At 41.5% G+C, this 115,343-nt stretch carries 104 protein-coding genes (1 of these 104 running past the window's edge); 64 read left to right on the top strand and 40 right to left on the bottom strand.

What is annotated here, in order from left to right; translation table 11 throughout:
* Positions 1-1,498, bottom strand: partial view of a ribulokinase gene (locus B9Y69_RS08935; protein WP_085472611.1) — the 5' portion only. 149 nt of this gene lie to the left of the window's left edge; only the first 1,498 of its 1,647 coding nucleotides appear in the window; it begins with the start codon at positions 1,496-1,498; its stop codon lies off the left edge, out of view.
* A 308-nt stretch (positions 1,499-1,806) separates the two neighbouring features.
* Between B9Y69_RS08935 and B9Y69_RS08930 the strand changes: the two genes are divergently transcribed.
* The 4 genes from B9Y69_RS08930 (at position 1,807) to B9Y69_RS08915 (ending at position 6,088) form a co-directional block, all read left to right on the top strand.
* Positions 1,807-2,511, top strand: a complete 705-nt coding sequence (locus B9Y69_RS08930) for an NUDIX hydrolase (RefSeq protein WP_085472610.1) — start codon at positions 1,807-1,809, stop codon at positions 2,509-2,511.
* Between the two features lie 6 nt (positions 2,512-2,517).
* Positions 2,518-3,444, top strand: a complete 927-nt coding sequence (locus tag B9Y69_RS08925; RefSeq protein WP_085472609.1) for a helix-turn-helix domain-containing protein — start codon at positions 2,518-2,520, stop codon at positions 3,442-3,444.
* Between the two features lie 81 nt (positions 3,445-3,525).
* On the top strand, positions 3,526-4,728 hold the full coding sequence (locus B9Y69_RS08920) for an MFS transporter (protein WP_085472608.1): 1,203 nt from the start codon (positions 3,526-3,528) through the stop codon (positions 4,726-4,728).
* Between the two features lie 106 nt (positions 4,729-4,834).
* Positions 4,835-6,088 carry a hypothetical protein gene (locus B9Y69_RS08915; protein ID WP_085472607.1) on the top strand — a complete coding sequence of 418 codons (1,254 nt, stop codon included), beginning with the start codon at positions 4,835-4,837 and terminating at the stop codon, positions 6,086-6,088.
* Here the strand turns inward: B9Y69_RS08915 and B9Y69_RS08910 are convergent.
* Complete coding sequence (locus B9Y69_RS08910; RefSeq protein WP_085472606.1) at positions 6,054-6,308, bottom strand: helix-turn-helix transcriptional regulator; 255 nt, start codon at positions 6,306-6,308, stop codon at positions 6,054-6,056. The two genes, B9Y69_RS08915 and B9Y69_RS08910, sit on opposite strands and share 35 nt — an antisense overlap.
* Before the next feature lie 82 nt (positions 6,309-6,390).
* On the opposite strand from B9Y69_RS08910, the gene dinB reads away from it, so the two are divergent.
* The 4 genes from dinB (at position 6,391) to B9Y69_RS08890 (ending at position 12,148) form a co-directional block, all read left to right on the top strand.
* Positions 6,391-7,548, top strand: coding sequence for a DNA polymerase IV (gene dinB, locus B9Y69_RS08905; RefSeq protein WP_085472605.1), 1,158 nt, complete (start codon positions 6,391-6,393; stop codon positions 7,546-7,548).
* Positions 7,549-7,553: 5 nt separating this feature from the next.
* Positions 7,554-10,613, top strand: coding sequence for a DNA polymerase III subunit alpha (locus B9Y69_RS08900; protein ID WP_085472604.1), 3,060 nt, complete (start codon positions 7,554-7,556; stop codon positions 10,611-10,613).
* Positions 10,614-10,742: 129 nt separating this feature from the next.
* On the top strand, positions 10,743-11,639 hold the full coding sequence (locus B9Y69_RS08895; RefSeq protein ID WP_085472603.1) for a 3-hydroxyacyl-CoA dehydrogenase: 897 nt from the start codon (positions 10,743-10,745) through the stop codon (positions 11,637-11,639).
* A gap of 8 nt (positions 11,640-11,647) precedes the next feature.
* Complete coding sequence (locus B9Y69_RS08890) at positions 11,648-12,148, top strand: GNAT family N-acetyltransferase (protein WP_085472602.1); 501 nt, start codon at positions 11,648-11,650, stop codon at positions 12,146-12,148.
* On the opposite strand, the gene B9Y69_RS08885 is transcribed toward B9Y69_RS08890, so the two are convergent.
* From B9Y69_RS08885 to B9Y69_RS08860, 6 genes are all read right to left on the bottom strand, one after another.
* Positions 12,141-13,124 carry a lipoate--protein ligase gene (locus B9Y69_RS08885; protein WP_085472601.1) on the bottom strand — a complete coding sequence of 328 codons (984 nt, stop codon included), beginning with the start codon at positions 13,122-13,124 and terminating at the stop codon, positions 12,141-12,143. The genes B9Y69_RS08890 and B9Y69_RS08885 overlap by 8 nt on opposite strands.
* 13 nt (positions 13,125-13,137) lie before the next feature.
* Positions 13,138-13,836 (bottom strand): hypothetical protein, encoded by a 699-nt coding sequence (locus B9Y69_RS08880; protein ID WP_085472600.1) that lies wholly within the window; start codon positions 13,834-13,836, stop codon positions 13,138-13,140.
* 75 nt (positions 13,837-13,911) lie between these two features.
* On the bottom strand, positions 13,912-14,259 hold the full coding sequence (locus B9Y69_RS08875) for a cupin domain-containing protein (RefSeq protein WP_085472599.1): 348 nt from the start codon (positions 14,257-14,259) through the stop codon (positions 13,912-13,914).
* Positions 14,260-14,380: 121 nt separating this feature from the next.
* Complete coding sequence (locus tag B9Y69_RS08870; RefSeq protein ID WP_085472598.1) at positions 14,381-15,448, bottom strand: SDR family oxidoreductase; 1,068 nt, start codon at positions 15,446-15,448, stop codon at positions 14,381-14,383.
* Positions 15,449-15,522: 74 nt separating this feature from the next.
* Positions 15,523-16,101: a Crp/Fnr family transcriptional regulator gene (locus B9Y69_RS08865; RefSeq protein WP_085472597.1), complete on the bottom strand. Its 579-nt coding sequence runs from the start codon at positions 16,099-16,101 to the stop codon at positions 15,523-15,525.
* Positions 16,102-16,159: 58 nt separating this feature from the next.
* On the bottom strand, positions 16,160-16,675 hold the full coding sequence (locus B9Y69_RS08860; protein ID WP_085472596.1) for a DinB family protein: 516 nt from the start codon (positions 16,673-16,675) through the stop codon (positions 16,160-16,162).
* 204 nt (positions 16,676-16,879) lie between these two features.
* On the opposite strand from B9Y69_RS08860, the gene B9Y69_RS08855 reads away from it, so the two are divergent.
* From B9Y69_RS08855 to B9Y69_RS08845, 3 genes are all read left to right on the top strand, one after another.
* A complete protein-coding gene (locus B9Y69_RS08855) occupies positions 16,880-19,213 on the top strand; it encodes a TonB-dependent receptor (protein ID WP_085472595.1) in 2,334 nt (777 codons plus the stop codon).
* Positions 19,214-20,383 (top strand): PepSY-associated TM helix domain-containing protein, encoded by a 1,170-nt coding sequence (locus tag B9Y69_RS08850; RefSeq protein WP_200811769.1) that lies wholly within the window; start codon positions 19,214-19,216, stop codon positions 20,381-20,383.
* 118 nt (positions 20,384-20,501) lie between these two features.
* A complete protein-coding gene (locus tag B9Y69_RS08845) occupies positions 20,502-21,224 on the top strand; it encodes a 3-keto-disaccharide hydrolase (RefSeq protein WP_085472594.1) in 723 nt (240 codons plus the stop codon).
* A 67-nt stretch (positions 21,225-21,291) separates the two neighbouring features.
* On the opposite strand, the gene B9Y69_RS08840 is transcribed toward B9Y69_RS08845, so the two are convergent.
* Together B9Y69_RS08840 and B9Y69_RS08835 are read right to left on the bottom strand one after the other, a co-directional pair.
* Positions 21,292-21,852, bottom strand: a complete 561-nt coding sequence (locus B9Y69_RS08840; protein WP_085472593.1) for an NADPH-dependent FMN reductase — start codon at positions 21,850-21,852, stop codon at positions 21,292-21,294.
* 82 nt (positions 21,853-21,934) lie between these two features.
* A complete protein-coding gene (locus B9Y69_RS08835) occupies positions 21,935-22,429 on the bottom strand; it encodes a DUF2480 family protein (protein ID WP_085473022.1) in 495 nt (164 codons plus the stop codon).
* 352 nt (positions 22,430-22,781) lie between these two features.
* Here B9Y69_RS08835 and B9Y69_RS08830 point away from each other — a divergent pair, with 352 nt between their 5' ends.
* Both B9Y69_RS08830 and B9Y69_RS08825 read left to right on the top strand, forming a co-directional pair.
* Positions 22,782-23,426 carry a helix-turn-helix transcriptional regulator gene (locus tag B9Y69_RS08830; protein ID WP_085472592.1) on the top strand — a complete coding sequence of 215 codons (645 nt, stop codon included), beginning with the start codon at positions 22,782-22,784 and terminating at the stop codon, positions 23,424-23,426.
* A 44-nt stretch (positions 23,427-23,470) separates the two neighbouring features.
* Positions 23,471-24,106, top strand: coding sequence for an NAD(P)H-dependent oxidoreductase (locus tag B9Y69_RS08825; RefSeq protein WP_085472591.1), 636 nt, complete (start codon positions 23,471-23,473; stop codon positions 24,104-24,106).
* An 11-nt stretch (positions 24,107-24,117) separates the two neighbouring features.
* Here the strand turns inward: B9Y69_RS08825 and B9Y69_RS08820 are convergent, their stop codons facing one another.
* From B9Y69_RS08820 to B9Y69_RS08805, 4 genes are all read right to left on the bottom strand, one after another.
* Positions 24,118-25,080, bottom strand: a complete 963-nt coding sequence (locus B9Y69_RS08820) for a helix-turn-helix transcriptional regulator (protein ID WP_085472590.1) — start codon at positions 25,078-25,080, stop codon at positions 24,118-24,120.
* Between the two features lie 85 nt (positions 25,081-25,165).
* Positions 25,166-25,975 (bottom strand): heme ABC transporter ATP-binding protein, encoded by an 810-nt coding sequence (locus B9Y69_RS08815; RefSeq protein WP_085472589.1) that lies wholly within the window; start codon positions 25,973-25,975, stop codon positions 25,166-25,168.
* A gap of 10 nt (positions 25,976-25,985) precedes the next feature.
* Positions 25,986-27,017 (bottom strand): FecCD family ABC transporter permease, encoded by a 1,032-nt coding sequence (locus B9Y69_RS08810; protein ID WP_085472588.1) that lies wholly within the window; start codon positions 27,015-27,017, stop codon positions 25,986-25,988.
* 45 nt (positions 27,018-27,062) lie between these two features.
* On the bottom strand, positions 27,063-27,914 hold the full coding sequence (locus tag B9Y69_RS08805) for a heme/hemin ABC transporter substrate-binding protein (RefSeq protein WP_085472587.1): 852 nt from the start codon (positions 27,912-27,914) through the stop codon (positions 27,063-27,065).
* A gap of 288 nt (positions 27,915-28,202) precedes the next feature.
* Here B9Y69_RS08805 and B9Y69_RS08800 point away from each other — a divergent pair, with 288 nt between their 5' ends.
* The 14 genes from B9Y69_RS08800 to B9Y69_RS08735 all read left to right on the top strand — a co-directional run bounded on the left by B9Y69_RS08800 (position 28,203) and on the right by B9Y69_RS08735 (position 46,211).
* The gene (locus tag B9Y69_RS08800; RefSeq protein WP_317042140.1) at positions 28,203-30,557 is read left to right on the top strand and encodes a TonB-dependent receptor; all 2,355 of its coding nucleotides are present in this window, start codon (positions 28,203-28,205) and stop codon (positions 30,555-30,557) included.
* Between the two features lie 10 nt (positions 30,558-30,567).
* On the top strand, positions 30,568-31,317 hold the full coding sequence (locus B9Y69_RS08795) for an HmuY family protein (protein WP_085472585.1): 750 nt from the start codon (positions 30,568-30,570) through the stop codon (positions 31,315-31,317).
* A 33-nt stretch (positions 31,318-31,350) separates the two neighbouring features.
* Positions 31,351-32,037, top strand: coding sequence for a hypothetical protein (locus B9Y69_RS08790; RefSeq protein ID WP_085472584.1), 687 nt, complete (start codon positions 31,351-31,353; stop codon positions 32,035-32,037).
* 452 nt (positions 32,038-32,489) lie between these two features.
* A complete protein-coding gene (locus B9Y69_RS08785; protein ID WP_234991178.1) occupies positions 32,490-33,293 on the top strand; it encodes an HmuY family protein in 804 nt (267 codons plus the stop codon).
* A 27-nt stretch (positions 33,294-33,320) separates the two neighbouring features.
* Complete coding sequence (locus B9Y69_RS08780; protein ID WP_144036536.1) at positions 33,321-34,304, top strand: hypothetical protein; 984 nt, start codon at positions 33,321-33,323, stop codon at positions 34,302-34,304.
* A gap of 64 nt (positions 34,305-34,368) precedes the next feature.
* Entirely contained in the window at positions 34,369-34,959 is a 591-nt protein-coding gene (locus B9Y69_RS08775; protein ID WP_085472581.1) for a hypothetical protein, read from the top strand.
* A 76-nt stretch (positions 34,960-35,035) separates the two neighbouring features.
* Positions 35,036-35,977 carry a DUF5018 domain-containing protein gene (locus B9Y69_RS08770; RefSeq protein ID WP_085472580.1) on the top strand — a complete coding sequence of 314 codons (942 nt, stop codon included), beginning with the start codon at positions 35,036-35,038 and terminating at the stop codon, positions 35,975-35,977.
* A gap of 6 nt (positions 35,978-35,983) precedes the next feature.
* Complete coding sequence (locus B9Y69_RS08765) at positions 35,984-37,096, top strand: cytochrome-c peroxidase (protein WP_085472579.1); 1,113 nt, start codon at positions 35,984-35,986, stop codon at positions 37,094-37,096.
* A gap of 193 nt (positions 37,097-37,289) precedes the next feature.
* Positions 37,290-37,577, top strand: coding sequence for a hypothetical protein (locus B9Y69_RS08760; RefSeq protein ID WP_085472578.1), 288 nt, complete (start codon positions 37,290-37,292; stop codon positions 37,575-37,577).
* A 122-nt stretch (positions 37,578-37,699) separates the two neighbouring features.
* Entirely contained in the window at positions 37,700-38,266 is a 567-nt protein-coding gene (locus tag B9Y69_RS08755) for a biliverdin-producing heme oxygenase (RefSeq protein ID WP_085472577.1), read from the top strand.
* Between the two features lie 224 nt (positions 38,267-38,490).
* Positions 38,491-39,738, top strand: coding sequence for a GNAT family N-acetyltransferase (locus B9Y69_RS19330; protein ID WP_085472576.1), 1,248 nt, complete (start codon positions 38,491-38,493; stop codon positions 39,736-39,738).
* Positions 39,739-40,092: 354 nt separating this feature from the next.
* Complete coding sequence (locus tag B9Y69_RS08745; RefSeq protein ID WP_085472575.1) at positions 40,093-43,191, top strand: SusC/RagA family TonB-linked outer membrane protein; 3,099 nt, start codon at positions 40,093-40,095, stop codon at positions 43,189-43,191.
* Positions 43,192-43,256: 65 nt separating this feature from the next.
* Positions 43,257-44,753, top strand: a complete 1,497-nt coding sequence (locus tag B9Y69_RS08740) for a RagB/SusD family nutrient uptake outer membrane protein (protein WP_085472574.1) — start codon at positions 43,257-43,259, stop codon at positions 44,751-44,753.
* 150 nt (positions 44,754-44,903) lie between these two features.
* The gene (locus B9Y69_RS08735; protein WP_085472573.1) at positions 44,904-46,211 is read left to right on the top strand and encodes a sensor histidine kinase; all 1,308 of its coding nucleotides are present in this window, start codon (positions 44,904-44,906) and stop codon (positions 46,209-46,211) included.
* 37 nt (positions 46,212-46,248) lie between these two features.
* On the opposite strand, the gene B9Y69_RS08730 is transcribed toward B9Y69_RS08735, so the two are convergent.
* Positions 46,249-47,073: a mechanosensitive ion channel family protein gene (locus B9Y69_RS08730; protein WP_085472572.1), complete on the bottom strand. Its 825-nt coding sequence runs from the start codon at positions 47,071-47,073 to the stop codon at positions 46,249-46,251.
* Between the two features lie 79 nt (positions 47,074-47,152).
* On the opposite strand from B9Y69_RS08730, the gene B9Y69_RS08725 reads away from it, so the two are divergent.
* Positions 47,153-48,325, top strand: a complete 1,173-nt coding sequence (locus tag B9Y69_RS08725) for a cysteine desulfurase family protein (protein WP_234991176.1) — start codon at positions 47,153-47,155, stop codon at positions 48,323-48,325.
* Between the two features lie 9 nt (positions 48,326-48,334).
* On the opposite strand, the gene trxA is transcribed toward B9Y69_RS08725, so the two are convergent.
* From trxA to B9Y69_RS08710, 3 genes are read right to left on the bottom strand one after another with little or no spacing between them, the layout of a single operon-like run.
* Positions 48,335-48,631, bottom strand: coding sequence for a thioredoxin (gene trxA, locus B9Y69_RS08720; RefSeq protein ID WP_085472571.1), 297 nt, complete (start codon positions 48,629-48,631; stop codon positions 48,335-48,337).
* 31 nt (positions 48,632-48,662) lie between these two features.
* Positions 48,663-49,514, bottom strand: a complete 852-nt coding sequence (locus tag B9Y69_RS08715; RefSeq protein WP_085472570.1) for a glycoside hydrolase family 25 protein — start codon at positions 49,512-49,514, stop codon at positions 48,663-48,665.
* A gap of 31 nt (positions 49,515-49,545) precedes the next feature.
* Entirely contained in the window at positions 49,546-50,895 is a 1,350-nt protein-coding gene (locus B9Y69_RS08710) for an NfeD family protein (protein ID WP_085472569.1), read from the bottom strand.
* A gap of 33 nt (positions 50,896-50,928) precedes the next feature.
* On the opposite strand from B9Y69_RS08710, the gene B9Y69_RS08705 reads away from it, so the two are divergent.
* The 11 genes from B9Y69_RS08705 (at position 50,929) to B9Y69_RS08655 (ending at position 62,658) form a co-directional block, all read left to right on the top strand.
* Positions 50,929-51,681 carry a hypothetical protein gene (locus tag B9Y69_RS08705; protein ID WP_144036535.1) on the top strand — a complete coding sequence of 251 codons (753 nt, stop codon included), beginning with the start codon at positions 50,929-50,931 and terminating at the stop codon, positions 51,679-51,681.
* Between the two features lie 10 nt (positions 51,682-51,691).
* Complete coding sequence (locus B9Y69_RS08700; protein ID WP_234991174.1) at positions 51,692-52,639, top strand: DPBB and LysM peptidoglycan-binding domain-containing protein; 948 nt, start codon at positions 51,692-51,694, stop codon at positions 52,637-52,639.
* Between the two features lie 16 nt (positions 52,640-52,655).
* Complete coding sequence (locus B9Y69_RS08695) at positions 52,656-53,300, top strand: uridine kinase family protein (protein ID WP_394346507.1); 645 nt, start codon at positions 52,656-52,658, stop codon at positions 53,298-53,300.
* 365 nt (positions 53,301-53,665) lie between these two features.
* Positions 53,666-54,226 carry a DUF4442 domain-containing protein gene (locus B9Y69_RS08690; RefSeq protein ID WP_234991172.1) on the top strand — a complete coding sequence of 187 codons (561 nt, stop codon included), beginning with the start codon at positions 53,666-53,668 and terminating at the stop codon, positions 54,224-54,226.
* Entirely contained in the window at positions 54,223-54,666 is a 444-nt protein-coding gene (locus B9Y69_RS08685) for a hypothetical protein (protein WP_085472566.1), read from the top strand. Before B9Y69_RS08690 ends, B9Y69_RS08685 begins: the two co-directional genes overlap by 4 nt.
* On the top strand, positions 54,666-55,310 hold the full coding sequence (locus B9Y69_RS08680) for an SCO family protein (RefSeq protein WP_085472565.1): 645 nt from the start codon (positions 54,666-54,668) through the stop codon (positions 55,308-55,310). The genes B9Y69_RS08685 and B9Y69_RS08680 overlap by 1 nt, the downstream gene beginning before the upstream one ends.
* Positions 55,311-55,322: 12 nt before the next feature.
* Positions 55,323-55,754 carry a c-type cytochrome gene (locus B9Y69_RS08675; protein WP_085472564.1) on the top strand — a complete coding sequence of 144 codons (432 nt, stop codon included), beginning with the start codon at positions 55,323-55,325 and terminating at the stop codon, positions 55,752-55,754.
* Positions 55,755-56,269: 515 nt separating this feature from the next.
* Complete coding sequence (locus tag B9Y69_RS08670; protein WP_085472563.1) at positions 56,270-56,851, top strand: TetR/AcrR family transcriptional regulator; 582 nt, start codon at positions 56,270-56,272, stop codon at positions 56,849-56,851.
* Position 56,852: 1 nt separating this feature from the next.
* The gene (locus B9Y69_RS08665; protein WP_134431569.1) at positions 56,853-58,187 is read left to right on the top strand and encodes a TolC family protein; all 1,335 of its coding nucleotides are present in this window, start codon (positions 56,853-56,855) and stop codon (positions 58,185-58,187) included.
* Between the two features lie 38 nt (positions 58,188-58,225).
* Positions 58,226-59,371 carry an efflux RND transporter periplasmic adaptor subunit gene (locus B9Y69_RS08660; protein ID WP_085472561.1) on the top strand — a complete coding sequence of 382 codons (1,146 nt, stop codon included), beginning with the start codon at positions 58,226-58,228 and terminating at the stop codon, positions 59,369-59,371.
* A gap of 116 nt (positions 59,372-59,487) precedes the next feature.
* Positions 59,488-62,658 carry an efflux RND transporter permease subunit gene (locus B9Y69_RS08655; protein WP_085472560.1) on the top strand — a complete coding sequence of 1,057 codons (3,171 nt, stop codon included), beginning with the start codon at positions 59,488-59,490 and terminating at the stop codon, positions 62,656-62,658.
* A 38-nt stretch (positions 62,659-62,696) separates the two neighbouring features.
* On the opposite strand, the gene B9Y69_RS08650 is transcribed toward B9Y69_RS08655, so the two are convergent.
* On the bottom strand, positions 62,697-63,404 hold the full coding sequence (locus B9Y69_RS08650) for a class I SAM-dependent methyltransferase (protein ID WP_085472559.1): 708 nt from the start codon (positions 63,402-63,404) through the stop codon (positions 62,697-62,699).
* Between the two features lie 81 nt (positions 63,405-63,485).
* Between B9Y69_RS08650 and B9Y69_RS08645 the strand changes: the two genes are divergently transcribed.
* Positions 63,486-64,370, top strand: a complete 885-nt coding sequence (locus B9Y69_RS08645; protein ID WP_085472558.1) for a LysR family transcriptional regulator — start codon at positions 63,486-63,488, stop codon at positions 64,368-64,370.
* The gene (locus tag B9Y69_RS08640; protein WP_085472557.1) at positions 64,357-65,190 is read left to right on the top strand and encodes an MBL fold metallo-hydrolase; all 834 of its coding nucleotides are present in this window, start codon (positions 64,357-64,359) and stop codon (positions 65,188-65,190) included. Before B9Y69_RS08645 ends, B9Y69_RS08640 begins: the two co-directional genes overlap by 14 nt.
* A gap of 105 nt (positions 65,191-65,295) precedes the next feature.
* Here B9Y69_RS08640 and B9Y69_RS08635 read toward each other — a convergent pair whose 3' ends face one another.
* From B9Y69_RS08635 to B9Y69_RS08605, 7 genes are all read right to left on the bottom strand, one after another.
* Positions 65,296-65,718: an SH3 domain-containing protein gene (locus tag B9Y69_RS08635; protein WP_085472556.1), complete on the bottom strand. Its 423-nt coding sequence runs from the start codon at positions 65,716-65,718 to the stop codon at positions 65,296-65,298.
* 19 nt (positions 65,719-65,737) lie between these two features.
* Complete coding sequence (locus B9Y69_RS08630; RefSeq protein WP_085473018.1) at positions 65,738-66,229, bottom strand: BON domain-containing protein; 492 nt, start codon at positions 66,227-66,229, stop codon at positions 65,738-65,740.
* Positions 66,230-66,320: 91 nt separating this feature from the next.
* Positions 66,321-66,737, bottom strand: a complete 417-nt coding sequence (locus tag B9Y69_RS08625; protein ID WP_234991170.1) for a 3-oxoacyl-ACP synthase — start codon at positions 66,735-66,737, stop codon at positions 66,321-66,323.
* Positions 66,738-66,917: 180 nt separating this feature from the next.
* The gene (locus B9Y69_RS08620) at positions 66,918-67,430 is read right to left on the bottom strand and encodes a hypothetical protein (RefSeq protein WP_085472554.1); all 513 of its coding nucleotides are present in this window, start codon (positions 67,428-67,430) and stop codon (positions 66,918-66,920) included.
* 61 nt (positions 67,431-67,491) lie between these two features.
* Entirely contained in the window at positions 67,492-68,373 is an 882-nt protein-coding gene (locus tag B9Y69_RS08615) for a bifunctional 5,10-methylenetetrahydrofolate dehydrogenase/5,10-methenyltetrahydrofolate cyclohydrolase (protein ID WP_085472553.1), read from the bottom strand.
* Between the two features lie 48 nt (positions 68,374-68,421).
* Positions 68,422-70,212: a translation elongation factor 4 gene (gene lepA, locus B9Y69_RS08610; protein WP_085472552.1), complete on the bottom strand. Its 1,791-nt coding sequence runs from the start codon at positions 70,210-70,212 to the stop codon at positions 68,422-68,424.
* Between the two features lie 135 nt (positions 70,213-70,347).
* Positions 70,348-71,667, bottom strand: coding sequence for an ammonium transporter (locus B9Y69_RS08605; protein WP_085472551.1), 1,320 nt, complete (start codon positions 71,665-71,667; stop codon positions 70,348-70,350).
* Positions 71,668-71,938: 271 nt separating this feature from the next.
* Between B9Y69_RS08605 and B9Y69_RS08600 the strand changes: the two genes are divergently transcribed.
* Positions 71,939-72,913: a 2-hydroxyacid dehydrogenase gene (locus B9Y69_RS08600; protein ID WP_085473017.1), complete on the top strand. Its 975-nt coding sequence runs from the start codon at positions 71,939-71,941 to the stop codon at positions 72,911-72,913.
* A gap of 51 nt (positions 72,914-72,964) precedes the next feature.
* On the opposite strand, the gene B9Y69_RS08595 is transcribed toward B9Y69_RS08600, so the two are convergent.
* The 5 genes from B9Y69_RS08595 to dnaB form a co-directional block, all read right to left on the bottom strand.
* Complete coding sequence (locus tag B9Y69_RS08595) at positions 72,965-73,597, bottom strand: YceI family protein (RefSeq protein ID WP_085472550.1); 633 nt, start codon at positions 73,595-73,597, stop codon at positions 72,965-72,967.
* A gap of 112 nt (positions 73,598-73,709) precedes the next feature.
* On the bottom strand, positions 73,710-75,032 hold the full coding sequence (murA, locus tag B9Y69_RS08590) for a UDP-N-acetylglucosamine 1-carboxyvinyltransferase (RefSeq protein WP_085472549.1): 1,323 nt from the start codon (positions 75,030-75,032) through the stop codon (positions 73,710-73,712).
* A 124-nt stretch (positions 75,033-75,156) separates the two neighbouring features.
* Entirely contained in the window at positions 75,157-75,891 is a 735-nt protein-coding gene (locus tag B9Y69_RS08585) for a DUF4290 domain-containing protein (RefSeq protein ID WP_085472548.1), read from the bottom strand.
* A gap of 48 nt (positions 75,892-75,939) precedes the next feature.
* Entirely contained in the window at positions 75,940-78,213 is a 2,274-nt protein-coding gene (locus B9Y69_RS08580; protein WP_085472547.1) for an ATP-dependent helicase, read from the bottom strand.
* A 345-nt stretch (positions 78,214-78,558) separates the two neighbouring features.
* Complete coding sequence (gene dnaB, locus B9Y69_RS08575) at positions 78,559-80,157, bottom strand: replicative DNA helicase (protein WP_085472546.1); 1,599 nt, start codon at positions 80,155-80,157, stop codon at positions 78,559-78,561.
* 510 nt (positions 80,158-80,667) lie between these two features.
* On the opposite strand from dnaB, the gene ubiE reads away from it, so the two are divergent.
* The 4 genes from ubiE to B9Y69_RS08555 all read left to right on the top strand — a co-directional run bounded on the left by ubiE (position 80,668) and on the right by B9Y69_RS08555 (position 83,582).
* Positions 80,668-81,408 (top strand): bifunctional demethylmenaquinone methyltransferase/2-methoxy-6-polyprenyl-1,4-benzoquinol methylase UbiE, encoded by a 741-nt coding sequence (gene ubiE / locus B9Y69_RS08570; RefSeq protein ID WP_085472545.1) that lies wholly within the window; start codon positions 80,668-80,670, stop codon positions 81,406-81,408.
* Entirely contained in the window at positions 81,405-82,262 is an 858-nt protein-coding gene (locus tag B9Y69_RS08565) for a hypothetical protein (RefSeq protein WP_085472544.1), read from the top strand. The genes ubiE and B9Y69_RS08565 overlap by 4 nt, the downstream gene beginning before the upstream one ends.
* 1 nt (position 82,263) lies before the next feature.
* Complete coding sequence (locus B9Y69_RS08560) at positions 82,264-83,031, top strand: SDR family NAD(P)-dependent oxidoreductase (protein WP_085472543.1); 768 nt, start codon at positions 82,264-82,266, stop codon at positions 83,029-83,031.
* Between the two features lie 101 nt (positions 83,032-83,132).
* Positions 83,133-83,582: a GatB/YqeY domain-containing protein gene (locus B9Y69_RS08555; protein ID WP_085472542.1), complete on the top strand. Its 450-nt coding sequence runs from the start codon at positions 83,133-83,135 to the stop codon at positions 83,580-83,582.
* A gap of 22 nt (positions 83,583-83,604) precedes the next feature.
* Here B9Y69_RS08555 and B9Y69_RS08550 read toward each other — a convergent pair whose 3' ends face one another.
* A complete protein-coding gene (locus tag B9Y69_RS08550; protein ID WP_085472541.1) occupies positions 83,605-84,561 on the bottom strand; it encodes a glycine N(alpha)-acyltransferase GlsB in 957 nt (318 codons plus the stop codon).
* A 3-nt stretch (positions 84,562-84,564) separates the two neighbouring features.
* Positions 84,565-85,395 (bottom strand): lyso-glycine lipid O-acyltransferase GlsA, encoded by an 831-nt coding sequence (locus B9Y69_RS08545; RefSeq protein WP_085472540.1) that lies wholly within the window; start codon positions 85,393-85,395, stop codon positions 84,565-84,567.
* Positions 85,396-85,718: 323 nt separating this feature from the next.
* On the opposite strand from B9Y69_RS08545, the gene B9Y69_RS08540 reads away from it, so the two are divergent.
* From B9Y69_RS08540 to B9Y69_RS08510, 7 genes are all read left to right on the top strand, one after another.
* Complete coding sequence (locus B9Y69_RS08540) at positions 85,719-86,381, top strand: CBS domain-containing protein (RefSeq protein ID WP_085472539.1); 663 nt, start codon at positions 85,719-85,721, stop codon at positions 86,379-86,381.
* A gap of 54 nt (positions 86,382-86,435) precedes the next feature.
* On the top strand, positions 86,436-87,329 hold the full coding sequence (locus tag B9Y69_RS08535) for an NAD kinase (RefSeq protein ID WP_085472538.1): 894 nt from the start codon (positions 86,436-86,438) through the stop codon (positions 87,327-87,329).
* Positions 87,330-87,448: 119 nt separating this feature from the next.
* The gene (gene porG / locus B9Y69_RS08530; RefSeq protein WP_144036534.1) at positions 87,449-88,309 is read left to right on the top strand and encodes a type IX secretion system protein PorG; all 861 of its coding nucleotides are present in this window, start codon (positions 87,449-87,451) and stop codon (positions 88,307-88,309) included.
* Positions 88,310-88,334: 25 nt separating this feature from the next.
* Complete coding sequence (locus tag B9Y69_RS08525; protein WP_085472536.1) at positions 88,335-89,072, top strand: isoprenyl transferase; 738 nt, start codon at positions 88,335-88,337, stop codon at positions 89,070-89,072.
* A gap of 120 nt (positions 89,073-89,192) precedes the next feature.
* Positions 89,193-91,769 carry an outer membrane protein assembly factor BamA gene (gene bamA, locus B9Y69_RS08520; RefSeq protein WP_085472535.1) on the top strand — a complete coding sequence of 859 codons (2,577 nt, stop codon included), beginning with the start codon at positions 89,193-89,195 and terminating at the stop codon, positions 91,767-91,769.
* 256 nt (positions 91,770-92,025) lie between these two features.
* Positions 92,026-92,559 (top strand): OmpH/Skp family outer membrane protein, encoded by a 534-nt coding sequence (locus B9Y69_RS08515; RefSeq protein ID WP_085472534.1) that lies wholly within the window; start codon positions 92,026-92,028, stop codon positions 92,557-92,559.
* 103 nt (positions 92,560-92,662) lie between these two features.
* Positions 92,663-93,196 (top strand): OmpH/Skp family outer membrane protein, encoded by a 534-nt coding sequence (locus B9Y69_RS08510; protein WP_085472533.1) that lies wholly within the window; start codon positions 92,663-92,665, stop codon positions 93,194-93,196.
* 52 nt (positions 93,197-93,248) lie between these two features.
* Here the strand turns inward: B9Y69_RS08510 and B9Y69_RS08505 are convergent, their stop codons facing one another.
* Positions 93,249-94,679 carry a phytoene desaturase family protein gene (locus B9Y69_RS08505; protein WP_085472532.1) on the bottom strand — a complete coding sequence of 477 codons (1,431 nt, stop codon included), beginning with the start codon at positions 94,677-94,679 and terminating at the stop codon, positions 93,249-93,251.
* A 164-nt stretch (positions 94,680-94,843) separates the two neighbouring features.
* Between B9Y69_RS08505 and B9Y69_RS08500 the strand changes: the two genes are divergently transcribed.
* On the top strand, positions 94,844-95,566 hold the full coding sequence (locus tag B9Y69_RS08500) for a 3-ketoacyl-ACP reductase (protein ID WP_085472531.1): 723 nt from the start codon (positions 94,844-94,846) through the stop codon (positions 95,564-95,566).
* 44 nt (positions 95,567-95,610) lie between these two features.
* Here B9Y69_RS08500 and B9Y69_RS08495 read toward each other — a convergent pair whose 3' ends face one another.
* Positions 95,611-96,030, bottom strand: coding sequence for a GNAT family N-acetyltransferase (locus B9Y69_RS08495; RefSeq protein ID WP_085472530.1), 420 nt, complete (start codon positions 96,028-96,030; stop codon positions 95,611-95,613).
* Between the two features lie 173 nt (positions 96,031-96,203).
* Between B9Y69_RS08495 and B9Y69_RS08490 the strand changes: the two genes are divergently transcribed.
* The 6 genes from B9Y69_RS08490 (at position 96,204) to B9Y69_RS08465 (ending at position 104,765) form a co-directional block, all read left to right on the top strand.
* Positions 96,204-97,538, top strand: a complete 1,335-nt coding sequence (locus B9Y69_RS08490) for a WG repeat-containing protein (protein ID WP_159451825.1) — start codon at positions 96,204-96,206, stop codon at positions 97,536-97,538.
* A 106-nt stretch (positions 97,539-97,644) separates the two neighbouring features.
* A complete protein-coding gene (locus B9Y69_RS08485; protein WP_085472528.1) occupies positions 97,645-99,924 on the top strand; it encodes an ATP-binding protein in 2,280 nt (759 codons plus the stop codon).
* On the top strand, positions 99,921-100,550 hold the full coding sequence (locus B9Y69_RS08480; RefSeq protein WP_085472527.1) for a response regulator: 630 nt from the start codon (positions 99,921-99,923) through the stop codon (positions 100,548-100,550). The genes B9Y69_RS08485 and B9Y69_RS08480 overlap by 4 nt, the downstream gene beginning before the upstream one ends.
* Before the next feature lie 204 nt (positions 100,551-100,754).
* Positions 100,755-101,438 (top strand): hypothetical protein, encoded by a 684-nt coding sequence (locus B9Y69_RS08475; protein ID WP_085472526.1) that lies wholly within the window; start codon positions 100,755-100,757, stop codon positions 101,436-101,438.
* Positions 101,439-101,448: 10 nt separating this feature from the next.
* Complete coding sequence (locus tag B9Y69_RS08470; RefSeq protein ID WP_085472525.1) at positions 101,449-103,506, top strand: hypothetical protein; 2,058 nt, start codon at positions 101,449-101,451, stop codon at positions 103,504-103,506.
* The gene (locus B9Y69_RS08465; RefSeq protein WP_085472524.1) at positions 103,500-104,765 is read left to right on the top strand and encodes a hypothetical protein; all 1,266 of its coding nucleotides are present in this window, start codon (positions 103,500-103,502) and stop codon (positions 104,763-104,765) included. The genes B9Y69_RS08470 and B9Y69_RS08465 overlap by 7 nt, the downstream gene beginning before the upstream one ends.
* Positions 104,766-104,838: 73 nt before the next feature.
* Here the strand turns inward: B9Y69_RS08465 and hpf are convergent, their stop codons facing one another.
* The gene (gene hpf, locus B9Y69_RS08460; RefSeq protein WP_085472523.1) at positions 104,839-105,183 is read right to left on the bottom strand and encodes a ribosome hibernation-promoting factor, HPF/YfiA family; all 345 of its coding nucleotides are present in this window, start codon (positions 105,181-105,183) and stop codon (positions 104,839-104,841) included.
* A gap of 13 nt (positions 105,184-105,196) precedes the next feature.
* The gene (locus tag B9Y69_RS08455; RefSeq protein ID WP_085472522.1) at positions 105,197-106,078 is read right to left on the bottom strand and encodes a tyrosine-type recombinase/integrase; all 882 of its coding nucleotides are present in this window, start codon (positions 106,076-106,078) and stop codon (positions 105,197-105,199) included.
* A 217-nt stretch (positions 106,079-106,295) separates the two neighbouring features.
* Between B9Y69_RS08455 and B9Y69_RS08450 the strand changes: the two genes are divergently transcribed.
* From B9Y69_RS08450 to B9Y69_RS08435, 4 genes are all read left to right on the top strand, one after another.
* A complete protein-coding gene (locus B9Y69_RS08450; RefSeq protein WP_085472521.1) occupies positions 106,296-107,159 on the top strand; it encodes a TraB/GumN family protein in 864 nt (287 codons plus the stop codon).
* Between the two features lie 10 nt (positions 107,160-107,169).
* Positions 107,170-107,679, top strand: coding sequence for an RNA polymerase sigma factor (locus B9Y69_RS08445; protein WP_085472520.1), 510 nt, complete (start codon positions 107,170-107,172; stop codon positions 107,677-107,679).
* Positions 107,669-108,280, top strand: a complete 612-nt coding sequence (locus B9Y69_RS08440; protein WP_085472519.1) for a hypothetical protein — start codon at positions 107,669-107,671, stop codon at positions 108,278-108,280. The genes B9Y69_RS08445 and B9Y69_RS08440 overlap by 11 nt, the downstream gene beginning before the upstream one ends.
* Positions 108,281-108,393: 113 nt before the next feature.
* Positions 108,394-110,400, top strand: coding sequence for an FUSC family protein (locus B9Y69_RS08435; RefSeq protein ID WP_085472518.1), 2,007 nt, complete (start codon positions 108,394-108,396; stop codon positions 110,398-110,400).
* 10 nt (positions 110,401-110,410) lie between these two features.
* Here B9Y69_RS08435 and B9Y69_RS08430 read toward each other — a convergent pair whose 3' ends face one another.
* From B9Y69_RS08430 to B9Y69_RS08420, 3 genes are all read right to left on the bottom strand, one after another.
* Positions 110,411-112,369 (bottom strand): OmpA family protein, encoded by a 1,959-nt coding sequence (locus B9Y69_RS08430; RefSeq protein WP_085472517.1) that lies wholly within the window; start codon positions 112,367-112,369, stop codon positions 110,411-110,413.
* Between the two features lie 13 nt (positions 112,370-112,382).
* The gene (locus tag B9Y69_RS08425) at positions 112,383-113,396 is read right to left on the bottom strand and encodes a PorP/SprF family type IX secretion system membrane protein (RefSeq protein ID WP_085472516.1); all 1,014 of its coding nucleotides are present in this window, start codon (positions 113,394-113,396) and stop codon (positions 112,383-112,385) included.
* A gap of 33 nt (positions 113,397-113,429) precedes the next feature.
* Positions 113,430-115,343 (bottom strand): T9SS type B sorting domain-containing protein (locus B9Y69_RS08420; protein ID WP_144036533.1); only part of this gene is annotated, 1,914 nt, incomplete at its 5' end.

The following is a 115,343-nucleotide window of genomic DNA, read 5'->3' as shown; positions in this document are numbered from 1 at the left end:
GATGCACACCGGCAACCACTGCGGCAAACATCGCTGCTCCCAACGCACAGGTTTGTTCCGAACTGTGAATCTTAATAGGCATTTGCAGAACATCAGCCATCATTTGCATAATAAACGTTGACTTCCTTGCCACGCCACCAAGGCCTATAATCCCTTTAACCGGAATTCCCTGATCCACAAAACATTCCACAATTTTCTTCGCACCAAAACAGGTAGATTCGACGACTGCACGATAAAGCAACACCGCATCAGTAGATATATTAACATCAAAAAAAGCACCTTTAAGATTTTGGTTCGCATACGGTGTGCGACGTCCATTAAGCCAATCGATAGAAAAAGGATGCGTAATATCAGGCTTCACTTGAGCGGCTTGCGCACTTAATTTGATTAGTAATTTATCTTCGGCATCCTGTAACAGCTGTGCATCGTCAGCAAATAAATTCTTGAGCGGCCAGGTCAAAATATTTTTGAACCAAGCATAGGCATCACCAAACGCCGATTGTCCCGCCTCTAATCCAATCATCCCAGGAATAACCGAACCATCAACCTGTCCACAAATTCCCTTAACCGTAATATCCAATGGTTTGGGTGCAACAAGGATATCACAAGTCGACGTCCCCATCACCTTACTGAGGTAATACGGCTCAATCTGTCCGCCTACCGCGCCCATATGACAATCAAATGCGCCTACCCCAACCACGACATTCGTTGATAAACCAAGGTTCGTCGCCCATTCTTGCGAAAGGTTCCCCACAGCTGTATTGGAAGCGTAAGTATCTTTACCCAAGCGCTCTACTTGCCCGGTCAGCAAAGAATCTAAACTTTCAAAAAAATCAGAAGGCGGATACCCATTGAAAGCTTCCGACCACAGTCCTTTATGACCTGCTGCACAAACACTTCTTTTAATCGCATCCGCGTCGTTTCCGCCCGTCAACACAAACGGAATCCAATCGCAATGCTCCACCCACGTATAAGTAGCTTCACGCACCGCTGCGTCAACCCGATATGTGCGTAATATCTTGGACCAAAACCATTCCGATGAATAGACGCCACCTACATATTTTAAATAATCGGTATCAAAAGTAGCAGCGTGGTCATTAATTTCCTTTGCCTCTCGCGTAGCGGTATGATCTTTCCATAGAATAAACATTGCATTGGGATTTTCCGCAAAATCTGCTGTTAACGATAATGGTGTTCCAGCTTTATTCACCGCTACCGGAGTAGAACCAGTGGTATCCACTGAGATTGCAACAACCTGCGCCGCAATTTCAGGAGCAACCGCGGCTAAACAAGACTTAATGGTTTCTTGCAGTCCATCAAGATAATCGAGCGGATGTTGCCTAAACTGGTTAACGGAAGGATTATTATACAAACCCTTTTTCCAACGCGGATAATGAAATACAGAAGAAGCCAACTCTCGGCCGTCTTTTGTACTAACCAGCACCGACCGAACGGAATCTGTGCCATAATCTACCCCCACTACATAGTATTCATTCATTATATACAGGTTTATTTTTTTGATTTACAATTGATCCACTAACTTCAACAAGCTATATCTATGACACTTACGCAGATTAAACAGGTTGAAAAATTAATTAGTGTCAAATTAACATTTAATTTTTCACAATCAAAAATTTTTTTTGTTTTTTTGTATAAAATAATTGTGTTGATTAGCGGATGGCTTAATTCATAAAGCGTGATTTTCCGTAACAGCACAAGGTATATAGGAAAGTTTTAAAGTTAAGTTTGTATTTTGCAACTTTGCAGAGCACTAACCAATCATAAATTTTTGGACGTAATAATACTATGGATTTCTATAAAAGCGAGCCTAAAACCTTACTAGCAGTAGACTGCATTATCTTTGGGTTTGATGGAGAATCTCTCCAGATTTTACTTATTAAAAGGGGGCTGGAACCGGAGCGCAATAAATGGAGTTTAATGGGAGGTTTTGTGCAAGCGGATGAAAGTCCGGAGGAAGCGGCATCTCATGTCCTATTCAAATTGACCGGTCTGGAGAATGTCTACATGGAACAATGTGGGGTTTTTGGAAACCCTAACCGGGAAAAATATGGACGTGTCGTGAGTCTTACTTATTTTGCATTGATCGATACCAAACAGTACACCCATATTATTACGGATGAATATGAGGCGAAGTGGTTTCCGGTAAATAAACATCCGACGCTTATCTTTGATCACCTGGATATGATTACAGTGGCGAAACGTGCCTTGCGTACCAAAGCTGCATTATATCCTATTCTATTCGAACTACTTCCAGAAAAATTCACCATTCCACAGATATCGGCACTTTATGAGGCTGTTTACGATACGGAATTAGATAAACGGAATTTCAATCGAAAACTTTTGTCTTCTGACCTACTCATTAAACTGAACGAAAAGGACAAAGAACACTCAAAGAAAGGTGCTTTTTACTACAAATTGAACATGGACTTGTATAAAGAAAAAATTATGTCGTTCTTGCGTTACCTGCCTAGTTGGTCTATTGAGGGATAATTAAGGATGAGCACAACGTTACAGACTATTAATGATTATTATCGGGAGCGTCCATCGGCGTTTTACCCGATCGACACCAATCCTATTCGTTGTGGTGAAGCGCATTTCAACATCAATATGCGTAAATATTGTAGTTTTAAGATTCCTTTTAATCGCTGTGACTTCTACAAAATATCCTTGATCCAAGGAACCGGCATGTTCCACTATGGTAACCATGCTATTTACATTGATAAACCGGCTTTGTTTATCCCTTCACCATCCGTCCCTTATTATTGGGAGTGTGATAGTTTGGACCAGCACGGTTTTTTTTGCTTATTCAATGTAGAGTTCCTCACCGAGTATGTCCATTTCAATCAGCTGCATAAAACATCTGTTTTTAAAGAATGGAGTAAACCATTGATTTTTTTAGAACCTGAGGAGCTCTCTCTCGTTCGCAGTTATTTCAGCCAGATGTATGAAATGGCCAAATCGAACTATCCGCATAAATATGAAGCCATCGGTAGTTTTGTAAATCTCTTGCTTCACCATGTGTTGATGCACCGTGTGGACGACATCAAACCCGAAGAAACCAAAGGAAGCACCCGTATATACCGGCTTTTCGATGAATTATTAAACCGCCAGTTCCCTTTAGACTCTCCGGCCTATCCCCTACAGCTAAAAACTCCCGCGGACTATGCAGAGCAACTACATGTTCACGTTAACCACCTCAACGCTTCAGTCAAGGCCGTAACAAATAAAACAACATCAACATTAATCCGGAGTCGCATGCTCCTGGAAGCGAAAAGTCTCTTGCTCTACACCGCTTGGGATGTTTCTGCTATTGGTTATACGCTCGGGTTTGACCAACCGTCGCATTTTCATCATTTTTTCAAGAAACTGACAGGCTTGACGCCGCTACAATTTCGGCAACAGCCCAAACAGGATATTCTTTGATTTTTACAATAATCTGTTTGACTTACGAACTCTTATTTCCACAACTTGGCCTAGCTTTGTTTGTTGAAAAATTACTCGTATATGTTAAGAGATGCATCGCCTTCACGGATCAAATGGGCTACGCGGTTAGCGTTCTTTTCTATTCCATTATCTGGTTTTCTGACAGATATCTATCTCCCCTCTTTCCCATCGATGGCCAAAGCGCTCGATGTTTCCGAGCATGAAATACAGGCGACCCTGACCGTTTATTTTTTAAGTTACGGTATCGCGCAGTTATTTGTCGGGAACCTGCTGGATGCCTTCGGACGGTACAAACCGCGATTAATTGCTTTAGCAATTGTTTTCCTTACGAGTTTGGGTATAACACAACTACACGATATCCAATGGATTACAGCTTTCCGGATTGTACAGGGAATAGCAATCTCGCTCGTCGTTATCTCAACTCGAGCTTTCTTTGTGGATATGTACGATCAGGAACAACGTAAACATTATCTTAGTTATTTTACCATTGTCTGGTCTTGTGGCCCTATTCTAGCTCCCTTTTTGGGGGGGTATCTCGAGCACTACTTTAACTGGCAAGCCAATTTCTACTTCATTGCGGGGTATGCACTATTAGTTTTGGTGCTTGATTTGTTGATTAGCGGAGAGACGCTTGCTCAGTTCAAAAAAATCAAACTCCGCGAAGTGGTCGCCAACTACAGGCTGATGCTATCGCACGAGTCTTTTATCCTTGGAATTGTAATTCTCGGCCTCAGTTATTCTGTCGTCATGGTTTTCAATATTGCGGGTCCTTTTGTTCTCGAAAATGCATTAAACTCCAGCGCCGTTGTTATCGGATACTGCACACTAATCTTAGGTTTTTCCTGGATGGTTGGCGGTATTGTTAGCAAAAAGATGAGCTCCTTGGATATGAGCAAGCGCATCCTCTACGCCTCCGCTATACAAGTTGTGCTGTGCATAACAATAGCCATACTGAGTATGTTTTCTCAAAACCTCTATCTCTTCATCGCTTTCGCCTTTCTGATACATATCTGTAGTGGTTTTTTATACACCATATTTTTCACGCAGAGCATGCTTACATTTCCCGAACATGCAGGTGTTGCTGGAGGTTTAATCGGGGGGCTCGTCTATGTATTCACTTCATTAAGCAGCTATTTGATTTCTACAATCGGAAAAATTCAAACACCAGCAGATTTAGGAATTCGATACGTGTTAATTGCAGCCTTATTACTGTTACTTATGTGTTATGTTTCGCGGATATACCGAAAGCATACGGCAACCTAAATATTGGAAAGCGATTTCTGTTTCATGCGCCATGATACTTTTTTCTCCTTTATAGGAGAATTTTAATAAAATACTTATTAAATTGGGGTTAAATTATAACTGAATTATGGATACTCCTGTCTTGGCAAATTCGTCTGTCTGGTCACCGTTAAAAAAGCTTGGATTTCGCTTTTCTTTTATTTTTATTCTCTCGTTTATTCTACTGAAGAACAACGGTACTTTTCCCTTGTTCAATATCATAAGTAAACCTTTTATAGCGTTGAGTCAGCAATTTACGCCTTGGTTTGCCAAACATATTTTACATTATCAATATGACTACGCTATTTTTACCAACGGCAGTGGCGACACTTCCTACGATTGGGTAGTACTATTGGTTCTTTTTCTTCTCGCGCTACTTGGCAGCGCTATTTGGTCTTTACTTGATCGTAAACGGAAAAATTATGATATCGGGTATTATTGGCTCACGCTATTTATACGCTACTATATCGCTTTAATGCTGATCAACTATGGCGCCATTAAATTGACACATAGCCAAATGCCCGCTCCCGGGTTGAGCAGACTGATGCAACCGCTAAACGAATTCTCTCCTATGGGATTAGCCTGGACATTTATGGGGTTTTCTAAAGGTTACAATATCTTCGTGGGTCTCGTGGAAATTTCGGCAGCTTTCTTACTTTTTAGAAGAACACTCGTCCTAGGTGCATTAGTCACCATCGCGACAAGCATCAATATCATGAGTATCAATTATTTTTTTGATGTTCCTGTAAAACAACTATCTACAGCCTTGCTTTTCCTATCGATATTTTTGCTATTGCCTTACCTCCGCCCACTAAACAATTTCTTTTTTAAAGGCGAGCCCGCTCAGCTCCAGCTATTAGCACGCCCCGTGTTTCAAAAAAAATGGCTCAAGAAAGGAGCTCCTTGGCTTAAAATCGGTTTTATTGCTTTCGTTGTAATTACGCAGGTTATGGGTTTATTCTCCCGACAAAAGCTGATGGACCATTACTTCAAAAAGTCACCCCTCTACGGCATCTATCGTATTGAAGACAAAAATTCAGAACTGTATACCCTTCCTTCGGATTGGTCATATCTTATTTTTGAAGGTGAAAATCAAGTGACTATCCGTGACAGATACTATAAAGCTCACTACGAGGAGACGCGACCGGATACAACGGCAAAAACTATTTCCTTGAATAACTTCACGTTCGATTATCAAGTTGCGGATAATGGCGATATCGTCTTAAAGAAAACACTCGAAAAAGGTGTAGAAGAGATTAAGCTAATAAAACAAAACACCGCCGATTTTGAACTGAACAAACGAAGTTTTAGTTGGATACAGGAATATCCGTACAACCGATAACAGGTCTTGCTCGTTGTAAATCGACCAATATCAGATCGTCAATACGGAGTTTATAATACATCGCAATTTTCACCAGTAATTCTACAGGAGGCTCTGCCATGCCATATTCGTATTTGGAATAACGCGTTCGGGTAATTCCTAAATCATTTGCCAGCTCCTGTTGAGATCGTCCAACTTGCGCACGCAGGTACTTTATATTTTCAGCCAAGTGGTACAACATTGTTCTAATTTTGAACAACAATTATACTAATATTTTTAGTATTACATGTAATTTTGTTTAGATTTTTACAAACAGAGGATGTATGGAGCGCACGATAGTACACATGGATCTGGATACCTTTTTTGTATCCTGTGAACGATTAAGAAACAGCGAGTTGGATAAAATTCCAGTCATTATCGGTGGAGGCGATCGGGGCGTTGTCGCCTCCTGCTCCTACGAAGCTCGGTATTATGGCGTCCGGTCGGCCATGCCCATCAAAATGGCCCTACGCCTATGTCCACAAGCCAAAGTCATCAAAGGAGATATGGAGCTTTACTCCCGCTTATCTCATACCGTTACAGAAATTATTCAAGAGAAAGCGCCAGTAGTAGAGAAAGCCAGTGTCGATGAACATTATCTTGACATATCGGGTATGGATCGTTTTTTTGGTTCCTATCAATGGACACAGGAGTTGATGCAGAATGTTACGAAACACACCGGACTTCCCGTAAGTTTTGCTTTATCGGTCAACAAAACAGTTGCTAAAATTGGCACAGGAGAAGTCAAACCCAGCGGCAAAAGAGAAATTCGACAACATGAGATCAAACCTTTTTTAGCCCCACTATCCATAAAAAAAATACCGATGGTAGGCGATAAAACCTTCCAACTGTTATCACGCATCGGTATACGTACCATACATACCTTATCCGAAATGCCTGCCGAAGTACTTCAGCAGATGATCGGTAAAAACGGCATTGATCTTTGGAAAAAAGCAAACGGTATTGATCATACACCAGTCGAACCTTATACGGAGCGAAAATCAATCTCTACAGAACATACATTTGATCGTGATACAATCGATATAGCGATGCTTCGCACGCTAATTACAGGGATGGTAGAGAAACTAGCGTTTCAATTGCGTACGGAACAATGGCTTACCTCAACTGTCGTCGTTAAATTACGTTATGCAAACTTTGATACGGAGACCAAACAAGCACAAATCCCCTATACATCGGCCGATCATACCTTAAACCGCTGCGTGCATGAGTTGTTTGATAAACTGTATAATCGACGGATGCGAATTCGGTTGATCGGGATACGTTTTACGGGACTGGTGCGGGGAAGCTTGCAAATCAATCTGTTTGAAGACACGGAAGAGATGCTCGCACTATATCAGGCGATGGATCATATCAAACATCGATTTGGCCACAATAAGGTTTATCGTGCATCAAGTGTATATGTACCGCCTAAAAAAAAGTAATAGCTATGTACCTCAATTGTCATTCTTACCACAGCTTGCGCTACGGCACAATGTCTATCAAGACGCTTGTAAAACAGGCTAAAGCCTGTGGCGTTACAGCCCTGGCATTGACCGATATTAATACCGTTACGGGGATATACGATTTTATTCGTGCCTGCGAGAAAAAACAGATCAAGCCTTTGGTGGGCATGGAGTTTCGCGAGGGCAATAAATTGTTATACATTGCCCTGGCAAAAACGTCTACCGGTATTGGGGAAATGTGCAACCTATTAACGGCGCATAATATAGCGGGAACACCGATCCCCGTTCAAGCACCACCTTTTACAGAAGTGATTACGATCTACCCGTTGGATAATGCCCCCGACAGCTTACCCCCGGATGCGTATATCGGCGTGCGTCCCGACGAGCTTACGCAGCTTATCCAACTTCGATGGCGACACCGAATCAATAATATGGTCATCCTCCAACCTGTTGTCTTCGAAAGCAAAGAAACGTACAATCTGCACCGCATCCTGCGTGCCGTGGATCTCAACATTATTCTTTCCAAGCTCACTTCGCAAGACACTTGTCGGGAAACAGATTCCATGGTCCCACCCCACACGCTTCTTTCTTATTACCGCCATTATCCGCAATTGATTACCAATACCAAACAGGTTGTGGATAGCTGTAATTTTACGTTTGATTTTCATGCGCCAAAGAATAAAAAGCATTTCACCCATAGCCGGGACGAAGATTTAAAACTCCTGACGACCTTAGCTTACAGAGGACTGGCAAAACGGTATCCTCCAGAACATCGAGAAGCCATGGATCGGGTGGAGCGAGAATTAAAAGTCGTTCACCAGCTCAGTTTTAGTGCGTACTTCCTGATCACCTGGGATATTGTACAGTACAGCAACAGCATGGGTTTTATGCATATCGGGCGCGGCAGCGGCGCCAACAGCATTATTGCTTATTGTTTGGGCATTACCGATATCTGTCCGTTGGAGTTGGATCTTTATTTCGAGCGTTTCCTGAACTTAAACCGCAAGACGCCTCCCGACTTTGATATCGACTGGAGCTGGCAAGACCGGGATACCATCTTACATTATATATTCAATAAATATGGACGAGATCACGTTGCTTTTTGTGGCACCAACGTTACTTTTAAATACCGATCGATTTTCCGTGAACTGGGTAAAGTATTCGGTTTGCCCAAAGCCGAGCTCGATAGCCTGGCCACCATGCCCATCGAGCAGCACGACAGCAATTCGATTGTTGCGACAATACATCGTTATGGTAAAATGTTGGAAAAATTCCCGAATCAACGCAGCATGCACGCCTGCGGTATATTAATCTCCGAAGAACCCATTACACATTATTCTGTCCTGGAGATGCCTCCCAAGGGTTTTCCTATCGTACAATTTGACATGCATATTGCCGAAGAAATCGAGTTGCATAAATTTGATATTCTTTCGCAACGGGGAATCGGTCATATTAATGATGCTGTTCAATTAATTCAGCAGAACAGAGGCATCACAGTAGACATCCGCAATACGTCCCTCTCCAAGGACGAAACATTATGCAATGATTACCTCCGCAAAGGCCACACCATCGGCTGCTTTTATATTGAAAGCCCGGCGATGCGGGGATTGTTACGCCGGCTCCAATGCGATAACTATAAAATATTAGTCGCAGCCTCCTCTATTATTCGGCCGGGTGTTGCGCAGAGCGGCATGATGAAAGAATATATTTTTCGGCACAATAATCCGACAGGATTCACCTATTTCCATGATGTCTTCAGGGAGCAATTACACGAGACATATGGTATTATGGTTTACCAAGAGGATGTGATTAAGATTGCGCTCCACTTCGGTGGTTTAGCGGCAGCGGATGGTGATATTCTACGGCGTGCGATGAGTGGCAAGGGACGATCTCTTTCCGCGCTGCAACAGGTGAAAGACAACTTCTTCGCCTCTTGTCGAAAACTAGGTCACGATGAGAACCTTAGCGCCGAGGTGTACCGTCAAATTGAATCTTTTGCCGGTTATTCTTTTTGTAAAGCACACTCGGCCTCCTATGCGGTAGAGAGCTACCAAAGCTTATTTCTCAAAGTATATTATCCTTTGGAGTTTATGGTGGCTGTGATCAACAATCTGGGAGGATTTTACCGGACCGAAGTCTATGTTCACGAAACAAAAAAATCAGGCGCTGAAGTCTTTCCTCCATGTGCCAATAAAAGTATATACGAAACCACCCTCTATGGCAAAACCGTATACCTCGGTTTTATGCACATCCAAAGTCTTCCCAAAAAGACGGCGCTCCTTATTGAGCATGAACGTAAGCAACATGGAGCATACCGTTCCTTAGAAGATTTTATCCGCCGTATCCCCATCGGTATAGAGGCCGTACAAATTTTAATCTACATCGGAGCGTTCCGTTTCACGGGAAAAAACAAAAACGAACTACTCGTTACCGCTCGCATGTTGCTGGTCAACTTCAAACCTGAAAACCGTGCGCTGATGCTTCTGCAAGAACCCGCTAAAGAATACAAACTCCCCGAGCTCGAACGCCTCCCTCATGAAGATGCTTTCGATGAAATAGAGCTGCTCGGCTTTCCAGTATCTTGTTCTCCCTTCGACTTGCTGCAAACAAAATATCGCGGTGAGGTTCTGGTGCAAGACCTACTCAAACATCATAAAAAACAAGTAAAGATGTTGGCCTACCTTATTGCACGTAAACATGTCCCGACCAAACTGGGAACCATGTATTTCGGCACTTGGATAGATGTTCATGGCGACTATTTTGATACCGCACATTTCCCAGATAGCCTCCAGGCTTACCCTTTTCAAGGTGGCGGTTGTTATCTCCTCCTCGGAACGGTCGAAGTAGATTGTCATTTTCCGACCATTACCATCCATAAGATGGCCAAGATGCCTTTTATCCCGGACCCACGCTATAACCATGAAAAGAATCATCAATACCGGGTACACCAGCAGATCAAAGAGGATGTCAGCATGACCCATCGTGCCCCTTATCCACAAGCACATGAAATTGGCCTTCCTCGGCAAGCCATGCCCCAAACATAGAAGCGCTGAAGGCCTGTCAAACCACGACTGAAAAGACCACGTGCCTACAATGAAAACTTGTTTCTACTCCAAACACTACCAATAAACATTTGTTATTACTTCTATATAAAAACACTTAAACGTTCAATAATGGAAATTAAAAATGTAACAGTGGCCGGCAGTGGCGTACTTGGTTATCAAATCGCATTTCAAACGGCCTTTCATGGATTCAATGTCACGGTATATGACATTAATGATAAAGTACTAGAAAAAGCGAAAGCCAAATTCGACAACTTGGCTCAAGCCTACAAAAAGGATCTACAAGCGACAGATACGGCGCTGGCCGCCGCAAAAAGCAATCTGCAATACACATCCGATCTTGCTGTCGCCCTAAAAGAGGCAGATTTACTTATCGAAGCTGTTCCAGAAAATCCACAGATAAAAATTGATTTCTATAAAAAAGCACGTGCCGTTGCTCCAGAAAAGACACGCTTTGCGACCAACTCTTCTACCCTCTTGCCTAGTCAATTTGCGGCCGAAACAGGACGTCCGGAAAAATTCCTTGCCCTGCATTTCGCTAATGAAATATGGAAACATAATACGGCAGAAATTATGGGACACCCTGGCACAGACAAACAGGTATTCGATCAAGTAGTTGAATTTGCCAAAAACATTGGTATGATTGCTTTGCCTCTTCACAAAGAACAACCCGGATATATTGTCAACTCGTTACTTGTTCCTTTACTCGGTGCGGCAACGGATTTATTGGTCAACAATGTCGCTGATGTGCAAACAATAGATAAAACATGGATGGTTGCCACCGGTGCTCCTGTAGGCCCCTTTGCAATTCTCGACGTTGTTGGTATTACTACCGCCTACAACATCAATAAGATGGAAGCGGATGCCACTGGTGACCCATTAAAAGTCAAAACAGTAGCCTTTTTAAAGGAAAACTTCATCGATAAAAATAAATTAGGAGTCGCCACAGGCGAAGGTTTCTACAAATATCCGAATCCCGCATTTACCGATCCAGATTTTTTAACGTAAATTGCTGCATGATATTAGAAACAGAACGTTTGATTCTCCGCCCCTTCCTTCCCGAAGATGCGGAGAATATGTACGCTTTAAATGAAGACCCCGAAGTGTTACAATACACCGGAGATGTACAATTTGTAGATGTGGAAGCTACCCGAGTGTTTCTCACGAACTACGATCAATACGAGAAATATGCGGTCGGCCGTCTCTTGGTCATTCGCAAAGAAGACCAGGAAATACTCGGTTGGTGTGGACTCAAATATCATCCTGAAGAGGATGAATATGATATTGGTTACCGATTTTTTAAAAAACATTGGGGCAAAGGTTATGCGACAGAAAGTGCGATAGCCTCCATGGACTACGGTCAAAACACCTTAGGTATCAAGCGTATTGTCGGCCGGGCACGAATAGAGAATTCAGCCTCTATAGGCGTATTTAGCAAGCTAAACATGCATTATGTTGAAGATTTTGAAGAAGATGGACAACACTGGGTGCTCTATGCCCTAGAGAAATCTAGCTAAACAACACCAAGATTTCTTCCACGGTGACCTTTCCAAAGAAGGCTGTCAGATCTACCGCATTCAAGACGGATTCAATTTGATCCAAGCTATGTTTTTGCCCAATAAGCTTTTTCTCCAGCTCTTCAATAGGTTTGGAAGCGAAGAAATCACCAAAGATCTTAACCTGCTGAATATATCCTTTATCGACATCCATGTGTAATTCAATAAATCCAGCAGGTACTTTTATCGCTTTCTTAAAGTTATAATTGGGTGAAAAACCGAAATTCCAATCCCAAGTATTATACTTCTCTTTCACTAATGTTTCGATCGCATGTATATCGTCGACCGTTAATTCATATTGAATAGCCCCGGGATTTTCTTTGATCATCTCAGCGATCAGTAGCTCTTTTAGTTTTTCGGTACTCGTATCTGCCGGCAGGTAATGAATCAGATTGGTTACCCGCGCCCGATTAGACTTTACAGCTTTGTCAATAAATTTAAGCGGGTTTACCTGCAAAGCCTCGCCTAAAACCTCCATCTCCGAATTTAGCAGAATAGTTCCATGTTGAATCATTTTACCATTCTTCATCAACTTCGCATTACCACTGAATTTCTTACCATCGACCAATAAATCGTTCCTTCCTTCCAACTTTGCGGGTACACCTAATCCAGTAAGCAAATTGACAACCGGCTGGGTAAAGGTCGAAAAATCCATAAAATCATTGGTTCCCAATAATGTGTGAAAAGAGAAATTCAAATTTCCCAAATCGTGATATACAGTCCCCCCTCCAGACATACGACGCACAACCTTTATCGCATTGTTAGTAACGTAATCCAGATTGATCTCTGCCAATGTATTTTGAAATTTACCGACAATGATAGACGGCGCATTCACGTAGAGCAAGAAGATGTCTTCCTCAGGATATTTGTATAACAAATACTCTTCAGAAGCAATATTAAAATATGCGTTGTTCGAAGGAGAGTCTATAATAAACATAACTTATACCAGGTTAGAAGAAAAATTGATCCACAAAAAACTGTAAGATTGCCTCGTCAGTACGAAAACGACGTATCATTCGATCCCAGGTCTTCGGTGCTAGTTGCACCTTATTCCCGAAACTATCCTCATAGGTCCATTTGTCAAAGATATCTTTTTTCAAAGAAGCATTGTCTCGACCCTCTTGAAATTCTAGATATCCATGAATATTGCGTTTAAGTGAGCTTTTTACTCCATTACGCTGCTCTTCAATATTATTATGCCCAAAAATATCCTTGCCCTCCTCTAACTTATAACCTCTATTATCTTCAATTATAAGCTTATCGAAAATATCAATCTTATACGACGCTTTATAGTTTTCATCGCGTCTATTCTCCCGCACTAGATTAAGAAATAGCTTACGCTGCTGTTCTTTGTTTCCGATAATACCACGATATTCTTTATCTAAGTATTTTTTTTCAAAAGTAATCTGGTTTCTACGGCTGTCCTTATAGATTAGGTCATCAAAGATATTCTTCTCCAAGGTCGCGGTGTACTTGCCATCACGAGACTTATAATTCAAGTTGCCAAAAATATCAACATCGATTTCACTGCGTTGTCCAAATACAGATAAACCAGAGAATAGAAATACAAAAAGGAAAAAAGCAATTCGTCCGAATATGCGATACGATGTACTCTTGAGGTCATTCAAAAAATTAAAAGCTGCGATCATAAAAATGGGTTTATCTGTTGGATTAAAAAGAGACACGTTGGTTTAACGACAAATAATGTTTTTGAGCGCTTAACCCTACTTTCGTCTACGGACGACCTCTTCCACCCTACCTACAGCATCAGCCTTATTTAGGGATAATCGTACAATACTGTCCTTCTTGGCAAGTAGATCATGTGGGACATGGCCTTCTAACGTTATTAACATTCCGCGATTCAGGGCAATCCGCTTTCCATCAACACCAAAATCGATTTCTCCATCCACCACTTCCACCACAATCGGAAAAGGTGCACTATGTTGCTTCATTTCCTGTCCGGCACGAAAAACGATTCGAATCTCTTTTGTAGCGGTAGTGTCTAACATAACTTTTATCGCAGGGCGATCCTCGCCATAAACGATATCCTCCAATAAAGACGCTGTTTGCATAACCCACTTTTTGATTTAGGGTCAAGGTAGGAAAAGCTGATGGTTTATGCAAAGAAACCTATTCCTTCTAAGGGAGATTGACGTCTAGACAATCGCATAGACGTCAATCGCATCCAGCCTTCTAGGGAATAATCTGTCCTGTGCGTAAAGACTTAAAAAGATCGAAAAAAGAATCCCGTGTATCCTGGTACGCGGTAAAGCCTAATTTTCTACTTTTTGTCATATCCGTTACCACCTCCAGAGGTCTCCCCAAGTCCAGATCAGTATGCCATGGCGAAATCAAACGTTCTAAATGACTTTCTTTCAAACCATGCGTCTTCACGATCTTCGTCCAATCTTCTGCTATTCCTGTCATTGCACTTTCTAATGGTCGAATAGTTTCCACAAAACCTTCAGCGGCAATTCCAAACCAGTCCGCAATATCAAACCATAAACGATTCCATCGAAAAACATCGCCATTGGCCACATTAAAGGCTTGATTCTGTGCAGCAGGGGTCGTCGCTGCCCAGACCAATTGCTTAGCCAAGATTCGTGCATCGGTCACATCGGATAAACCAGACCACTGCTCCCGCGACCCCGGCCATACCATAGGCAATCCCCTTTCTTTACACCAGGTAGCATATACCGCTAGCGTCGTCCCCATATTCATCAAGTTGCCCACTGCTTCACCAATAATGGTATGTGGACGATGCACACTCCACGTGAACCCATCGCGTGCAGCAGCCTCAAAAACAACATCTTCTTGTGCATAATAAAAGTTAGGAAATGTAAGTCTTCCCTGATCTTCTCGCACGGGCGTTTCCGGCAGGTTCCCCGTTTTAGCATACGATTCAAAAGGGCCTAAGTAATGCTTTAATCCGGTCACCAAAGCTACATGTGCCACACTTCTTTTTAGAGAAAGTACATCCAACATATTCCGCACCAAGGTGCTGTTCACCCGTATATTTTCAGTCTCATTTTCCTGACGCATCCAGGTGGTAAAAAAAACATGGGTAGGATTAATACCAGACAACGCTTCTTCTAAGCTGTCGGTATCTAAGAGATCTCCCCTTAGCTGATGGACTCCCTTTAAGGGTTTACTTGGATTTCTTGACAAGCCATACGTCTCCCAACCTTGGGCAACTAGCTCTTTGGCCAAATTACTGCCGGCAATTCCTGTGGAGCCGACGACTAATGCGCTATTTTTCATCTATTTCTTTTGGTATCAAAAGTAAAACCTGCCAAGCAGGTATACATTGACCCAAAACAAGAAATAACGTTGACTTAGATCAACTGTTTTTTCTTTATCCGGCTGATCGTTTCAGTCGTCAGACCCAGGTAAGAAGCAATTAAATGCTGTGGAATCCGTTGAATAATAAACGGGTACTGTCGCAACAACTCTTGATACTTTTCTTCTGCCGTGTAGGTGTGCGAACTAATCAGTCGTCGGTCTTTTGTGACTAAACTATTTTGATACAATATTCTAAAATAACGCTCCATCAGAGGCATCTGATCAAGCATAGTATCATAATGAGCACGGGATAACAATAGAACATGCGTTTCCTCAATCGCGTCGATATTTAGCAACGCGGTCTCTCCGCAGATGAAACTCCGAAAATCAGAAATCCACCACCCCTCTAGCCCAAACAAACTGACATGTTCATTGCCTTTATCATCCAGTGTATATGACTTCAGCGCACCCCGCACCACAAAAGCAATATCCTTGCACAACTCCCCTTCCTGGAGAAGATATTGCCGCTTACGAAGTTTCTTTACTCGAAAAAAACTTCGTAAAAGCGTTTTATCCGACTCCGTTATCGTTACTTTTTCTTCTATATTTTGAAATAAAGATTCAAAAAGCATTTCTCTTTCGTTTGATTTATCACGAATCTACAAAACTTTCATGATTTCAGCATGTATGCTACCCCACATGACGAAAGCGATCCTTATAAATATTCCAGAAATTATAATCCGTCATTGGCGCATCCTCCATACCAAGATGCCGGCCCATTGTTACAATCTGGCCGCGGTGGTACGCGCCGTGCAGTACAATTTGCTGAATGTATTCATAACGAGATAAATTACAAGAAAACCATGCACTATCGACAGCGATCTTTTCTGATAATAGAGACTCGTCGCTCTCCGAAACCAGATCGACCAATTTTTGTGAACTCACGATCAGCTCTTCAAATAGCTCCAGTCTTCCAGGCATATCTGGTAAATGTTCAATATCTAACGCAAACTGCTGACCCACAATCGAGCGCCAGTATTCTTGTGAACAACAGATATGATGTACCGTCTTTAAGATACTGCTATAACTGGATTTCACCTCAGTATGCAGAAGGATTTCCGATTTGGTATTTAACCACTCCACATATTTTTGGTTTACCCAAAGATTATGTTCCAAACTGCTCAGTGTAAGTTTCTTTAAGTTCATAAGGATAGTATTTAAGTTATGCTGTATTACTAACACAAAAATAAAGCGTGCGATGACAGCCTTATGTCAACAGTATTAACTAAAAATAATAGCCAAAAAATTTAATGATCTTATTTTCTTTGACCGGAGCAAAAAAAGATTTCTGAAAATCTAAAATCTTTCTATTTTTGCATCAGTTTAAAATCAGTCTAAATAAGATTAAAGATGTCAAAACACTCGTGCATCAATAAAGCAGTCGCTACCGGCTTGCTTCTGCTGGCGGCAAACAGCAGCTTTGCGCAACGCTTAGAACTCCTCATTCTAAATGAAAAAGCATCGCCTGTTTCTAATGCTAATATCAGCATAAACAATAAAAAGATAGGATATAGTAATGTTAACGGACTTTTTCAGTACGATGTAACGCAATTTTCCTCTCCCCTACAAGTACAGGTTTCTTACACGGGATATGCCAGCTTACAAAAAACAATAGCCACGGATACACTACGGTCTCCGATCCAGCTCAGCTTCCAGCGTATCACAAATTTGGACGAGGTTATTGTTACAGCAGGCCGTAAGCCGGAACATATTTCTACGGTGCCTTCATCAATTTCTATTTTAAACAGCCAAGAAATAGCCGCCCAAAGTCAGATCAACACCAATCTTTCCAGTATCCTAGGTAATACCATTCCGGGCTTAGGAACATCCACAAACAAAGCGACCAATTCAGGACAGACATTACGTGGACGTGCTGTTTTGGTTTTGATCGATGGCATCCCACAATCTACCCCATTAATGAATGGAGCACGTGACCTACGGACAATCGACCCTAGTGTCATTGAGCGAGTGGAGGTAATCAAAGGTGCCACCTCCATCTATGGAAATGGTTCGGCTGGTGGTATTATTAATTACATTACCCGAAATAATGCACATGGTGCGCCCGCTTTTGGCGGTACAACCAGTTTACGAACCACTATAAATCCGTTTCACAGCAGTGAAACCATGGGCTACCGAGCCGCTCAGTCATTCTATGGCCGGAAAAATAAATTCGATTATAGCGTAAGTGGTTCCGTAGATTATGCGGGTCTACAGCGGGATTCGGATGGTATACCACTCGGACAAACAGATGGACTATCAAATAGTTATCAATACAATGCTTTTGTTAAAGTAGGCTATACGATTGATGAAACATCTTCCTTGATGGCTGTCTACAATTTCTACAACAGTACACAGCATGCAAAATACATCAGCAAAACAGGTGTCTATGGGGAAACGCCAACTATCGGTGTAAAAGGTGAAGACCCAGGACGTCCTGCGGGCACACCATATAACCATAATGCGATGCTAACCTACACGAAGACAGGAATTTTCGGACAGACATCGCTTCAAGCTTCTGCCTACTACAATACCTTCCGCTCTATGAACCGTTATGTTGAATCGGGAACGGCATGGTATGGTCCGGGACAAACACAGATAAACTCTGAAAAAAAGGGCTTACGGCTAAACCTTAACACCCCATTCCGTTTAGGTAACGTACAATCCGAGGTAACCTACGGTCTAGATCTATTAAATGACGTTACAGACCAGAACCTCGTAGACGGCCGTATCTATATCCCGGATATGAATATGATCAATGTGGCTCCCTATGCACAATTGCGCATGGATTTTTTCGAAAACCTGATCTTCAAAGGGGGTGTTCGCTATGAAAATGCAACCGTTAAAATCAAAGATTTTAATACCATTGCCTCCGGACCAAACGGAGAGGGTAGTATTCCAGTCACAGGCGGAAAGATACCATACAAAGGGGCTACCTTCAATGCTGGATTACGCTACAATAAATATGACCTCTTCAACCCTTTTGTAAGTTTTTCACAAGGTTTCGCCATCAATGAGTTAGGGCGTATCGTTCGTCGTGCGACGGATAACGACCTCGACAGCATAAAGACCGATCCGATTATTACCAACAACTACGAAATTGGTTTCTCCAGTAACTACAGTATCTTTAATCTATCAGCTTCCTACTTTTACAGTACCTCAAAAATGGGGGTGGAACTTGTTGACGTTGGCGGATACTTGATTCCACAACGCCTTCCAGAACGCGTGTATGGCTACGAAGTGGCTCTAAATGCGCGAATCTCTCCAGAGTGGACTATTGGTGGTACCTATGCCTATGTAGAAGGAAAATCGAAACAGGATGATGGAACAAAAACCTACCTGAATGGTTCTCGTATTGCTCCACCCAAGGCTACAGGTTACTTGTATTTCACTCCTAACCATGCATGGAACTTCCAACTTTTCTGGGTGCATACCGGAAATCGCGATCGCTTCGAACCGAATGCTAAAGGGGTATATAAAACCAGCGAAGGCCCAGTTCGTGACGTCAACCTATTCAACCTGAATGTAGGTTACAAAGTAAACAAAAGCTGGTCGCTGGGACTCGGGGTCGAGAATTTACTCAATGCTGATTACTACCCTGTCTTAAGCCAATACAGAGCATTTAATGCCGATTATGTGAAAGGACCTGGGACAACAGCTTCTTTCAATATAAATTACAAATTCTAAATGATCAAAAAGGGTATACTCTGGCTTCACAAATGGCTTGGCATCCTAACCGGAATTGTTATCGTTGTGGTTAGTGTGACAGGTTGTCTCTATACATTTCAAGATGAACTGAAGCTATGGATATACCCTCATAAATATTATATCGCCGAACAACAAGGGACACCACTCCCTATCAGTGAACTAACAGCTATTGCTGAAAGTCAGTTACCCCAAGGCGAAAAAGTATCGCGCATCGATGTATACCCGGCCAAAAATCGTACATGGATTTTCCGTGCACTGGATACCGATGAAGACGCCTTTGGACACTGGAACTATTACCGGTATTATAAGCGTGTTTTTCTAAACCCTTATACCGGAGAATTACGCAGTATTGAAAACTCCAAAACAGAATTCTTTCAGGTGGTCTTACAACTGCACATGAATTTACTCCTTGGAAAAAAGGTGGGGCATGCTGTCGTAGGCTATTCTACCGCCATCTTTGTACTTATTTTGATTTCTGGATTGGTGTTATGGTGGCCTAAGAAATGGAAATCAAAAAAGCTGAAAAGAAGTTTCTGGATTGACCGAAAAGTGAAATGGAAGAGGTTAAATTATGACCTACACAATGTTGTTGGATTTTATAGCTTACTCCTCGCGCTTGTCCTTGCAATCACAGGTTTGGTATTTACTTTTCCTTCTTTCAAGAAAGGGTATACCACTTTTTTCAATACGGTACTTCCTTATTCTAAACCAACAAAACCCCAAGCTCTGCCCACAAGTCCAGTCAATTTAAGTCGAGCTACACCGCTTGACAACGCGCTCCATTATACGTTAACCCAACACCCGGACGCCGGGATTATGTCTATTCGTTTACGCAAAAAGACGGCGCCTGAAATTGATATTCAGGTGCGCATGAGCGAACAACGAAGTGGAGATTTTAAGTGGTATTATTTCGACCAAAAAACCGTAGAGATAAATCAGGTCAAATCGTCCACGACACTACAAGGCGGCGATAAGCTTCAGGCACTCAACTTTGATCTACACACCGGTAATATTGGCGGTATGGGCACCAAGATCCTAGCCTTTATCGTTAGCTTATGCTGTGCAAGTCTTCCTATTACAGGGTACATCATCTGGTGGAATAAAAGCAGAAAAAAACATCGAAAAGGAGTAAGTCGTAAAATACAATAACCTTGTTACGTACCTGAGATATACTTTTTATTGCGAATCTTTTTGTTTTTCACTAAGTTTGATTATGCGTTGTACCCAACGTACAAGCTAAACAATCACTAAACCAAAACAGTAAGAAATGAAGGTAAGATTCCTAGCTCCTGTAGCGATTTTCGCGGCAGCATGTCTGACCGTGTCCTGCAAAAATACGTCGACTGTTCCGAACACCTTAAGTGAAAAAGAAAGTGCCGAAGGATGGAAATTACTCTTTGATGGACAGTCCATGGATCAATGGCATGTTTACAACAAAGGGACTATCCCATCGACCTGGCAAGTAAAAAATGGAGAACTGCACTGTGACCCGGAGAGCACAAACTTACGTGCCGACCTTGTCACAAATGAAGAATTTGAAAACTATGATTTGAAATTCGAATGGAAATTAGCTGAAGGTGGCAATAGCGGTGTCTTTATCAATGTAGATGAACAAGACTCCATCCCTACGACCTGGTATTCGGGACCTGAATACCAATTGCTACAAGACGCACATCCGGATTTCGATGTTCCACTCAAACGACCAGGATGCTTATATAATTTCACGCCACAAAAGAATTTTGTAAAAACGAAACCTAAAGGCGAATGGAATGAATCCCGTATTGTTCAAAAAGATGGGAATATTACCTTTTATTTAAACGGTACGGTGACGGCTGAAATGGACCTCAAGTCCAAACAATGGCAAAGGCTCGTAAAGACAAGTTCATTTAAGGATGCACCAGCTTTCGGTAAGAAAACCAAAGGTAAGATTGCCTTACAGGATTGGGCACATGGGGCTTCCTTTAGAAACCTCAAGATAAAAACGTTGTAATATATAAAAGTCCGGTATTGCTTACGCAAACCGGACTTTCGAAAACAAAACAATTTGAATCAATTTTTTACATCGCACTATCAAGCGCCAGTTTTGGTCCTTTTATCAGCAGATTGAGCAAAAGGTCAAAACGTTGATTATATTTCGCACTTACCGCACCATCTTCTGCAAAAAGCTCATTCCGTTGAATCGGCACACTAAACGGTAACGTCCATGCGCGAAGCGATTTCGCTACGGCATCCATCGCATTGATCCCTTGCATTGCTTGTACACCATCCGCCCAACAAACTAAGCCCACCATCTTACCGGTCAGGTATGGATTAGGTAATTTTGCACTGCACTCCATCCAGTCCAAGCAATTCTTCATTACCCCAGTCATACTACCATGGTATAACGGTGATAGCCAAATATGAATATCTGCTTCACGGAAGAGAATATTCATGCGTTCCACCGCATTAGGAACTTTGTTCAACGTTGTATCAAACAATGGAATTCCAGAATCCACAATCCGAAAGGTCTTCGCTGTAATTCCTTGTCCTGCAAACTTCTCTAAGAGGTAAGCACTCAATCGTTCAGATGTTGCGTTTTCTCTTCTGTCCAACGCGCCGTTAAATATCAAAGCTTTCATCGTTTCTTCTTAATTTATATGTTTAGGTGCCCTTTGCAGGACAAATAAATACTATCGTGTATGTAAATTTAGCGTTAATCTATCAATTTTTCGCTATAACTTTCGGCATTCCTGCTTCACCATAAAGTAAAGTTTTCACCACAGGCTTCAATTTTTCTGCTGCTGCCATATAGAGAGATGGATCTAGATTCGGTCTAGCGCGAACAACAACCTTTTCTCCAGTGAGGTAAGAAAAGTCAGTAGCCAACACCGCATCTCGCCATAAAAGACGATCCAACGCTGCTGCAGAACAAAAATCTATATGTGTAGCGATACCCATTAGATTATTTACCAACAGCATATATGCCCAGGTAGGAATAATCGTATCGACAGAACAACCCACCGCAACAGAACGACCTTTCAAGGACAGCCAATCATAGGTCTCCAACGCTGCTTTAAACTCCTTTTCTTTCACAATCATTTCCATAAAAAGAAAAGGCTTGATATCTAGAAAAAAACTCTTTTCCTTCGGCTCATAATCCAACAGGTCCACCGTTATAATTCCAGAAGCTTCGACCTTATTAATAAATGTATCCATACCAACTTTTACTTTTATTTCCAGTTTTAAACCCATTCCCCACGCGCGGCACCGCAAACCCATCGCAACGTGACAACAAAATATAGCAAACCCTTATAATCGTATAACGATACGGGATATATATAAGTCGTAATGGAGGTATTTGAATGTTTCCAATATTTTCACAAATCAAAGGTAGGAAAGGTTTTAAATAAAACAAGCAAATACTTGTTTTATTTGAAAGTAAAACATAGAGCTGACAATTGTAAAAAGACGGCACAGGTTGCATGGCTTACAAATCGTATAATAATAACTACCTTTGCAGAGAAAACAAGTCGGCTTAGTAGCGAGGAAACTCAGAAATAAAACAAGTATGACATTGCAAAAGGAGAAAAAAGATAACACCGATAGGATACTGATGATCATCAAGATGAAGAGGCATACACCCCTTGCTGTCATTGCCCATGATCTCGGTATTACGAAAGAAGGTGCCCGTCAACATCTGATTAAACTAACAGACGCCGGTCTCGTAGCTATCCAACACAAGCGCGAAGGGGTTGGCCGTCCTACCGCATATTATACGCTCACCGATGCAGGACTTGCTCGATTTCCAGATACCCATGCACAAGTTACCGTCGGGTTACTACAGTCCGTCAAACGATTGTTAGGCGATAATGCGTTAGATCTCTTGATCAGTGACCGTGAAAAGCAACACTATACACGATATGCTGCCGCATTAGAAAACAAACAGCATATCGAAGAAAGACTGCAAGTACTCGCTTCACTCCGGAGTGAAGAAGGCTATATGGCAGAATGGTCCCAAGATGGTCAGACCTATTACTTTACAGAAAATCATTGCCCTATCTGCGCCGCAGCAATAGAATGTCAAGGCTTCTGTCGTGCCGAACTCTCCAACTTTCAACAGCTTTTAGGCCCCGATTATGAGGTCTCCAGAATACAACATATACTACAGGATGGCACGCGATGCGTTTATCAGCTAAAGAAAAACAACAAATAAGACGTGTCGTTGTTTACCCCATAGAACAAAATGATTTTTATAATATGACATTGATAAGTGATCTCAAATGGCGACATGCCGTAAAGGCCTATGACCCGAGCAAAAAAGTAAGTACAGAGGATATTGAAAAAATTATTGAAGCGACGCGATTAGCCCCTACTTCATCGGGTCTACAGCCATTTAAACTGGTCGTTGTAAGCAATCAAGCTCTAAAAGAACAGATGGTTCCAGGCTCTCTAAATCCAGATTGTATGCGGGATTGTTCACATATACTCGTTTTTGCCGCCTGGGATCAATACACCGATGAGCGCATTGACGAAGTTTATGATCGAACAACCGACCAACGTGGCTTACCAAGAGGTCGATTTAGTCGCTACACCGATATGTTAAAAGAATCCTTTGGCCGGCAGACAACCGCCCAACATTTCGCCCATATCTCGAAACAAACGTATATCGCCTTAGGTTTTGCATTAGCACAAGCTGCAGAACTACGTATTAGCAGTACACCGGCAGAAGGTTATGACAATGAACTAATCGATGACGTTTTGAATCTTAAGGAACAAGGGTTACGATCGGTAGCATTACTGTATCTAGGCTATGCGAATGAAGAAAAAGATTGGCTCGCACAAATGAAAAAAGTACGTGCTCCAAAGGAAGATTTTGTCGTGGAATACAAATAGGGAATCGCGCTTTACATTTTTAGCTCCCCCGGAGAAATACCGTAGTATTTTTTAAAGGCACTACTAAAATTATTCTGATGTCCGAACCCGGTCAATAGCGCTACTTCATAAACAGATAAGCGTTCCTCCAACAGGTAGGAGCGCGCTTTTTCCATGCGAAGTCGTGTCAGATAATCGTGTATAGTAACCGAAAAATACTCCTTAAAGTCTTTACGTAGTTTACTCTCGCTCATCAGGACTTCTGTTGCTAATTCCTTTTGTGTGGGTGGATTGGCAATACGCTGTTCCAAAATCTGACGCGCCAACTCCAACCGCTCAATATCGTCGTCATTGAACAACGAAATACTATTATTTATTTTCTCGTTGTATTGCTCAAACTGATACATCAACAGCTCAACAATCCGTGATTCCGTATGTAATCGTCGGATTTCACCCGTTTTTTTGGATTCAATCAGCTCGGCAATCGTGTGTTGCATCTCATACGTAGCCATTAGATCTTCAGCCGAAAATGAAACATATTCGCCTTTTTCGATCTCGTCCACAAAGTGTTTATGCAACAACGAGTCGCGCTTAATAAGATTTAAATAATATTCTTTAGAGATGACCGCTATAAAATAACTATAAGCAATACCATCTTTTACCTCATGTTCGGTCTTTACCGAAGGAATATAACGGATATTATGTCGGCTCATCCCATAAGGGAGCTTGCTGTCTGCCGTCTTAAAAAAAATAAACTGGCTGGTGATGGCCTCTCCTTCAATTTCTGTATGGATATGTACCGGTCTGTCGAATGCCATTTCGGTATGCAAAATGAAAAGACCACTGGTTGATAGCTGGAAATTACGCATATGAACCGGCCCCTTCGAAATCTCTAAGCGACTTTCGATTAAAGGCTTGTCGGGCATATATAGATCAGGAATCTCTTCTATGAAAAGCCATTCATCCAATTCTTCGATTCTACTCTTTATCACCATAACATTAGCCCTACTAAGATTTCAGTTCTCTAAGGTACAAAATTTACACGTAATTTATAATCTTTCTAAATAACAATCGGTAATATTATGCTTTCACATCAAAGACATCGGCCTCCAGCTTTAGTTCTTCAAGCTGTACAACAGGTTTTAATATTTTAGGATTTAGTTCGACTGAAGCCTCTACCGAAAACACGGTATACAGATTCGTTTTATTAAGGACTTCAACCGGAGTCCCATCAAAGAGCTTACGTCCGTTTTTCAACATCAAAATACGATCCGCATAAATCGCTGCAAAGTTCACATCGTGCACCACTAAAACGACCATAAACCCTCGCCGGGAAAGTGCCTTAGCAATGGCCAATACCTTCTGTTGATAATGCATATCGAGTGCTGATATTGGCTCATCCAACAGGAGTAGGCTATCAGGATTATCCCATACCTGAGCCAATACACGGGCTAATTGCACCCGTTGTTGCTCTCCTCCCGAAAGGCTCATATATACGCGGTCGGCCAATGCAGTAATTCCGCAGATTGCCATCACCTCTTCCACAATCTTGAGGTCTCGCGCGGTAGGGCTCGACTTATAATGAGGATACCTCCCCATCAACACCAGTTCCGCAACCTTAAAGGCAAGGCTTATATGTTGTTGCTGACTTAAGAGCGCACGCGATTTGGCTAATACCCGAACATCGTAATCTGGCAAAGCTATCCCATTTAAATTCACCACCCCACTATTCGGTTTTCGATCACCGCAAAGAATCTGCATCAAGGTAGACTTGCCCGCTCCATTTGCACCCAAAATAGCAAGCACCTCCCCTTTTCTCACCTGAAAGGAAACTTCCTTTAGCAACTTGCGCCCATTAATTTCGAAGCTTACTTTTTCTACACGTAGCATAGCTTTAATTTTATTTTTCCTTGATCAGAATATACAAAAAGACAGGCGTTCCCAATAGCGCGGTTATAACCCCGATAGGAAGCTCTATAGGTGCAACTAAAGTACGAGCCAACACATCGGCTAAAGTCAGGACCAAAGCGCCAAGCAACATCGAGGCGGGCAATACAAAACGATGATCTACCCCACCAAAAAGACGAACCGTATGGGGGACCAATAACCCTACAAAACCAATAATTCCCGATACGGCAACAGAGGCCCCGACGGCTATGGTAGAAAGCACAACCACCCAGCGTTTTACCCTATCGGTGCGCATCCCAAGAAGGTCTGCTTGTAATTCTCCGAGGGCAAATGCATTCAATGACTTTCCATAAAACGATAAACAGCACAAAGCGACCAAGATAAATGGAGCCACCACCATTATATTTTCCCAAGAAGCCCCCCCCAGACTACCGAGCATCCAAAAGGTAATCGTACGCAACTGTTGTTCGGTTGCCATGTAGGTCATCAGCCCAGTCAAAGCTCCGGCAAATCCATTAATTGCAATCCCTGCAAGCAACATAGTCGTCACATTCGGTCGTCCATCTTTAACCGAGATACTATACACCACAAATGCGGTAATGCCGGCTCCCACAAAGGCACCAAACACCAACAAATAATACCCTAACCATGCCGAAAGACCTGCAAACAAGAGGGTTTCAAAAGCAATCACCAAAACGGCAAATAATGAGGCGCCAGCCGAAATACCGATTAAGCTCGGTTCCGCTAACGGATTTCTAAAAATCCCTTGAATTGCTGCCCCTGACATGCCTAATGCAGCGCCCACCAAAATACCCAATAAAATACGCGGTAAACGCACCACAAATAATACATCTGCCTGCAAGGCATCAACGGTTACTTCACGATAAAGTCCAATTTTCTGGAGCAGCAATTGCGCTACATCTCCTACTGGAATGTAAAAAGCGCCTAATCCCAGGGCTAGTATCGTCACGACGATCAATGCCACAATCAAGCCACTAATAATTAATTTCTGTTTCTTATCCACGCTGTTATTCTCAAACCCCTAAAAACCTTACTTGTACGCGCTCCACTAATGTGCCATCGATATGGTCAATCCTTTATGAAGCTCGGTAATAGCCTCTGGCAACCGGGTACTAAAGTTGACCAACAGCGAGGCATTCATGACCAGTATGCGCTTCTGCTTCCCTGCTTCCGTCAAACGGACTCCTGGCATCTTTAAGATTTCATCCTTCCCCCCCAGACTACTTGCTCCAAAGTCAAACATTAAAATAACATCGGGATTCGCTTGTACCAGAGCTTCCGTTGTATAAGGTTTAAAGTCAGCAAATTCCTGAATAGCATTCTTAGCCCCAGCCAGCTCAATCATCGCATCCAGACTACTTCCTTTTCCAGCGACACTCATTGTCCCCGTTCCACGTGCGTAGATAAAGAGCACTTTAGGCGATTTCTTACCTTGGTTTTCCTTCGCTATATTTTCGATTACTCGGTCATATGCTAGCTTCGTACGTTCTACAACACTTTTGCCAACCGCAGGGGCCGATAAAGCATCTGCGATTTCTTGCATAAAACGAAAGGCTCCTTTTGCTGTAAACTCCTGTTGTATTTGCACCACATTGATCCCCGCTTTGCGCAGTTGTTGCACAACAGTTTTTGACATATCCCCCGTCGCAACTAAAACGATTGTCGGTTTAAAAGCCATAATACCCTCTGCTGATAACGACCTATTCCGACTTACCTTAGGTAAAGCTGCCGCAGCCTTCGGTGAGATACTCGTTACATCGGTAGCCACCACAAACTCGCCTAACCCCAACCCAAACACTGTTTCCGTGATCGCTGTATTGAGGGTCACAATGCGTTGTTCTTTTCCAAAAACAAACTGTCCGATACATAGAAAAAAAACAAATATTACTCTTCTTAACATAATCAATTCTTCACTTTTACAATACAAAACAAATCAATAATCAGTCTAAATACAAATAAAATAAATATGTATTTGATGCTATCCCAAACCACAAAACAATACATAACACATTCAAAAACAACAAAATAATACAGATTAAAATAAGAAAACGATCAAAAACAAATCAATTTGAATAGAAGATTTGACACTTTTCATAGAGGAAAATCCATTTTGAATCCCTTCTTTTGTCTTGTTATTTAGATTGATTAAAAATAGTTAATGCCAGCTAGAAGAAATAAAACCGTTAAAATAACGTCTGCTTTTTTAGGGATTTTATGTCCTTTTTTTGTTTTCAGCCAACACAAATTTCAACTCTCAGGCCAAATACTAGATGGACAATCCGGTCATGGATTAAATCAAGCAACCGTGATTTTATACCCGGATAAACAGATCTTCCGAAGCGAAACAAACGGCACATTCCTTTTTAAAAATCTATATGAAGGTAAGTACAAATTAGAGGTCCGCCGTGCGGGATATACGACACAAAATATGGATTTAGAGCTTGCAGAACGTGATACCTCCATCGTTATCAGGCTCCTCGCAGAACCTAAAAATATTGAAGCGGTGGCCGTGAATGGAAAAATTACCGCAGTCGACAATCTTATCAATGCAGAAAATGCGGCGATGCCTGTCAAGGTCATTACGCGTCGGGAGATTGAACTCATGGGAAGCCGACGTCTGGATGAGGTAATGAAAGAACAAACAGGTGTTGCTGTCATCAATGATATTGCTGGCGGTTCCAGAGCCGTGGGCGTACAAATTCAAGGGTTTAGTAGCAATTATGTCATGGTGCTGGTTGATGGCCAACCCATGTTGGGACGAAACAATGGAAATTTCGATCTTTCCAGGATATCGGTTACTAATATAGAGCGCATTGAAATCATAAAGGGTGCCTCGTCCTGCTTATATGGAAGTGATGCATTAGGTGGTGCAATCAATATTATCACCCGCCATGGAGCCATTACGCCGCAAGCACACGCTTCCCTCCTTTATGGTAGCTTAAACATCGTCGATGCGACGGTGGAAGCCGAAACCCCTTTTGCAAATAAACGTGGCGCTGCTGTATTCTCTGGAAATTATTACCGTACCGATGGTTTTAACACCAACAAAGATTACATGACAACGGGCACGACGGTGCATCCGTATGATAATTATAGCTTTCAAGGGCGCATACGATACCGCACCAGTAAAGAAGGCACACTTGGTTTTACAGCACGCTATGCGGAGCGTAGTTCTACGATGCAGAACGGTTGGGGCGAAGGCCTCACTTTAGAGGACAAACAACGCGATCAAGACCTGAACCTCTCCCTCAACTACGATCACCAATTTCGTTCAGGTATCCGTAGCATGTCACGCTACTATTTCACGCGTTATCAAACGCAGATGCAAGCCGAATGGATTCGTCAAAGTGCGTTGATTGGAGCAGAGCGTTTTGGTCAGCAAGTCCATCGTTTTGAGCAACAATTTGCCTATGCGCCTCAGTCCTCGCTTCGCTTAACAGGCGGACTTGGAGGGAGCATCGAAATGATGGATAACAAAGATTTGGGAGACGATCGTCAGCTGCGCACAGCATTCACATACTTACAAACCGAATGGCATCCAATTGAAAAACTACAAACCACATTAGGGTTGCGCTACGATTACACCGATGTGTATGATGGCCGTTTTAGCCCAAGCTTTGGCATCCAATATCAGATCAATACCAACCTAGTGGCTAAGGCGGGAATTGGTGCCGGATTTAAGGCCCCTGACTACAAAATGCGCTACCAATTATTCTATAATCCGGCGGCCAACTACATGTTGGTTGGTACGGATCGTGTGCGCCAGACCATGGAGGCAATGGAACAAAATGGAGAGCTGAGTACCAAAAACAGTTACATGCTTAACTTGGTTGCAGGGAACTTAGGCGCAGAAAAGAGCCTCTCTAATAATATCGGACTGGTATGGTCTTCCAGTAATAAACGTTTACGTACAGAGATCTCAGCATTTTACCATCGCATCAATAACCAGATAAACCCTATATCAGTTGGCGTCGGTACAGTTGTAGGACAGATTTACACCTACCGAAACTTACCTAAAGCCGTCAATAAAGGTTTTGAAGTTTCCGCCGCCTATCGGTTGACAACGGATGTAGAACTTTCTGCGGGTTACCAGTTCTTAATCGCCAAAGATTTGGCCGTCATAGACAGTATTCAAGCTGGGAAGTTCCCTTATAATCAAATGATAAACAATCCGATTACAGGCGAATCAAGACCCGTCACTACAAAAGATTACTGGGGTATTGAAGACCGATCACGTCATATGGTCAACCTGAAAGCGTTGTACGAATACCGTCCCTGGAATATGAATTTCAACCTGCGGGCAAACATTCGCGGAAAATATCCTTTCCAGGAAATTAATGGCAATCAGTTTATCGATGAATATGACGCTTTTGTGCCGGACCATGTTTTGTTAAATCTCACGGTGGAGAAAAGCCTATTGAAAAAGAGATTGACCCTCCGACTAATAGCAGATAACATCTTAGACTTTACACATCAATATATGCCGGGACAACCGGGACGTGTTATTCTTGGCGGATTAAGTTATAGATGGATTAAAGAATAAAATAAACGACATGAAAACAAAAAAGATTATATGCAATGAATTTCGCAGTTGGTTGAGTTTAGCCAAACTGTGTTCCTTCTTATCATTGGTGACGTGCATTACTCTCTTTTCATCCTGCGGCAAGGATAAAGATGTGCGACCAGAACTTGAAGATGGGAAAAGCACAATTATTCGAGACTTAGCAGGCGACGTGGAAGCTTCCATGGGTAGCGGAATAGATGGAAAAGAGAATAGAGCATTCCATACTTTTCTATTTCGCTTTCGCGACCAACGACAGATCTGGATAAGAACGAAGGCCGATTCCCTGCAGTGGTTGCAAAGCAAAGATTGGGATTTGGCATTCACTGGCCCCTACAATTCAGAGGTTTTTGTAAACAATGCCCATATGGAGTTTAATCCCGGTTTTGGCGGCGAGGCGAAGCAGACTTCGGTCGTTTTGCTTCGACAAGCGTATCAAGCTGTAACAACAGCGCCTAGTGATGCAGATTTCGATAGCAGCACGATAAATAAAATCGGTTGGGCTTCTTCGGAATCTTCTACCGGATGGTTTCAATATAGCTTGAATACCCATATCATGCAAGCCCTTACAAACCGTACATATGCTATTCGTTTGCCCGATGGAAAGTATGCCAAGTTGCAACTCATCAATGCATATAAAGGAAATCCACCGGCAGTAACCAATCTGAACTGGCCATCTCCATACTATACTTTTAGATACTATGTGCAACAAGATGGTAGCAAAAACCTCAACACAAATTAAGAACATATTATTCAGCTTTTTATAAATTATACAATGAACAAACTTTTTAAAATGACCGTGCTTGCATGCGTAATTACTGTTGGTTTTACCGCTTGTGACAAGGATGACAAACCTGCCCAAGAAGAAAAAGAATACCAAGCTAAAGTGATGGTGAAAGAGGGCGAAACGGTCGACTTAACCAAAGTGTCCAAAACCAAGAACAGCGAAGGAACAATAAACCGAAAAGGACAAATCTATTCCGTTAGAAATTTTAGACAATTTACCCTTGGGGAAGATGGAAAACCAACCACGACAGTCGCAAAAAATTTCTATATTGATTTCAAAGAGAATGATGGTGTTACGGAAGCGGAGGCGGTTATAACCCTTCCGGCAGAGCTTACTGCCATCTTAAAATCGAACACGGAAAAAGGGTATACCCTCCGTTATATCGACAAGGCATTTGACGCAGTAACCGCTAATGATACCTTTTTAGAAGCTCCCAATAACACCTTAGGTCTCGAATCACAATACACCCCTAATGTTATCGGTTGGTTAATTTATACCGGAAGACCAAATCACCAAGTGAATACCAAGACCGGTCGCACAATCGTCGTGCTCAAGGATAACAAACCGTTCTTTAAGTTTCGTGTAAACTCGGTATACTCCAACGAAACCATGGAGAAAGAAGTACAGCCCGGAAACTACTTCTACTATTCCATAGATTATCAAGAATTTAAATAAGAAACAAGACGTTCCTCAAAGGTTCCGTCCGTCATTGCGCACATACAAAACGGAGGTACGGCGATCTTCTACAACTATTCGTTACAGTTAGTTGCATAGGACTGCCTCGTCGTACCTCCGCGCAATGATGTTCATTTGTGGACATGTCTACGTGTTTTACTTTGGCCCCTCTAATTTTGTCCTTTGAACTTAGCTGAGTAGGCATACTTAGCGTGACAAAGTACGATCAGCCCCATTGATCTCATCCTGACCTTTGTCATCCTGAGCCCATCAAAGGGTAATCGAAAAAAGCCATCATATCCGTGCCTATATGAGGTTATTTTTCAAATAAATAAACCTTTTAATTAAAATCGTTTTCCATAAACGAAATACCGTTTTTCATACAGCAACGTTCTCTCAAACCTTTTATATTTGCTATTATTTAGAATTAATTTAAATAAAAATAACAAACCATGAAACTTAGAAAGTTATTCACCCCACGATCTCCCAAGCGGTATTACACCATCGTAATGTGCCTCTTGGTTTTAACCGGTAGCTCGTGTAGTAAAAATAATGATACCACGCCAGACGATGAAACACCTACAGATGAACACATGTTTAACCGTTTGATTACTGTCAGCAACTTCGGTGAATCTCTACCTGAAGGTGCCGCTCCCGATAGCGAGCAAGAGCCGATTTTTTTCAGTCTAGAACAAAACCAAGCGGTCAATCAATCGTTGAAACGTACGAACCGCTGGGATCTCTCTTTTTCGAGCGTATATCGTTCTTATGTGGGCGGTAATAATGGGAGTGACAAGTTTAATTTTGGATTTGGTGGGCCTGGACAGGGAGCGGTTCTCTTGGTGAAGAAAAAGTTCGAAGACGTTATTGACATTCCAAAGAGCGAAAAATTCAATACGTTAAGTGATGCCTTTGGTCCGGACGAAAATGGAGACATTGGTCAAACAATCGGCTGGTACTTATATGATTTCAGCGGATTACTTGTCCGTGACGGCGAATTCGACAATCAACATATTGCCTATGCGCTTCACGAAGAACTACCGATTACCACGACAAACGGCGTTAAGAAAACCATCGAACCGCGCACGATTATTTTACGCACCGCGAAGGGCAACTATGCTAAAATAAGAATCCGTAGCCTCTACAAAAACGAACTCAAAAAGGAAAACTGGAAAAGAAAAACGGAAAAACCATTCTTCACTTTTGACTACGTATTGGCAAAAGCAGGAAGTACCAAATTTGAAATTAAAAACTAACCACATATTATCCTTCAACATATCAAGATGAATCGACTTATAAAATACTGCTGCTTGCTGCTCGCTACGTTGTCTGCCTTTACCGCTTGTACAAAAACGGAAGACTTGCCTGATTTACCGCAAGATAGAATTCTCGAATACCATGTCAGTAATGTTCCTGCTGGTGAAAGTCTTTATGGCGCAGTAGATCAAACAACAAAAACAATTACAGTTTATGTTCCTTTTTATTACGGATTAGAACTGATCGATCCAGAGATTAAGCTGTCGTCCGGTGCTCGTTTATCGGAAGAAATAGCCCCCATTACTATCGATACGCAAAACCAGACGTATACCGTTATAGCGGCCAACGGCACACGTAACACCTATACCTTAAAGATCGTACAGCAAAATACACCACAACTCGTTCTTACCTGGGCCAATTCCGGATACCCAACGACGAAACCGATCGCTTATCCGGTACGCATTCTTCCCAATATACGCGGTAACTTCTACAGTAATAATCCCGCTTTGGTAAAGGTGAGTTTACAATCTAGAAATACAAAAAAGGAAGTCGTACTCAATAGCATGAATACCAGTGTGCGATTAACGCCGGTGTCCGGCCAGATCAATAATTATCAATTAAGTAACCTACCTATTCCGGCGAGCATAGATACAGGACGTCATGATGTTAAAATCAATTACCTGGGACATGACGTAACATTAGCCGATCCAATAAATATTCAATATCAGGCGCCTCAGATTAACTATAACCCTTCGCAAATCGTGAAGCAAGGAGCGGAAATAAGTTATGACGCCTACCCACAGCTTGTTATCCTAAACCCGACTTCGGTGAAGGTAACCGCAAACGGTCAAGTCTATGACTTCAAAATTGTGAAACATAGCTTTGAAGCCATTACACTCCAAGTTCCGGATAATTTCCCTACGGGACAGGGGTATTATACCGCCATCACCACATTTCAAGGTTGGCCCTCACGAACAAATACACTGAATTTAAGTATCAGTCCAAAATAGCACCATGTTTATCCCACAACAAGAGGGATGTCATATATTTTTAGTTCACTTTAAAAAAATCAAGATGAAAAGAAATCAATTTTTCCAAAAAGCACTAGCTATTACAGCTGTAGCAGTATTTACACTCTCTTTTAACACAAAATCTGAAGCAAACGGCCTACGTCCGGATCAACCTGTTACTGTAGCCGCTATTCCATGTGGTTACGAATATGCCGTTGTTGGTAACCCAGGAAGCCCTTCTAGTCCAGCAAGTTTTGGTGATGTATATGTAACCTTAGGAACATCTTCCGCATCGCAAAGCAGCACGGCTTCATCGGCAGCGCAACTTGTGTTTACAAGTCGTGTTAACTCTTTCGTTATCAACAACACTAATTTTGAATTAAAAAAATTAGAAGGCGTTGATATCTGTGATGTAACAGCGTCGGATTGGAATGATGCAGCTGCAACAACAATAACCTCACCTGCGGGTAACAACGTTTGGTATACCTACGTAAGCCAAGTAGCAACACCAATCCCAGGCGTGGTTTTATTGGTTCGTAACAACTTTTCTGGCGATACTTGGGCCTTTACATTGGAGTCTGCAACAGCAGCAACTATTTCTACTTCACCGTTGACAATCCAAGGAACAAATACGATCAACGTACGTAAACTGTAATCTGAATACCATCTATTGATATACCTTCCAAAAGAAACATGGTGAGACCTTTTGGAAGGTTCTTAAAAAAAATAAAATGAACTTAAACGCTATATTCCAATTATTGAAATCGACAGCACTTTACTTATCGTTGATCGCGACACTGGTGTCCTGTAAAAAAGAACAGCCTGATCTTCCGTATAATGACATAGAGACCTTTACGATTGAAGATGCAAATGGAAAGCCTTTACAAGGTGTCATCAAGGGAGAAGATATCATTATATACTGGACGCCACTCATGGAGGATCCGGAATCCATCACGCCTACGATACGGGTATCAGAGAATGCCTCTATTAGTCCAGCCTCAGGTACTGCCGTTGCATATAGTGAAGAGACAAAATATACAGTCACGGCTCAGGATGGCAGCAAGAAAACGTATACCCTACGGCCTCAGACGGGACAACCCGTTCCGTACATTACCTCGAATGCGACTGCTTTTAATTTCAACACCGTCTTAGCTATAGGTGGCGATTTTTTTATTCCGAACACGGATAAAACAAAAGTTTACCTGGTACAAAACAATAAAGAGACGGCACTGACGGATATTCGGTCATTAACCAACTCATCCATCCAAGTCTTTGTTCCGCTAACACTGGACATCGACACAGGTAAATACCACGTGAAGGTTGTTACAGGTAAACGCGTCGTCACCAATGGCCCTTATACCCTACTTAAACCTCGCTTTTCTGATATGATCGAATATGCGACTGTCGCAAAAACAGTAACCCCCGGTGGTGTACTGACCCTGGACCTAAAAAGTGAAAAAGGTGCTGGTTATTATAAAAATGATCAATACGAAGTTCGTGTAGAATATCCCGGGCAGCCGCTAAAAATTTGGCCAGGAATTATTCAAATAGAAGGCACCAAACTACAGGTTAAGGTTCCGTCAAATGCAGAAAAGGGAATGGTATATATCAGTATTTATGACACGAAAACAACAATGTCCGTATACGGCGCCATACCAATTACCATCGAATAAAGACGAATGAGAAAAACAACCTTGTTGTATGGTTTCATAGCGGCTTTATGCTGGAACGCCTGTGGTAAATCAACCCATGAACCTTCCCCCAAGGAGCCGCCAGTCGTGGACAGCCGTAGTCTTAGGGAACAGTATAGCAGCAGCTGGGATCAGTGGCCTAAGGCAGAATGGTACGACGGTGTCACCGCTAAGGAATTAGCCGCATTACCTGACAATCCTTCGGTGGCAGATCCTGCGCTCATTACATTGGGCAAAGCTTTGTTCTTTGATAATCGTTTAGGGAACGGTGGTAACAGCTGTGCATCGTGCCATAATCCGGAGACCTATTGGCACGATCAAAAGAAAGTTGCTACAGGTATTGGCACCCACCATCGCAATACACCAACGATGGAAAACGTATGGTATCTAGCCGGCAACCTATTTCACGACGGCCGTGCCACCACATATATGGACCAAATAGCAGAAGCCATTGAGTCTCCGATTGAAATGGGTGGGAATTTGGAAACACTCCCTTGGGCATTACAGCAAATTAAGGGATATACGCCATTATTTACACAAGCGTATGGGGATGCCCATATCACAAAGGAGCGTATCTTGGAAGCGATAGCCACCTTTTCAAAAACCATTTCCAGCGAGGCGACTCCCTTTGATGCTTTTATACAGGGACAATATAGCGCCTTAAATGACCAGCAATTGTCCGGATTGCACCTTTTCCGTACCAAAGGAAAATGTATCAATTGTCACAACGGTCCATTTTTTACCGATTTGCAATACCACAATTTGGGGTATGCAGTAGACTGGGATGGCAAATTAGATCATGGTCGTTATGAAGCAACCAAACAAGAGACAGATCGTGGAAAATTTCGAACACCAGGTCTACGAAATATAGCGAACACTGCACCATACTGGCATAATGGTGAAATAGCAACCTTACATGAGGTTATTGATTTACTAAATCGCGGTATGCCACATACAGGAAGACAGAAAGTCAATGGAAAACTATCCGAACTCGTTCGCCCGCTTCAGCTGACCGCAGCAGAACAGCAAGCGATTATAGCCTTCTTACAGGCACTGAGTAGTGACGTTCCCCAGATGGAGAAACCTGTTCTTCCAGAATAGCTTGTAAAAAAGCCTCTCCGAGATGAATCGAAGAGGCCACTTCTCTCTTTTCGTTAAGTAACCAGAAGAGAGATGTCATTATTTTAGTTCAAGGGCAAAGTTAAACATATGTTAAGCAGCTTCCCACATTAAAAGTGTTAAATCGTAAAAAAGTAAAGTCAGCGGGATATTCAGATGATAAACTAACGTGCATATGATGAGCATAGACCAGGGTAATAACAGTAGACTGCAGCAATGGATAGCCTTGCTACAAGCAAAAGGACATGTTGCCAGCAAAAGGCGCATACTAATCATGCAGGCTTTGTACCAGAAGAAAAAAATAGAAGACATGGAATTTTTTTGGTTGGAACTACGTCAGGAACATCATATATCCTGGGCCACATTCTACAGCTTTGTACGCCTCGCCCTAAAAGAACAATGGCTACGTAAGACTTTTGATCAGGAAAACACGGTTACCTATTTGTTGCATATTGATGGATAAGAAGGTATGTAAAAAGCTGACAAAAATCACTTTTCATATATTTTTGAGCAAATAGCAGCATACAAGACAAGCAATAAATACGAATCTTTGTATAGAATCGTTTTAAATAAAAACAAAGAAATATGTTACATCAAAATATTAAAGACAATACAACTGCTGCTCACCAGAAGCTGGAAGGAACGGTAGTAAGACAATTAAAAGCTATCCGCTCCAATACTGATTACGCAGATGTCCTAAAAAACTTCTACGTTTACTTCAATACGGTAGAACAAGCGATCGCTCCTTTCATTACCCCAGAAGTATTGCCTGATTATAGCGAACGTCGTAACTCCAGTCACATCAAACAAGATATCATTGAGCTAGGTGGTTCGGTAGAGAATCTTCCTACAGTAGCTGTACCGACCATAACCAATGCATTGGAAGCACTATCGGCTTTGTATGTTTTGGAAGGTTCCATTATGGGCGGACCATATATCGTGCAAATGTTGAATAAATACGGTATTACCGCAGGTACAAATTTCTTCTCTGGTTACGGTGAAGATACAGGCAAAATGTGGGACGCCTTTACCGCAACGTTGAACAAATATGGCGAAGACGAGAGCACGCATGAAAAAGCAGTCGCGATTGCAAACGAAACTTTTTCTAAATTTGGTGATGTCTTCACAGCTGAAGTAGCTGAAAAAGCATAATCATATACATGAAAGAAAATTCTAAAACATGGTTAAAACGCGCCGGTCTCGGCGCGTTTCTTTTCTTCCTTGCCAAAGGTCTGGTTTGGTTGGCTATATTTTTCTTTGCCGCCAAGTCCTGCAGTTAAGTTCCGCACACGCGTTTTTTTCTGCTTCGCTATATTCGATACTTTTTCTATTTTTATAAACAATGATGACCATATTGGTTATTTAATGATAGAAAAATGTATATCCTAAAACGAACTACGGCTACAGATTCTGATTTTGAAATGCTGATACAACAGCTCGATGCAGATTTAGCTGTCCGCAATGGTGAAGAACAGGCTTTCTTCTCTCAATTCAATCACCTAAACAACATCAAGCATGTCATCGTTGCATACCAGGACAATAAACCGATTGGTTGTGGTGCAATAAAAACCTACGATGCGGATACGATGGAGGTCAAGCGGATGTTCATTATACCAGAAATGCGTAGACAAGGTATTGGTCTGCAGCTTTTGATGGAACTCGAAAAGTGGACTTCCGAACTCGGTTATGCGTACACTCAATTAGAAACAGGAACGATGCAACCTGAAGCAATTCGCCTCTACGAAAAAAATGGATATACGCGTATCCCGAACTACGACCAATATGTTGGTATCGAAAATAGTGTGTGCTTTAAAAAGAAAATGATGAAAACAAACCCAGATTATTTACAAGTAAATAAAGAATCGTGGAACAAGCGCACCGCTGTCCATATCGATTCGGATTTCTATAATCAAGCAGCTTTTTTACAGGGAGAAACATCCCTGAACAATGTAGAGCTAGAGTTATTAGGCGATATTAAAGGCAAGAAAATTCTACACCTACAATGTCACTTTGGTCAAGACACTATTTCTTTGGCTCGTTTAGGTGCACAGGTAACCGGTGTTGACCTATCTGATAAAGCTGTAGAGGTAGCAACAGAATTGGCCACCAAAACAGGGGCTGATGCCACCTTCATTGCCTCCGACGTCTATGAACTTCCGAACGTACTGAACGCACAATTTGATATCGTTTTTACCAGTTACGGCACCATTGGATGGTTACCCGACCTGGATAAATGGGCTAAGGTAATTTCAACATTCCTAAAACCACAAGGCAGGCTCGTTTTTGTCGAATTTCATCCTGTTGTATGGATGTTTGATGACGATTTTCAAAAGGTAGGATACAACTACTTTAAAGACGAACCCATTATAGAGACAACAGAGGGAACCTATGCCGATCGTGAAGCAGACCTCCAGGTAACCTCCGTCACGTGGAATCATAGTTTATCGGAAGTCATGACGAGCTTATTACAAAACGGGCTGTCAATCGCTTCCTTTTCGGAGTACGATTATTCACCTTACAATTGTTTTAATCACACCATTCAGATTGAAGAGAAAAAATTTCGCATCAAACATCTAGGCAACAACATCCCAATGTTATATGCGTTAGAGGCTGTTAAGCGTTAATTTTAAGGCAGTTCACCTTTCTAGGGTCTCCATACTTTTGGACACTGGTCAATTAACACCAGTGTCCTTAATCTTCCATCTCTCCTCTTCTCACGTCGATTTTCCACCTGCGCTTAGTCCCAATTTGCACGATCAAGAACCATTGATAAAATAGGAATAAAAAATATTTCAAAAAAAAGACTACTAATTCAATAGAATATACATACTTTTGTTCCCATTCGAGAACGAACGATATATCTTACCCTCTTGAAATTGGTACATCTGCCATACATGCTGAAAAAATCCGGAAGATTTCAACATAAAGAGCAGCAAGTACAAGCGTCACAGGTTATTCATTAAAATGCTACAACATTTATGCGTAAAATTATTACCTCTTTATTTCCCGTGCTGCTCCTATTGATAACTACCAATAGCGCATTGGCACAACAACGCGTTATCCAAGGTACGGTTATCGATGCCAGCAGTCAAAAGCCCCTTGCCGGTGTAAATGTCCAAATCACAGGACAGCGCCAAAGCGCGGTCACTTCCACTGATGGTACCTACCGTGTTACCACAGATCTTAGCAACGGAACGCTAGAATTCTCCTACATAGGTTATGAAACAGCACGTATTCCCTTATCCTCAACCAATTTCGACATTGGTTTAAACATTGCCAGCAAGGACTTGGGCGAAGTCGTGGTGGTGGCTTACGGAACATCACGTAAGGACAACATCACAGGTTCCATCAGCACCATCAACAACAAACAAATAGAAAACCGACAAGTATCCAGTATTTCTAAAGCACTTGAAGGACAAGTTCCCGGTTTGCAATCCGTTTCGGCTTCAGGACAACCCGGTACAGATGCAACCATCCGTATTCGCGGAATTGGTTCAATCAATGCTTCGGCAGCCCCCTTGTATGTCGTGGATGGTAGCCCTTATGCGGGTGACATCAACGCTTTAAATCCAAACGATATTCAGTCTATCAGTGTGCTGAAAGATGCTGCTGCGAGCGTACTTTATGGTTCCCGTGGTGCCAATGGTGTGATTATAATCACCACCAAAAATGGTCGATCGGGCGAGAAAACGGCCATCAACCTGAACTTTACCCAAGGCGCAACCAACCGTGCTGTTCGCGATTACGATCAGGTATCGACAGACGATTATTTTAAACTCTATTGGCAGGCATTACGCAATAAAAACGTCGCAAATGGGCTTACCCCCGAAAATGCAGCCCGTAATGCAAGTGCTACTATCGTCACGGATCTGGGAATCAACCCTTATGGAGCAGCCTTTCCACAACCGATTGGAACAGATGGCCAACTTGTCGCTGGAGCCACACCACTGTGGAACGACAACTGGTCGGATGTGCTCCAACGCACGGGAAGTCGTACGCAGGGCGACTTGAGTTTTAGTGGTGGAACCGATAAAAACACCTATTTTATCTCAGGTGGTTACCTTAATGACCAAGGAATTGCCATAGAGTCTTCATTTAAGCGCTACAATGTACGTGCAAATATTGATGCTAAAGTGCGGTCCTGGTTAAACACTGGAATCAGTATTGCCGGAAGCAGCACCCAACAAAAGTACCCGCAATCGGAAGATAGTAATACCGCGAACATCATTAATTTCACCCGTTTAGTACCTTCTTTCTATCCTTACTATAAAAGAAAACCAGACGGCAGCTATGAATTGGACGAAAACAACGAAAAGATCTATGATTTTGGCGCCTACCGTCCGAGTGCCGCTATTCCACGTAATAACCTAGCAGCGTCTCTTCCGCTAGACAAGAACGATATAAATCGCGAAAATCTAGCATTACGCACCTACCTTGAAGGTGTAATAACAGAAAATCTTAAGTTTAGATCGACGTATAGCGTAGATTACATCAATAGTAATACGCACTATTATACCAACCCGAGCGTCGGTGGTGGTGCATCATACTTAGGATCAGTAAGCAAATCCAATGTTCGCACCGTTGCCCAAACATGGAATAACATTCTAACATACGACAAACAAATAGGTGATCATCATATCAATATCTTAGGCGGACAAGAATACTATGATTTTAATAGCGCCAATATCAGTGGCAGTCGCGAACGCTTCGTGCTGCCTGGATTGTATGAACCCGTAGCCGCATCACAATTAAATTCCTTTACAGGATCTAGTTCCAATTATCGTCTATTGAGTTTCTTAGGCCGTGCGGAGTATGGCTATGCAAACCGCTATTTACTTTCGGCTTCTTTACGTACCGATGGATCATCTCGTTTTGCTCCAGAAACAAGATGGGGAACTTTTTGGTCTGTTGGTGGTTCGTGGAAACTGGCAGAAGAACCTTTTATCAAAAACAGTAATATATTCAATCAATTGACCCTTCGCGCCAGTTATGGTGGTCAAGGAAACGATAACCTAGGTACTTATTTCGCTTACCAAGGTCTCTATACCATCGCTAATAGCTTGGGCCAAGGTGGGACATTAACAAGCAGACTTCCAACCCCTGAACTCAAATGGGAAACGAATCTAAATTTCAATGCAGGATTAGATGTTGCGATATTAAAAAATAGACTTGCCTTCTCTGTTGAATTTTTCAATAGACAAAGTAAAGATCTACTGTTCACTATGCCCATGGCATTGTCTACAGGCTATTCCGGTTACGATGCCAACATAGGGTCCATGAAAAATACCGGAATCGATGTCGATATCCGTACCATTCCTATTCGCAAAGGAGATTTTAGATGGAATCTTGACCTCAACTTCTCCCATTACCGCAATAAAATCACGGAACTTCCTACCAAAGAAAATATTACAAGCGGGAACAAACTACTGCGTGTTGGGGGATCAATCTATGACTTCAATATACCAGAATGGGCGGGTGTAAATCCTGAAAATGGAAACCCACAATGGTACCTTGCCGATGCGAATGGAAATAAAACGGATCAAAAAACATCCGAATATGGGAAAGCTGGATTATTTATACAAGGCAGTTCCATTCCTGATCTTGTCGGTGGTATCAACAACACCATTACCTACAAAGGTTTTGATTTCTCGGCCTTATTAAGCTTTAGTATTGGTGGAAAAGTGCTGGATAACGATTATATCCAATTAATGCATAATGGCAGCAATATCGGCCGCGCCTGGAGCAAAGAGATATTAAACCATTGGACCCCAGAAAATACGATCACAGATGTACCTCGCTTAACAACGGACAATCTCAACTGGACTTCTGCATCTTCGCGCTTTCTATATAGTGCGACCTACGCGCGATTGAAAAACATAAATATTGGTTACACGCTGCCCGAGCAAACAAGTAATCGGATTGGCATCCGGAAATTACGTGTATTTGCCTTAGCAGAAAACGTACTCACTTTTTATGGACATCAGGGTATGGATCCTGAACAAACAATCAATGGGGCTACGTACTTCCGTTATCCTGCGATCCGAACCGTATCTGGTGGTATTCAATTGGCGTTTTAAGAAGATAGAAAACACGCGAAATGGCTAGTCCCTGCACTAACGTTTCATTATTAAGGAGAAAGATTATGTACAACAAAATAAGAAATATTTCACTTATCCTGACCACGATCTTATTACTTGGATCATGTAAGGATGTTCTAGATACGGAGCCTACGACCGCTATTCCAGAATCAGAGATCTACAAAAACACAGCCAATATCCAGACGGTAATCAATGGCACGTGGCGCTATCTAAACGATACGTATTTCACGTTTGCCAACCCGGGATACTCCGCCTTTATGCGGACCAGTGATGCAATGGGAAATGATGTGGCTGTTACCACCAAATATGGCTACCGCGACCCGTATGCATTTACGGAACTCTACAATCCGGCCGCCTATAGAGTACGTTCGTTTTGGACACTACTCTACAAGGTGATTGACAATGCAAACAATGTGATCGCCAAAGTTGATGCTGCTGAAGGGACACAAGAGAGCAAGGATATTCTAAAGGGGCAAGCAAAGACACTGCGTGCTTTTGCCTACTTGAATTTAGGTTCATTTTATCAGTTTAGCTATCTGAAGGATAAAAAAGCTTTGGTTGCTCCTATCTATACCGAGCCAAGTACAACATCCACCAAAGGAAACCCTCGCGCAACACTGGAAGAGTTGTACAACCTTGTCATCAGCGACTTAAGTGACGCATCGACATTGCTCGCCAGTTACAACCGCCCAGCGGCTGAAAAGTACAAAATCAATAAACCTGTCGCTCAGGGATTATTGGCACGCGCTTACCTCCAGACAGGCGCGTGGGATCTGGCAGCAAAAGCTGCTGAAGCAGCTTCCGCAGGCTTTCCTCTCATGACAACGGCCGCTTACCAGGAAGGTTTTAACGATTTACAAAATACAGAGTGGATCTGGGGACACCTCCAAACGAATGAACAAAGTACGGCAAGTTACACTTTTCATTACCTTGATGTGTCTTCCGAAGGCTCCTATTACTACAGCTTTATGGCGGACCCATTTTTTAAAGAACTCTTTGATCAAAATGATATACGATACAAGCTGTTCGAATGGGATGGGGAAACGGGTAGAGAAGGCTTTTTACGTTATAAAAAATTTAAGTTCAAACCCAACTTAATTGGTGATATTGTATATATGCGTTCTGCCGAAATGCTTCTTATTCAAGCGGAATCATTTGCACGAGAGGGAAAAACTGATGAAGCTATCAGTGCACTAAACAAGCTGCGGAGCGCACGTAACGCTACCCTATACACAACGACGCAGAACAAAGATTTATTGAGTGAGATCCTTATCGAACGACGTAAAGAGCTCTGGGGAGAAGGTTTTGCCCTTTCCGATATCATTCGAAATCAGAAATCCGTGGAGCGCAAGGCTTATATCGATAACCAAGGCTCGCCAATCAAAGTAACGGTAACTACGCCAACAGGAGCAACAAAAATTGTTAACGGTCAAGGACACCGGGTCATCAAGTTTCCAGATGGCACCAACTTTACAGCAAATAGTAGATACTATCTCTTTGCCATACCACAAGAAGAAGGACAACAGAACCCGAACCTGTAACCTGAACTTTTATAGACAGAACGGCCTAAGCATGAGAATATACTTCATACTGCTTAGGTCGTTTTTGTTAGCTCTCCTTTCTCTGTTTTTAAGTCTGACACTTTCAGAAAAATAGCGTAATTTTAATGCCAGATAAATTTCTTCCAATTCTTGTTAAACAAACATAAACTACAGCGTATTATTCGCAAGCTTCGGGCATATTGGAATACCGTAGAAAGTACAGGTATACATACGGATATGTCGTATATGGAAATGCGAAAAACTAAGATGCTCAACCAGGTGGCCCTTGTTTGTATTCCCCTTACGTTGTTTTTTTCTTGTGCCAATTGGATGGAAGGGCGCTATCTGCTTTCGGTAATCAACTATGCAAATTTTATTACCTCTGCGTCCATTTTTCTTTTCCACGCCTATCGTAAATATACCACAGCGCGCTTTGTGTTGCTATGTTTCAACTCCTTATTTTTTTGGTTAGGCGCCTACTTTTTTCACAATGGTGCAGAATATTTTCTCTTAAGTTCCTTGATTATAGCCATGTTAATATTCGAGGATCGATGGATTCAGATTACTTCTAGCGCCATCATCATATTGGCAATGATGATTATTATTTTTATGCCACAACCAATACCATTGGAAGCTAGGATTCCAGCAGATAGACTCGCTTTTAATTTTATCGGCTCTCTCGTTTTTATTGTTTTTGCAATTGCTGTCTTCAAGGATATACAATTTAGTTACCAGCAAGAAATAGAAACACAACGGAAGAAGTTGGAAGAAATGAACCGTAACATGGAGCGGTTATTTTCCATTATTGCGCACGATATCAGAAGCCCGATCTCAAGCACGCAGACCATGCTTACTTTATTTCAAAACCAGCTTATCTCTGCTGAAAAAGTTAACGAAACCATATCCTCCATTAATAATCGGTTAACCCAGCTGGATGAGACACTCGACAACCTCCTTAAATGGAGTATTCGAAATATGGATGGTCTACAAACAAAACCAACCGCATTACAACTGGAGGAAGCACTAAACAAAGTGTATCAATTTCTTGAGCCACAAGCATTTGAAAAGAAAATAAATCTAATAAAGAACATTGACCCTTCGGCAATCATCTATGTCGATTATGATCAATTTTTGGTTATTTTACGTAATATATTAAGCAATGCGATCAAATTCAGCTTCCTTGACGGGAATGTATCTAGTATAGGTATAGTCAAAGGAGGCTATGTAAAGCTGACCATTCGAGATCAAGGGGTGGGTATTCCGGCACAGAAAATTGCACAATTATTCAATTCCATCCAAACGCCATCCTTTGGAACAGAAGGAGAACGCGGAAGTGGGCTTGGGTTATTACTATGTCATGAGCTCTTGCGTAAAAATGGAGGTGAAATGCATATTGAAAGTGCACCAGAAATGGGCACGACAGTCGTAATGTCCTTTCCTCTATCCCATCGCGTATAAAGATCTGCCGATCCCCACAGCAGGTCAACACTTTTTGTCAATCCACTGGAATTACGCGAATACTCTTTTTGGGTAAAGGTATATTTTGGTTTTCAAAAACCACTTTCACTTTCTCGGCAATTTCGCCCCGAAAGCGTAAAAAACCCTGATGAGAAACCCACGCCCGAATAACGACTTGCATCCCGGAATCATTTAAGTCTCCCACATGAAACGTCGGTGCTGGGGTAGTTTGCACATTCGGATCCGCCGTTAAAATAGCCAATACCTGCTCTCGAGCCTGCTGAATATTCGTGTCATATGAAACATGGACCGCAAACTGCATCCGACGATAACCGGTACTCATATTTCGGATCACCGAATTAGCAAGCGAACCGTTAGGACTATAAATCTTTACCCCATCATCATCTACCAATGTGGTGTATAAAAGGTCAATATTTTCAACTGTACCTGTCGAACCGTTCGCGCTTTCTATTTCATCCCCGACATCGAAGGGACGAAACAATAAAATCAATACACCGCCAGCAAAATTCGATAAACTTCCTTGTAGAGCCAAGCCCACCGCTAAGCCAAATGCGGAAAGAACAGCAATAAACGAAGTGGTCTGGATGCCCATTGTATTGGCTACCGTAAGCAGTAAGAGAACATACAGCACAAACTTTATAAGACTTTCTGCAAAGCTTCGTATGGATAAATCTACATTCCTCCGCTCAAAACGTCGTCGAATTAAACGGATAAAAAAACGAATAACATAAATCCCAACAAGGAGTAATACAAACCCAACAGCAATACTCGGTAATTTCTGTACGACGACATCAATCATCTTACTCACGTTACTTTCTATCTTATTTAAACTATCTTCCATTTCAAGAAATTTATTTTATAAATATAACAAATAATTAATTTCAAAAGCACGGATGCAAGATTTTAAATATCTTTAAGGCATGGAGCTGATTTACCTAGATAATAACGCTACGACCAAGATCGACGATCAGGTTTTCGAGGCTATGCTACCTTTTCTCCGGGAAAGCTATGGGAATGCATCCAGCATCCAACATCAGTTAGGCCGGGCGTCACAAACTGCAGTAGAACATGCACGGAGCCAAGTCGCGACGTGTCTCGGGGCAACAGAAAAAGAAATTATCTTTACAAGCGGAGCAACGGAAAGTATAAATATGGTCTTACGGGGCATTACTTCTGCTTACAAAGGAAAAGGGAATCATATTATCACCTGCAAAACAGAGCATAAAGCGGTTCTAACGACCTGCAGACTTTTAGAAAAAAAAGGTATAAAAATCACATACCTCCCTGTTAATGACCAAGGAGAAATAGATTTAGATAACTTAAAATCAGCGATACAGTCGGATACTATTTTGGTTTGTTTAATGGCCGCGAATAATGAAACGGGCGTCTTACATCCGATTTCGGATATAGCAAAAATCTGTCAGGAAAGAGATACCTTATTTTTCTGCGACGCAACACAGTTGATTGGTAAAAGTGAAATCAATCTTACAAAGATTCCTATTGATATCCTCGCTTTAAGCGGACATAAAATACATGGTCCCAAAGGTGTTGGAGCACTTTATATCAGAAGAAAACGAAAACCGATCCAAGTGCCGGCCCTGATTTCTGGTGGTGGACAAGAAAATGACCTGCGCGGTGGCACGCTACATGTTTCAGGCATCGTAGGGCTTGGTAAAGCAATGGAGATTGCATCGTTCCCGCCGTACATCAGTCATTATCGGGATTACCTCGAACAACAACTGCTAGATCACATTCCGGCCATCATCATCCATGGCTCAGCGGCCCCGCGTTTAGGAAATACAAGCAGTATTACTTTTCGACATATCAAAGCAAGTGAAATCATGATTGCCATGCCTCAGCTGGCCTTATCTGCAGGTTCAGCATGTTCGGCAGGGTTGCGCGATCCATCACATGTACTTAAAGCGATGCACCTCCATGATGAAGATGCCTTTAGTACAATACGCATTAGCCTGAGTCGATATACAACGAAGCAAGAAATCGAAAAGACAGCACAACTGCTCATACAAGTTGTAGCCCAACTACGCGCAAACTCTCCGATATGGCAGCTGTACGAGCAAGGACTCATAACCTAACAAGCTGCACTACTTATGCGCTTCAACCACTGAAATCAGCTGTTGCAAATCGAGTACACCACTCTGACGCCATACCTGCTGTCCTTCTTTAAAGAGAATCATCGTTGGTACCCCCTGTACTTGATAACTCGACGCTAACGCATTGTTTTTATCGACATCAATCTTAACCACCGAAATAGCATCGCCATAATGATCCTTCAGATTTTTCAATATCGGAGCTAACACCTGACAGGGGCCACACCAAGTAGCCGAAAAATCCACCAATACCAGTGGATGTTTTTTTATAATATCACTAAAAGTTGCCATAAGGATTATCTTTGCGTTCTTTTTATCGCTTTTAATACGGAATCGTCAACCGCTCCAAATCTTCAATATCTCCGTTGAACATATTTAAATCAACATTCCCTTTGATACCATCTACAGCTCCCCGTTCAGAAAACTGCCAGAAGTCCCAATGCTTTTTGGGCCGATCGATCCAAAAATTATAATTAGCGATCCACAGCACGTAGTCCGAAAACTCCTTTTCTAAGAAATCTGTGAAATAACTGTCCCCCGAGTACAAGATAGGTTGTACACCATAATGTTGTTCCACTTCATCTAGCCACCGCTTCAGTCCCACCTTTAAGGAATCCATCGATTGCCGACGTGGTCGCTCCTCAATATCTAAAACAGGTGGAAGATCCCCTGGTTTTAGCTTTACTAACCTAATAAAATTTTTTGCTTGTTTTAATGAGTTTTCATTCGGTCTGAAATAATGATATGCACCGCGTAACTTCGTTCTGCTTGCGACTTCACTCCAATTTTCACGAAAGCGCTTATCTTTTGCCGATTCCCCCATTGATGCACGAACAAACACAAAGTCGACCGGTACAGCTCCATGTATCTTCAGCACTGCATCCCAATCAATATTTCCTTGATACTGCGAAATATCAATGCCATAGACTTTATCGTCATGCCGCTGCATTAAAGAAAGATTACGCTTATCATGCTCCGTAGCGGTGTGGCTATCGACTTTTTCCTCACCGTAAAACCAATTTTTGATTGCAAATCCCCAATCGGTACGCAGCATGATCAAACCTAATACCCCCGCCACAGCAATCGGTATCCCGATGCTAAAAATCAAATACCGCTTTCGTTCAGCCGCCTGAATAACAGGCTTCCCTTTTGTCACTTTTTTGGTCCTTGCCATTAAAGTGTGAAATTAGCAGATTTAATCGAAATTATATTGCTTTATCTTCCAATTTACGCACAAAGAGATTATAGTTTTCATGCTTCTCTACCGAAACAAGCTCACCTACATCGACGAAACCATCTAATGCAACGACATCGTACCAGCGTCCCTCAATTTCAACCTTTCCTGCAGGACGCAACACCGTACGAGCAACCCCTTGTTTACCAATCAAATCCACCATTTGCTGCGACGAGGTATACCCCACCTCGGCTTTTTGTTCATCTTCCAAAACCAATCTCTTGAACAGCGACGATTTCATCAAATTACGACCAAAGGCAACCATAAGTACCACAGCCCCTAGCATGGCACCAATCACAATTAAAAAAGAATTCATTAATAAACCGGGTCTAGTAAGTTTAAAATCTAAAAAATCATTATCGACCATCGAAAAGGCCAGTCCACACAAAACAAAAATAATTCCCAAAACACCGGCAACCCCAAACCCTGGAATCACAAAAATTTCCAAGGCCAATAATACCACACCGATTACAAAAATAGCGATCTCCCAATGATCAGCGAGCCCTTGAAGGTAAAGCGGAGCAAAGAATAAAGCACCGCAAAGCAGCGCAATAAATAAAGCAAAGCCAATCCCAGGTGTCTGTAACTCAAAATAAATTCCACCAATAATCCCTAATATCAAAAAACCACTGACCATGGGATTAATCAAAAAAGCGATTATACGATCAATCGTCGTAATTTTATGTTGTGATACTTCGCTTGGTTTAATTTCTGCTTTTGTATATAGATCTGTAATCGACGTTACTTCTGCATCGGCAACTCCTGCTTTTACGGCTTCACTCGTTGTCAAAGTCAGCAGTTTACCGTCAGGCTTTAGGGCCGGCACAGAGACCTCAGGATCAACAAAAGCCTCCGCAATATGAACATCGCGTCCCTTCGCTTCGGCCGTTGCACGCATCAATCCACGCATATACGATTGATATTTCTCCGGCATAATTTCTCCCTGTTGATTCACCACGCTGGCAGCACCTAGGCTTCCTCCCTTTTGCATATAAATTTTATCAGCAGCCAATGAAATTAAAGTCCCTGCTGAAGCAGCGTTATTATTCACGTATACTATCGTCTTCATATCAGCAGACAACAACCGAGTCCGAATGGAGTCCGCAAAATTTACTGCACCACCAAATGTATTCAGTTCCACCAGAAAAATTTTAGCCTTCGTTTCTTCGGCTTTTTTGTACGCTAAGTTAATCGTACGCCAAGCATTGGGCCCAATATCATCTTTCACATCTACTTTATACACGCGCTGCGCCATGCTCACCTGCATACAGGCTACCCATAGAAAAAGAAAAGCAAGAAAGGTTTTCGTAGATTTGTTCATACACTAAGTTAAGGACCGATTCATTTCGCTGTAATGACTAAATATACAACTTCTCTAGCATTTGTAGAAAGATTTCCGTTCGAAATATGGAAAATCGTGGTTGATCCCGATAGCCAACAATTTGCTGTAGAACTTCGCCATCCAGATAGTACCACACCAATCCTATACCGCTTAGACTTTACGGGAAGGATCAAACTGAATCACAAAGAGATAACCCCTAAAGAATGGACGTTAGATCATATCTATGGCGAACAGCTTATCTTGAAAAAAGTAGGTGAACAACAACCCGTAAAAGAAGGTATCTTGATCTTAGACCGTCTTGGAAATGAACGATTTTGCACCTATGAACATGTTTTGGTGGCCGTGGAAGATAATTACCTGATTATGCGGCACCGCAACTTTCAAACAGGTTTTGAAACCTACCTCAATCTAGATACGCTAGAAAAAGAACCAGCGAAAACCCCTCAGAAAAATAACGTCGGTCATGCTCCGCTCGTTTTACCTGTACCCTATTACGGCAATCGCCCATCTTACCTCGATCATGTTACAAAAGAAGAATTCATTTGGTTAAGTCGTCATGAAGACCACTATCTATGGAGCTACCACAGCAAAGGGAACGATGGTTATTCTTTAAACCTTTGCCTTGCAGACACATCCAAGATACTGTACGAACAATGTCTACTGAAAGATATGCCCAAGATGATTCCTCAACCTTATTTCCAAATTGGGAATCAACTTTTTTTATTGTCATATAATAAACAAGAAATTGTTTCGTATTTACTATAATTGTAATTGTATGAGAAAAAGAAATGTATGCTCAACATTGGTTAAGTTGAGTTTTATAGGACTCTTCTGTAGTCCTTTTATTACCTTGGCAAAAACAGCTCCTTTAGCTGATAAATATATGGTGGTAGCACCAGATTCAATTGGTACAGAAATTATTAATGACCAAATCTATATTATCCATAAAGTAGAATCCAAAGACACCTATTATGCCCTTGGGCGACGCTACAAAGCTCAGGTGAATGCGATAATGTCGGCAAATAACAAGAAAAATTTAAGACCTGGAGATACCGTAAAAATCCCTACGGGACGAAAAGGGGAAGCGCTAGCGGTTACCAAACCTGTCGTTAACACAACGAACACCCAAAAACAAAATAACACGAGCGTACAGACTCCAGATAATAATGAAATCCTTACAAGCTATAAAGTAGGTAAAAGTGAGACGCTATATGCGATTTCAAGACGTTTCAATACAACCGTTGATGAAATTAAAAAGCTGAATAACCTCACCAGTAATGCTGTTCGTGAAGGCCAGATGCTTAAAATTCCAAATGCAGATTTTCAACCACCGATAATTGAGGAACCTGTTGTTGCTGTAGAACCTGAGGAAATAGACACCCCCATCATAGAACAGCCTGGACGTGACTTAGGGTTTGAACCAAGCCGCTATGGTATTCGCGAGAAAAAAGAAAAAGGCATTGGCGTATGGATGGACAATTTAGAGACCAATGAGAAGAGTAATCTTGCCCTCCATAAAACTGCTCCAATTGGGACAATATTAAAAATAACCAACCCCATGACCAAAAGTGTTACGTACGCAAAGGTTGTTGGAAAATTTAATGACAACGCTGATAATCAAGATGCTATCGTTATTTTATCAAAATCTGCTGCATCTTATATTGGTGCTTTAGACAGAAGATTTTTGATAGAAATCGCCTATGGTGTACCTTTGCAAGAATAATCATAATTTTGCATTGATGAACAAACCATACGTTATTGGGATAGCAGGGAGTAGTGGCTCGGGAAAAACGTTCTTTCTCAAGAGTTTTTTAAATCACTTTCAGGAGGATCAAGTCACCTTAATTTCACAGGACGATTACTATATTCCAGCCAACACGAAAACCAGAGAGGAAAATAGGTTGTATAACTTTGATATCCCGACATCCATCAACCGAGCGGATTTCTACAAGGATATAAAGTCTCTCTTCAACGGCGAAACAATCTACAGGGAAGAGTATACGTTTAATAATCCAAATCTTAAGCCAAAGATATTGGAAATAAAACCAGCTCCTATCCTGATCGTGGAAGGCTTATTTATCTTTCATTACACGGAAATTAATGAAATTCTCGACTATCGTATCTTCTTAGCGGCAGATGAATCAGTGGCGTTAGAAAGAAGATTGCGTAGGGACCTTGTCGAACGTGGCTATGATCGAGATGATGTAATGTATAAATGGATCAACCATGTTGTTCCATCATATAATGAGTTTTTACTCCCTTTTAAAGAGCAATGTGATCTCGTTATTATTAATAATACCGATGACCCACAGATTATCGATGACGCAGCAAATAAAATATCACTCGAATTGAAAGCACAAAATTCGGACGTTAATATTATTTAAAAACAATCTAAATAACTATCTTTGTATCCGATGAAGGATGTGATAGTTAACACTTTAACAAGTGAACAAGATACAAATCCCTTCTTGACCGAACTCAGGAAGGGATTTTTTGCCAATACGGATACCGATTGCTGTATTTTTAAGAAGTGCTGTAAAAAGTATAAAAGAGGAAAACGTTGCAAAAAATGTCCTAATAGATAGATTCGATCCTCTCGTAGCGCACTCCCTCCTACGTTTTTCCAATTAGCAACTATGCTGTCGGTTCCCTAAATAAATTCAACAAGCTTTCAACTGCGTTCCACGTGCGGCAAAGGCGATCCTGCGGCCTTCCATATGAAATATTACAGGAATAATACACTGAGACCTTGGGTAAAGACAACCAAGAGTCGTATTTTTGTGGGATGGAACTTTCGGTATCGGCTAAAACCCTCAAGTGGTTACTGCGTTTTTATCCACCATTTCTTTTTCAACGCGTATGGATTGAAAAGATTCAACCTGATTATAAGCAGGCAGATATCCGTGTTTTCAAAAGCCTGCTCAATATCAATGGTAATAGAAGCATCTTTGGCGGTACTATTTTTTCATCCATTGATCCAATTCACACCCTCCTGTTAAACCAGATTTTTAAACAGCAAGGAATACACAAAACAGTGGCTTGGTTAAAGTCCGCAAAAATCGATTACATCAAGCCCGCAAAAAAAAGCTTGAGCTTCTCGATTAAACTACATGATGAAGATATCTCGAGCGCCCTAGCCGACGTTAAAAACAACGGAAAGGTGGTAAAGACCTTCGTTATTGATATCTTCGATAAAGACGGCTTACTATGCGCGCAGTCGCAGAACGAAATTTATATCCGAGATTTAGGTTTTGATTTCTCTACACTCAATACCCAAACTCACCAACCCTACATAAAATCAGACATATGAAAAAGTTAATGTTAAGCGCTATTGCACTCACAACAGTAGTTGCCATCAGTTCCTGCCAACAAAAGGCAAAAGATGTAGAAAACAACCCGCAAGAGCTTTCCGCTAAAGCAATCGAGGTACACGATGAAATTATGCCACAGATTTCTACTTTTGATAAGCATACTGTCGTTATCGATTCACTGTTAACAAATCTTGCGGTCCTAAAAACAGACAACCCGACATTGGATACCGTTGCAACGCGCACCGAACTATCTACCTTAAAAGATAACCTCGAACAGGCAACGGACAAGATGATGGTGTGGATGCACGAGTACACTACAGATAGTACAGATACGGAATATCAAAAAGCAGAAATAAAACGTATTTCAGACTTAAAAACGGAGTTTGAAAAAGTTACATCGGATGCCAATAGAATATTAGCGCCTTTCACAAAAAAATAATGAAAATAGCGATAAAACAAAGTTTACTGAGCCTCTTCTTTTTTGCTGCAATCGTTGGATGTGCTCCCAAAGCAGATAAAAAACTGCCTTACATTGGAGAACCAGATATCGAAGAAAAGATCGTGGATGGAAAAACTATCACCGATACGATTTATCATCGTATTCCAAGTTTCTCATTCCTTAACCAAGACAGTGTCCTTCTTACAGAGAAGGCATTTGACAACAAGGTTTACATCGCAAATTTCTTTTTTACCCACTGCCCAAGTATCTGCCCGACCATGCAGCGTAACCTGTTAAAGGTATACGAAAAATACAAAGGTGATGATCGCGTTTCTTTTCTTTCGCACAGTATCGACTTCAAATTTGATTCACCAAGTGTTTTAAAGGCGTACGCACAAAAACTAGGTGTCACAAATGAACAGTGGCAATTCGTCACAGGAAGTAAAAAGGACATTTATGGTCTTGCGGATCAATACTTAGTCTACACCAGAGAAGATGCATCGGTTCCCGGTGGATACGATCACCAAGGATACTTAGTGCTTGTTGATAAAGATAAACACATTCGTGGGGCTTACGATGGCACCAATGAGGAGCAGGTCGCCCAATTGTTTACAGACTTAGAAATCCTATTACAAGAGAAATAAAAGAAAATACGTATGCGTAAATTATTTCTTTCATCTCTTCTAATAAGCACGCTTATCGGCGTGCTTATTACTATTCAGGCATGTCAGCCTAATGTAAGTATAGAAACGGCCCAATATGCCGTAAATGGCCAAAAACTCTATACCACGCACTGCCAAAATTGTCATGGCGCGAAAGGCGAAGGACTCGGACAACTATACCCTCCATTAACGGACTCTATCTTCTTGAACAAACATCGCAGCCAGTTGGCATGTATCGTAAAAAATGGTATGAAAGGATCGATTGAAGTGTCAGGAAAAAAGTTTGACAATGAAATGCCGGGCATTCCACAACTGAATAATGTCGAGATTGCTTATATCCTGACCTATGTAACGACAACATTCGGGAATAGTACAACAACCTATACGCAAGAGGAAGTCGCTAAAAACATCGCTTCCTGTGATTAGGGAGGAGACCATAGTTGGTGGATCGTAGTTGGGTATTGTAGAAACACAAACCCGAAGGGCTCAGCACCGCTACATTTTGTGTCTTTTTTGTCTATCCGATCACTAACCGCTGACTTGATCTTCTAGCTCGGACGAACCTTTTACTTGTTACTAATTCGCCGTTGGTAGATCATCGTATTTACTAGGAGCATAAAAAAAGGTTTCCAAACGGGGAGAATGGAAACCTTTACTAACCAATTATAAACCTAAATTATGATACTACAAAGGTAACACGCCTAACAGCACAATCAAAGCGATTTTCAAAACTTAACAAAAACTTAACATTATACCCTCCCATTCTCCTCAATCCCTAGTAATCTTCCTGGGAACATATTGATTTATAACAAATCTTTGACAAATGCGCGTAAATAATTTCACTACATTTGCAACCGAATGAACGTTCAATTGCCTGTTAAAAATCCTAGACCTACACAGCAAATTGGCAACGAACAACTTGTTAAGAAGGATAATAAAACATGAAAAACAACGTCAGTCCAGACAAAAAGGAAGCTATTTTTGAAAGCGCCCTACATTTAATCCATGAGCATGGTTTCCACGGTGCTCCTATGAGTCAAATTGCGACTCATGCGAATGTGGCTGCAGGAACCATCTATCATTATTTTGCATCAAAGGACGAACTAATCTTAGAGCTTTTTAAATACTGCCGCGAAAGAACAAACGAACATATATTCAACTTTGATAAGGATCTTTCTTACCAAGACAAGTTCTTCTATATTTGGGACAGGTTAATAGAGTACTATATCGCTAATAAAGAAATCTTTAGGTTTATAGAACAATTTTACTCTTCCCCCTATTATGAACTTGTAGTGCAGTCTAAAAGTCCGTGCTATTATGGTGCAAACCATATGTTAGATTTCTATGAAGAAGGTATTAAAACGGAAGTTATTCAAAAAGTGAGTTTCACGGTATTCATATCACTTTTTATTGGATCAGCTACTTCACATGTCAAGGGTATTGTTTACAGAATGGTGCCCGTGGACAAGCAAGATCGAAAAGATTTAATTGAAATTATTTGGAATGGTATTAAAAATCAATAATATGAGATTCAAGAAAGCTGCTTTATTTTTATCTATTGCTTCTTGTTTTGTAAGTTTTGCAGAAGCACAAACAAATAATCAAGGAAGCAAATTAAACGAAAATGCCACATTAAACGAGTTAATCAACTACGCCTTAAGCAACAAGATTGAACTCAAACAAGCCACAATTGATAAAGAAATTGGAGAGCGTGAAATCGCATCCGCCTTATCGGGGTGGTTTCCACAGATCAATGCGACAGGTAGTTTAGTTCATAATATTCAACTACCGACCACGGTTATCAGTGGTCAAACCATTACTATGGGACAGAAGAATACCAGCGGATTAACGATTCAGGCGGATCAACAGATTATTAGTCCTCAACTGTTTCAAGCCTCCCGTGCCGCAAAGTTTATTCGTCAACAGAATAATCTGAATATCGAAAGCACACGAATTTCGACCGTTGTGGATGTCAGCAAAGCCTATTACGACATCCTCACATCGGAAGAGTCCATTAAGATCATCAACGAAAATATTGTTCGCCTAAAACGTCAATACAGTGAAGCGAACTCGCGCTATGAAGTGGGATTAGTCGATAAAACGGATTATAAAAGAGCACAGATATCGTTAAACAACAGTAATGCTCAGCTCAAGTCGGCACATGAAAGTAGGCAATATAAATACGACTACTTAAAGATGCTTCTGGGCATGAATACGAGTGAACCACTGAGCCTGTCTTTTGTTAATCAAGCTCTGGAACAAAATATTCTATTGGATACGACGGAATTGTTGGATATCGCAAACCGGGTAGAATACAAACAAATTCAAACGCTTAAAGAAATCCAGAAGCTGAACACCCAATATCAAAAATGGAATTTTTTACCCACCCTTGGAGCCTATGCAAACTACGGGTTAAATTACCGCGATGATAAATTCAGCAAGCTTTACAGTGATAACTTTCCGAATTCTTCAGTTGGGCTATCCTTGAAGCTTCCGATCTTTACAGGAACTAAGCGTATCCAGGAATTGCGCAAATCAGAACTTCAAGAAGAACGCATCGAATGGGACTTAAAGAATTTGGAAAACAAGATCAGTACCGAATATTCGGCGGCTATGGCAAGCTATCGGGCGAACATGAATGAATGGCGCAACTCAAAGGCGAATATGGAATTGTCTGAGGAGGTATACAACACCATTAAGTTACAATACGATGCCGGTGTCAAAACATATTTAGAACTGATGACTGCCGAAACAGATTTAAAGACAAGTCAATTAAACTATTTGAACGCCCTTTATGCTGTATTATCAAGCAAGCTTGATATCCAAAAAGCATTAGGTACAGTGAATATCACGAATTAAGAAACAAACCCTTCTAACCCTCGAAATTTACAAGAAACATGAATAAGAAGTTTTTATTTTCAGCATTAGTTATAGGTTCAGGACTGCTATGGCAATCTTGTGGATCTAAAGACAGTTCAAAACAGCAACAGGCTGCGGCGGCTCAAGGCGAGATTGCTGTTCCTGTTTCTTTCGGAACAGTTGAACAACAGATCGTATCCGGATTAAAAAGCTACCCTGCCAGCGTTGTCCCGTTACAAGAGACCGAGATCAGAGCAGAAGTTAGCGGTTATGTTACCAAGATATATGTAAGTGATGGCGCCTTTGTTTCCAAAGGTCAAGCCCTGTATGAAATAGATCGTGTGCGCTACCAAGCAGCTGTTGACCAGGCGAAAGCCTCTTTGGCAATTTCTAAAGCAAACCTACAGCGTGTAGAAAAAGATCTGCAGCGTTATCAAACGCTTGCCGAGCGTGACGCGATTGCGAAACAAACTTTAGACTATGCGATCACCGATGTAAATAACCAAAAAGCTCAAGTCCAAGCCGCACAGGCGGCATTGACAGCTGCGCAAACGGACTTGCAGCGTTCTACAATTCGCGCCCCATTCTCTGGTGCTGTTGGTATTTCTCAAGTACGTACAGGTGCATTGGTTTCTCCATCCACCTCGTTGAATACGGTAAGCTCCATCGACCCTGTCGCTGTAGAGTTCCAGATCAGTGAAAAAGAAATTGCAGAATTTGCGGCCTACCAGGCTGGTCGCGCAAGTACCGAGATTACGGTTGTACTCCCTGATGGTACTTCTTACCCTGCTCAAGGCCGCATCTCTACTATGGATAGAGCCGTGGATCCAACAACGGGAACAATCAAAGTACGCGCCACCTTCAACAATGCGCAAAACATCTTACGTGCCGGTATGAACCTCACCATGAATGTAAAAAGCACTTCTTCGTCTGAACAATTGCTTATTCCATTTAAAGCGGTTCAAGATCAGCTAGGTGTATACAATGTGTATGTGGTTAATGACAGCAGCAGAGCCGAGCAGCGTGCCGTGGAACTTGGCCTAAAGGTTGACGACAAAGTGGTGGTGACCAGTGGCGTTCAAGCCGGCGAAAAAATTGTGGTCGACGGTGTAATGAATGTTAAAACTGGCGCTAAGCTTGTTGAGAATGCACCACAAGGCGCACCGCAACAACCACAGAAATAGCGTGTAACAACGTACATAAAGCAGGCGTCATGATCTCGGGTAACCCGAGCAATCAAAACGCTATTGAAAGGGGGTTTGATAGCCCTTGATGACAAACACTTTCAGAAAAAAAGAATATGATATCAGAAGTATTTATAAAAAGGCCCGTCACCGCAATCGTAATATCTATATTAATCATGATTATAGGTACGATTTCGATTATGACGTTGCCAATCAGTCAATATCCAACCATTGCCCCACCAACGGTAACCGTTACAGCAAACTATACAGGTGCTGATGCGCAAACTGTGGAGCAAACGGTAACCACGCCTATCGAAAGTCAGATTAACGGTACGCCAGGAATGATCTACATGTCATCCAACAGTACATCCAACGGACAATCCAGTATCACCGTAACCTTTGAAGTAGGTACCGATATTGATATTGCTACACTTGATGTTCAGAACCGTGTAGGTATTGCCGAACCATCCCTTCCAGAGGCTGTTCGTCGTTTAGGGGTCACCACTCGTAAAGCAAACACCGATATCTTGATGTTGGTATCCTTGGTTTCTCCTAAAGGAACACGGGACGATAAGTTCTTGGCCAACTACGCCAACTTATACATCAAAGATGCGATTATGCGTGTAAAAGGTGTGGGTGATGTGACGGCTTTCGGTCAACCGTTCTCCATGCGTGTATGGTTAGATGCAAACAAGCTGACAGCCTTAAATCTTACGCCAGCGGATGTTTCGAGCGCAATTTCCGAGCAAAACTTAAGAATTCCAGGCGGATCCGTTGGGGCTCCACCGCAACAAAGCTCTCAGGTTTTTGAGTATCCTGTTATTACAGACTCTGATCTTTCATCGGTTCAGGATTTTGAAGAAATTATTATTAAATCCAATACCGATGGTTCCATCGTGACACTAAAAGATGTGGCACGTGTTGAATTAGGTCAGTTTAGTTATTCCACAACCACTAAAACGGATGGTATGCGATCAACCGGTATGATGATATCGCAAACACCGGGCGGTAACGCTGTGGAAACAGCTGACGGTATATACAGCGCCTTAGAAGGGCTGAAAAAATCATTCCCTGAAGATGTAGACTACGTCGTAGGATATGAAACAATTTCCGTAGTCAACGCTTCTATCGAATCGGTTATACATACCCTTGTCGAAGCCTTGATTTTGGTTACGCTCGTGGTGTTCTTCTTCTTACAATCGTGGCGTGCAACATTAATTCCGGTACTTGCTATCCCGGTATCTATCGTTGGTACATTTATCTTCTTTAGTTTATTTGGATTCTCCATCAACAACCTTACCCTACTTGCATTCGTACTGGCAATCGGTATCGTAGTGGATGATGCCATTGTTGTGGTAGAGGCCGTACAGCACTATATCGACCATTATGGAATGAGTGCTAAAGAAGCAACGAGCAGAGCCATGCACGACATCACCGCGCCGGTAATTGCGATCGCCTTAATCTTGGCGGCGGTGTTTATTCCAGTAGGTTTTATTCCAGGAATGGTAGGTAAACTTTATCAGCAGTTCGCCATAACCATTGCGGTATCGGTTATGATATCGGCATTTATAGCCCTTTCATTAACTCCTGCCCTGTGTTCGTTACTCTTGAAACCAACATCGGTAAACGAGAATGCAAAAGGTCTAAACAAATTTTTCTATAAGTTTAACCTTTGGTTTGCTCGTGTTACCCACAAGTATTCGAACGGTGTAAAGGCCTGTATCAAAAAAGCACCATTAGCATTAATTATCCTCCTTTGTGTTTTCGTTGGAACAGGCTATATGTTCAAGACTAAACCTACAGGCTTTATTCCAACAGAAGACAATGGATCATTCTTTGCTGGGGTTACACTACCGGAAGGATCTTCTGCCGCTAGAACCGAAGTGGTGTTGAACGAACTAGAAACACAATTCCGGAAAGACTATCCAGAGATTGAACATATCACCCTCATATCGGGTATCAACATCTTAAACAGATCCTTTAAATCCAATGGTGCCACACTCTTTGTGTCGTTGAAACCATGGAAAGATCGGAAACGTACAGCTGCTGATATTACGGGTGCGATTATGGGTAAATATCGTGGGTATGATAAAGCGCGTGTACTTGCGGTAACTCCACCAGCGATTCCTGGATTAGGTACATCTGGAGGTTTCTCTCTCCTAATTCAGGATCACCAGACCGTAGATATCAAAGAATTTGAAGGTGTCGTAGGTAAATTCCTGGCAGCGGCAAACCAACGTCCAGAAATTGGAATGGCCTATACCCTATTTAACTCGAATTCGCCAAACTTTAAGATTTCTGTTAATAGAGAGCAAGCGAAGAAAATGGCGGTGCCGGTATCATCGGTCTACAGTACGATCTCGGCTTATTTAGGTTCCGCTTATATTAATGATTTCACGCGCTACGGACGTAACTTCCGTGTAGTAACACAAGCGGAGCAAGATTTCCGTATGAATATCGAAGACATCAACAAATTGTATGTTAAGAATCTAAACGGTGCCTCCGTACCGTTAAGTAGCTTGGTAACATGGGAGTTAGTACAAAATCCTTCTATCATTAATCACTATAATATCTTTAGAAGTATCGAGGTTAGTGGTTCCGCCGCTCCTGGATATAGTTCTGGAGATGCGTTACGCGCACTCGAAGAAGTTGCTGCACAAACGCTACCAAACGGTTACGGCTATGACTTCTCGGGCTTATCATTACAGGAAAAACAATCAGGTAATATGACCGTGATGATCTTCGCGCTGTGTATTGTCTTTGTATTCCTTTTATTGGCCTCATTATACGAGAGTTGGTCGGTTCCGTTCTCCATCTTATTATCGGTGCCGATTGGTATCTTTGGAGCGATCCTGACACTCTTGTTTATCCCTGCATTGGATAACAACATCTATGCGCAGATTGGTTTGGTAACCATCATTGGTTTGGCGGCAAAAAATGCGATCCTGATCGTCGAGTTTGCGAAAGAACGGGTGGATATCGGAATGCCTTTGCTCGATGCAACATTAGATGCCGTCAAGCTTAGGTTACGACCAATTATCATGACTTCATTTGCCTTTATCTTAGGGATTATTCCTTTGATGCTCTCTACGGGAGCGGGCGCGTTCTCTCGCCAAACAATTGGCTGGACCGTATTCGGTGGGATGATGGCAGCAACATTAATGGGGATCTTTATTATTCCGGTGTTGTTCTACGTGATCACCAAAATGGCTTATGGCAAGAAAAAACTAGCCGAGCTTGAAGCGAATTTCGATGAAGAAAAAGCAAAGAACTTAAGTTCACACTAATAGATAAAAAGGGCGGTTTTTCAAAACCGCCCTTTTTATTACTTCATTCCCACATACGAGGCAAAGCATAGATTCTTATGGAGAATATCCACGGTGCTAAAGCCAACCGAACGAAGTAGATCCAATTGATAAACTAAGCTACGAGGGCTATCCTCTTTTTCAATATAGGCAAATACGGCATCCCGATAAGCTTCGTCTTTCAATCCGGTTAAATACGTACCGTAGAGATCCTTGTAGATATAATCCTGCAAAGCCGCCGTATGTTGTTGGATTAAATCAAATACCCAAAGGCTGCCGCCTGGCTTCAACAAACGATATAACCGTCCAAAACTATCCGCCCAGTCGGCATCGTCACGTAAATGATGAAGTACCGCAGTCGTCACAATAACATCATACGCACCTTCCTTCAAATCGATAGTCCGGAAGTCTCCTTTAAGCGCGTCCGTCGTTCCCGCGTTGACCGCCCCAACTCGTGCTAAAGCGCGGTCCAGCATCGGCTGACTTAAATCTACCAAGGTGATATCTATAGATTTCTTCTTTTGCAATAACTTCACCATGTAATTCCCCGCTCCACAACCAATATCCAGAACACGGATAGGTTGCGGGTACATTCGTGCAATAGACGTAGTAATCAATTCCATGTTGAAAGCCGCATCCAACGTTGTCTGTTGGCCTGTTTCTAAATTCGAAAAACGCTCCACATCAGCATCAAAGCGTTGTTCTATTTCCAATAATGTCGATTTCATTGTTTTTTCTTTTCTCAAAGCTAAGCAGTATATTAATACTTAAAAAATACTATATTTATCATAAAATAATACTTAATAGGTATGGAACTAAGACATATTCGGTATTTCCTCACGCTCGCCGAGGAGCTACACTTTGGACGTGCAGCACAACGTCTTTATATATCGCAACCTCCTCTTAGCCGACAAATCAAAGAGCTCGAAGAAGAAATCGGGGCACAACTTTTCACCCGAGATAACAAACGTGTCGCTTTAACCAACGCGGGCAAATACTTTCGAGACGAATGCCAGACAATCCTCGATCAGCTTAGCAACGCACAAGTCAAAACCACCCGAATCCATGAGGCATTGAGTGGGGAGATAAACATCGGATATATCAGTGCTATCGATAAACATAAATTAGCATTACTCGTCCAAGATATACAGCAAACCTTTCCTTACCTTCAAACAAAACTATATGAGCTTTCTACCGAACGGCAAACAATAGCCCTTATCAATGGAAAGCTCGACATTGGGATTCTCCGTGCACCGATTACCGCACCACAACTCGAGGTAGAACATCTTTATCACGATAAATTCTGTCTTGCCTACGCACAGGACTTTATACTACCCAGCACGTTTTCCGAATTACATGGAACTCCCTTTATCACGTACAATGCTGATTATGCACCTTGGTACCACCATGCCGCATTATCCTATTGTTCCCGCATGGGCTTCTCACCTACCATTCGACATGAATGCAATAATATATCATCCATTTTGGAATTAGTACATCATAATATCGGAATAAGTGTTGTTCCTCAATCCGTCAGGAAACAATACCAACATTTGGCCATAAATTTCCTAGCTTTGGATAACATAGCTATTACAACGGAGATTATACTGGCGTATCCAAGAGAGCGGCAACACCCTGCTTTTACGGCATTACAACAGTTCACACTAAAACACGTAAAGGATGAAACTATATAGCATTGATACCGGATTTTTTAAGCTTGATGGAGGCGCCATGTTTGGAGTGGTTCCAAAGTCTATATGGCAAAAAACCAACCCCGCCGATGAACGGAATTTATGTACATGGGCCAACCGATTGTTACTGATTGAAGATGGACAACGATTGACGTTGGTCGACACTGCGATTGGCGACAAACAAGATGATAAATTTTTCAGCCACTATTACATGCATGGCGACGACACCCTGGACAAATCGTTGCATAAATTAGGTTTCCATCGGGATGATATTACAGATATTATCCTGACTCACCTACACTTTGACCATTGTGGAGGCGCCATCAAACGGGATGGTGATCGGCTGATCCCCGCTTTTAAAAACGCAGTCTATTGGAGTAATGAACAACATTGGAATTGGGCAATCGATCCAAACCCAAGAGAGAAAGCTTCTTTTTTGAAGGAGAATATCCTCCCCATCCAAGAGAGTGGTCAATTGCAGTTCTTAACGGAAGGAGCTTCCTATGCACCCGACATTACCATACGTTACGCACATGGACACACCGAAGCCATGATGTTGCCACAGCTATCTTACAAAGGAAAAACTATCCTTTATATGGCAGATCTATTGCCTTCTGTCGGACATATCCCACTTTCTTATGTGATGAGTTATGATGTCCGCCCGCTGACCACCATGGCAGAGCGACAAGATTATTGGACAGAAATCGTAGATCAAGAATATATCCTTTTTCTAGAACACGACTCAGTCAATCAATGCTGTACATTACAGCACACTGAAAAAGGAATTCGATTAAAAGAGACTTTCCGTCTCGATGAAATATAAACGGCTATGCAACATAAAAAGCTAGGATTTCTATCCTAGCTTTTCTCTCATAAAAAAAGTATAATTTACCGCCAAAGCAGTCAATCGCATGGATAAAGGAAAGCTCTACCCAACTGGTTCCAAATACTGCGCATAACAGTATCCTTCGCCACCACCATTTGTGCGAACCAACCACCATTGATCGTTAGCACGGCTAATCAATGTGATTACCTCACCCTTAGCCGCTTTACCAACAATCGGTTGATCCGTACCCGGACCTTTTCTGATATTTAAATTACCATCTTGCGTAATGACGCGAACCTGACTTCCCACAACAGCGGATGAAACGTCGACATTCATCACAACATCCCCTGTCAAGAAATTAGGATCTATTTGGTTATAGACATCCCATAATTTATTTTTTACATCTGCATTGGGTGCAGTTCCACGAATTTGTAAAACACCATCTTGTTCCGCATACTGCAAATCTGAAATCCCGGAAGCCGAAGCCGTATCCAATAATACTTTATATTTATCTTGTAATGCCATACCAATAAAGCTTAATTTGTTACTTAACTGTTAAACCAACCATATCTACCTTTTTTGGATTCAGTGCATCCAAGGCCATTTTCAATGTTTGTACGCGCGCTTGTTCTAATGTACCGGTTACGGTAATAACCCCATCTTTCACCTCTGCTTTTACCGAAGGAAAATCTTTAGTTGCGTCCACTACTTTCGGGATTAAATCCGCATCTACGGTATTTACCGTAATTGGCGGGGCCGTCTCTACAATAACGTCATTAACTAGGTTCTTCGTATGCTTAGCATCCAAAGCTTTGATGGTCTCCGCCAAAGCCGTCTTTTCTGCTTCCGAGCCGACGGTGCCCGAAAGTGTGATAACACCTTCTTTAACATCCACCGCAACCCCAGGGTGCGTCGATGTAACGGTTTCGACTTTAGCTTTCAGATCAGCATCCGAAATTTTGGATTTGCATGCGCTGAAAGACAACGCTAACGCTCCAGCAACCGCTAGAACCATAAAATCTTTTCTTAAGTTCATAATAATCCTTTTTTCATAAAATGTTAGAACAATTTCATACAGACTTAAACAAAGATTTTCAGCAATTGTTTTACGAATAAAGAAAATCCTATTACAAAACAGCAAGAATTTGCTGTTTTGCACCATTGAAATCAATCACATCTCCGACCTGCTTGCCCATAAACAATTGCCCAATGGGCGAGGCTGCCGAGATCGCCATATAATCGTGACCTTCCACGTGTAACTTGCCTAAACTGATAGCCATAAAATATGCTGCCTTATTGGTCGTAACCAATGATCCCAGCACGATTGTACCGGTTGTCTGAAGCGGATCCAATTGCTCCAATATAACACGGTCTTTCTTCGCATGGAGAAGCTGTCCTTGATAACGGGTAAGATCCTGTTGAATCATCTCCCGTGACGTTTCATATTTATCCCCTGCACTACTCTTCGTATCACTTTCTAACGATTCCTGTGCCTGTTCCATCGCTAGTACAATTTCCTGAATACGCAATTCCGTATGTGCCATACATTGCGCTCTTAGGGTATTTTTTATATCATTCATACGCTATAACGTAGGTATACTTTAAATCTGTCAAACAAAAAAACGTCATTGCGAAGAGATATCACATCGAAACAACCTATGAAGGTTGCTTCTTCGCTACGCTCATCGCAATGACGAATATAAAACAACTAAACGCGGAAACGCTTAGTTTTTCAAGGCGTCTTTAAGGTTTTTTACTTTTTCCTTTGCTTCACCTGTTACTTCTTTCGCTTTATCCGCTGTTTTATCGGCGGCTTTCTCTACTGCTGCACCCGTTGCTTTAGCAGCGTCTTTCGTTGCATCAACAGCAGTGCCAACGCCATGCTCTACCTTCTCACCGGCCTCTTTCACAGTTGCCTTTACTTTTTCTAAAGCAGAGTTTGCTTCGTCAGCTGCCTTTTGCGCTGCTTCTTGTGCTTTCTTATCGCCGCTCTTAATTGCTGCTTCAAGATCAGCCTTTGCTTGTGCTGCTTTTGCTTCTGCCGCTGCAACACCCTCATCTACCGCACCATGTACATGTCCTTCATGATCGTGACCTTCATGACCTTCGGCATGGTTATGCCCTTCATGACCGGCTTCAGTTGCTACAGAATCTGCTTGTGTTGCTGTAGAAGTGTTTGTGTTGTTACAAGCTACCAAAGCTAATGCAACAAATGCTGATAATACGATTTTTTTCATTTCTCTATTAATTTAAATGTTTATAAAAAGAATATCTTAAGTAAAAAATCCTCACAAAGATTTACCCGTAAATCGTTCCTTTAGCTGCTTCCAACGTGTTTTTCAAAAGACCAACAATCGTCATCAAGCCTACTCCACCTGGTACCGGCGTGATCCATGAAGCTTTCTCTGCTACATTATCAAAATCTACGTCACCATATAATTTAAAGCCTGATTTTGTCTCCGTTGAATCTTCTCTATTGATACCTACATCAATAACGATAGCACCCGGCTTTACCATATCCGCAGTCACAAAATTTTTCTTTCCTATTGCAGCAACGATAATATCAGCTTGTAACACTTCTTCCGCTAAGTTTTGCGTACGGCTATGTGTTAAAGTTACCGTGCAGTTTCCAGGATTACTGTTGCGTGCCAACAAAATGCTCATCGGAGACCCCACAATATTACTACGTCCTACGACCACCGCTTTCTTACCTGCCGTGTCAATGCCATAATGTGCTAACATCAATAAAATACCATACGGTGTTGCAGGAATAAAACAAGGCAAGTTCCGTTGCATGCGTCCGAGATTGATCGGATGAAAACCATCCACATCTTTCCGGTAGTCAATTGCTTCCGTTATTTTATCCGGATCAATATGTTTCGGTAAAGGCAACTGCACGATTAGTCCATCAATAGTAGGGTCTACATTGATTTCTTTAATTTTTGCAATTAACTGCTCTTCCGTAATATCGACATCATATCGAATATTGGTCGAATCAAATCCAACAAGCTCACAATTGCGCATTTTACTCGCTACATAGGTCTCACTACCACCATCGTTCCCCACCAAGATAGCGACCAAATGCGGCTTGCGCCCTGAAGCCGCTGTAAATGCTGCTGCCTCTACTTTGATGTCTTCTTTAATCTTAGCCGATACGAGCTTTCCGTCTAGTAAATTCATGTTTAGTATTACGTGGTTAAATATATGGGTTTCGTATATTTTAATAAATTAATCCAACTTAAGTACAGCCATAAAAGCGGATTGTGGAATCTCCACATTTCCTACCTGGCGCATACGTTTTTTACCTTTTTTCTGCTTCTCCAAGAGCTTACGTTTACGGGAGATATCACCACCGTAACATTTAGCGGTTACATCTTTACGCAAAGCAGAAATCGTTTCACGGGCAATGATCTTCGCACCAATAGATGCCTGAATACGAATTTCAAACTGTTGTCTCGGTAATAACTCTTTCAACTTCTCACAAATCTTTTTACCGAAATCATACGCATTGCTACGGTGAATCAAGGATGACAAAGCATCCACAGGTTCATCATTTAAGCGAATATCTAATTTTACAAGATCCGACTGGCGGTAACCAATCTGGTGGTAATCGAAAGAGGCATACCCTTTAGAAATTGTTTTCAATTTATCATAAAAATCGAATACAATCTCCCCCATCGGCATCTCAAAGACCAATTCAACACGGTCTGATGTAAGATACGATTGGTTTACAATCGTTCCCCTTTTCTGGATACACAAAGACATAACGGGACCAACAAATTCCGCCTTCGTAATGATATTGGCCTTAATGTAGGGCTCCTCAATAAAATCTAATTTACTAGGATCCGGTAAATCCGAAGGATTATGTACCGTTATCTCTTCCTTATCTTTTGATAAAAAGGCTTTATAAGATACGTTGGGAACCGTTGTGATAACGGTCATATTGAATTCACGTTCCAAACGTTCTTGGATAATTTCCATGTGAAGCATTCCCAAGAAACCACAACGGAAACCAAAACCTAGAGCTGCCGATGATTCAGGTTCAAAAACTAGTGAAGCATCATTCAACTGTAATCGGTGCATGGATTCACGCAATTCTTCGTAATCCTCGGTATCCACTGGATAAATACCCGCGAATACCATCGGCTTCACTTCCTCAAAACCTTGAATCGCTGAAGCACAAGGACGCTCACGATGCGTAATCGTATCCCCGACCTTCACCTCACGCGCTTCCTTAATTCCGGATATGATATAACCTACATCTCCCGTCTTAATCACTTCTTTAGGCACCTGATTTAATTTCAACGTGCCTATCTCATCTGCAAAGTACTCCTTGCCTGTAGCGACAAATTTTACTTTGTCACCCTTACGGATTTCACCATTCTCCACCTTGAAATAAGCCATAATTCCGCGAAAGGAATTAAACACAGAGTCGAAGATCAATGCTTGTAAAGGAGCATCCGGGTCGCCAACAGGTGCAGGCACACGCTCCACAATAGCGCGCAAGATATCAGGAATTCCCATACCAGTCTTTCCTGATGCTGGAATAATATCTTCTCGTTTACCGCCGATCAATTCCACAATCTGGTCTTTCACTTCCTCCGGCATAGCGCCCGGAAGGTCCATCTTATTAAGAATAGGGATGATCTCTAAATCGTGCTCCAACGCTAAATACAAGTTGGAAATCGTCTGTGCCTGAATACCTTGCGAGGCATCAACAATAAGCAGAGCGCCTTCACAAGCAGCAATCGAACGAGAAACTTCGTACGAAAAATCAACGTGTCCAGGTGTATCAATCAAGTTCAAGATATACGGCTGTCCATCTTGTGTATACTCCATCTGAATGGCATGCGACTTAATTGTTATCCCCCGCTCTCTCTCCAAATCCATGTTATCCAACAATTGTGCTTGCGCCTCCCGCTGCGTGATGGTATTTGTATACTCTAATAATCTATCGGCCAAAGTACTTTTCCCATGGTCGATATGTGCGATGATACAGAAATTACGTATATGCTTCATACATGTTTTTATCCAATATTTCTAATTTGCAAACTTAGATAAAAATGCTTTTATAAGCAATTATAATTGAGTATGGTAGAAAAAAAAGCCACTCGAAAGTGGCTCTATCATAATTTGGTTTGGAAAGTAATACTTTTATAACCGTTCTCCATGTTGTGAAAGATCCAAACCTTCCTCCTCTTCTAGCTCACTAACGCGCAGTGGTGTAATCATATCCGTTGCCTTGAGGAGTACAAAAGCCATCACTAGAATAAAAACCGTAGCTCCGATCAGGCCAATTATGTGGGCGAGAAACAATGAACTTTCCCCGTAATAAAGTCCATTTGTTTCCACCGCACTATTGATTGAAGAATGTGCAAAAACGCCGGTAAGCACCATACCAACCATTCCACCGACGCCATGACTAGGAAATACATCTAAGGTATCATCTAGGTTAGATTTTGTACGCCATTCTATTAATAAAGAGCTTATAATAGCAGCTACAGCACCGATCACAATGGAGTGAGGCACGGAAACAAAGCCTGCCGCTGGCGTAATTGCAACCAATCCAATAACGACACCTATGCAGGTCCCCATCGCCGATGGCTTCTTTCCACGTGCAGCATCAAACAGAATGAACATCAATGCTGCGGCACCCGAAGCAGCCGTGGTCGTCGCCAATGCTGTTGCAGCCAGTTGTGATGCACCAAAAGCCGAACCCGCATTAAAACCAAACCAACCGAACCAAAGCATACCTGTCCCGAGTAAGACATAAGTAATGCGTGCCGGTGTATGCTCTTTAAATTGTTTACCTTGTTTCAAGTATATAGCGGATGCCAATGCTGTTAATCCTGCAGACATATGCACAACAGTACCACCGGCAAAATCTAAAACCCCCATCTTAAAGAGAATCCCATCCGGATGCCATGTAGCATGAGCCAGAGGGGCATAAATAAAAACAAAAAACAGACAGATAAACAAGATATAAGAAGTAAAACGAATCCGCTCCGCAAATGCTCCGGTAATGAGGGCGGGAGTAATAATGGCAAATTTCAACTGATACATCGCAAAGAGTGTAAAAGGAATAGTAGGCGCTCCATCCCAAGGCGCATGATCCAACACATGATTAAACATAAAAAAGGTTCGTGGATCACCGACAATCCCCCCCAGAGACTTCCCAAACACCAAACTGAAACCAAAGACCACCCACAATACCGCAATGACGGCCATACAGATGAAACTTTGAAGCATTGTTGAAATAACATTCTTCTTTTTTACCATACCTCCATAAAAATATGCCAAACCAGGCGTCATTATCAAAACCAACGCTGTAGAAGACAACATCCAGGCAATATCTGCCGAGTTATAAACATATTCATTCGTATTATGAGGTAAAGAAGGATTAAAAAAAGCCACAATTACCAATACAACCATTAAAACAAACGGAAAAATAGATTTTTTTTGATGTGTTGACATATTTTATATGATTTTACAACACAATTATAGTGTATTTTTTGAAATAAAAACAATTTTTGTTAAAAAATAAACAACAAAAATATAAATAAACCAAAAACAATACATTAAAAATGAACAAAAATTACAAAAACAATAAAAACAAACATAAAACACAACCAAACAAACATTAAAATACGTACACAATGACGTTTCATGGCAAAAACACAACAATACCATCAATTTTCTTTATTTTAGCATGAAAGAATCATCAGAATCGAGCAAAAAAATTAAAATGAGAGTATTTATATCTAGAAATATACCCGAAGAAGGTATTACATATCTTAAAAAAGAAGGATTAGAAGTAATCGTTAATACCGAAAACAAGCTACTGACAAAAGCCGAGCTCATCGCTGCTTGTCAGAATGCAGATCTTTTACTCAATGTTGGACATGCGGATCTCGATGCTGACTTCATATCCGCCTGTCAACATCTGAAAGGTATTGCGCTAGCCAGCGTTGGTTACGATCATATTTCATTACCCGAAGCGACAAAACATGGTATTGCAGTTAGCAATACACCCGATGTGTTAAGCGGAGCAACGGCAGATACAGCCTTTTTGTTGATGCTTGCAGTATCTAGAAAAGCATTCTATCGCGCCCAACAGGTGAAGGACGGCGAGTGGAGAGATTTCGAATTCATGAAAGACCTGGGAATAGAGCTCAATGGAAAGACATTAGGTATCTTCGGTATGGGCAGAATAGGTATTGAAATGGCTAAAAAAGCGAAAGGTGCCTACAACATGAATATTATCTACCACAACCGTAGCCGAAATGAAGCGGCAGAAAAAGCAGTTTCTGCGCAGTACGTGAACTTTGATGATCTACTAACACAAAGCGACGTGATATCAGCCCATAGCTTCCTGAGTCCGGAAACGACGCATATATTTAATGCTGATGCATTTAAGCGCATGAAAAAGTCGGCAATTTTTATCAATACAGCACGTGGAAAGATACACCAAGAAGCAGAACTAACACGCGCCTTAGAAGATGGCGAAATCTGGGGTGCAGGCCTTGACGTAACAGACCCGGAACCTATGTTACCAACAAATCCGTTATTAAAGATGCCGAATGTCTGTGTATTACCTCATATTGGCTCTGCCACTATCGAAACGCGCACACAGATGGCTCTCTTAGCGGCTAGCAACCTAGTCGCTGTCCGTAACGACGTTGCCATGCCACAGATTTTAAATCCAGAAGTGTACGGTTAAATAAAAAGGGTCGGTTTAGAAAACCGACCCTTTTTATTAAGCTTTGCTTGTTTATTTTTTCGCTGTAAGAGAAACTTTGAAGTTAATCTCTTTAGAGATCAAATCATCTTCCTTACCTGAATAGCTTACACCCCAATCCTCGCGTGCAATATTAAAGTCTGCATTAACCTTAACAACCGCATCAGTAAGTTCTAACACTTTAGCGTCGAAAGAGATGTTTTTACTCACACCTTTAATCGTCAAGTTACCTGAAACTTTAACATCGTCAGCCGCAGCACCTGCCGCAATACTTGTAATATCGAATTTTGCTTCAGGGAATTTTGCTACATCAAAGAAATCTTCATTTTTTAAGTGACCATCTAACTTCTCTTTCCATTCACCTTCAAGATCAGTCGAACTAATTGTATTCATATCAAGCACAAAAGATCCACCGATAATTTTTCCGGTATCCGTTGTTAGGCTACCTGAAGTGATATTAATAACACCATGGTGTGCACCTGTTACTTTTGTTCCTGTCCACTCTACTTTAGATGCAGCAGCATCAACAGTATACGCTACACCTTCTACAGCTGGAGCTGTAGTTTCTACTGAATCTGTAGTTTCGGCTTTCTTTCCTTCTGGATTACCTGCACACGATGCTAATACAACCGAGGCAGCAATGGCTAATAATGCGATTTTTTTCATGTTGTTGTTTTGTTTTTTATTATATGTTACAACGTATTCTTTTGCAAAAATAATATAGTTTATAGTAAATACTATTTACGTTTTATATTTTAACACTAAAAAGACAAACGAGTTAGTGTGCCGGTTGCGCATCGACCCGTCGGATATCTGCTCCCAAGGCTTTCAATCGCTCCTCAATATCTTGATAACCGCGTTCAATCTGCTCAATGTTATAAATCACAGATTTACCTTGCGCCGACAATGCAGCGATCAACAACGATACCCCAGCACGAATATCAGGAGAAGTCATCTCAATACCACGTAACTTCGTTTGATTGTTCAAGCCAATCACAGTTGCTCTGTGTGGATCACATAAGATAATTTGCGCTCCCATATCGATCAATTTATCGACAAAAAACAAACGGCTTTCAAACATCTTTTGATGAATAAGTACATTTCCTTTTGCCTGAATTGCCGTCACCAAAACAATACTTAACAAATCCGGTGTAAATCCAGGCCATGGGGCGTCAGATACCGTTAAGATGGAACCATCAATAAATGTATCAATCTCATACGACTCCTGTGCAGGAATAAAGATATCATCTCCACGGAGTTCGAATTGAATACCCAGCTTTGCAAAAACTGTTGGAATAATCCCGAGCTCCTTAAAACAAACATCTTTAATCGTAATCTCGGATCCTGTCATCGCTGCCAATCCAATAAAAGAACCAATCTCAATCATATCGGGCAACATCCGATGTGTCGTACCACCCAAGCGCTCTACACCTTCAATCGTCAACAAGTTCGATCCAATACCGGAAATATTGGCGCCCATACGGTTCAACATTTTACACAACTGCTGCAAATAAGGTTCACAAGCTGCATTATAGATAGTCGTTGTACCTTTTGCTAACACAGCAGCCATAACAATATTGGCCGTTCCAGTTACGGATGCTTCATCCATCAAGATATATGTCCCTTTCAACTCCGTCGCATCGACATTGAAAAAGTTGTTTTCCGCATCGTAAACAAACTTAGCACCTAATTTTTCAAAGCCCAAGAAGTGCGTATCCAATCTTCTACGTCCTATTTTATCGCCTCCTGGCTTAGGTATCGCAGCTTTCCCAAAACGTGCTAGTAGCGGACCTACAATCATAATCGACCCACGTAAGCTTCCTCCTTTTTGTTTGAATTCTTCGGATTGAAAATAATCTATATTGATATCTTTCGCCTCGAACTCATACGTATCTTTATTGACACGGGAAACCTTAACACCTAAAGCCGCTAGTAAGTCAATAAGCTTATTCACATCTTTAATATCGGGAATATTACTTATCGTCACTTTCTCCTCGGTAAGAAGTACAGCTGACAAAATCTGTAAGGCTTCGTTTTTTGCCCCTTGAGGCACAATCTCACCTTTTAATTTCTTCCCTCCAATAATTTCAAATGCATTCATATTTTGATTTAATACTTTTTTCTACTTAACGTAATTGATACTGCCCTAATTTTTGAAACACGAAGAGCAATTGGAAAACGAAACCGCCTCTCAATTGCCCTCCATATATTAACTATGTTTTAAACTAACGTTTAAAACCACCCTTTTTCGGTACAAAGTTTTTCTTGCCGCCGCCGCCGCTGCCACCACCAGAATACTGTTTCTTATAGTTGCTATTACTTTGACCGTGTCCCGAGTTGTTATTGTTGTTACTTTTTTGATTGGTATTGGTACCCTGCGTTTTCACACGGCTTCCTGGAGGAGGTGTCTTGAAATCCACTTTGGTAAGCACCGTATCCGCTGGTAACTGTAATTCGCCCCCAGAAAGTTCTGTTAGGTCATGAATAATATGATCGTCCTGCACACTATCCTTGTTCCACGTCATATAGGCCATTTTCATGAAATTAGCGATGGAGATCGCCATCTTCTGCTTTGCCTCAACCGTCGGCATCAACTTGGCTTTTTCAATCATTCGCTCTACGGTAAAACCGTAGTGCTTAAAACGAATTCTATGCTGTGGGTAGTCTAACAAGTCAGGTTTATGCTGAATTTCATCGCGTGTAGGCACTGGGTAAGGTGAATCTACATCAATTTTAAAATCAGAAATGATATGTAAATGATCCCATAGCTTATGCTTAAAATCAGAAACATCTCTTAAATGCGGATTCAAAACCCCCATCATATCGATTACAACTTGTGCATATCTATTACGCTCTTCTTTGGTCGGAAGCGTACAGATATAGTCAACCATATTCTGCACATTTCTTCCATATTCAGCCAAAATTAATTTTGGTCTTGTACTATTGTAATCGAATTCCATATAAATTATTTAGATATCGTAAAAACGATGCAATTCTTTTTTTATTCTTTAAACTATCCTAAGTTTTGCAAATTTAAGCAACAATTGTTTCTGCCCCAACTCTTTGAAGAAAATAGTTGCTTTTATATCTTGTTTATTTCCTTCCAGGTTAACGACCTTCCCAAAACCAAATCGTTCATGCTCAACTTCCATACCAACTTGTAAACCTGTCGTATCTGATGGACTAAAACCTTCGGTTGGTACGTGTGCCTTTGGTAAGATAGAAGTCGTCTTCATCACCTTTGGCTTAGGCTTGGTAAATGTATCTTGATCCTTTTGTTTCCAAGCCATACGTTCTCCCTGAAAACCTCCATCCATGGACGTCATGGGTGATCGAGGCTGAAAATCAAGCGCTAAGCAAGATGGATCTAACTCATCCAAAAAACGACTCGGCTCGCAGTTGTTCAATGTGCCCCAGCGGTACCGCGAGGTGGCATATGATAAATGTAACTTTTTCTCTGCACGGGTAACGGCAACATAAAATAAACGCCGCTCTTCTTCCAGCTCTGAACGCGAATTAAGCGCCAGTTGAGAAGGAAATAGATTTTCCTCCAAGCCAACAATAAACACAACAGGATATTCCAGTCCCTTCGAGGAGTGAATCGTCATTAACGAAACAGTATCCGCATTTGGATCCTTATCATTGTCGTCATTTGTCAACAAGGCAATATCCTGCATAAAAATATCCAAGCCTTTTTCAGCGATATCCTCTCGTTCCGAAAACTCCTTGATACCGTTCAGTAATTCCTGAATATTCTCGTACCGACTTAATCCTTCGACCGATTTATCTTCATACAAATCCTTCAGAATCCCACAGTGCTGCGCGATATGCATAGCGACATCAAATGCAGAACCAGTCTTTGCTAAAGCTTGAAAACTTTGGATCATGAGACCAAAATTCCCAACCGCTGTTGCACTTCGACCGTCCAAGAACATCTGTGCATTAACCACCACATCCCACAAGCGAAATTGACGCTGATCTGCCGTGACCATAATCTTTTCAATGGTTGTATCGCCTATACCTCGACGCGGATAATTGATTACACGCTTCAAGGCTTCCTCATCATTCGGGTTGAATGTCAATCGGAAATAAGCGATCAAATCTTTAATCTCTTTACGCTGATAGAACGAAGTACCACCATATAACTTATACGGAATACCAATTTTACGCAAAGCCTCCTCCATAGCACGTGACTGCGCATTGGTACGATACAAGATTGCAAAATCTTTATATTGTAATCCTTTTAAGGACTTCTCTTGTGCGATAGCCTCAGCAACGATCTTCCCTTCCTCATTATCTGAAAAAGCACGAGCAACCTTAATCTTCTCCCCTTCTTCGTTATCTGAGAATACATTCTTCTCTAACTGATTTTTATTCTTTTCGATCACACTATTTGCCGCATTGACAATCATTTTTGTGGACCGATAGTTTTGTTCCAATTTAAAAACTTTAACATCCGGATAATCCTTTTGAAAATTAAGGATATTCTGAATGTTAGCACCCCGGAAGGCATAGATACTCTGCGCATCATCCCCTACCACACATATATTCTCACTGACAGCCGCCAAGCGTTTCACGATCAGGTACTGTGAAAAGTTGGTATCCTGATACTCATCCACCATCAGATACTTAAACTGGTGCTGATATTTATGAAGCACATCCGGATGCTTATTAAGAAGCACATTGGTCTTGAAAAGCAAGTCATCAAAATCCATTGCCCCGGCGCGGTAACATCGCTGCGCATAGGTCATATAAAGTTGACCGATCTGCCCCCGACCATTGGCAATATCTTCAGCCATGATGGCTTCATTTTTATTGTATTCTTGTGGCGATATCAAATTATTCTTAGCAGATGAAATACGACCGTAGACATGGTTTACATTATACAGCTTATCATCTAAGTTCATCTCCTTAATGATCGCACGCAGCAAGCTTTTGGAATCGTCAGTATCGTAGATGGTAAAGTTTTTAGGATAACCGATCAATTCCGCCTCCACCCGTAGGATACGTGCAAAAACAGAGTGAAAAGTCCCCATCCAAATATTCTTAGCTTCCTGCCCTACGACTTTCATAATACGTTCCCGCATTTCTTTAGCCGCTTTATTCGTAAAGGTAAGTACCAATATATTGAATGGGTCAACTCCCTGACGTATCAAGTGAGCAACCCGGTATGTAATAACGCGTGTCTTTCCCGAACCGGCACCGGCAACAATCATTACCGGTCCTTTTATCTGTTCTACAGCCCCCCGTTGAGAGGGATTTAATCCAGCTAAATAATCCAAATCTTTCTCCTAAAATATTTTTGAATATGCGTATCTCCCCAGGCATAATAACCTTCCGACACGTTCTTGTTGAGCGGTAATCAGCACCTTTTAAGCACCAATACAGGTAATACCCAAACAGTTGTAAATTTACTAAAAAAAACTGGTTTTTCCTAGCGAAAAAGAAGGGGTTGTAGTGGTTTCCTACGAGTGCGACACAGAGCCGACAAGTCACATTGAGCCTACCGAAGTGCGCCCAAGTGCTTTATTAAAACCCGCCGATGCGCGCCTGCCTGCGGTAGGTAGGCGCGCATCGGCGCTATATTTTAAGACAAACGGAGCTACCGCGAGAAGCCTAACCCTTTCTTAAAATGGAGCGTCATCTGGCATATCGTTCATGCGTGAAGGCATCGTAATACCACCACCGCCATCAAAACCGCCACCAAAGCTACCGCCAAAGGAATCTGACGGTCCCATTGCCGAACTAAAACTATCCGGACTATTGAATGAATCACCACCAGCCCCAGCAAAATCCTCTTCTAAATCCACGAACTTAACATACTTACCCACAAATTTCAACGGCACTATTCCCGTCTCACCATTACGGTGCTTTGCAATAATAACCTCCCCTACACCGGCTGTCGGGCGACCTTCTTCGTCTTCCGTTAAACCATAGTATTCCGGACGGTACAAGAAAAGAACCATATCAGCATCCTGCTCGATAGATCCCGATTCACGTAAATCGGATAACATCGGACGTTTACTGTTACCAGGTCTTGATTCTACCGCACGACTCAATTGGGAGAGCGCCAACACCGGAATATTCAACTCCTTAGCTACCGACTTCAATGCCCGCGAAATACTACCAATCTCCTGCTCCCGGTTACCACCACCTTTTCCTTCGGCTTTACCATGCATTAGCTGCAAGTAATCGACAATAACCATCTGAATATCATGTTGCGCTTTTAAGCGTCGACATTTTGCTCTAAATTCGAAGACGTTTAAAGCCGGGGTATCATCGATAATCAATGGCGCCTCCGTTAAACGACCAATCCGTGAGTGTAATTGTTGCCACTCGTGATCCGCTAAATTTCCTTTCTTCAGCTTTTCCTGCTCAATCTCGGTTTCCCCAGCAATCAAACGATTCACCAATTGCACCGACGACATCTCCAGGGAGAATACCGCAACGGGCTTACTGTGATCGACCGCCGCATTCCGCGCAACAGACAATACGAAAGCCGTCTTACCCATCGCCGGACGAGCCGCAATAATAACCAAGTCAGACGGCTGCCATCCTGAAGTCATCCGGTCTAACGCCGTCAGTCCGGAAGGAACCCCAGTTAAACCATCCGTACGGTCGCGCAATAACTCTAAGTTGGAAATTGCCTCCCGCATAATATCATCCATTTTCCGCGAGTCACGTCGAAGGTTATTCTGCGCAATATCAAAAAGTGACTTCTCCGCATGATCCAGCAGGTCAAAAATATCAGCCGTCTCATCATACGAACTATTTATAATCTCCGTAGAAACCTGAATCAGCTCCCTTTGAATATACTTTTGTGAGATAATACGAGCATGGTACTCGATATTCGCTGCCGAAACAACGCGATCGGTAAGCTGTGTGATATAATAAGCGCCACCTGCCATTTCTAAGGCTCCCATCTTACGTAACTCGGCCGTGACCGTTAACAAGTCAATCGGTGAAGTTTGTTGAAACAGGTTAAATATAGCCTCGTAAATTTTTTGATGCGCTTCTTTGTAAAATGATTCCGGCTTCAGGATATCGATAATCTCGCTTAAGGCATTTTTCTCCAGCATCAACGCGCCCAATACGGCCTCTTCGAGATCCAAAGCTTGAGGTGGTAATTTCCCCAACCCTCCAATCATATCATGGAGACTAGCACGTTTCTTTCCAAAGCTGGGTTTACCACCTGGATTATTCGAAAAATCAGTTTCTGAAGCCATTCTTACGGGTTAAAATAGTTTAAATCAACAACCGATCCTCTTTCTAAAAAAAACAGACCGGGATAACAAAATTAGAAAAAATAATGAGCATCAATTTAACAATTTCTAAACATACCAAAAACGTTGCTCCAACAAGTATGCGAAAGCGCTCATTACAAGAGCATCCGCAAAACCACCTCTTTCCACAAGTTATGTTAAAAACGTGTGGAAAACAAAAATATTTCACTAAAAGACAGACATTTATAAAAATGTTAACAACTACATTGTTTGTGGAAAACAAAAAAGTCCCCCCCTCTCCTAAAGCTTAAAACCGCCTCCTAAAGCCCTACCTTCTCATTGCCAAACACTTATGATCAGCAAGGCAAAAGTTATTGTATTTATCCACCTTTTTTGGTGTGTCACAAACTCCATTTTTCGGTATAAAACGGGATGACAAAAATAGACGGAAAAATAGATAAGAGTTTAGCGCAGTTATTCGTGAATACAACGCATTTTACGTAAGTTTGTCTTATGGCAAATGATACTTCAGCAATAAAACCTTACAAAGGTAAAGAAGGTGGAAAAAAAGAGCAAGTTGCAGACATGTTCAACAATATTTCCAAAACGTATGATGTCCTCAACCGTATGATGACCATGGGCATAGACACCATATGGCGTAAAAAAGCAATCCGTTCACTTAAAAGTATTGCGCCACAACTTATATTAGATGTTGCTACCGGAACAGGAGATTTTGCCATTGAATCACTTCGGATACTAAATCCAAAGAAAATAATTGGCGTCGACATTTCGCAAGGTATGCTGGATGTTGCACAACAAAAAATAAACAAAAAAGGACTAGAAGGCCGTTTCGAAGTGCAGCTCGGCGACTCCGAACGTCTACAATTTGAAGACAATACGTTTGATGCCGTTACTGTAGCTTTTGGCGTCCGTAATTTTGAAAACCTAGCACAAGGACTTTCAGATATTCGTCGTGTACTAAAACCGGGAGGAAAAGCTATTATATTAGAGCTTTCTAATCCAACAGCTTTTCCGGTAAAGCAATTATATCATTTTCACTTCCACACCCTAACACCTGCTCTAGGCAAACTGATTTCTAAAGATTCAAGCGCCTACAGCTACTTGCCAGAGTCTGTCGCTAATTTCCCTGATGGAGCACGATTTGCTGCCATTACAAATTCTGTCGGATTTAAAGAGACTCGCGTACGACCACAAACATTTGGTTTCTGTACCATCTACGAATGTACTAAATGAGAAAGTTACAGGTATACATCATTCTAGTCTTGAGTCTCTGTAGCATCGCTGCACGAGGGCAAAAGGGTATTTCCCTCCCATTTTCTTCTTTTTATGATGAAAATGCATGGTTGTCTCTAGGACTGCAGTACAATTATGTGAATTCAACCTACAGGTTAGGCTTGAAAGAAAATTGGGGCAACATGGGAATTAGAAATGTACCTGTAAATAATGATTTGCGAATCGAGGAATTCAGTGCGATACAGGCTAAACCAAGCCACGGCATGTCGGTCAGTATTCCGGTCGAGCTTCGTTTATCGGATAACCTTTCTACGACGTTTCAACCAACATTCAACTTTCTGAATACAGGAGGTGTAAACTATAGCGGGACGCAAATTAATTCCCAAGGTGAAGAGATAAACGTTACGATTACCCGAAATATGCTACACCGTGTAGCAACGAATATTAAAGGAGAGAATTTCAATGCCTTCGAGTTTCCGTTAAATCTTAAATTTCGTTCCGACGAAAAGACCCTTCCAAACAAATTCAACCGTTATCGTGGCTACCTTACAGGCGGCGTACGCTATACCCGATGGGTCGATATTCAAAAATCTTACAGCAAAATGCTATTGATTGAAGATATACGGGATCGTCCGCAAAATATGATCTTTAAACCTGGGTACTATTCTTGGGAAGTTGGTTTTGGTGCTGAAATATTCTTCACCTACTTTCGGATGTCTCCCGAAATTAAATTCATTCAAAGTTTTGGCGACATCCTTGATCATGGACACGAACTGACGAGAGGAAATGCGTTTATGGCTCCGCTCGACAAAACATTACTACGCAATATTCAATTTAGTTTAATATTTCAATAATATGAGAACCGTATTTATCACCGGCGCAAGTTCAGGAATCGGTGCTGCATGCGCCGAAGTTTTAGCGAGTGAGAAAAAATACCGTCTTTTACTTTGTGCCAGAAGGCTATCCAAGCTAACCGAGTTACAGAAACGTATACAAGCGCAGAACCCGGACTGTGAGGTCTTTTGTTTTGAGCTGGATGTGCGTGATCAATCCGATATTATCCAAAAACTAAAAAACCTGCCTAACGATTGGAAGGATATTGATATCCTGATCAACAACGCTGGACTTAGTCAAGGGCTCGACCTTATCCAAAATGGAGATCCCGACGATTGGGACCGTATGATCGACACCAATGTTAAAGGTTTGCTTTATGTAACCAAGCATACTATTCCATTGATGCAAGAAAGCACACATCCGCATATCATTAATCTGGGATCCATTGCTGGTAAAGAAGTTTACCCAAGTGGGAATGTCTACTGCGCGACGAAGCACGCTGTAGACGCATTGACCAAAGCAATGCGTATCGACCTGCTAGAAAAAGGCATCAAGGTCACATCGATCGACCCTGGAATGGTAGAAACTGAGTTCTCGGAAGTACGCTTCAAAGGAGACAAAGAGCGGGCAAAGAATGTGTATAACGGACTAACACCTTTGTCTGGAAAAGATATCGCGGATATTATCTCCTTTGTACTGTCCAGACCGGCGCATGTCAATATAAACGATTTACTGGTTATGCCTACAGCGCAGGCTAGCGGCACCATCGTCAAGCGCGATACCCTGTAACAGTTTTTCATAGCATATAGCAGAATATCTGCTGTTACTGTATTCCGACTTAGCGACTTTTACAAAACTTAGCGACTTTACAAATTACAAATAAAAACACCATGACGTTAGAAGAAAAAATAAACCAAGATATCAAGGCTGCGATGATCGCCAAAGATCAAGCAAAACTACGCGGCCTTCGTGCAATTAAAGCGGCTATATTATTGGCTAAGACTGAAAAAGGACATACTGAAGAATTATCACAAGACACCGAAATCAAGGTTTTACAAAAGCTGGTTAAGCAACGTAAAGAATCGGGTGAGATTTACAAAGCACAAAACCGAGAGGATCTTTTTCAAATTGAATTTGAAGAACAAGAGGTGATTGAAAGTTACCTTCCAAAACAATTAGACCGTACAGCGGTAGAGGATATTATTAAAGCTATTATCACCGAAGTAGGTGCTACGTCGGTTAAAGATATGGGCAAAGTAATGGGGGCAGCAAATCAAAAGCTAGCGGGTCAAGCGGATGGAAAAACAATTTCCGAGGTTGTTAAAGACCTATTAAAATAAAAAAGAGGCTAACGCCTCTTTTTTATTTTCTTTTATCGCCATAATGCTTATCCCGCTCATAGGTTTGCATGTGACGTTCCTTTTTCGCTGGATAAATATCATCTAAGGTAATCATAATACCCGTTTCCTCTACTTCTCCAAACTCATCGTTCAAAGCTGTTCCAAACATACGCATGGTAGGCGACAGGTTCATATAGGTATTGATCAATGGAGGAATATTCTCACCCAATTCACGCACCTTTGTATTCAACACCTTGTATCCCGCTTTATAATCCAAACCATCGAAAATGCCTTTATAAGCAGAGATATCTGTTTGATACCCTACTTTCAAATGATCATACGGCGTTACTAATCCTTCTTTATCTGGAAAGTAAAACTCCATAAAATAAATAAGTAGATCACGTGCTACGGCATTATACTGTGGATACATGGTTACCTTTCCGAACAAGTATTTCACATCTGGATTGATCACCACCAACGCACCTAAACCATCCCATAGATTATCCAAGGAAAACAATCCTTTCCGATTATCAATTGCTGGCTGAAACCGAGGCTGAACCCAAGAGCGGCCCAATTCCAAGGTAAAGGGCATATACTCTGTTTTGAATTTTTCCGAAAAATCAAAATAATGCGCTGTTGAGAGATGTACCTCTCCTTTGCTATCGATTGCATCCGCACACTTAATTACGCGATACCCTGCAATAATTTCTTCTTCTTCCGGATTCCATGCAATCAGTTGATCGTAGTTATGTGCACAGGTGTCATTCTCGTCAATATCCAACGCCAATCCCGTGCCACCACCTGCGCCCCGGAAGGTAAGCTCCCGAAGACGGCCAATCTCTTTCATGATGTGAGGTGACCGGTGATAATTCACTAAGTAAACCTCGTTGTTCCCATTATTTGTATAACGCACAAAAGCCTCTCTGGAAAGCTCTGCTTTTATCAATTCTCTTTCTACCGGTGCAATTAATTCTTGCATAAATTATTTATTATCCCCCATACTGTATACGTGCGTTCTCACTTCTTTTGCCCACTCCTTCTCACTTTTGGACTGATCGAAATGTGTATATGGAATTCGCTCTCCAATGCGAATCGTTACCCGTTGATTACGTTGCGAAAACATTTCATCAGGCAAATATAACATCTCTAAATTAACCTTTAAGCCTAACTTCTCCCGAAGTCTGGCTAAATTATAGAAAAAATTGGAGTTTCTTCCGTCTATATATACAGGAACGACGTCCCTTTTATATTTTTTTGCTTTTGTGATAAAGCTTTTTTTCCATTCCAAATCCTGAATCGTTCCTTCAATTTTTCGGGAAACCAACCCTGCTGGAAAAATCAACAATGCATTATCAGAAGCGTAGGCCTGATCAATGGCCATAATGCCGCTTTTTGCTTGATTCCCAACCTTATTAACTGGAATAAACAAAGGCTCCAGGTTTCTTATATTGAGGAGAATATCATTCACCAAAAACTTTACATCTCTGCGATAGCGACCTATCGCATGCATAATAGCAATGCCGTCCAACCCTCCCAAAGGATGATTTGACGCAAAAATAACACTATCATCCAAAGGAATCCCTTCCCCTCCTTCCAACACCACATTTACACCTAGCTCTTCAATCAATGCATCGACAAAGTCCAACCCATAAAGATCTCTAAACTTAGTCATGATATAATTAATATCATCCTCGTGAATCACACGCTCAAGGTAACTGATAAGTGGTTTAGGAATCCATTTTGCCAACTGGGGACTTTTTTTATGAATAACGTTCCGCACCTGAATAAACTTAACCTGTTCTTCTGGGTTCATTTTTGATAGTAAGCGTCTTTATTATAATTTTTATTATGCGCCGTAAAATTAAGTAAAATTATATTTTAAAGCAGTAAATTCACTGAATATTTCTATTTTAGCCCACAATCGTTGGTTTATGGCAAAGGATCAATAAGTCAACAAAAAGTGTAATTCCATATTTTTTTGTGGCAAAAGCATCTCTGATTTAAACGTTTTCATTTTTTTTGTGTTTAATCTTATAGAAGGTCTTACAAAGAAGTGATCGCCAAAGCCTGAAAGATAGTCCACAAGGATTCTTTCTGAGACCAACACAAAAGTATCATCTAAGAAAGGAGTTCATTATGTACATCGCTGAAGCACATACACAGGTTGACTACGAGCTAAAAACAACAGACAGCATCAGTTATGCCTTGAACAAAATGAGTGAACTACACACCCATCAGCTACCTGTTGTCGATCAACATTCTTTTCTTGGAATCATACAGGAAGAACAACTTCTTGATGCCATAGATGAAGATGCAAGTCTAGCAAGCCTATCCATGCATTTCCGGTTTTTATACCTGTACGGCGATCAGCATATCTATGATGCACTTCAATTTATGACGGCGCACCACCTCGATATCCTTCCCGTTCTTGATAAAGACAATCACTATGTCGGGATATTAACGGCTAATAGTTTGCTTCCGCAACTGAATGAAACATTAGGCAACAATGAGCCGGGGGCCATTATCGTTTTAGAGCTGGGAAAAAACGATGTTTCTTTCTCTCATATCGCGCACCTAATTGAGTCCGAAAACACGCGAATTATCAGCACTGCCGTGCGGGAGATTGCTGACAGCACCAAAGTGGAAATGACCATTAAAGTAAACAAGCAAAACATCGCTTCTTTGGTTGCTTCCTTATGGCGTTTTGATTACACCGTAACGGCTACCTTCAACGACGGAAACCCCGATACGGACATCAAGGAGCGCTATGACATCCTGATGAATTATTTAAATTTATAAGAATCGTCCTTTTTTTATCATCTTTGCAAGAAGTTTCTGGTAAAAATTAAGCGCATGCAAGAAAAGACCATAGCCATATATGGCAGAGAGTTCAATGCTTCTGTTCTTCCTTATGTTGAGCAACTATTCACCTATCTTCGGGAGAATAATGTGCAAGTTTATGTTCATTCTGATTTCTATAATTTCTTAAAAAAACAAGTGGAATGCCCCAGCAACTGGCTACTCTATTATAGCCATGTAGATCTGCCGGCAAACATATCATTCCTGCTTAGCTTGGGCGGCGATGGAACTATGCTTTCTGCCGTTTCGCTTGTTCGCGACTCGGGCATCCCCATTGCTGGGATTAACTTTGGACGCTTAGGCTTCTTAGCGGCTATCCATAAAACACAAATAGTACAAGCTTTAGATGCCATCTTTGCGGGAAACTTTACCCTACAAAAGAGAGACTTGTTGGAGGTAACCGGAAATGATCAAAAACTCTTCGGAGAGGAAAACTTCGCTTTGAATGATATTACGGTATTCCGACACGACACCTCGTCCATGATCACCATCAATGCAGTTCTTAATGGTGAACTCTTAAACGCATATTGGGCCGATGGAATAATCATTGCTACGCCAACCGGTTCTACAGCGTACTCGCTGAGCTGTGGTGGTCCTATTATGATGCCGGGTAGTGGTAATTTTGTTATCACACCCATTGCCCCGCACAATTTAAATGTTCGTCCCATCATAATATCAGCAGACAGTGTACTCGATCTGGAAATCGAAAGCCGCACCGAAAAATACATTCTGAGCTGTGACTCAAAGAGTGAAACTGTCGAGACAAGCATCAAACTACGAATCCGCCGTGCACCATTCGGGATCAACCTGATACGCCTATCCGAACAAAGCTACTTTAGCACACTTCGCGAGAAACTGCTATGGGGGTTAGATGTCAGAAACTATTAGCAAACGTCCGCACACCCCATGATGGAAGGCCTAGAAGTCATTATCCTTAAATTTAACAGAATTTAATACCGGCTAATTACCGCAAATAATATATCTTTACACGAGAAAAAAACCATAATTTGAAACGACTATCCTATTTGATCTTTGGCATCGGCATGATGCTATCGAGTGTTGCCAAAGGGCAGCAGTGGGAAGTTGGTATCAACGGTGGAGCCACTGGTTTTATGGGCGATGTAAACCCAGACAATCCTTTTTATTTAAAAAATGCTGGTGGAGGTTTCTTTCTCAAACGAAACTTTAATTCGACATGGGGCGTACAGTTGGCCTACAACTACCTACAACTTTATGGAAATGATAGCGATGACAAAGATCCATACCGCAATGCACGGGGACATTTGTTTTACAATAAAGTACACGAATTAGCACTGCGGGGAGACTTCAACTTCTTTCGATATATCCCTGACAAGGAATTAAACCGCTATACCCCCTACCTCTTTGGAGGACTAGGCGTGATGAAACACAATCCGTATGTGAACATTAAAGATGGTGGAAAGTACAACCTCGCGGATCTACAGCTTCAAGATGATAATAGTCTCAAAAAGATAGCTCCTTTTGTGCTGGTAGGTACGGGTTTTAAGTATAACATCAAAGGTGCCTGGACCATAGGTGCCGAAGTGGGATATAGAACAGCTTTTAACAATGATATAGATAATATATCGAATAAGTACCCGCAGTATAGCGCCATAGATGCTGTACGATTACCGGAGGAATTCCGTACTGTCGTTGCTTCTGGAGATCCGGCTTTACCGTCCGAATACGAACCAAACGGCCTGTGGCTAAACTTGGCGTACCCGAATGGCGATTACAGCACCTATCAAGGCAAAGCAAAAGGACATGGCCGCAAAAGGGATGGCTATATGACGGTGGGCTTTACACTATCATTCACCTTTTTAGATAAACGATGCTATTGGTGGCTGTAGTGATGAATATTAGTAATACAAGAAAATGAGTTTTAAGGATAAACTTCGTAACGATAATTTACCAAAACATATTGCCATTATTATGGATGGCAATGGTCGCTGGGCGAAAGGGATAGGAAAGCTACGTATTTTCGGTCATCAAAATGGGGTGTCGGCCGTACGGGAAGCTATGGAAGGAAGTGTAGAAATAGGAATCAAGCACCTCACCCTCTATGCCTTTTCATCTGAAAATTGGAACAGGCCAAAACTTGAGGTTCGCGCACTGATGGAGCTTCTCGTAAACACACTGACCAAAGAAACAAAAACATTTATGGCTAATGGCATCCGTCTAAATACAATTGGCGACCTGGATGCTTTACCAGAAAACTGTAGACAAAAGCTTATAGATACGATCGAGATTACAAAAGATAACGATCGTTGTGTGTTAACATTAGCCTTGAGCTACGGTTCTCGTGCTGAACTCGTTGATGCAACTAAAGCTATTGCGCGGAAGGTACAGGAAGGCGTATTACAGCTGGAGGATATTACAGAACAGACCATTCATGATCACCTTTACACGGCTCATATTCCCGATCCAGATTTACTGATCCGCACGGGTGGTGAGCAGCGCATAAGCAACTACCTGCTTTACCAAATGGCTTACACCGAGCTCTGTTTTTTAGACAAAATGTGGCCTGAATTTAAGCGCGAAGATCTCTATGAAGCAATTTTCGATTACCAGCAAAGGGAAAGAAGATTCGGCAAGACCAGTGAACAATTGTAATATTTATTTACCTTTGCAGCATCCGATAAATGCCTAATGTCTAGGGGCTCCGGCAATTATTTTCTTTTAACAAAAATTAACAAGAGATTGGTGTACTTTAGCACCGAGAAAACAGAATAAATGAAGCGCATATTATTTTTTATAACTTTTACTTTACTTCTGGGAGGACAGCAGACATTTGCTCAAATCCGAGGTAAAAACCCGATCAATCTAAACGATCCCAACGAGATTAGCTACCTAGATCCGAAAAATTACGTTATTGGTGGCGTCCGCGTTACGGGTACCGAATATCTTGACAGCGACGTTTTGATTACGATCTCGAAACTTGTCGTTGGTCAATATATCGAAGTACCGAGTGAGGCTACCGCAAATGTTGTAAAAACATTAATGTCACAAAATCTATTTGATGATGTTCAGCTGTATGCAGAGCGTATCGAAGGAGATAACATTTATTTGGAAATTCGCGTGCAAGAACGTCCACGCCTGACACGCATAGATATCAATGGTCTAAAGAAAGCGGAAACAGAAGAAATCCGTAAACGTCTAAACACCAATACGGGTAAAATTGTCAATGACAACTTACTTAAAACGACGCAGGCAACCATCCAAAAATTCTTACGTGAGAAATCTTTCTTATACCCAGAAATAAAAATCACGACAGCAAAAGATACCGCACAAGCTAACAATGAAATTGTTATTGTTAATGTCGAAAAAAATAAAAAAATCAAAGTACACAAAGTACACTTTGATGGACAAGAGGCTTTTTCAAGCGGTCAACTGCAAAAATACCTTAAAGGTGTAAAGCCTCGGAAGTGGTACCGCATTTTTGGCCCTGGTAAATTTAAAGACGATAAATACAAAGAAGCAAAACAAAACTTAACTGCAAAAATGCAGGATAAAGGATACCGTGATGCCGAAATTCTTTCTGATAGCGTTGTTCGTTATGACAATAATGAAGTCGATATTTATCTGAAATTACATGAAGGTCCTCGTTACTTTGTTGGAAATATTGAATGGTCCGGAAACTCTAAGTACACAGATTCTGTCTTAAACTTAATCTTAGGTATTGAGAAAGGTGATGTATACAGCGAAGAAAAAATCACAACCAAATTACAAGGACCAACGCGTAACTCTGATGATATTAGCGCCTTGTACCAAAATGATGGTTACTTAACTTTTGGTATTCAACCCATCATCAAGCGCATCTATAACGATACAGTCGATTTAGAAATCGTATTGAGTGAAGGTAAACAGTTCACAATCAATAACGTGATTGTTAAAGGGAACGATGTAACAAACGATAAAGTTGTTTTACGTTCTATCTATACAAAACCAGGACAGAAGTTTTCACGTGAATTATTAATGCGCAGTGTCCGTGAAATCTCTCAATTAGGAATGTTTGATGAGCAAAAAATCACGCCTAACCCGACCAACTTGAACTATGAGGACGGAACCACGGATCTAGAATATAGGGTAACAGAAAAACCGTCCGATCAGGTAGAGCTTTCGGGAGGTTACGGAGCCGGACAAGTTATTGGTACGCTTGGTTTGACCTTCAACAACTTCTCTACAAGCAATATGTTCAAAAAAGACGCGTGGAAACCATTACCTCGTGGAGACGGACAAAAACTAAGCGTTCGTGGACAGACGTCTGGTAAACGTTACCAATCGTACAGCTTCTCCTTCTCTGAACCTTGGTTAGGGGGTAAAAAACCTATCTATTTCGGTTTGAGTGCTTACACTTCTAGCTCTTCATACGGTGGTTTTAACTACTACACCGGACAACAAATGGTAGCGGATAGAGATTTGAACAGAATTTGGATGACGGGGGTTACAGCAACATTGGGTAAACGTTTACAGTGGCCTGATAACTACTTCCAGATTAATACATCTTTATCGTTCCAACGTTACAAATTGCAGAATTACGGTAACTACTTCTTGTTCTCAGATGGTACAGCATATAACATGAACATCACCCAAGAGATAAGCCGTAACTCAGTTGATGCACCAATCTATCCGACATCAGGATCACATTTCCGTTTCTCGGTACAATTGACACCGCCATACTCTTCGTGGAACAATATCAATTACCAAACAGCAGCGGATAATGTTAAATACAAATGGACAGAGTATCACAAATGGAAATTCGATAGCCAATGGTACACTAAGGTGGCTGGTAAACTTGTATTAAAAGCACAAGCACAGTTTGGTTATTTGGGTAGCTACACCAACAAAACACCGACTTCAACATTTGAGCGCTTTAAACTTGGTGGTGATGGTATGCAAGGGTTTGACTTCTTGCAAGGTTCGGAGATCATTGCTATGCGTGGCTATGCCAACGGTACGTTGATTCCAGAATCTACAGGAAATGGTTATGAGCGTATCGCGATCAACTCAGGTAGTCCAATCTATGCAAAATACCAAATGGAATTGAGACACCCAGTAATGTTGAATGAACAGGCTACAGTATTTGTTCTTGCATTTGCTGAAGCTGGAAATACATGGAATAAATTCAGTGAAGTAAACCCGCTTAAAATGCGCCGTTCAGCTGGTGTTGGAGCACGTATCTTCTTACCAATTTTTGGTATGTTAGGTATTGACTACGGTCACGCCTTTGACCCTATCCCAGGACTACGCTCGAGCGAGTGGAAGCAAAACTTTACATTCAGTATCCTTCAGAACATGGGCGGATTCTAAGAATCCTGACATATACGGGCAAAGGAGGCACTTTAATAAGTGCCTCCTTTTTTATTAAATGAGGATTTAATTTTCACGGGCAAAGGACTGATTCGCTTATTATTGAGTTAAAATATGTTAAAGGAGGAAATTAAACCTTTATTAGCAGGTTTTTTATTACTTTTGGCAAGTAAAAATCTTTCATGAAATAAAGGCGGATTTTAAACTTTTTGGAACTATAATTGTCCTACAGAGTGTAAGCTTAACTTTAAGAAATATGAAAAAAATAATATTTGTAATTGCTTTTGTAGCTTCTTCCATAACCGCAGCCTTTGCACAGCGTATGGCGTATGTGGATTCGGAATATATTTTGAAGCACATTCCGGAGTATGTTTCAGCACAGAAACATTTAGATGATTTGGCTACGAACTGGCAAGAGGAAGTAGATAAGCAGTATGGTGAGATAGAAAAACTGTACAAAGCATATCAAAACGATCAAGTATTACTAAACGACGATATGCGTCGTCGTCGTGAGGACGAGATCGTAAACAAAGAAAAACAAGTTAAGGATTTTCAGCGTCAAAAGTTTGGTTATGAAGGAGACCTGTACAAAGAACGTATCCGTTTGGTAAAACCCATTCAAGATCGCGTTGCTAAGGCCATCCAGGATATTGCCAACAATCAAGGTTTAGATATCGTTCTAGACAAAGGCAGTGAGGTTACTTTTTTGTTTGCCAATCCAAAATTGGATAAAAGTAATGACATCATTACTAAATTAGGCTTTAAGCCAGATCCAAGCTTGTCAAACTAATTTTTTTGTTTATTATTGTAAATACAAATTAATTATTAACATCATAAAAAAAGTGTGGTATTAGGCTTGCGTAGTTTAATACGAAAAGATTAAAATGGAAAGAATGAAAAATTTATTTAGAGGTGTAGCTGTAGCAGCGGTGATGTTCTTCGGTACGCAATATGTTAGTGCACAGCAGAAAATCGGTCACATCAATTTCGGGGATATCATTTCTTCTACCAACGAATTCAAAACAGCGCAAGATCAATTGAAAGTTTTGCAAGAAACTAAAACAAAAGAATTGCAAGGCATGTATGAATTGTTCCAAAAGAAGCAAACAGATGCAAACGAGAAGTTAAGAAACCGTAGTGAAGCAAACAAAGCAGCTGTAGATGCTGAATTGCAAACATTGGGTCAAGAGTTGCAAACAATGGAGCAACGTATCCAAGAGGTGCAACGTGTTGCACAAGAGGATTTAGGAAAGAAAGAACAAGAGTTGTTCGAACCAATCCAAAAGAAAGTAGTTGATGCGATCAATGTTGTATCAAAAGAGAAAGGTTATGCATACGTTTTAGATGTATCTAACGGTAGCATTCCTTACTATGGTGGTGGTGATGACTTAACAGCTGCAATCAAAACAAAACTTGGTGTAAAATAATTGCACAAGCAAACACAATAAAAAAAGCCTTTCCAAATTGGAAAGGCTTTTTTTATGAATTTATATCTCTGAAGTGATCGCGCAATACTGTTTGTGCCGCATGGAAACCACTCATTCCATGAACACCGCCACCTGGCGGCGTCGCTGAAGAACATATATAGACCCGTTTATTGGATGTTCTATAAGGTGTTAAACGACGTGTTGGCCGTGTATATAACTGAAATATATCCATTATACCGCCGTTGATATCCCCGCCTACATAATTTGGATTGTAATCCTCCATCTCGCGGGTGTTCAATGTAGATCGTTCCAAAATAACATCCCGAAAGCCTGGTGCAAAACGTTCCACCTGCATTTCAATAGCATTCGTTCGATCGATCAAAGAACCATTCGGCACATGGCAATACGCCCATGCGGTATGCTTACCGTCTGGAGCTCGACTTGCATCAAATAAAGAAGGTTGAGTTAACAATACAAAAGGGCGCTCCACAATCTCTCCTTTCGCAGTCCGTTCTTCATTCGCCGCAATCTCTTCATAAGTATTCCCCAAGTGTACAGTCGACGCTTCGCGGCATCTTCTGTCCCGATATGGAATAGGCTCCGATAGCGCCCAGTCAATCTTAAAGACCCCCATCCCCTGCCGATATCGACTTAACTGCTGGCGATAACCGGACGACAAGTCTAGACCATCTATGGCCAACAGTTGTCGGGGTGTAAGATCTAAAACAAGAACCTGATGTTCGGGAAGCGCTTTTATATCCCGTAACCAAAAATCAGTCTGTATCTTTCCTCCTAAATCTTTATAGTATGCCGCTAACGCATCGGCAATAGCTTGCGATCCACCAACGGGTATAGGCCATCCGTAACGGTGCCCGACACCTGAGAGCACCATTCCTATAGCTGCTGTGGTATAATTCGTCAATGGTTGAATACCGTGAGCCGCCATTCCTCCCCATAAAGCTTGCGCACGTTTTGTTTTAAAACGACGCGCAACAGCGTCTGCAGACTGTACCGCTGTAAGGCCGAATTTTGCCAATAATATCGGGTTCTTAGGAACCCGCAAGGGCCCCATAATATCATCCGCCAACGGCTCCCACTCGTTCGCTACCAAACTCATAAGTTCATGGTAATAAGGGGCATCCTCCTCCAAAGCATTTGCGGTTTCAGCAAGATCTCGTTTCAGAAATACGGTATCTGTGTCATCTAATGGATGTGCTGCTTCATACGGTGCATAGGTAAAACGTAACCCATAGGCTTCCAAAGGCAATGATCTAAAAAATGGAGAAGCCATCGCCATAGGATGTACGGCCGCACATACATCATGCAGAAACCCGGGTAGCGTCAACGCCTTACTCCGCATCCCTCCACCAATCGTTGTACCTCCTTCTAACAACAAGGTTTTTAGTCCCCGTTGTTGCAAAGTAATCGCAGCAGCAAAACCATTCGGTCCCGAACCGACTATTATCGCATCATATTTTTCCAATCTATATTACTTTTACTATAAAGCTATGTTTTTTTTCTTATATCAAGAATACAGTCTCTATTTCCATCAAAAGACAGTGGATCTCTTTGGTTATTTAAAGAAAAGATGACGCACAGATTAAGGGATCTCTGCCGCAAAATTGTAATTTGCCCAAAACTTTATTTATGCAAACATTACACGGAAAAACCGCACTTATAACAGGAGCAGGAAAAGGCCTTGGAAGAGCCATGGCACTCGCATTAGCAAACGAAGGAGTCAATCTACTACTTATCAGTCGCACCTTGAGCGACATTGAAAAAGTCGCAGCAGAAGTACAAGCATTACCCCCTGATGTCTTAGTTCAAATCGCAGCGGCCGATATCAGCAAACTGGAAGAGGTAAGAAACGCACTCACTACACTGACAGCTGAAAACAAAAAAATCGATATCTTAATAAATAATGCAGGTATCCTTTCCTATGGAAGTGTTTTGGATATTGCTATTGAAGAATGGGAACGTGTTATACAGACCAATGTGCTGGGCACATATTATATGATCCATGAAGTACTACCTTTCTTATTGGAACAACAACAAGGAGACATTATCAACATCGCTTCCACTGCAGGGCTTAAAGGTGCGGCAGATCTGAGCGCTTATGGTGCTTCCAAGGCTGCTGTTATCAATTTATCGGAAGCAATCATGCAGGAAGTTCGCAAGAAAGGAATTCGTGTAACCATCGTAAACCCAAGTACGATTGCCACCGACATGACTTTGAGCAACAACTTCACGGACGGTAATCCAGAACGTGTTCTACAACCAGAAGACCTAGCCTTTCTAGTGGTCAACAACCTTAAACTTCCCCAACGTGCTTTTGTGAAAGAAGTAAGTTTATGGTCTACAAATCCTTAGTTATTTTAGTTTGGGCGGACAAAAGTCTGCCCAAACTAAAATAACTAAACATCGATTTCCATCCGATAGTACGTCAACGTTCCTCGATAAAATAAATCCCCCACACGGCGCATACCGATCTGTTCATAAAATCCTTCTGCGGTCGTCCGTGCATGGCACCACAACTGTTCTATACCATTAGTCTGACAAAAGGTTAAGACCGTAGCCAATAAAGCGCGACCTATACCTTGGCCTTGATAGTATTCTTTAACGGCAAATTTTCGGAATTGTGCGACCTTGCCATCAGGGAAGAGCGAGATGACGCCTACGAGCGTATTCTCTAGGTAGGCTCCAAAATGGACGCCTTCAAAATCATCCGGGAGTTGTACATCGCGCAAACTACCACCTGGATACATCACTTCCAGTCGTAAATGCCAAGTCACCGGTGCCGCCACCTGTTCGATCTGTAGTTCTTTTCTCTGCATCGCTACACCATTAAATAAGCTATTGTTTTCAATACCTGTCTATTACCACTAAATCACAGAATATACCCGATTTCAGGGATATAATTATTAGCATGAATTATGCATCTTTGCTCTATATTAAAGCAAATATGAAAAAAATATTAGTAGTGTGCTCCGTCTTTTTACTATGCACAATGGCTGCATTCGCCCAAAGTCAAAAATTTCATCGGATAGATTACAAAATTCTTTTATCAGCCGATGCAGGAGATGGTGAAGGAATTGATGCTAGTGCCGACGATATAATATTACAAGGATGGACTAATCCAAATTACATCAAGATACAATCAGATGGTGAAATGGAAACGATTATAATCCATAACAGAAAAAATAGACAGACTTATTTTCTGTACCCTGAACACGAGCAATACGTGGATGCCAATCCTGAAAATACAGCATCAGCTACTACGGATGAATACCCGATCAAATACATTGCAGGACAACAAAAGAATATTGCGGGATACGCCTGTAAATTAGCGCAATTAAACTTACGTCATGATACCCCGGAAGAAGATCCGATTATCGTTGATATTTGGTATACAGAAAAAATACCTGTTTTATACTGGGGCGATTTCGACTACCTCGAAAAGCTTCCTGGGGCGGCCTTAAGCATCAGCTCGAGTGGTAATGGCTTTATTGCGGCAAACGTTATTGCGGAAAATGTGGAGCTATCACAGTTTGAAGTGCCGGAGAACTATACGGAAGTTGATAATGTGGAGGATTACGAAGATCTATATGCCGATACGCAGCTTGAAGAGAATCTATTCCAGTACACGGATGAAGAGACTTCACTAATCGGACTAAAAGATGGAGAAGACAACCTCTTAACGGAAGCAATTTACACCACTGTAGCAGAGTTTCACGCGGGTCAAGGTGTAGCGAGTAACGGCGATTACAAATACGGTGTTATTGATCGTCAAGGAAAAGTAGTTATACCATTTGAATATGAATACTTGAGTTTCAACCCTGATGCGGCTCAATATGTTTTCAGCAAAGACGAAAAGTTCGGTATAATGGACGCAAACAGAAAAGTGTTAATCGCTCCAAAATATGACATGATAAATTTCTTTAACAAGGGATTTGCACAGTTCACTGAAAATGAAAAAAATGGTCTGTTAAACCTTAAAGGAGAAGCTGCCGTTCCTGCAAACTACGAAACGATTATCGATTATAACGGAACACACTTCATCACCATTGAAAACGAACGTTATCACATGTACACGATCCAAGGTTTACGCAAAGTCGCTACTAACCTGGATTATATAGGGTGTACGGAAGAGCCAAATATATTTATTGCCATGAAAGGTGACAAATATGGATATATCGATCATACAGGCAAGCTCATTATTCCATTTAAATATAGTGGAGCTACTTTATTTAGCGATGGTGTAGCTTCTGTATATATAGAAGAGACCGATGAGAATTTCTGGATCAACACGAAAGGTGAGCGCGTAGCTGCCCCAACCGAATAACGTATTTTTTACCCGCGATACAGCACGGCGGCATTAGCTTTCCGTGCTGTTTTCGTAAATAGACAGTAAACCAGTAGCTTTGCACAGAAAAGTGCAATAAATAACAATGGCCAACCAACGAGCGACAATATTCCTTACCCGTTACATTCTCCAATCCGTACGTGGAAAGTGGATATTTTTATTGTTACTCTTCGTGCCTTGTCTCACAAAAGGGCAACAACTTCTCGATAAGCTTGCTTATCAATATCAAAGCAGTAAGCTCAACGATCCTTCAAAGTTTTATAAAGCCGGCAAGTATGCCCAAGCCTTGTTCTTCAATCAACAACCCGAGAAAGCGATGCAACTCTTGGAAGAAAATCTGAAACAAGCACAACGGTTTCCCGATAGTAAATATGCGGCACACCTCTGCGCAATCTTAGCCATGAACAACCGCATTCTGGATCATGAAAAAGAAAGTAAACAGTATATTGATCTCGCTCATGTATATGCTGAAAAGACAACACATAAAGAAACAAAAGGTTATGTAAGTTACTGTCGAGGATGGCTCCACGCCCGTAATAACCAAGAGGCAGAAGCCGTCCGTCAATTTTTAAATGCCCTTCAACAATTTGATAATGCGCAACCTTCGGAAAGCCTCTTGATCAGAAAAGCATCCACCTTGAGTGAGCTGACCTCGATCTACGCCAACTGGAAAGAATACGAATTGCAAGAAAAGTATGGTAAGCAAGCCTTAGACATCGCCATCAAACAACAAGATCCGGCAGCGATCTTTGAAGCATACATGATGATGGGCTATCTCTGCGAGCAACAATACATTGCGTCCTTACAAGACGACAAGCTCCATACGTCCGAACGATATTACCTAAAAGCGATTGAGACCTACCAAAAAAACAAACAAAATATGGTCGTCTCTTCCAACCTCTCCTTCGCTGCCATTAATTTAGCCAATCTATATTTGCATTATTTTCCGGATACCTACCGTGAAAAAGCTATCGCCTATGCCGAAATGGCGTTGGCACAAGCACAACAAAGCGAACAGTTTTCACAGGTTGCATCTGCATATGGTATTCTAGCCGATATAAGCATCAAGAAAGGTAACGCTGAACGCGCCAAAGACTATCTACTTGCATCCCTTACGGCGGTCAACCAAGACCCCCTATTGGATCAAACCGTCGTCATGAGCATCTATCAGCATCTTTCAAAAATATACGAAGAGGAGAAAAACCTATCTGAAGCCTTACGTTATTACAAATCCTATAATGAAGTTTTCACGCGTGTCTATGACACCGAGAAACTCGAGCAGGGCCGTCGCCTGGAAGCGCAGTTTGAGAAAGAACGTCAGCAGCAACAGTTATTGCGGCTGGCCCTTGAATCCCAGCAAAAGGAACAGCAGCTCAGTCTCATGCATATCCGTACAGTCCAACAGCAGCAACTGTTGCAAAATATGCGACTCAATGAAGAAAACCAACGCAAGGAACTAGAATTAGCACACCTTGAGGGACAAAAAAAAGAACAACAACTGAAGCTTTCTAGATTGGAAGCACAAAAAAGAGAACAAGAAGTGTTGAACTTTCAAAACACGATTAGCTATAAAGAAAAATTAAACCGATACTATGGCTTACTGGCTGCTGCCTTTTTATTGCTCCTTATTCTCCTCTTATATGCCTATCTCCAACGCGCTAAAGGGATGCAACAACAGCAGAAACTCCATGCCCTAGCGTTAGAGCAAGAACGTCAAAATAGTCAAATCTCAAATCTTACCGCCATGCTTGACGGGCAGGAGCTGGAACGAGGTCGTTTAGCCCGCGACTTACATGATGGCCTGGGCGGCATTCTTTCGAGCACCAAGCTGAATCTTTCGCACCGCATTGAAAAAATGAATGACGTCGAAAAGCTGCACATGCAAGACTCCCTATCACAGCTGGATAGCGCTGTTAATGAGTTACGACGCGTGGCGCACAACCTGATGCCCGATTTGTTGATTAAATATGGCTTACAAGAAGTTCTTCAAGATTATGCTAAACGCATGGAGAATGAAAAGCTAGAAATCGATGTTCATTTTCTTCATTATACACAACGCCTGTCTACTGAAAACCAACTATTGGTTTATCGGATTATTCAAGAATTGGTCAATAATGCAATCAAGCATGCTGAAGCCAACCAGCTGTTAATCCAACTTGTTGAAGAAAATGACCGCATATACGTAACCATCGAAGATAACGGAAAAGGGTTTGATATGAACGCTATTGAACAAAAAAAATCTGCCGGATTACACAACATACAATCGCGCGTTCAATTCTTAAAAGGACAGCTTAATATACAGTCTGAGTTAAACTTGGGCACAACAATAGAATTTGATTTCCCTATCCAAAACACTACCGCATGATCAACATTGCTATTACCGACGACCATCCGCTCCTCTTGGAAGGATTAAAGAATATACTATCTAAAGAAGAAGACTTTCACGTCATTGGATGTTTTCCGGATGCTAAAAGTACATTGGCTTTTCTGTCTGAAACACCGCCACAGGTATTATTATTGGATATTAATTTACCCGACGCCAACAGCCTAGACCTGGTCGCCGATATGAAACGAAAGTACCCGGATTTACGGATACTGATCATCAGTGTACATAATGAATATGCCGTAATCAAGAGCATGCTCGACCAAGGAGCAAACGGTTATGTCCAGAAAAACTCATCTGTTGATGATATTGTAACCGGCATTAAAACCATCCTCCTGGGAGATACATATGTTTGTTCGCAAACGAAATTTATACTAGAATCTAAACAACAAGACACATTATTACGGGTACCCAAACTGACGCGTCGCGAGAAAGAAATTTTACAGGAAGCAGCACAAGGGTTTACAACGATACAAATTGCAGAGCGCCTGTTTATCAGTCCGCACACGGTAGAAAGCCATCGAAAAAATCTAATTGAAAAATTCAGCACCAAAAATTTGAGCTCCGTCATCAAGCTAGCCCTGGAGTATGGTTTAATTCGTCAGTAATTATAAAACCACTGCTTTCAGGGATTTCACGCATACGACTATCTCTGTATTTTTGTGCTTATAGAATACATATACTAGATCAAAATAGTCAACACAAAAAAAGTCGTGTGGAAGAACGGCTACAGCTCTTGGATCTCATTTTGTATTCCTGTTTTATATCAACATCTTTGTTATTTACGGTCCCCAGCTGGACAACGATACACTATGAAAAAAATACGTCTAAAAATAAAGATCTTACTGCTATCGATCACCTGTATGCTCTTCACCAGTTGCTTCGATTTGGTCGAAGAAATCGATATGAAGGCAGACGGATCGGGCTCGATCAAGGCTACACTTAATTTGAGTAAAAGCAAAACAAAAGTAGCCTCACTCATGAAGATGAAAAGTGTTAATGGTTTAACTATCCCGAGCCAAGCTACCATCAAGTCAGAAACGGCTACGATCATAAAAATTCTTCAATCCACTCCCGGCATAAGTCGGGTAAACCATACGTTGGATTTTACAAATTTTATCGCAACCATCTCCTGTGACTTTACTTCTGTTACGGCTTTAAATAGTTTTACCAAAACGCTGGCGCAACACTTCAAAAGCCCTCTTGGGAACAACCACAGCTATAGCTATAACAACAAATCATTAACCTTTGGACGCCAATATACATATGCGTCCTCGATGAGTAAGGAATTTTCTAAACTCTCCCAAAATGATCGTAAACTTTTCGATGATGCTTTTTACACACAAATAGTACGTTTTGATAAAAGTGTAAAATCACAAAATAATCCAACGGCAAAACTATCCGCCACTAAAAAAGCCGTTCTCTTAAAAATAAAAGCAACAGACCTAATTAGTGGTAAGGCCTCTGTAGCGAATAATATTGTACTTCAAAATTAATTCTAACATAATGCATCCAAAAAAATACTTCTGTGCACTGCTTACTGTATTCGGTGTTCATGCGACGCATGCACAAGATCTTATTAAGCAGGTTCCCGAAAATGCTGAATTTGTAACGGTCATCAACAATAAAGCCATCGTTAAGCATAGCTCCTTTGAGAAAATAAATGCCGTTCTCTCTCGTCTCGGTGCTTTTGATGCATTGGATCAGCATCAGCAAGAACGAACTAAAGACATTATGGATCTGGATATGTCTTATGATCGAAATGGATACATCTATCGGGTAAACAACGATAGCTTATATTATATCGGTATACTAATTCCGTTGAAGCAGGACAATAAAGTCGAGCAGCGACTATTTACTGACTTTAGCTCCCTGCCGACCGAGAACGGTTATCAACGTCGAGTTTCTCCGGATGGGAAGATGCAAGCAGCATGGAACAATAATGTTTTGTTTTTGTTCACTGGCTCGATCAATAATCGTTATTTCGAACAAGAAGAAGTAGCCAACCGTTATGGTATTGAAATCCCACAATATGACGCAGCAGTTGATGCGGCATATGCCGAGGCTGCCGTGGAGGCGATCGATTTTTCGGAGGATGACATAGAGGTAGACACGAGCGAAGCCGAAGAGTGGGAAGAAGATGAACTTGAAGCCATCGAAGAAGCTGCAGCCGCAGTAGATTCGGTTGCTGCTATTGTTTACGAAGAGGCTACCCTAGCCGATTCCGTAGAAACCCTATGGGAAGCCCATGATTTTACACTGGAAGGCGACAGCATTGAAGGATACACGTATAACTATGGCGATGATGAATATGACAACGATGCCTACACCGACTCGATGTACCAAATAGAGATGGCAAGGAATGCAAAAAATGATTCGATCCGAAATAACCTTTTTACAACATGGTTAGCGCACGACTTCAACACGTATCTCACGCCTCAAAAAAATCTATCATCTAATAAAGATATTTTAGCATTTGATCCAAAAAACACACTCGTACGTCTTTGGGTTAATGACCTGGATGATGTATATAAAAATGCATTGCCTTATGATGCACTAACACTAGCGTATGGCATCAAAATGCAAAATCTAAACTATGGGTACAAGGAAGCTATGTTTGACTTAGTCCAAGACCAACATACATTGAAACTAAAAGGTGCTATCGGCTTAGATAAGGAGATGGAACAGGTCTTCAAAAAAATATATAAGACGAAAGCAAATCCACGGTTCTCTAAATATATTCCACAAAACCATTTAGGATACTTCTCTTTAAATATCAACACAGAAGGTTATTTACAGCAAATGCCTGCTTTATTTGACCGTTGGTACGGACCACTCCTTTCAGAACATGCCGACCTGGTCTCGATTGCAGGAATGGCGCTTGAAATCGCTGTAGATGAAAAAGCAATTGGTAAAGTAATGCGTGGCGATCACCTTCTGTTTGTTAACGACCTTCAAAAAGTAAATACCGAATATACGGATTACGAATATGATGAGGACTATAATTACACTGAAGTTACTAAAACTAAAGAGGAATTTATTCCGAGTTTCCTATGGATGTTCACTTCTGAAGACCAACGCTTATATAAGAAGCTCTTGACGTACGGCGAAAAGACGGTCAAAATACAAGAAGAAGATGGTATCTATACCATTCTCGAAAATAAAAGTACGACAATCTATATCACCTTTAAGGACGATATCGTATTCATCAGTAACGACCGCGAACAGATCCTTAGCATCAAAGAAAATAGATTCAGAAGTGTTGCAAATGGACAGATTAAAAAAGATATACAGAACAATATCTTAAACGCTGTTGTTCATACCGCGGCTATTCCAGAAACATTAAACAAGCTTGGGGTTCCTGTTATCAACAGTTGGAAAAAAACTGTTGATCAGCTATCTAACTACGGTGATATTGCCGTTCGTGCACATGGCTTAAAGGGCAATAAACTAACGGGCGAAGTAGCTATTACTTTCCCCCGTCAAGGTGAGAATGCCCTTCAGTATCTTTTAGACCAACTTATTGATAATGTAGATGAGAGTATGACTACTTCATTATGGTAAAAAAGATCTTTATATACACAAGTATCACCCTAGCCGTGCTTTTTACCATCGGCTGGGGCTTTTACCTGGTACGTAAATATCAGGCAAACAAACAATTTGTAAGTACACAAAGTACCACGATATTGTCTGTTGCTGTCGACGATCTTCTCCTCGATAATGTTTCTTCTCTTCTCAAAAAAAAGAAATCACAGGTATCCGATACCACCAGCAAAAGAAACTGGCTGAAAGATTTCTTCTGGAATAGTGGTCTCAAAATACCATCACGTCTATTTTTCTTCTCGCTACCGCAAGAGCAGGACAACCTATTTGCCATCCTGTCTGTATCGAATTATGAAACATGTCTTTCATTTTTTGTAAACCACTATCCGAAACAGATTGAGCTCATCGATAAAGAAAAGGGACTGATGGCAGTCAAGCTCCATAAATATTGCCATATACTTTTTAACAAAGAATTTCTGGCCCTTGGTGTATCAACGGCGGAGCCGGAGCTAAAGCAAAGCCTAGCAGCACTACTGGACAAGCCCCAATCGTGGCAAACAGCGGTATCAAAAGCCACGGAAATAGGCTTTACATTCGATAAGCATGTCACACTAAACCGCTTGGACCAAACATTGGCTATTGGTATTGATATTAGAGAAAATAAAGCAACTATCACCGGCAACTGGCTTTTATCTCAGCAACAGCCAACAAAGAAAATGATACGCCAGCTCCAACCAACGACGGATGTACTCACCTTTTGGAGTACCCTTCCTTTCGAAGAAACTCCTTTATTGGCACGTATTAGTGCACTCGCCTTGGGAAATGAAACAGCTTCTATGAAGGCTGATTACATCGATATTCAGGTTTCTCCACAGTCCACAACACAGCAGGACACCATTATCAGCTATGGTTATGACGATAACTTTAACAGTATCGAAACATCCGAAATTCGTACATTAACCGTTCCGAAAGTTAGCTATACTTGGCGTGGTACAATAAAAAACAAGGTCCAATTACCCTCAAAATTCTTTTACAATTTCTATAGAACGGAGGTAGATAATTATGAAATCAACTCGACTTCGCGGGACAGCGAGCAACAGCAATTTATTTCAACGGAGAGTCCGATCTTTTTAGCGGTCGACTTTGGACGCTGGCCAAACAGCTGGTCTATGGGATTATTCGAAACCTGGAAAGCATCCCGCTTAAAGGTACATATCGATAGCCGCATAAAAGAAGGACGAACACTGACTATAAATGGGCATGCAAGCATCGCCGATTAGTAAAAAAAACAAAGGCCTCAGCATTTATATTTGCTGAGGCCTTCTGTATTCCATAAGATGTTGTTACAATAAACTAGAATTCATCTTCTTCACTGTTCAACAATTCTTTATGGTTACTCGAATTCGTCTTTACCTTTGTTTTGTATTTATTAATCTGCCTACGGATGGATTCCACCGCTACGTCTGTAGCCTCTTCAAAAGTCTTGGCTTGCGCTTTTGCAAACAATTGACTTCCTGGAATATTTAACTTCAACTCCACAACCTTGTTTGCTTCATCATCCACATTTTCCAAGCGCAAGTAACAGAACCCTTCAATGATATTATCTAAGAATAGTCCGAGCTTAGCTGCCTTTTTCTTAATGAAGTCAACCAATTTTTGATCAGCATCAAATTTGATAGATTGCACTGTAATGTTCATTTTTCCTCCTTTTTTAAGCTTTTGGATGAGCTTGTTTATAAATCGTTTTCAATCTCTCAACCGAATTATGCGTATAGACCTGCGTTGCCGCGAGTCCCGCATGGCCCAATAACTCTTTAATAGCATTTAAATCGGCGCCATTGTTTAACAATGCAGTCGCAAATGTATGTCTAAGCACATGTGGGCTTTTTTTCTTTTGTGCGGTAATCTCTCCCAAACACCGCTTTACCATCCGGTAAATCAGTTCGGGGTAGGCTTGCTTACCTTCGTTAGTAACGATCAGGTAACTCGAATTGTTTGCAAATACCTGATCATATTTCAATTTTAAATATTTTTTTAATCCTGTCATCAATGTCCCATGAATGGGTACATAACGTTGCTTACTGCGTTTCCCGAATATAAGAATCTTTTGATTATAAATATCAATATCCTTCTCTTGTATCGTCAATAATTCAGACAAACGAATACCTGTTCCAAAGAGTAACTCCAACACGACAAATTCACGCAACTCAGCAAACGAATCAGCACCATGCTCCTTCTCATCTAAGAGCTGTACGAGCTTTTCTTGCTCCACCACAACCGGTAGTTTTTTGGGCATCTTAAGTGCCTTCACTAAACTCATCGGGTTTTGTGTAATCAAAGTCTCCCGCTGCAAAAATTTATAGAACGAACGCAAAGAAGAAATGGTACGGTTGATACTGCTCGCCGCGCGACCCTCTTCTTTTAAAGTCGCTAAAAAGTGTCGTACAACCCGGTAATCTACTTCCTCAAAAGGTATCTCCTCTTGTGTCAGAAATGTATAAAAAATATCTAGGTCGTGCGTATAGGCAAGCAAAGTATGTGTTGAGAATCGCTTCTCAAACTGCAAAAAATTCAAAAATCTTTTCTTCTCCATACCTTTTTTCTGCTTTCATAAAGATAGCAAAATTGCTCATATGAACAAATGATATTTATTATTTCTGTTCGCTTTGTTTAATTAAGAAACGTACCGGTTACAGACTTATTTTACGGAACCCCAAATAAAATAAAAATAATCTGTAACGAATCCTCCCTCCCTATTACCTACTGTATGAACGAAAACAAAAACACTAAAAAATTTAAACTATACTAGTATGAAACTAACAAAAAAAATAGCGATTTTAGGGACAGCAATTTTCCTCTCTCTACAAAGCTTTGCGCAGTCAACTAAAGAATCGTCCTTATGGAAGATTTCGGGTAATGGGTTAACAAAACCTTCTTATGTAACGGCAACTTTTCATACGATTTGTGCTGAACATTTTAATATTCCAGAGAAAGTAAAAAAAGCTATACAAGAAACTGATCAATTTACATTAGAAATTAACTATACCGATCCTGCGGAGATGGCGTACATGCAAAAAATGATGGCAAGTGAAAAAAGCCTGAGCGCACAGCTTACGCCTGCTCAAGCGCAGCAATTGGATAGCATCCTGCAGGCCTCCTACAATACCAACCTCAAAGCCGTAGAGACCTACTCTCCCCAAGCTGTCTATGCACTTATTGGCAAAAAAGCGATCGACTGTGATCCTTCGCAAATAAAATACTACGATGTCGAACTATTGAAGCTTGCGGCCGCACAAAAGAAAAAGCTTGGTGGACTGGAAACGGCAAAAGCACAATTCGACTATATCGGAAAAGCGTATAGCCTAGAAGAAGGTATTAAGCAACTCGCAGCTGGCGATGCCTATGCTGTAATCGCAAAAGAAATGTTAACAGCATTCAAAACAGAAAATATGACCGAGCTGGATCGACTATGTAAAGATCGACGCTTTATGAGTATCGAGCAGCAGCGTTGGATGTTGGATGAGCGTAATAAAGATTGGGCGTACAGCAGTATGCCAAACATGATGAAAGAAGGTTCGGCCGTCTTCGCAATGGGTGGTGCCCATCTTATGGGACAATCCGGCGTGCTTGAATTATTACGAAAACAAGGTTACGAGGTAACGCCTGTAAATTAAAATAAATCGCGTGAATAGTAGTATCGAACAAACATTTCTAGCGCTAATAAAGCAACATAAAGGAATTCTTCACAAAGTATCTCGTATGTATGCGGATAACCCGGAGGATCGCGAAGACCTACAACAGGAAATCATGATTCAGCTCTGGAAGTCATACGCTTACTTTAAGGGGGAGAGCGCTTTCTCCTCCTGGATGTATCGCGTAGCGGTCAACACATCATTGACCTACTTCAAAAAGGAGAAGAAAAGAAGCAACACCTTTACAGACAACGAAAATGTAAACGAGCCCGCACAAGAAGATTACAACGATACCCAAGACACCCAGTTACAGCTTTTTTACAAAGCCATACAAGAAATCAGTCCCATAGAGAAGGCTTTAATGCTTTATTTTATGGAAGGGCTATCGCACCGTGAGATCGGAGAACAACTGGGTATCAGCGAAGGAAATGCACGTGTAAAACTAAATAGAACAAAAGAAAAGTTACAAGAGATCATAAAAAAATACAATCATGAATTTTGATGAACTAAAAAAAGACTGGAATGCGGATCAACCGAAAGACCAGGATATTTCTACTAAAATACCAGCTCAAGAAAACAGTAAACACCCCTTGGAGCGTCTCCAAAAAAGTATGCGTAATGAATTTTGGGCACAAATTATTGCCATTATACTCCTTGCTGGACTACCACAGATGACTGATATTTCTTCTTCTTATTATATCACCTATTATGTAGCTTATAGTGTCCTTGTTGTCGTATCAGGATACTATCTATATGGATTCTATCAGTTCTATAAACAGATAAATCTATTTCATAGCGACACCAAAGGTAGTTTGCTACGCATTTATTACGAACTACGGCTGGCTATGGAGCGCTATCAGTCCTTTGGATTCTTGTTACTTCCCTTTCTTTTGGTTTGGTTTGGTATCTATAGCACAGATTTATTGCAAAAAAAAGGAAAGACAATAGCTGAACAACTTGCTAATGGGGGACAGTATGCCGTCGTGATCGCCGTTTTAATCGTGACATTCGGAACCATCGCAGCCATTGTCCTCTGGACTAAATATATTTATGGAAAATATGCAAAGGAATTGGAAAAAATGATCGACGATCTTGACACATAACACCAAAATAATGCTGTTGTCGTCACCCAAATAACACAAAAGCGACAACAGCTTTTTCTTTGCATGGAATAATTAAAATTATTTTCTACTTTTGTCGAAAATACAAGGCAAATATGCCGATAGACAATAAGAAGCCAAAATATAATACCGCAAAACGTCGTATCGCACGTTTTATCACTGCAGAGCATAGTGGTGATGCATTACGCAATCTCGCTACGATTCTCCTCCCTTGTCTTTTATTATTTTATTTGGTAGACCTACACACCGCCATTGGTATTGGTGTGGGTACACTAATGGCTTCGCTGACAGATTTACCGGGAAATAGAGCCGATAAATGGAAATCAGCGACCTATTGTATTCCGGTCTTTGCAGTGGCGACCTTCCTTACGGCAAGCACCTTTTCTACGCCTGTGTTATTGATTGCCTGTTTGATGCTGTCTGCCTTTGCATACACCATGTTAACAGTGTTTGGTCCCCGCCCTGCTGCTGTGGGCTCATTAGCACTTATTTTAATGAGTTTTATTATAGGGTTACGACCAACTTCACCCGTAGAACTAACCATTCATATTACAATTGGCGCGTGCTGGTATTACCTCATAAGCATTCTACAGGCCCGAATAACGCCTTACCGTTCACTACGCTATGCTATGGCCGATGGTTTCCATCACCTCGCGGTTTTGCTACAAGCGAAAGCGGCCTGCTACAACCCCGAAATCCCAATTGAACAAACGTATAGAAAACTCGGCAAAGTACATATACAGGTAAGCGATAGCCAAGAAGGAATCCGACGACTACTCCTACGCGAAGAGAAACTCCTCTCTCCGGAGATGAACAGTGCTTGGCTGAACAGAATCTATGGTCTTATTGACTTGCACGAACTGCTTACTGCATTGGATTACGATTACGAAGCGATCCGTCAGACGCTTGGGACAACAGGCGCCTTGACACCTATCCAATCCTTGATTCATATACTCAGTCGGGAGGTGGAAGCGGTTGGACATGCTCAACAATTCAAAACATCACGAAACACGCCAATCACTCAAAATATCGCGGTAGACAAGCTGTTGCTTGAAATAGGGAATATACGCAATCAATATCCTGCCGAAGTACGCACAATTTTAGATGCCATTATACAGAACATTAAAGCTATCATACATCTAATAGGTGTTCTACAGAAAAGCGAGCACAATTATGCGGATCACGGAAAAACGATCAAGAACAATGAGTATCATCATTTCATCCCATCCACTAATAGTAATTGGCGCACGATAAAGAATCATTTAACCTTTAATTCGCCTATTTTTACGTTTGCCGTTCGGTTGGCTATACTCTTTGGTGCCGGTTGTTTCTTAGGCTTTTGGATGTCCAACACCAATTACGCATATTGGATCTTACTAACTTTAGCTATTGTAGCTCGACCGAGCTTCATAAATACAAAAAAACGAAATATCCAGCGTATCACAGGTACATTGACGGGACTGACCATCGGTATACTTTTGCTTCAGACGGTTCATCATATTCCTACTCTCCTGGGCATTGCTGCCCTTGGTTTGTTTGGCTTTTTTATGTTTAATAGGCCGAACTACATGATTAGTGTTATCTTCATTACTGTTGCTGTAATGTTGGCCTTAAATATCCATGAAGGAAATATTGAACGTATCCTAGAAAGTCGATTGTTATTCACATTTACCGGGGCCTCTCTGGCTATAATCGGGTGTTACTTTATTCCTGTTCAACAAAAATCAGGCATGCAAAATCTTGCTAATGAAGTCGTTCGTAGCAGTATTGCCTACTTAAAGACACTGGAGCAGCAGCTTCAAGGAAACACATTTGACAACTATGCTGTACGCCTGGCACGTAAGAATACACAAACCATCTTAGCGGCCTTTTCGGATATGATGCACCAGTTACAAACAGAACCCGCACAGCGTAAAAAAGATTGGACAGCGCCAAATGCGTTTCATACGTTGGCCTATCGCATCAATTCATTAACTATTGGCTTATCTGTCAATATTGGCAATCAATGCACGGACTTTACCAAACAATTACAACTGAGTGAGCGTTCCAATAACATTAACAATCTATTAACAGACCTAAACCAATTAGCACGAGGCTTGTAGTCCATAAAAGTTAATACGCCAAAACCTCTACCTCTGTACGTCTATTTGCTTGATGCTCCTCTTCTGAACAAGTAACACCGTTCGCACACTTGTTTACCAGCTTCATTTCGCCGTATCCTTTGGCGACTAATCGCTCCCGCTCTATTCCACGACTCACAATATATTCAACAGCAGACCGAGCCCTATGTTGTGATAATACCAAATTGTACTTGTCAGAACCTCGACTATCGGTATGACTAGAAAGTTCGATACGCAATGTCGGATTATCCTTCATCACTTTTACCAGTTGATCAAGCACAACAGCAGCATCACTTCGGATATCATATTTGTCAAAATCATAATAAATATTATCCAACACAAAGCTTATTCCTTTCTTATTTACCGGTTGGAGTCTAAAATTAGCAAATAACGTCGTATCCCGACGCGCCGTTACGCCCGACACAAACAATGAGTCTGACATATACCCTTCTTTAAAGACCACGAATTTATACGCTGTCTTGGGTTCTAATTCTTTATCAAAATGTGAATCAGATACTGCAAAAGAGGAGAGCAACCCTCCATTATTATCAAACATATGAACACGCGACTCCCTCAACAATTCGGATGTAGCCTTATCGTAAACCTTACCCGCCAAGGTAATCGTTACTTTGGTTCTCGGTTTATTGTACACAAACGAGTAAATATCATCACTTCCTGCGCCACCTGATCTATTGGAAGCCAAATACCCATATTGGCGTTCTTCATCATCCGCACTCACGACAAAAGCAAAATCATCTGCGGAAGAATTCACCGGATAACGCAGACTTTGTCTACCACTAAAAGCGGCCTTCTGTCCGACTGCCTTAAAAATATCCAATCCACCCATGCTGGCATAACTATCGCTCGAAAAATAAAGGGTATCAGCAAATACGGATGGAAACATTTCATCTCCGTTTCCATTTATTTCTGGACCTGCATTTTGAGGTTTCCCCCATGATCCATCACTATTTTTTTCGCTAAACCATATATCTACCCCACCTTTACCACCGGGCATGTCAGACGCAAAATACAGCACATTACCATCGGTGTTGAGTGCTGCATGCCCTAAGGAATACTTTTCTACATTATTATACGGAAAGGGTTCCCCTATCCAGCTGCTTCCTTGTTTACGATAAACGATCAACTCAAGGTTATAACGTTTGAAACGCATGCTATCACGCTTGACTTTTTCAGCATCTTTCCCCATATAGGTACGGGTAACAAAAAGTACATCTTGTTTTTCATTCGTTGCCACAGGCCCAACATGGTAATCGGCACTATTGAATACATCTTCCATAAGGACCGGATATTTTAACGAGATACCGTCTTGATCTCTTCCTGCTGAAAACACTTTCAGGTAAGCCTGACCTGTCATACCACTAATTTTCGTCGACTGGATGGCTGGTTCTGCCGTATACAACGCACCATTACTCAAAGGTAAAACGGCGAACTCAGCACGACTTGTGTTAACCTCATGCTCGTTCTTAATCGTATGCTTCGTTGCCTGTGCCATCCATAGTAATGCAGAGTCACAACCTGCAATCTCCACTCTTACATCCTTACCTTGTGGAAAGCGTTGCTGAAAAGCCAAAAATTTAGCTTTTGCCTCCTCATACTTCCCATTAATCTTCACCAACCGAGCGTGCTTTAATGCGACATCCGCTTTTGTGGGATCACTGGCCACTAATTTCTCTAACCATTTTTCCGCATCTGTATATGCATTAATCTGATAATAGGCATCAGCTACGGCAGCCATCTCCTTATTGGATAGCTTTCTGCTCTGTTGCACCCTATTGTACATATCAGCTGCTTTAGCATATTCACCGGCTAAATAGAACTGATGGGCTTTATCCGCTAACGAAGCTTGCTCTTGCGCGCCTACGTTATTTGCAAGAAGAAGGAAGATACATCCCACTATTGCAAAAAAAAGTTTGTTCGACAGTTTCATCATATTTCAATTAAGCTTAGAAGAAGCGCGGATTCAGATACTGTTTCGTTCCAACTCTTCCAAAGGTCACACCAATTGTAACTTCATGGGTACCGCCTTGGTTCCCACTCATTTTGTTGATCATTGCATCATAAGAGTACCCAATCCGCAAACGATCTGTCACATAAAACTGTGCTATTCCGGTAATCGCATTCATAGCGCTTAGCTTATTAGCAGACTGTTCTTCATATGTACGTTTGAATACTTTGGCCCGCGTACGATACCCCGCTCCGATCCAAAATTTTCGGTTGAAAACCAACATTGCATTGAGATCTAGCGATGTTGGACCTTTAAAGTCTTCCTTCAGCAAAAGGCTTGGACGGATGTGAAACCCCTCCTGAACTTCAAATAATGCTCCCGCAATAAAGTAACCATGCACAGTACGATATATACTTTCGGTTATATTTTGATTAAACCGATAATCCGACCCTGAATTAGAGCCACTGAATAAATCCTGTACAGACACCCCTACATACCATTTAGGTGTATAGAAATAAGCACCCAATCTGATGTCGGGTACGAAATCAGAAATTTTACCTTCTGGGAGAACAGGATCATTTCCCTCTGTTGTTATAATCTTATTCCCATCTAATCCATATTGTGTAAATCCCCCAGCCACACCCAGACTCAAGCGTTTGGTGTCCTCATCGTCCAATTGTAAACGAAGCGCATAATTCGCATAAAAAGAAGTGGCAGACTGTGCGCCCAATTTGTCGGCCGTTAGATTTATTCCAACTCCATGTCGTTTCGTGTAGGGATCCAAAACCCCGTCGACAGAAATAGTCCCTGTTTTAGGTGCACCATCCCAACCTGTCCATTGACTACGAAGTCCTACTTGGGCAAACCATTCCTCCTTGTATCCGGCATAAGACGGATTAACACTCATGGAATTAAACATATATTGTGTAAACTGGATGCTTTGCTGGGCACTAACTTTCGTTAGGCCCAAGCATCCTGCTATGATCAAGACTAGATATTTTCCGTGTTTCATAATATTATCACTTTAATAATAGTTGCACCAATTTTAGTTTCTCTTAATCAACACTGAGCCTTTGAATACTTCTTTCTTACCTGCTTTTGTTGCCTCAATCAGATAGAAATATGTTCCAGCATTCAGTCCCGAACCATTCCATTCGTTGTTATACTTATCATTGCGATATACCTCATTACCCCATCGATTGATAACGGTTAAACTTATTTGATCGTAGGCTTCTACCCCAACAATTACAAATTGATCATTCACATTATCATTATTCGGAGAGAATGCATTTGGTATAATCAATGGGTTATCTAAAATCGCTACAGTAACCTCAGCCTCATTACTCCATCTAGCTTTCGCATCTTGTACACGATAAGTAAACATATCGGAACCTGTCGCATTCTTGTCTGCGGTATAGGTTATCGTTCCATTAATATTTACCGCCGCTATTCCTTTTTGCGCCTGTTTTACAACAGCTACTGTCGCTGTATTTATAGCAGATAGCGTCACTATATCGTTCGCGAGAACATCGATCGTAACCTGTGCACCCGCTTTGACCATAGCATCATCATCCTGCGCTGATATCAGTAGAAAATCTACAGGAATTGGATTAATATCATCGCGATCGTCCTCTGGATCTTTAACAGGATCTTTTCCTGGTCCCCAAACAGATACACCATTTGCAATAATATCTGGTGACTGCTCGTCGATTTCGGCTGTAACTTTCACGATAATTGTCGCACCTACCGGAACAGAGGCAGTTGTCGTTAGTACAGCATTATTTCCAGTACCAGAAACGGTCGCGTTATTGCTGGTTACAGCATATTCTTTGATCGTTAACCCTTGTCCTGGACGCTCAACAAGCGAGATTGTTTTACCTGCTTGCAACACAGCTGGCCCATCATTCTTAACCTCTAAGGTGAAGGTCGTCATCTCCCGCACTTTGACCCTAGACTGATCGGCTCTCTTCGTAATACTTAACTTCGTTTCGTATACTACAGGAATCTCTGGCGTCTTATCTTCATCATCAGGCGTCTCGGTCGTTGGCTTATCAGGTCCCCAAACCTTAACCCCATTGCTAATCGTCGTTGGCGCATCCGCCGCAACAGCTGCCGTCACCTTCACCACGATCGTTCCTCCTACGGCAACAACCTTGTTCGTTGTTACGGTAGCGGTGTTACCCGATCCAACCACCGTACCATTGTTCGAGGTAATATCGTAACGACTAATCGCTAGCCCCGCACTTGGCATTTCACCTAAACGAATAACTCTTCCCGATGCAATCTCCCCAGGACCACTATTCGAAATGGTAACAGTGAACGTGGTGTTTGTACCTGCTTTTACCGGATTTTGATCTGCTACTTTAGTTACAGTAAGTTTTGCCTGTGATTCCACTGGAATTGGTGGCGTCTCGTCCTCATCTCCGTCAACCTCAATACCATTTTTCACCACACCTGTCGCATTACCTGGAACATGTCCTTTAATATTCAACACAATGGTTGATCCAATGGCTATGTCTTGACTCACTTTTATTGTAAACTTACCGGTACCACTATTGTAAATACCATCGAATGTAGCATTGCCACTTGTAATTGAGATATCATTACCTGTGATCACCAAACCGTCTGGTTTTTCTGTTACAACAATGGCATGCCCTGTTTTCGCAGTAGATGGTCCACTGTTTGTCAATACAACTTTAAAGTCTACGCTTTGACCAGCAATTGCTTTTGCTGCTGTTGTCGTTTTTTCAACTTTAAAACTAGATGTTCTATTTACTGTAACATCTGGCGTGGTAGCCGTGCCATCCGGAGTGCTGTAGTCGCCTGCCGGATCCATGCTCCAGACCTTGATCGTATTGTTGATGATGCTGGCCGCAATGTCAGCAGCAACGGTAGCATTAACCGTCAGCGTGATGCTCTGGTTCGGTGCAACGCTGTTCGCAACCGTCAGGTTGAACGC

Origin of the sequence: Sphingobacterium psychroaquaticum (assembly GCF_900177625.1) — a bacterium.
Taxonomy (GTDB): Bacteria; Bacteroidota; Bacteroidia; order Sphingobacteriales; family Sphingobacteriaceae; genus Sphingobacterium; species Sphingobacterium psychroaquaticum.
Note: the sequence above shows the minus strand (reverse complement) of the source record. Positions and strands in the feature narration are given on the sequence as shown.

Bases quoted from the DNA above. Each gene is read 5' to 3' on its own strand.
- B9Y69_RS08930 (WP_085472610.1), top strand. From the start codon at position 1,807: ATGGATTTCTATAAAAGCGAGCCTAAAACCTTACTAGCAGTAGACTGC.
- B9Y69_RS08925 (WP_085472609.1), top strand. From the start codon at position 2,518: ATGAGCACAACGTTACAGACTATTAATGATTATTATCGGGAGCGTCCA.
- B9Y69_RS08920 (WP_085472608.1), top strand. From the start codon at position 3,526: ATGTTAAGAGATGCATCGCCTTCACGGATCAAATGGGCTACGCGGTTA.
- B9Y69_RS08915 (WP_085472607.1), top strand. From the start codon at position 4,835: ATGGATACTCCTGTCTTGGCAAATTCGTCTGTCTGGTCACCGTTAAAA.
- B9Y69_RS08910 (WP_085472606.1), bottom strand. From the start codon at position 6,308: ATGTTGTACCACTTGGCTGAAAATATAAAGTACCTGCGTGCGCAAGTT.
- dinB (WP_085472605.1), top strand. From the start codon at position 6,391: ATGGAGCGCACGATAGTACACATGGATCTGGATACCTTTTTTGTATCC.
- B9Y69_RS08900 (WP_085472604.1), top strand. From the start codon at position 7,554: ATGTACCTCAATTGTCATTCTTACCACAGCTTGCGCTACGGCACAATG.
- B9Y69_RS08895 (WP_085472603.1), top strand. From the start codon at position 10,743: ATGGAAATTAAAAATGTAACAGTGGCCGGCAGTGGCGTACTTGGTTAT.
- B9Y69_RS08890 (WP_085472602.1), top strand. From the start codon at position 11,648: ATGATATTAGAAACAGAACGTTTGATTCTCCGCCCCTTCCTTCCCGAA.
- B9Y69_RS08885 (WP_085472601.1), bottom strand. From the start codon at position 13,124: ATGTTTATTATAGACTCTCCTTCGAACAACGCATATTTTAATATTGCT.
- B9Y69_RS08880 (WP_085472600.1), bottom strand. From the start codon at position 13,836: ATGATCGCAGCTTTTAATTTTTTGAATGACCTCAAGAGTACATCGTAT.
- B9Y69_RS08875 (WP_085472599.1), bottom strand. From the start codon at position 14,259: ATGCAAACAGCGTCTTTATTGGAGGATATCGTTTATGGCGAGGATCGC.
- B9Y69_RS08870 (WP_085472598.1), bottom strand. From the start codon at position 15,448: ATGAAAAATAGCGCATTAGTCGTCGGCTCCACAGGAATTGCCGGCAGT.
- B9Y69_RS08865 (WP_085472597.1), bottom strand. From the start codon at position 16,101: ATGCTTTTTGAATCTTTATTTCAAAATATAGAAGAAAAAGTAACGATA.
- B9Y69_RS08860 (WP_085472596.1), bottom strand. From the start codon at position 16,675: ATGAACTTAAAGAAACTTACACTGAGCAGTTTGGAACATAATCTTTGG.
- B9Y69_RS08855 (WP_085472595.1), top strand. From the start codon at position 16,880: ATGTCAAAACACTCGTGCATCAATAAAGCAGTCGCTACCGGCTTGCTT.
- B9Y69_RS08850 (WP_200811769.1), top strand. From the start codon at position 19,214: ATGATCAAAAAGGGTATACTCTGGCTTCACAAATGGCTTGGCATCCTA.
- B9Y69_RS08845 (WP_085472594.1), top strand. From the start codon at position 20,502: ATGAAGGTAAGATTCCTAGCTCCTGTAGCGATTTTCGCGGCAGCATGT.
- B9Y69_RS08840 (WP_085472593.1), bottom strand. From the start codon at position 21,852: ATGAAAGCTTTGATATTTAACGGCGCGTTGGACAGAAGAGAAAACGCA.
- B9Y69_RS08835 (WP_085473022.1), bottom strand. From the start codon at position 22,429: ATGGATACATTTATTAATAAGGTCGAAGCTTCTGGAATTATAACGGTG.
- B9Y69_RS08830 (WP_085472592.1), top strand. From the start codon at position 22,782: ATGACATTGCAAAAGGAGAAAAAAGATAACACCGATAGGATACTGATG.
- B9Y69_RS08825 (WP_085472591.1), top strand. From the start codon at position 23,471: ATGACATTGATAAGTGATCTCAAATGGCGACATGCCGTAAAGGCCTAT.
- B9Y69_RS08820 (WP_085472590.1), bottom strand. From the start codon at position 25,080: ATGGTGATAAAGAGTAGAATCGAAGAATTGGATGAATGGCTTTTCATA.
- B9Y69_RS08815 (WP_085472589.1), bottom strand. From the start codon at position 25,975: ATGCTACGTGTAGAAAAAGTAAGCTTCGAAATTAATGGGCGCAAGTTG.
- B9Y69_RS08805 (WP_085472587.1), bottom strand. From the start codon at position 27,914: ATGTTAAGAAGAGTAATATTTGTTTTTTTTCTATGTATCGGACAGTTT.
- B9Y69_RS08795 (WP_085472585.1), top strand. From the start codon at position 30,568: ATGAAAACAAAAAAGATTATATGCAATGAATTTCGCAGTTGGTTGAGT.
- B9Y69_RS08790 (WP_085472584.1), top strand. From the start codon at position 31,351: ATGAACAAACTTTTTAAAATGACCGTGCTTGCATGCGTAATTACTGTT.
- B9Y69_RS08785 (WP_234991178.1), top strand. From the start codon at position 32,490: ATGAAACTTAGAAAGTTATTCACCCCACGATCTCCCAAGCGGTATTAC.
- B9Y69_RS08780 (WP_144036536.1), top strand. From the start codon at position 33,321: ATGAATCGACTTATAAAATACTGCTGCTTGCTGCTCGCTACGTTGTCT.
- B9Y69_RS08775 (WP_085472581.1), top strand. From the start codon at position 34,369: ATGAAAAGAAATCAATTTTTCCAAAAAGCACTAGCTATTACAGCTGTA.
- B9Y69_RS08770 (WP_085472580.1), top strand. From the start codon at position 35,036: ATGAACTTAAACGCTATATTCCAATTATTGAAATCGACAGCACTTTAC.
- B9Y69_RS08765 (WP_085472579.1), top strand. From the start codon at position 35,984: ATGAGAAAAACAACCTTGTTGTATGGTTTCATAGCGGCTTTATGCTGG.
- B9Y69_RS08760 (WP_085472578.1), top strand. From the start codon at position 37,290: ATGATGAGCATAGACCAGGGTAATAACAGTAGACTGCAGCAATGGATA.
- B9Y69_RS08755 (WP_085472577.1), top strand. From the start codon at position 37,700: ATGTTACATCAAAATATTAAAGACAATACAACTGCTGCTCACCAGAAG.
- B9Y69_RS19330 (WP_085472576.1), top strand. From the start codon at position 38,491: ATGTATATCCTAAAACGAACTACGGCTACAGATTCTGATTTTGAAATG.
- B9Y69_RS08745 (WP_085472575.1), top strand. From the start codon at position 40,093: ATGCGTAAAATTATTACCTCTTTATTTCCCGTGCTGCTCCTATTGATA.
- B9Y69_RS08740 (WP_085472574.1), top strand. From the start codon at position 43,257: ATGTACAACAAAATAAGAAATATTTCACTTATCCTGACCACGATCTTA.
- B9Y69_RS08730 (WP_085472572.1), bottom strand. From the start codon at position 47,073: ATGGAAGATAGTTTAAATAAGATAGAAAGTAACGTGAGTAAGATGATT.
- B9Y69_RS08725 (WP_234991176.1), top strand. From the start codon at position 47,153: ATGGAGCTGATTTACCTAGATAATAACGCTACGACCAAGATCGACGAT.
- trxA (WP_085472571.1), bottom strand. From the start codon at position 48,631: ATGGCAACTTTTAGTGATATTATAAAAAAACATCCACTGGTATTGGTG.
- B9Y69_RS08715 (WP_085472570.1), bottom strand. From the start codon at position 49,514: ATGGCAAGGACCAAAAAAGTGACAAAAGGGAAGCCTGTTATTCAGGCG.
- B9Y69_RS08710 (WP_085472569.1), bottom strand. From the start codon at position 50,895: ATGAACAAATCTACGAAAACCTTTCTTGCTTTTCTTTTTCTATGGGTA.
- B9Y69_RS08705 (WP_144036535.1), top strand. From the start codon at position 50,929: ATGACTAAATATACAACTTCTCTAGCATTTGTAGAAAGATTTCCGTTC.
- B9Y69_RS08700 (WP_234991174.1), top strand. From the start codon at position 51,692: ATGAGAAAAAGAAATGTATGCTCAACATTGGTTAAGTTGAGTTTTATA.
- B9Y69_RS08695 (WP_394346507.1), top strand. From the start codon at position 52,656: ATGAACAAACCATACGTTATTGGGATAGCAGGGAGTAGTGGCTCGGGA.
- B9Y69_RS08685 (WP_085472566.1), top strand. From the start codon at position 54,223: ATGAAAAAGTTAATGTTAAGCGCTATTGCACTCACAACAGTAGTTGCC.
- B9Y69_RS08680 (WP_085472565.1), top strand. From the start codon at position 54,666: ATGAAAATAGCGATAAAACAAAGTTTACTGAGCCTCTTCTTTTTTGCT.
- B9Y69_RS08675 (WP_085472564.1), top strand. From the start codon at position 55,323: ATGCGTAAATTATTTCTTTCATCTCTTCTAATAAGCACGCTTATCGGC.
- B9Y69_RS08670 (WP_085472563.1), top strand. From the start codon at position 56,270: ATGAAAAACAACGTCAGTCCAGACAAAAAGGAAGCTATTTTTGAAAGC.
- B9Y69_RS08665 (WP_134431569.1), top strand. From the start codon at position 56,853: ATGAGATTCAAGAAAGCTGCTTTATTTTTATCTATTGCTTCTTGTTTT.
- B9Y69_RS08660 (WP_085472561.1), top strand. From the start codon at position 58,226: ATGAATAAGAAGTTTTTATTTTCAGCATTAGTTATAGGTTCAGGACTG.
- B9Y69_RS08655 (WP_085472560.1), top strand. From the start codon at position 59,488: ATGATATCAGAAGTATTTATAAAAAGGCCCGTCACCGCAATCGTAATA.
- B9Y69_RS08650 (WP_085472559.1), bottom strand. From the start codon at position 63,404: ATGAAATCGACATTATTGGAAATAGAACAACGCTTTGATGCTGATGTG.
- B9Y69_RS08645 (WP_085472558.1), top strand. From the start codon at position 63,486: ATGGAACTAAGACATATTCGGTATTTCCTCACGCTCGCCGAGGAGCTA.
- B9Y69_RS08640 (WP_085472557.1), top strand. From the start codon at position 64,357: ATGAAACTATATAGCATTGATACCGGATTTTTTAAGCTTGATGGAGGC.
- B9Y69_RS08635 (WP_085472556.1), bottom strand. From the start codon at position 65,718: ATGGCATTACAAGATAAATATAAAGTATTATTGGATACGGCTTCGGCT.
- B9Y69_RS08630 (WP_085473018.1), bottom strand. From the start codon at position 66,229: ATGAACTTAAGAAAAGATTTTATGGTTCTAGCGGTTGCTGGAGCGTTA.
- B9Y69_RS08625 (WP_234991170.1), bottom strand. From the start codon at position 66,737: ATGGCACATACGGAATTGCGTATTCAGGAAATTGTACTAGCGATGGAA.
- B9Y69_RS08620 (WP_085472554.1), bottom strand. From the start codon at position 67,430: ATGAAAAAAATCGTATTATCAGCATTTGTTGCATTAGCTTTGGTAGCT.
- B9Y69_RS08615 (WP_085472553.1), bottom strand. From the start codon at position 68,373: ATGAATTTACTAGACGGAAAGCTCGTATCGGCTAAGATTAAAGAAGAC.
- lepA (WP_085472552.1), bottom strand. From the start codon at position 70,212: ATGAAGCATATACGTAATTTCTGTATCATCGCACATATCGACCATGGG.
- B9Y69_RS08605 (WP_085472551.1), bottom strand. From the start codon at position 71,667: ATGTCAACACATCAAAAAAAATCTATTTTTCCGTTTGTTTTAATGGTT.
- B9Y69_RS08600 (WP_085473017.1), top strand. From the start codon at position 71,939: ATGAGAGTATTTATATCTAGAAATATACCCGAAGAAGGTATTACATAT.
- B9Y69_RS08595 (WP_085472550.1), bottom strand. From the start codon at position 73,597: ATGAAAAAAATCGCATTATTAGCCATTGCTGCCTCGGTTGTATTAGCA.
- murA (WP_085472549.1), bottom strand. From the start codon at position 75,032: ATGAATGCATTTGAAATTATTGGAGGGAAGAAATTAAAAGGTGAGATT.
- B9Y69_RS08585 (WP_085472548.1), bottom strand. From the start codon at position 75,891: ATGGAATTCGATTACAATAGTACAAGACCAAAATTAATTTTGGCTGAA.
- dnaB (WP_085472546.1), bottom strand. From the start codon at position 80,157: ATGGCTTCAGAAACTGATTTTTCGAATAATCCAGGTGGTAAACCCAGC.
- ubiE (WP_085472545.1), top strand. From the start codon at position 80,668: ATGGCAAATGATACTTCAGCAATAAAACCTTACAAAGGTAAAGAAGGT.
- B9Y69_RS08565 (WP_085472544.1), top strand. From the start codon at position 81,405: ATGAGAAAGTTACAGGTATACATCATTCTAGTCTTGAGTCTCTGTAGC.
- B9Y69_RS08560 (WP_085472543.1), top strand. From the start codon at position 82,264: ATGAGAACCGTATTTATCACCGGCGCAAGTTCAGGAATCGGTGCTGCA.
- B9Y69_RS08555 (WP_085472542.1), top strand. From the start codon at position 83,133: ATGACGTTAGAAGAAAAAATAAACCAAGATATCAAGGCTGCGATGATC.
- B9Y69_RS08550 (WP_085472541.1), bottom strand. From the start codon at position 84,561: ATGCAAGAATTAATTGCACCGGTAGAAAGAGAATTGATAAAAGCAGAG.
- B9Y69_RS08545 (WP_085472540.1), bottom strand. From the start codon at position 85,395: ATGAACCCAGAAGAACAGGTTAAGTTTATTCAGGTGCGGAACGTTATT.
- B9Y69_RS08540 (WP_085472539.1), top strand. From the start codon at position 85,719: ATGTACATCGCTGAAGCACATACACAGGTTGACTACGAGCTAAAAACA.
- B9Y69_RS08535 (WP_085472538.1), top strand. From the start codon at position 86,436: ATGCAAGAAAAGACCATAGCCATATATGGCAGAGAGTTCAATGCTTCT.
- B9Y69_RS08525 (WP_085472536.1), top strand. From the start codon at position 88,335: ATGAGTTTTAAGGATAAACTTCGTAACGATAATTTACCAAAACATATT.
- bamA (WP_085472535.1), top strand. From the start codon at position 89,193: ATGAAGCGCATATTATTTTTTATAACTTTTACTTTACTTCTGGGAGGA.
- B9Y69_RS08515 (WP_085472534.1), top strand. From the start codon at position 92,026: ATGAAAAAAATAATATTTGTAATTGCTTTTGTAGCTTCTTCCATAACC.
- B9Y69_RS08510 (WP_085472533.1), top strand. From the start codon at position 92,663: ATGAAAAATTTATTTAGAGGTGTAGCTGTAGCAGCGGTGATGTTCTTC.
- B9Y69_RS08500 (WP_085472531.1), top strand. From the start codon at position 94,844: ATGCAAACATTACACGGAAAAACCGCACTTATAACAGGAGCAGGAAAA.
- B9Y69_RS08495 (WP_085472530.1), bottom strand. From the start codon at position 96,030: ATGCAGAGAAAAGAACTACAGATCGAACAGGTGGCGGCACCGGTGACT.
- B9Y69_RS08490 (WP_159451825.1), top strand. From the start codon at position 96,204: ATGGCTGCATTCGCCCAAAGTCAAAAATTTCATCGGATAGATTACAAA.
- B9Y69_RS08485 (WP_085472528.1), top strand. From the start codon at position 97,645: ATGGCCAACCAACGAGCGACAATATTCCTTACCCGTTACATTCTCCAA.
- B9Y69_RS08480 (WP_085472527.1), top strand. From the start codon at position 99,921: ATGATCAACATTGCTATTACCGACGACCATCCGCTCCTCTTGGAAGGA.
- B9Y69_RS08475 (WP_085472526.1), top strand. From the start codon at position 100,755: ATGAAAAAAATACGTCTAAAAATAAAGATCTTACTGCTATCGATCACC.
- B9Y69_RS08470 (WP_085472525.1), top strand. From the start codon at position 101,449: ATGCATCCAAAAAAATACTTCTGTGCACTGCTTACTGTATTCGGTGTT.
- B9Y69_RS08465 (WP_085472524.1), top strand. From the start codon at position 103,500: ATGGTAAAAAAGATCTTTATATACACAAGTATCACCCTAGCCGTGCTT.
- hpf (WP_085472523.1), bottom strand. From the start codon at position 105,183: ATGAACATTACAGTGCAATCTATCAAATTTGATGCTGATCAAAAATTG.
- B9Y69_RS08455 (WP_085472522.1), bottom strand. From the start codon at position 106,078: ATGGAGAAGAAAAGATTTTTGAATTTTTTGCAGTTTGAGAAGCGATTC.
- B9Y69_RS08450 (WP_085472521.1), top strand. From the start codon at position 106,296: ATGAAACTAACAAAAAAAATAGCGATTTTAGGGACAGCAATTTTCCTC.
- B9Y69_RS08440 (WP_085472519.1), top strand. From the start codon at position 107,669: ATGAATTTTGATGAACTAAAAAAAGACTGGAATGCGGATCAACCGAAA.
- B9Y69_RS08435 (WP_085472518.1), top strand. From the start codon at position 108,394: ATGCCGATAGACAATAAGAAGCCAAAATATAATACCGCAAAACGTCGT.
- B9Y69_RS08430 (WP_085472517.1), bottom strand. From the start codon at position 112,369: ATGATGAAACTGTCGAACAAACTTTTTTTTGCAATAGTGGGATGTATC.
- B9Y69_RS08425 (WP_085472516.1), bottom strand. From the start codon at position 113,396: ATGAAACACGGAAAATATCTAGTCTTGATCATAGCAGGATGCTTGGGC.